Below are 82,002 nucleotides of genomic sequence, written 5' to 3'. Positions count from 1 at the left end.
GGAATCCCTGAAGTCCTGGCCGATCAGCAGAGCATCGCCGTGGCGCGCCATTCCACTGTCGAGCAGATAGCGACCGAAGGCGGTGGCATAGAGCGCCGAAGCTTGCCCCTTGAGGTCGACAGACAGGCCGCGAAGCCCACTCGTTCCGAATTTCATCCTGAATAAGCCCCCGAATGCGCTTGAATTCGCCAGCGATTCGACCGCAATCTACTCAGCGTTCGTAAATAGTGAACCCCGGCGAACAATAAAATGTCTGCCAATTCCCGCTTCGAGGCAAGCTGAAAGCGCATCCAAGCGGACGAGGGACCGTCCATGAATGAACAGTCGATTGCGTTGGAGGAAAGCTGGAGGGAGGCTCTCGACGGCGAATTCGCTAGTCCTTACATGCAGCAGCTCAAGGCATTCCTCGTCGCCCAGAAACAGGGAGGCAAGCGGATATTTCCCAAAGGATCGGAGTACTTCCGCGCTCTTGATCTGACGCCACTGGCGGACGTCAAGGTTGTTGTCTTGGGGCAGGATCCCTATCACGGGCTCGGCCAGGCGCATGGTCTTTGTTTCAGCGTTCGACCGGGCGTTCGAATCCCACCGTCGCTCGTCAATATCTACAAGGAAATGCAGAGCGATCTGGGCATTCCGCCGGCTCGGCACGGATTCCTGGAGCATTGGGCGCGCCAAGGCGTCCTGTTGCTGAACAGTGTGCTGACAGTTGAGGAGGCGCAGGCTGCGTCGCACCAGGGCAAGGGCTGGGAGCGCTTCACCGACGCTGTCATCCGCAAGGTCAATGATGAATGTGATGCCGTCGTCTTCATGCTCTGGGGCTCCTATGCCCAGCGCAAAGCCGCCTTCGTCGACACGTCACGTCATCTGGTGTTGAAAGCGCCGCATCCATCGCCGCTTTCCGCGCATAACGGGTTCTTTGGTTGCGGCCATTTTTCCAAGGCTAATGCCTTTTTACAAGCACGCGGCCGGCCGCCGATCGACTGGCAGCTGCCTGCGGCTCCACATGATGTCTAGGCTCTTTCTGAACGATTTCATTTTGTCGTTCACTAAAAAGAGACAATGCGTTCCGATCGACGGGACTATTCCGATTGGCCGTTAGCGATCATCTATACCCCATCCGAAGCCCGCGAGGCGGGCAAGAAAGGGGTCTCAAATGCTCGACCAAATCAAGGGCCTGCACCACGTCACATCGATGGCGGAGGATGCCCGCATTAACAACCAGTTCTTCACCAACGCGCTCGGCCTGCGCCGCGTAAAGAAGACCGTGAATTTCGACGCGCCCGACGTCTATCACCTCTATTATGGTGACGAGACCGGTGCGCCCGGCACGATCATGACCTACTTCCCGTTTCCGAAGATGCCGAAGGGTCGCCCTGGAACCGGCGAAGTCGGAACCACGGTTTTCTCGGTCCCGCAGGGCTCGATCGGCTTCTGGAACGATCGCCTGAACAAACTTGAGGTCACCGGTCTGAAAACCGAGGAAACGTTCGGTGAAAAGCGCCTGAACTTTGCCGGTCCCGATGGCGACGGTTTTGCTCTTGTCGAGGTCAAGGATGACAATCGGCTGCCCTGGACGCACGGCGGCATCAGCGAGGATCATGCGATCCGCGGGTTCCACTCGGTTGCCATGCGATTACGCGATGACGGTGCCACGTCGGAACTGCTGAAGTTCATGGGCTACGAAGTCCAGGAAGAAGGCGATGGCGTCAAGCGCCTGACCATTCCGGGTGGAAATGGCGCGCATCTCGTCGATCTTGAAATGATGCCGAACGTTTCACGCGCTTTGCCGGGTGCCGGTTCAGTCCACCATGTCGCCTTCGCCGTAGAAAACCGCGAGAAGCAGCTCGAAGTACGCAAGGCTCTGATGGACACTGGCTATCAGGTGACGCCCGTCATCGATCGCGACTATTTCTGGGCGATCTACTTCCGTACGCCGGGCGGCATCCTGTTCGAGATTGCGACCAACGAGCCCGGTTTCAACCGTGACGAGGACACTGCGCATCTTGGCGAAGCATTGAAGCTGCCACAGCAGCATCAGCACCTGCGCGCTCTCATCGAGCAGCACCTGCAGCCACTTGAAGCCTAAGGGGACGCGCGATGACCGATAACAGCTATGTGCACCGGCTGCAGGTCGGTGCACCTGGAAAGCCCATCCTGTTCGTATTGCACGGAACGGGCGGCGACGAAAACCAGTTCTTCGATTTCGCGCGGCGCCTGCTGCCGGAATCGACGATCGTCTCGCCGCGCGGCGACGTCTCGGAGTTTGGTGCGGCACGTTTCTTCAAACGCACTGGCGAGGGCGTCTACGACATGACGGACCTTGCCCGCGCAACGGAGAAGATGGTCGCTTTTGTCGGAACGCTGGCGAAAGAACATGAGGCGACTGATATCCTCGGACTTGGCTTCTCGAACGGGGCAAATATTCTTGCCAACGTGTTGATCGATAAGGGACTGTTCGATGCGTCGGTGCTGATGCATCCGCTGATCCCGTTTCAGCCGAAGGCGAACGCCGCACTGGCTGGACGCAAGATATTGATCACCGCCGGTGAGCGCGACCCGATCAGCCCTGCGCCCGTCACGAGGGCCTTGGCCGACTATTTCGGAGCACAGAATGCTTCTGTCACGACGGAATGGCATGCAGGCGGGCACGATATCCGGCAGAACGAAATCGACGCCATTCACAGGTTCTTCGAGCCATATCGCTAGGTGGCTCTTGTCGGATGGCCCTCGGCCATCCGACAGACCTCATTCGAATGCGGAGGGGGATAATCCAATAGGCTTGTCTCTGGTTGTGAAGCGTCTGCGTTGTTCCGCAGCAATGAATGGGAATATGATTCTGGTTCAGGCGGAGCGGGCGGGGATATTTGGTAGGGCAATGGGTCGCATTCGCCGAAACGGGCAAGGCGTTTTGCGGCAATCGTCGGTTCAAGCGGCTCGTTCTGGTGGCCCGCTGTGACCATTGGAAGAGATGGTATAAAGTCGATTGCGGCGGCACCAACGGGTCGGTGTCGCCGGGCTATTGCTGGGTACGCGCGGTTCCGATCAATCCGCACCCATCGCATGTGCTGCGAGACAACAGAGAGTACTCAAGCGGAGTTTCGAAATTGAGTGTTGCCTTCGTCAAAGAAGAAAGTGCCGAAGCTGCTTCAGAAACGCTTTTGCCTGACCGTCCAATTTCGCCGCATCCGAACCTCGTTACGGAAGCGGGATTGAAGGCTCTGGAATTGCAGCTGCAGCAAGCTCGCGAGGCCTATGATGTTGCGAGCACAATCGAAGACGTGAATGAACGACGGCGGCAGGCCGCGAACCCGTTGCGGGATCTACGCTACTTTGCTGCACGGGCCCGCACGGCGCAGGTTATCCCTGATCCGATTTCATTTGATACCGTTGCCTTTGGAAGCACCGTGACCTTCAGCCGAGACGACGGGCGCGTGCAGACATATCGGGTCGTGGGAGAGGACGAAGCTGATCCCAAAGCCGGATCGATTTCCTTCGTATCGCCGGTGGCAAGAACTCTCATCGGCAAAACCGTTGGAGATGTGGTCAGTGTCGGTGGTCAAGAGCTTGAGGTCATCGCCATCTCGTAGGTGTCTTCATTTTGGCATGCTGCGAATGCGACGGCCTTACAAGGCTTTTCGAACAGGCTATGGTCCTCCAATTCTGAAGCCGACCGCGTCTTCATGTTCTCTTAAGTAATTATCTTGAGATTGTAATCTCCCTGTTCCATGATGATTGCGATGCGAAGAATTTCGGGTCGTGCTTCATGACGATCGCTGCAGATCGCCTTAGCCGTGAACATGTTTCTTCGCCGTCGGCTGTCTTTACGGCTGTTGGACTTTGATCTTTATTTGTTTCGCAGGTGCTTGCTTGCGGTCGATCTGATTTAGGGACGTTGTATGAATTCGGAGTTTGCCGTTCGCCCGATGCGACCCGGTGAGTTAGAGCTAGTGCTCGAGTGGGCACGTCAGGAGGGATGGAATCCCGGCCTCGACGATTCGATCGCGTTCCACGATGCGGACCCGTCCGGATTTTTTGTTGGCGTGCTCGGGGAGGTGCCGGTCGCCTCGATTTCTGTCGTCAAGTACGGCGAGGATTTCGCCTTCCTTGGGCTTTATATCGTCCATCCGGATTTTAGGGGTAAGGGCTACGGCAAGACCATCTGGAATGTCGGGATGATGTCTGCGGAAGGTCGCAGCATTGGCCTGGACGGTGTCCCCGCGCAACAGGACAATTACCGCAAGGCGGGCTTCGAAGAGGCCTATCGGACGGTTCGGTATGGCGGCATGATTTCTGCCGTGCCGGAATCAACGCTGGTGGCACATGCCGTATCGGACAAGCTTGACGGATTGCTGCGCTATGACGCGACGATCTTTCCGGCTCCGCGGCCGTCGTTTGTGGCGTCGTGGTGTGCAACGCGCAAGGACCGGCACTCTGCCGTCGTGCGCAAGAGTGGCAAGATTCGCGGCTACGGAACCATCCGTCGTTGCTATGAAGGCTACAAGATCGGGCCGCTGTTTGCGGCCGACAAGGATAGCGCTGCAGCGTTGCTTTCGCTGCTGGCGCCTCATGCCAAGGGAGCGAAGGTCGTCATCGATATTCCGACCAGCAACGGCGAGGCGGTCGAGCTTGCCGAGAGCGTGGGCTTGGTGCCGGTCTTTGAAACCGCTCGGATGTATCGGGGAACAGCGCCGGTCGTTCCACTGAAGAACGTCTTCGGCGTCACGACGCTGGAACTTGGCTAGTCCATAGGCGAGGCAGGAGCGGTCGAGGCAGCTCTCTGGGGGCGACCTTTCTCGGCGATGGCGATGCCCCCCAAGGCGAGCCCAAGTGCAATCACATGGAAAAGCTGAAGGCGCTCGCCAAGCAGGGCCACCGACAACAGCGTTCCGAAGACCGGCACGAGGTTGATGAAGAGCCCGGCGCGATTTGCGCCGATTGTTTCGACGCCCTTGATATAAAGAATCTGCGCAAGCAAGGAGGCGAAGATCGCCGTGTAGAAGGCAATCAGCCAGCCCTTGTTATCAGGTAGCTGTACCGCACCCTGTGTGTTTTCCCAAATGAGAAGTGGCACTGCGGTCAGCGTCGCGCCGAGCGCGGGGATGGCCATCAGCGTGCGCCAATCGAGCGGCGGCTTCCAGCGCAAGAAAATTGTATAGACCGAATAGGCGGCGACAGCGATCAGCATGAGCCCATCGCCGCGGTTGAGGCCCAGTTGCAGCAGAGTCGTCAGGTCGCCATGCGCGGCGGTCAACGCGACGCCGCCGAGTGTCATGGCGAAGCCGACGACTTGTGCCGTAGAGACGCCTGTGCGGAAGAAGACGAAATTCAGCAAGAAGATCAGCATCGGAATGCCGGCCTGCTCGATCGCAACATTGATCACGGTCGTATATTTGACGGCCGAGTAAAGCATGGCGTTGAAGAGCGTGTAGCCGATGACGCCGTAAAAGAAAAGCAGCGGCAGATTCTTGCGGACGATCGGCCAGTCGCGCTTCAATTGCGGTGCCGAAACGGCGGCGATGAGTGCTGTTGCAAGGAACCAGCGCAGAAACGTCAGCATCATTGGGCTGACGTGCCCAAGCGCGAGCTTGCCCGCCACCGCGTTTGCGCCCCAGCACAGCGCTGCGACGACGAGAGAAATATAAGCGGCGACCTGCACAGGCGATTCTTTCCGATGACGGCGATGTGGTTCTCAACCTCAGGGTATGATCGGCCAATAGCCCGATGATGGCTGATTTGTCACGTAAAAAGCCGATTCCGGCGGCATAACAGGGTCGCTTTCCCGGTAACAAAGCATTATAGATGCGCGGGTTTGAGAAGGGTGCGGTTAAATCCGCCTTTAACAGGAAGACGTGGATGACGAACGTAGTCGTGGTCGGTTCGCAATGGGGTGACGAAGGCAAAGGCAAGATTGTCGATTGGCTTTCAGAACGTGCGGACATCGTTGTGCGCTATCAGGGCGGACACAATGCAGGCCATACGCTGGTTATCGACGGGACCAGTTACAAGCTGTCGCTCTTGCCATCCGGCGTCGTGCGTCCCGGCAAAATGGCCGTAATCGGCAACGGCGTCGTCGTCGATCCGCATGCGCTGATTGCCGAGATCGAGAAGCTGGAAAAGCAGGGCGTGAAGATTTCTCCCGAGAACCTGCGCATCGCCGACAACGCGACGCTCATTCTTTCCCTGCACCGCGAGCTCGATGCCTACCGCGAAGATGCAGCCTCCAATAGCGGCACGAAGATTGGCACCACGCGCCGCGGTATCGGTCCGGCCTATGAAGACAAGGTTGGCCGTCGCGCCATCCGCGTGATGGATCTCGCCGATCTCGATACGCTGCCGGGCAAGGTCGACCGCATCTTGACGCATCACAATGCGCTGCGCCGCGGCCTTGGCGTCGCCGAGGTCAGCCACGACACGATCATGACTGAACTGACGTCGATTGCCGATCGGGTACTTCCCTACCGCGATACCGTCTGGCTTTTCCTCGACAAGGAACGCCGCAAGGGCGCCCGCATCCTCTTCGAAGGCGCGCAGGGAAGCCTGCTCGACATCGACCACGGCACCTATCCGTTCGTGACGTCGTCAAACACCGTTGCCGGTCAGGCTGCTGCCGGTTCGGGCATGGGGCCGGGATCGCTCGGCTACATCCTCGGCATCACCAAGGCCTATACGACGCGCGTTGGTGAGGGTCCGTTCCCGACGGAGCTGCATGACGACATTGGCCAGTTCCTCGGCGAAAAGGGCCACGAATTCGGCACCGTAACCGGCCGTAAGCGTCGTTGTGGCTGGTTCGATGCGGCGCTCGTCCGCCAGTCGGTTGCAACCAACGGTATTACCGGGATCGCGCTGACCAAGCTCGATGTTCTCGACGGCCTGGAAGAACTGAAGATCTGCGTCGGCTACAAGCTGGACGGCGAGCAGATCGATCATCTTCCCGCCAGCCAGGGTGCGCAGGCTCGCGTCGAACCGGTCTACGTCACGCTTGAAGGCTGGAAGGAATCGACGGTCGGCGCCCGCAGCTGGGCCGATCTGCCGGCCCAGGCAATCAAGTATGTCCGCCAGGTCGAAGAGTTGATCGGGGCGCCCGTCGCTCTCCTGTCTACAAGTCCTGAGCGAGACGACACGATACTTGTGACCGATCCGTTTGAGGATTAAGGTCTCGGGTCATTATTCGTGCGGCTCGCGGCGCGAACCGCACTCCTAGAGAAAGTACGAATGGCGGATTTTATCGCAGTTATCCGGCGGGCGGTTGACGGCCTGTCTGAAAATACTCCCGAGATGCGGGTGAAAGTCTACGAGCGCGCTCGCGGTGCTGTGCAGCGGCAGCTCGAGAGTATGAAGCCGCGCCCTCCGGAAGCGATGTTGCAACGGCAGCTTGACAAGCTGGAGGCAGCAATTCGCGAAGTCGAAGCGGAACATGCCGAAGCCGTTCCTGCCGATGATGCTGCGCTCGCGGCCGAGCCTGCAGTCGGGGCAAGCGCCGATGCAGGCCATGAGCAGGAAGCAGTCGCTCCCGAACCGCTTGCGAGCGAAGCCGGAGGCGAAGTGCCAGCGCATGAGACGCCGGCCCACGAAGATCACGTGGCAGCCGAAGAATCTGCGCCTGCCCACGAAGAGCCAGTTCCTTATCACGAAGAGCCTGCGCCTTCTGACGAGGAGCCTGTCGCTGCTGAGCCGGAACATATCGCCCAGCAGGAGGAACATTGGGCGTATGAAGAGCCGCCGGCTCCTGTCGGCGAAGCCGAGCCTGTCGAACACGGGCATGCTGCTCCTTCCGAAGAGGTTGTCCACGAGGATCAGCACGGTCACGAGGAACACGTTTCTGCGCCCGAGGAGCCGCTTGTCGAACCGAGCGAGCCGACCTACGAGGAACCGGCGCTGCAGCCGATTGCACGCGACTACGATATGACCAACCGTCTGGTTGAACCGGTCCTTGGGCTGGATCGTCCGCCGGAAGAATTCGTGGATCGCAGTCAGGAGGAGCCGCTCCACGCGGATGCCGCCGGGCATTTCGATCCGGTGTGGGCTGAGCCCGTAGAGGAAACGCCCGCGCCGCCGGCCAAGGATGCGCAGACGGATTGGGCGCTTGAAGAACTCAGGCAGTTTTCGGAAGCTGCGCCTGTTGCTCCCGCAAATGAAGCGGCACGCGCGTTTGAAGACGTCATCGCAGGGATCGACCATACGCCAGGCGGCGTGAAGATGCCCGCCGCGAACGAGGGCTTTTCCTGGGAGGCTGCGGCCTTCGACGATCTGCCGCCGATTGAAAACGGCAAGAAGGTTCAGGTCAACGCCCATTTCGATGACGGCGATCTCTTTTCGGAGATTCATGGTACGCCGGCAGCAAAATCCGCTTCGGAAACCAATCCGGCCTGGCAGGAGGCCAAGCCGCTTCGCGGATACGACAACCGTGGCGTCGTTGCCGAGGATGACGATGGCGCAGCCGATCTCGACAGTGCCGTTGCCGCGAAATTCCAAGGCAAGAATTTCCGGATGGAGCCGAAGCGCCGTCGGTTTGGCATCGGTTCCATCGTGACGATTCTCGTTGCGCTGGGCGTGGTGGGTGGCGGCGGATATGCCGCCTGGACCAATCAGGACGCGCTGTCGTCAATGGTGAAGAACCTCGTCAGCGCCGCTCCCTCGCAGAGCGCGAAGAACGAGCAGACGCCTGCCAAGCCCGATGCGGCAACGCCGCAGACCAGTGACGCAAAGCCGACTGATGCTAAAAAGGAAGTTGCTTCCTTGAATGACGGCGCTTCCGTCAATAACAAGTTCAACCAGCGGCTTCTTGCCGATGGTACAGAGGTCGACAGCGGCCCGGCCACGGTCCCGGGAACGCCGACGGCGGAAGGAAAGTCGGTGGCCGAACAGAACGTTGCTGCGGCTGATACCACGCCGCCAGCGGCGTCAACGCCTGCGACAGGTGCCCCGGCTGTGACCGCGCCAGCTGCGCCGCCGCCGGCGGCCGGAGCCACGCAAGCCGCGCCGCTCGGTTCCACCGAGAAGATGTTCTTGTACGAGGAGCGGATCGGCCAGAGTTCACCGACGGCCATCCAGGGCTCGGTCGTCTGGAGCCTCCAGCACGAGGCCGGCTCGGACGGCAGGCAGGAAGCGACGGTACAGGCGACAGTAACAGTTCCTGAACGGAACCTGTCGGCGCAACTGACCTTCAAGCGCAATTCCGACCCGTCGCTGCCGGCGAGCCACATCGTCGAGGTGGTCTTCTCGCTGCCGCCGAATTTTGAAGGCGGCGCCATCGAGAGCGTCCAGCGCATTTCGATGAAGCGAACCGAGCAGGATCGTGGCGACGCCCTGATTGCCGTTCCTGCAAAGATCACCGACGATTTCCACATGATCGCACTCAACGATTATCCGGATGCGCGCAAGGCGAATCTCGATCTCCTTTCAAGCCGCGACTGGATCGATATCCCGATCACCTATCGCAACGGTCGCCGTGCGCTTCTGACGATGCAGAAGGGTTCGACCGGCGGGGAAGCGTTCAACGCCGCGATCAAGGAATGGGCTGCTTTCGGCGACGTATCGACCAGCCAGTGATTGCCGGTTGAGACAAAAAGAAAGGGCGGAACCATCTGGTCCCGCCCTTTTCATTTGAAGAGAATTTGTGCCTTAGGCCGTGGCTTCGACGACCCGAACGGCCTTGGCGCGTTCGAGAGCCTCCTTGCGGACAGCATCCTGGACCTTTTCGAAGGCGCGGACCTCGATCTGACGAACGCGTTCGCGGCTGATGTCGAACTCGGCCGAGAGATCCTCGAGGGTTACCGGATCTTCAGAAAGACGGCGTGCCTCGAAGATGCGGCGTTCACGGTCGTTCAGAACGCTCATCGCCTTCGCCAGCATGTGGCGGCGCGTGTCGAGTTCGTCCTGCTCGATCAGAACATCTTCCTGGCTCTCATGGTCGTCGACGAGCCAATCCTGCCATTGGCCGGATTCGCCTTCCGAGGCTTTTATCGGTGCGTTCAGCGACGCGTCGCCTGACAGGCGGCGGTTCATCGAAACGACCTCCTCCTCGGAGACGTTCAGCTTGGTGGCGATCTCAGCGACGTGTTCCGGCTTCAGGTCGCCGTCGTCAATGGCCTGGATTCGGCCCTTGAGGCGACGCAGGTTGAAGAACAGCCGCTTCTGGTTGGCGGTCGTACCCATCTTCACCAGAGACCAAGAACGCAGGATGTATTCCTGGATCGAGGCCTTGATCCACCACATGGCATAGGTGGCAAGACGGAAACCGCGTTCCGGATCGAACTTCTTGACGGCCTGCATGAGGCCGACGTTGCCTTCGGAGACGACTTCGCCGATCGGCAAGCCGTAACCACGATAGCCCATTGCGATCTTCGCAACGAGGCGCAGGTGACTGGTGACGAGCTTGTGTGCGGCTTCGCGATCGCCATGTTCCGCATAGCGCTTCGCCAGCATATATTCCTGCTGCGGCTCCAGCATCGGGAACTTGCGGATTTCGTCGAGATAGCGATTGAGACCGGCTTCGCCGGCGGTAATGGACGGCAAGTTATTTCGGGCCATAAAGCACCCTCCTATCTGAATTCCGGTTCCCGATGGAACGCGCCCCTGCGTCGAAAGGCGAACCGGGACGTGCGGCTTTATCCAAGCCCGCACTAAGTCAATGTACAGATAAGTATGGCGGAACAGGGGTTCAAGGCTGCACACCGGTTCACGAAGGCGTTACTTTGGCTAGGCGCGGAGTGCGCTTGCCAACTCTTCCATGTCCTCGGGCAGCGGTACTTCGAAGTGCATGACTTCGCCGGTGCGCGGATGCTCGAATTGCAGCATATAGGCGTGAAGCGCCTGTCTTGCGAAGGCGTTCACGGTCTTCCTGGCGGCATCCGGAAGGAGATTTGCCTTTGTCTTGAAACCTGCTCCGTAGACGGTGTCGCCGAGCAGCGGGTGGCCGATATGCGCCATGTGCACGCGGATCTGATGGGTGCGGCCGGTCTCGAGGTGGCACTCGACGAGCGAGGCGAGCGACGTCGCGTCGGGGTTCTCGTGGAAGCGCTCGAGAACTTCGTAGTGCGTGATTGCTTCGTCGGCATCCTGCGTCTCGGCCCGTTTGACGGCTCGGCGCGTACGATCGCCGACGGCTCGGCCGAGCGGGGCATTGATCGTGCCGGTCAGCGTACGAGGACGCCCCCAGACGATTGCCTGGTACGCGCGCTCGAGCGGCATGGTCCGGCCGTGATCGGCAAACTGCAGCGACAGGTGGCGATGGGAGATGTCGTTCTTGGCGACGACCATCACGCCCGTCGTATCCTTGTCCAGCCGGTGAACGATGCCCGGACGGCGGACGCCGCCGATGCCGGAAAGACTGTCGCCGCAATGATAGATCAACGCGTTAACGAGCGTGCCCGTCCAGTTGCCAGCCGCCGGGTGCACCACAAGGCCGGCGGGCTTGGAGATCACGATGAGATCATCGTCTTCGTACAGAATGTCGAGCGGAATATTTTCGCCCTGGGGCGTGGGATCCTCCGGCTCGGGCAGCACTATCTCAAAGATATCGCCAGGACGCACCTTTTTCTGCGGATCGGCGAGGACCTTGCCGGCCACAGAGACCTGGCCTTCCTTGATCAGCGCCTTCACGCGACTGCGCGAAAACTCTTCGCCAAGCTGTGCGGTCATCCACGCGTCCAGACGGCCTTCGGCGTTCTCGTCGGCGGTGAGGACTTTTCTAATGCCGGATGCTTGTTTAAAGGGGTCGCTCAAGACGCTTCTTCTCCGAATTATTTTATAGAACGGAACGCCACATATGACGAATATCCAGCCAGAAGACGATCAGGACGAAAAGCCCCTCGATCCGGCGATGGAACGTGTCCGGCGCAAGATGATCCGCCTGCAGATCGTCTCAGGCATCATCATGTTCGTGAGCCTTATGGCTGTCTTCGGCGCCGTTGTCTACAAGACGATGCGGGCGCCCGCGAAGGAGCCGGCGGCCGTCATGTCGGCGGGTGTGCCGGTTTCTGTGACGGCAACGCTGCCGCCGGGCTTTGTCATCCAGTCGTCGTCGCTGTCGGGAGGCCAGATCATGTTTTTCGGGGCGAGTGCCGAGGGCGTCATGAAGTCGCTTGTCGTCGATATCCAGTCTGGGCGCATTGTTGCCGATGTGACGGTCAACGGCGGCTAGGGCGATGTGGTCCCGCCTCATTGCCATTGAGCGCGCAGGTGATCCTCGTATTGCGGACTTTCGTGATATCCGTGAGCGTGATCTGACCGGCCGGCAGAACCGCTTCATAGCCGAAGGCACGGTCGTCCTTCGCATGCTCGTGGAGGCGAGCCGCAGCGGCAGGTTTGCGACCGAAAAGGTGCTGCTGCTCAGGAATCGCGTCGATGGCGTCGCTCCGATCCTCGAAAGGCTGCCGGGCGACGTGCCGATATATGTCGCGGAGGCGCAGGTGTTGGACCGGATCGTCGGGTTTCATCTGCATCGTGGCGTGCTGGCGCTTGGTCGGCGCGAGGTGGCTGAGTTCGATCTTATCGACCGACTGCCGGAACGTTCGCTCGTCCTCGTCGGCTGCGGCATTTCCAACCATGACAATGCCGGGTCGATGTTCCGCAACGCGGCTGCCTTTAACGCGGATGCCGTCTTTCTCGATGAGACATCGTGTGACCCGCTCTATCGCAAGGCGCTACGCGTTTCTGTCGGCTCCGTTCTTAGCGTCCCCTATGAACGGAAGGGCACGGCGCTCGACGTGCTGACACGGCTTTCGGCGAACGGTTTTTCAATCTGGACGCTTTCGCCCCGCGGCGAGACCGACATCCGGGCCATACCACCGACGGATCGCATGGCACTGGTTGTGGGCACGGAAGGCGAGGGCTTGCCTCCCGCGGTCCTGGAGGGCTTTCAGAGCGCGCGGATCCCGCAATCGGAGGGATTGGACAGCCTGAATGTGGCGACGGCAACGGGCATTGCTCTCTTCGCCATGTCGTCGGCTGCGAACCTGATCTGATCTCAGCCCGGCTCGGACAGGATCGTCGCTGCGCGTTGCGCAAGGTTGATGCGCTCGCCATCCAGAGCGTCGGTGGCATCCGGCAGAAGGTCGCGGATCGGCGACGAGGGACCCTCGTTGATGGCGGTCAGTGCAACCATGCTTGCAGCGATGCCGGCGATCTCTTCGCGTACCGCGCCGTCCTGGCTGACGTCGGATTTCGCTTTCAGAAGTTGTTCTGAGACGGCGGCGCTGCGCTTGCGCACTTCTTCGCTCAGGCGGGCTGCAATCGCTGCTGTGTCGAGTTGGGTTGCCATCGTTTCCTCGGTTGCCCGCTCCTCTGAAACCGCATCTTGGGCGACGGGCGCAAGGCCTGCATTGCGCAGTGCGCGGTTTGCCTTGCGCAGCTCGGCATTCGCTGCCTTGACCTGTTCCTTGAGCTTGGCGATCTCCTGCTGGCGGCTGCCGAGAAGCGTGTTTTTCTCGGCAGCCGAAGCCGCATCCCGCTGGGCCTGGTCTTCCAGGCGGATGACCGCATGTTCATGCTGCGCCAGTTTCTGCTCGGCATCCTTGGCGCGCTTCTGCAGCAGGCTCACGTCCTGGCGAAGATTGTCGCGTTCTATGCGGGCTGCGTTTGCCTTGAATGTCACGCTCTCGATTTCGGTCTCGCGCGCTGCCAAGTCGATCTTGAGGTTGTCGGCCTGCTCCGCGAGCTTGTTGAGGCGCGTGCGAAGGGCGTCGAGCTCGCCTTCCTTGGCGGCGCTTGCCTGCTCGGCGATGTGAAGGCTCGTTTTCAGCTGGCTGATGTAGTTCTCGTCCTTGCGCAGGTGCGAGCGCTGTTCCGCGGCTTCGACACTCATATCGCTGATTTGGGCCTGCAGTCCGCCGATCTCGGCGGCAAACCGTCCTGCGTCGAGCGCCAGCGCGTCATGCTTCAACTGCAGCGCCAGCGACTTTTCGCGTTCGCGCACCAGGTGCTGTGTCGTCTTGGCGTTCTCGGCGGCATAGAGGGCTCGGACCATGTCCTTTTGCGCGCGCACTTCCTGCGGGCTGAGCGGCATGGTCGCGCGCATCCGGTTTTCCGTGTACCAGACGATGCGGCGGTGGACAGCAGGCGACACTAGGAAGACGAGGAACGCCGCTGTCAGGAAGCCCAATCCGAACAAGAGAGCATATTCGATCACGGCGTGGCCACGGCTTCCAGAAGTTGATTTGCGTCAGGACCAATGATTAAGCGGACCTGACGCGTAGAGCAAGTGGCGGAAAGGTAACGGCGAGCGAGAGTTCGCTGGCGTCGATGGAAATCAGAAGGGATTCCAGGTCGGGTTCGGCGTGACCTTGAGGTAGCCGACATTCAGTCCAAGGCGCGCGCCGACGCCGGTGCGGATCGGTACCACGAGCACGTTGTCGTTCTTGAGAAGCGTCATGCCGAAGCCGGCGATGACGAAGGCCTGACCGCTGACGCCGCCGAAGCGTGCGTAGATGGCCTCGGTCGAGGGTAGGTCGTACACGAGCATCATGACGCGCGTGCCTTGGCCACCATAATCAATGCCGAGCGACGGACCCTGCCAGTAGAGCGGATGTTCGCCGGCATTCTTTGTATTCAACTGACCTTCACCATAGGTGAGGCCGGCAATAAACGCGCCGGAGCCTTCCTGGCCGAGAATGTAACCGTTCGGAAGGCCGTATTTCTGAAAGGCCGCTTCGATCACCTTGGCAAGGCCGCCACTGGTCGAGCCGAAGAACGAGTGCCCGGCGTCGACGATTTCCTGCATCGAATACTGGCCGCCGTTGGATTGCTGCTGCGCCGCTGCCTGAGTTGGAACAAGGATGAGAGGCGAGAGGGTCAGCGCAACAAAGAGCCGGCAGATGGCGGAAAATCTTCCGAGGAAATGGGAGCGCATGGTGTCATCCGTTCATCATGGTCGGTACGATGAGCCGTTTCCGGCGTTTGATTCATTTTGCGCGTATGGTCTTAACAATCGGTTTACCAAATATGGTGTCATTATGGCGCCGAGTACGGCCGCAAACCTCGCGCAATTTTGATGCGCAAGATAGACGGCGGAATGACCCTGCCGCCCTGGAGACGATGATGTCGAAAAACCCGAACCTTACCCTGACCGGCCCCGACCTGGCCGCGCTTTTGTGCAGCCGCGTCTGCCATGACGTCATCTCGCCGGTCGGCGCAATCAACAACGGTCTGGAGCTTCTGGACGAGGGCGGCGCCGATGCCGATGCAATGGATCTTATCAGGACAAGCGCGCTCAACGCCTCGGTCCGCCTGAAGTTTGCCCGGCTTGCCTTTGGTGCCTCCGGATCGGTCGGGGCTTCGATCGATACCGGTGAAGCCGAACGTGCGGCGAAGGATTTCGCGGCCGCCGAGAAGAAGACCGAGGTCATCTGGAGCGGTCCGCGCGCGATTATCGCCAAGAACCGAGTGAAGTTGCTGCTCAATCTGTTTCTGGTGGCCTATTCGTCGATTCCACGTGGCGGCATCATTGAAGTCACGCTTGAGAACCCCGAGCTTGACGCAAAATTCAAGATCGTCGCGAAGGGCAAACTCATGCGCCTGCCGCCGAAATTCGTGGAGATTTCGACAGGGGAGATCGAAGAGGCCATCGATGCCCACTCGATCCAGCCTTACTATACGGTGCTGCTTGCCGCCGAATGCGGCATGGAGCTCGGCCACAATGCGACCACAGAAGAACTGACATTTACCGCTGACGTCGTCGCCGCCTGAGGGAAGCCTCGACGGCGATTCGCTCGCCGAGGTAATAAATCCTTAGCCTAATGTTTCTATCCTTGGCCGGTAAGACGCCAGCCGGGATAGAAGCTGGAGGAAGGAGCCGCCGTGCAGAGGTTTATGATCGCCGACTCGTCGGATGTCGTTCGGAAAGTGGGGAAGCGTATCCTTTCTGAGCTCGACTTCATGGTCAGTGAAGCCTCGAGTGCCGTCGAAGCTCTCGCCAATTGCCAGGTTCAACTCCCCGAATACCTCATCGTCGATTCCGGTATGGACAACGCGCTCGAGTTGATTTCGACCATTCGCGGCATGGAAGGCGGCAAGGAGGTCAAGATCTACTATTGCGTGGTTGAGGCCGACCTCAAGAAGCTGATGATGGGCAAGCGGGCAGGGGCTACCGACTTTCTGCTCAAGCCGTTCGACCGCAAGATTCTGACGGCCGTTTTCGGTAGCCGCGCTATCGCCGCGTAGTCGCCAGCATCTGTCAGCCGATCAAGGCCGCCCCCGGGCGGTTTTTCTACGTGTCGAAAAATAGACGCTATATTGAAAACAGAAATCCCGCCATAAGGGACGGGATTTCTTTGATCTTGGCAAAGGGGATGAAACGTCAGGCGGTTTCGGCGTACTCGGCGCCATCGGGCTCGCGCAGAACGTAGCCGCGGCCCCAGACGGTTTCGATGTAGTTCGCGCCGCCGGCAGCATTTGCGAGCTTCTTGCGCAGCTTGCAGATGAAGACGTCGATGATCTTCAGTTCCGGCTCGTCCATACCGCCATAGAGGTGGTTCAGGAACATTTCCTTGGTGAGCGTGGTACCCTTGCGAAGCGAAAGCAGCTCCAGCATCTGGTATTCCTTGCCCGTCAGGTGCACGCGCTGGCCACCGACTTCGACGGTCTTGGCGTCGAGGTTGACGATCAGTTCGCCGGTCATGATGACCGACTGGGCATGACCCTTGGAGCGACGGACGATCGCGTGGATGCGCGCGACCAGCTCGTCCTTATGGAACGGCTTGGTCATGTAGTCGTCGGCACCGAAACCGAGACCGCGAACCTTGTCTTCAATACCGGCCATACCGGACAGAATCAGGATCGGTGTCTTGACCTTGGACAGGCGGAGAGTGCGGAGCACTTCATATCCGGACATGTCGGGAAGGTTCAAATCGAGAAGGATGATGTCGTAATCATACAACTTCCCGAGATCCACGCCTTCTTCACCGAGATCGGTGGTGTAGACGTTAAAACTTTCTGATTTGAGCATCAATTCGATGCTCTGCGCTGTCGCGCTATCATCTTCGATGAGTAGTACCCGCATTCTTATCCCCTTTACCGCCGCCGAAAGGTGGTCTGGCCCCCTACGCGATACCGAATATGTCACTGCGTGATTTGGAAGCTGCCACGAAATGGTTAACAAATTCTGATTCCCTCTGGCAAGAGGTAACGAATTTATTAAATATTTTGTCCATTCCGCTGTTTTCCAACGAGAATTCGCAAAGCCAGATTCTTAAGTATTACATTAAGAACGGCCGGTAAGCGATTCATTCGACTCACCAATGAACCGGTATCGGAAATCGCGTAGTTGTGTTTACCGACCCTTAAATCATCGGCACTATCATTAACGATGCCCGTAAACGAAAGGTTACCAGCGGTAGGTTTTTGTTAATACCGACGGAAATTTTTTTGGCAGGCCGCGTGAAAGCGGCTCGCAAGGGCGGTTTAAGTGGAACAGGGGTCTCGCATCACTGGAGTAATGCGTATGAAGTCGCGTGAGAGCCTAGTCCGCCTGAAGGAGTTTCAGGTGAACGAAAAACGTCGCCAACTGCAGCAATTGCAGATGATGATGTCCGAATTTGAGCGGATGACGAAAGATCTGGAGAGCCAGATCGTCGTCGAAGAAAAGAAGTCCGGCATTTCCGACCCGAATCACTTCGCCTATCCGACGTTCGCGAAGGCAGCTCGCCAACGCGCGGATAATCTTCAGGTCTCGATCAAGGAACTGAAGATGCAGGAAGAGTCGCTGGAACAGGCGCTCGAAGAGATGCAGGCGGAATACGCACGTGCAGCCGCGCTGGAAGAGCGCGACGGCGCAGTCCGGGCAAGAGCCTAGGGGCAGGAAACGGGCGCCGTTTGGCGCTTGGGCATCGCCTCGGAAAAAAGCCATGCATGATGGGCTGTCGCGTCCGTCATACATGGCTTTTGGCGTTGTGTGGCTGCTAACCGTTGACGACGTCGCACCACTCCTCGTGGCGTTGTGATTGCGCCTTGAAGAACGGGCATAGCGGGAAGATCTTCCATCCCCCCTTGCGTGCTTCCTCCACCGCATGCAGAGCAAGTGCCTGACCAACGCCTTTGCCGCGCAGCGCATCGGGAACGCCGGTGTGGTCAATAATGACGAGCTTCGACGAGGTGCGGGAGTAGGTCATTTCGGCCCGGTGGCCTTCCACCTCTGCAACATAGCGGCCGCCGGAGGGGTTCTCTTCGTTCTTGATGTCCATTGCCATTCCTCATCAACATTTCGCTGTCGGTGGAAATTGGCATGTCATCTGGGCCGCGCCAAGCCGGCCGATGAGGACACAGTGTTCGATGAGACGAGGTGGGGAGGTTGCCTCACCGATCGAGTTCCTGCCGAGTGGTCAATGGGGCGGAACTCGCGGTGAAACTTGTGGCAGCTGGCGGAAGTAGGGCATCTACTGGCTGCGTCAACGACTTCGGGCCGTTTGTCTATCCCCCTCAGGAAATGCAAGCGGCCCGAAATGAAGAATTCGTTGCCCAGGAAGGGCTTGTCAGTGGCGATACTGCTGGATGCGCGTGGTGCGCAAACCGGCAAGGCCGTGGCTGTTGATGGAAGACTGCCAGGACAGAAACTCTTCAACAGTCAGCGTGTAACGCTCGCAGGCTTCTTCCAAGCTCAACAGGCCACCACGAACTGCCGCTACAACCTCTGCTTTGCGGCGGATAACCCAGCGCCTTGTATTCGGCGGCGGCAAATCCGCAATCGTCAGCGGGCTGCCATCGGGGCCGATGACATATTTTACTCGGGGACGTATCATTTCGGTCATTGGACTCTCTACACAACTCAAGACCACGGCAGCCACTCTAGCTTGTCACATTTAAGAATTGCCTAAGCGCATCGTAACACTTTGATAAGAAATTTAGGCGTCGGCTTTCCAAGAAGCGATTTGCGCCCACGCAGCCTTGCCCAACGTAAATCTGTGGTGAGCGCATAGGTGCCATGCGTAATGGTCGGTGGGCAATTGATAATGGCCAATTTATAAGCGCCGCAACATAGTTGTGAGCGCAAGAATTCGTCTCCGTTCTTACTGTAGTGTCCGGAATGACTAAGGCTGTTTGCTTCGTATCCTTTTGATACGGAGTCTTTTGCTTTTCCCGGACGCCGCGCGGCCCCTTTTGGGTCGGAAGATAAGGGCGTGAGCGGAGTTGGCCGCCGAGGGACAAGAAAATGAAGAGACAAGAACGCGCCGTCCGGGACGGCGCGGAGGATACTGTTTTTTTACAGATCGCGTCTGGGCAGAAAATGTCAACAGAACGCTTCAACGATTGCGTCGCTGAAATGGCAAGGGTGGCGGGGTTCAACCACTACTTGCTGGCTGAATTTCCACGTGGAGACCGCAGCAGCTTTGCCAGCAATCATCTTGTCAGCAACTGGCCACAAGAGCTCATCGATTTCTATGAGGAGGCTGACCTCTTCTATTGCTGCAGGCTTCTCGCCGCCCTCAAGAAGACGGCGATGCCGATCTTCTGCGACAAGGCGCCGTTCGAGAGTGCGGCGGCAAATCAGGAAAACCAGCGGCTGACGACACGCTTCAGAGGCCATGGCCTGAAGAACACGTTTGCGTTCGCGCTGCATGACATGCACTTGCGGCAGTACATATTCGCGTTCTCGGGTGATCGCGTGCGCCTCGCGCGTGCGGAAGCGATGGAGCAGGTTTTTCGAGGGATGGAATTCCTGGAGTTATACGGACAGCAGAAGCCTCCGGAGCAACCGACGGAAAGCCTAAGCAGCCGGGAAGTCGAATGCCTGCGCTGGTCGGCCGCGGGAAAGAGCAGCGAAGAGATCGCGATTATTCTTGATCTCTCCGCGCATACGGTCGTCGGATACTTGAAGAGCGCCATGCGAAAGCTCGATTCGGTCAATCGCATGCAGGCAATTGCCCGCGCATTCCGCTATCGACTGCTTTAGGCGTCCATCGAAAGTTCGGTCTTTGTGGTTCCGAACTCATATTGCGGGCTGCCCTCATGCCCGAGTGCCGCCAGTCCCCTCATTCAGCGACGCCAGCGTGCTGGCCGTATGGCGTACCGCACCGGCCGAGGCAGGGCCGGCAGCGGCTGCAAGTACCGTCGTACCGTTTGCGTCTACCACTGCAGCGTGTCCGGGGGAGGATAGTGTGCTTGCTGTCAGCAGTAGGAAGCAAAGACCGGTCTCTTAGATCAGCAGGCGGTGGCCGACGCCGCCGGCCGACCATGCAGTCTGAAAAAGCAGGGTTCCAGTTTCCGCCGTGGCAGACTTGTTCACCTTCAATTGGTGCGCATGGCCTGAATGAGAAAAGAGACTTGTGTCCGAAGCAACTTGTCAGGCGGTTGACGGTATCCGGCGGCGTATTGACGCCGATCATGGGAAGGGAATTGTCGTCATCGGGCGATATCGCACGCCACTCGCCGTTCGACGGGGCTATGCCCGCTGCAACGCGGATTTGGCACTGCCCCAGGAAATGAAGTTCGGGTTGGCGAAGTCGCTGTCATGCGCCTGTGAGATCTTCCCGTAGGTCAACGGCAGCCCGTCCAGCGTCAGGGTCGAGCCGCCCGCAGCGCGCAGCACGGCATCGCCGGCCGCCGTATCCCACTCCATCGTGCGCGTGAAGCGCGGATAGACGTCGGCCCGACCTTCGGCCAGCATGCAGAATTTCAGTGAAGAGCCGATGTTGGTGCATCGCGATATTGCGTTTGCCGCAAGAAAGACGTCCGTCTCGGGGCTGTTGTGCGATCTACTTGCCAACGCCGTCCGGTCGGTCGGTTGCGAGCGCACCTGGATGGCCGTCCGCTGACTCACTTGAAAATGGTCATCGACAAGGAGCTTTTCGGCCTTGTCGTTTTCGCCAACAAAGGCGACGCCGAGGGCAGGAGCGTAGACAATCCCGGCGAGAGGGCGTCGGTCGCTGATGTAGGCGATATTCACGGTGAATTCGGGCCGCTTGTCGATAAATTCCCGAGTGCCGTCCAGCGGGTCTACAAGAAAGAATGATCTGCCGATCACAGGTATGTTGCCAGCTGCCACCGATTCTTCTGCAATGATTGGCGTGTTGGGGAAGGCTGCTTCAAGATGTCCGATGATGATGCGCTCGGCCCGCTCGTCCGCGATGGTGACCGGGCTGTTGTCTGCCTTCCTGGCCGTCGGGCATCCCTCCAGGTAAACCTGCATGATTGCCTTGCCCGCTTCCAGAGCGGCGCGCTCAAATGTTTCGAGCATTGCTCGCCTTCCGGATGTCACATGTCGCGCCTCGGTAAAGCGCCTTACCTTATATAGGCAATTCTTCCGGCCATGGGAATCGTATCCTGCGCAAGTCCGCTGTTCCTGTCCTGGTACGGGCACGGATCACATGCAAAGCAATTGCTTCCGGGGCGGAAATTCCCAGCGGCGTGTACAGCCTGCGGCGCCTGATCGCGGGGGGAGTTTTGGGGCATCTGTGTCGTTTGCAGTCAAAAAGCGCTTTATTGGGCTCCGTGTGCCAAAAAAAGTGAATTCTTGATCGTAAAAAAGTCATTTTCACCAAAACGGCAAAGAACTTTGGGGCTTTGCGATTTTGCGCTTCCCTTTTGGTTTGAAAGCGGTATGAAATCCTTAATCAAGGGCTCGCTAAGGGCTCTAATAACAAGAGATGCTGGCTGAACCGGCTCGCATCCAGGGGAAATGACATATGGAATATTTTGTCCAGCAGCTCGTTAATGGGCTGACTCTTGGATCCATCTATGGCCTTGTGGCTATTGGCTATACGATGGTTTACGGCATTATCGGCATGATCAACTTCGCCCATGGCGATATCTTCATGCTTGGCGGTTTTGCCGGCCTTATTGTCTTTCTTGTCCTCACTTCCATGTTCGCAGGCCTTCCGGTTGCGGTTCTGCTCCTGGTTATGCTGCTCATTGCGATGCTGATGACAAGTTTGTGGAACTGGACGATCGAGCGCGTTGCCTATCGTCCGCTGCGCGGATCCTTCCGCCTCGCGCCGCTGATCACCGCGATCGGCATGTCGATCACGCTGTCGAACTTCATTCAGGTCACGCAAGGTCCGCGCAACAAGCCGATCCCGCCGCTGGTCAGCAGCGTTTACAATATCGCCGGCATCTCCGTTTCGCTGAAGCAGATCGTCATCATCGTGATCACGGCGGTGCTGCTGACGCTGTTTTGGTACCTCGTCAACCATACGTCCCTCGGACGCGCTCAGCGTGCAACCGAACAGGATCGTAAGATGGCGGCGTTGCTGGGCGTCAATGTCGATCAGACGATTTCCGTTACCTTCATCATGGGTGCGGCGCTCGCTGCGGTCGCAGGCACGATGTATCTGATGTATTATGGTGTCGTGAACTTCAACGACGGCTTCGTACCCGGTGTGAAGGCGTTCACCGCGGCTGTTCTTGGCGGCATCGGCTCCTTGCCGGGCGCTGTTCTCGGCGGACTGATGATCGGTCTCATCGAGTCGCTGTGGTCGGCTTACTTCACCATCGCGTACAAGGATGTGGCGACATTCGCCATCCTCGCTTTCGTGCTGATCTTCAAGCCGACAGGTATCCTGGGCCGGCCGGAAGTCGAGAAGGTTTAACGTCATGGAAAATGCTGTACGTTCCGCTGACAAGTCCGCAAACGCTGGACTTGTTCAGAAGGGTATTAAAGAAGCTCTGTTCGCGGCTCTCATCTCGTTCGGCATGTTCGTGCTCTACGTCGGCCTGAAGACCGACCAGAACATCAGCAACGAACTGATCATCGTCCAGCGCTGGGGCCTCCTTGCCATCTTCGTGGCGATTGCTGCCGTCGGTCGCTTCCTGACGGTCGTCTTCGTCAGGCCGCATCTCGATGCGCGCAAGTTGGCGAAGGCGCGTCGTGGCGAGCTTGATATCTCAACCGAAAAGGGCTTTTTCCACACGCATTTCTTGAAGATCGCGCTCATCGCGCTGTTGCTCTATCCGGCGTTTATCTATGCCGTCGCCGGTCCACAGGGCTCGCTGAAGTGGGTGGATAACTTTGGTATCCAGATCCTGATCTATGTGATGCTGGCCTGGGGACTGAACATCGTCGTCGGTCTCGCTGGCCTGCTCGATCTCGGCTACGTCGCCTTCTACGCGATCGGGGCGTATTCTTACGCGCTTCTATCCAGCTATTTCGGCCTGTCGTTCTGGGTGCTGCTGCCTCTGTCCGGTATTCTGGCCGCGCTGTGGGGTGTCATTCTGGGCTTCCCGGTTCTGCGACTGCGTGGTGACTATCTCGCGATCGTAACGCTGGCCTTCGGTGAAATCATTCGCCTGGTGATCATCAACTGGACGGATCTCACCAAGGGAACGTTCGGTATATCGGGCATTCCGAAGGCGACGCTTTTCGGCATTCCGTTCGATGCGAGCGCGGGCGGCTTTGCCAAGCTCTTCGGCCTGCCGATGTCATCGGCCTACTACAAGATCTTCCTTTTCTACCTGATCCTGGCCCTTTGCATGCTGACCGCCTATGTGACGATCCGCCTGCGCCGGATGCCGATCGGCCGTGCGTGGGAGGCCATGCGCGAAGACGAAATCGCCTGCCGCTCGCTCGGGATCAATACGGTGACGACGAAACTCACTGCCTTTGCGACGGGAGCCATGTTCGGTGGTTTCGCCGGCTCGTTCTTTGCGGCTCGTCAGGGCTTTGTTTCCCCCGAATCGTTCGTCTTCCTGGAATCGGCGGTTATTCTCGCCATCGTCGTTCTCGGCGGCATGGGCTCGCTGACGGGTATCGCGATTGCCGCAATCGTCATGGTCGGCGGCACGGAACTGCTGCGTGAGATGGCCTTCCTGAAGATGATTTTCGGACCGGACTTCACGCCTGAGCTCTACCGCATGCTGCTGTTCGGTCTGGCAATGGTCGTCGTGATGCTGATCAAGCCGCGCGGCTTCGTGGGGTCGCGTGAACCGACAGCCTTCCTTAAGGAGCGCAAGGCAGTTTCCGGCAGCTTTACCAAGGAGGGCCATGGTTGATGAGCCCTCAGGGAACAAACATGACCAGCGATACTTTGCTCAAGGTCGAGCACCTGTCGATGAAGTTCGGCGGCCTGATGGCAATCAACGACTTCTCGTTCGAAGCCAAGCGGGGCGACATTACCGCGCTGATCGGCCCCAACGGTGCCGGCAAGACCACCGTGTTCAACTGCATCACTGGCTTCTACAAGCCGACGATGGGGATGATCACGCTGAAGCAGAAGGACGGCAAGGAGTTTCTGCTGGAACGCCTTGCGGACTTCCGGATCACCAAGGATGCAAGGGTCGCCCGCACGTTCCAGAACATCCGGTTGTTCTCCGGCCTGACGGTTCTCGAAAACCTGCTCGTCGCCCAGCACAACAAGCTGATGAAGGCGTCCGGGTTTACCGTGATGGGTCTGGTGGGCATCGGGCCGTATCGGGCTGAGGCGAAGAACGCCATCGAACTGGCGCGCCACTGGCTTGAGAAGGCCGATCTCGTCGATCGCGCCGATGATCCGGCTGGCGATCTGCCCTACGGCGCTCAGCGCCGGCTCGAGATCGCGCGCGCCATGTGCACCGAACCGGAGCTTCTGTGCCTCGATGAGCCCGCCGCTGGCCTCAATCCGCGCGAGTCGGCTGCGCTGAACGCGCTGCTGCGCAGCATTCGTACTGACAGCGGCACGTCGATCCTGCTGATTGAGCACGACATGTCGGTGGTCATGGAAATTTCCGACCATGTCGTCGTGCTGGAATACGGTCAGAAGATTTCCGACGGCACGCCTGATGAAGTGAAGCACGACCCGCGGGTTATCGCAGCCTATCTCGGTGTCGAGGACGAGGAAGTGGAAGAAGTGATTGCAGCCGTAGAGAACCTCGAAGGAGGCTCGCACTGATGACTGGTCAGCTACTTCTGAAAGTTCAGGGCGTTGAAACCTATTACGGCAACATCCGGGCCTTGGCCGGAATCGATGTCGAGGTCCATCGTGGCGAGATCGTCAGCCTGATCGGCGCCAATGGCGCCGGGAAATCGACGCTGATGATGACGATCTGCGGAAGCCCGCAGGCGCGCAACGGCTCGGTGGTCTTCGATGGCCGCGACATCACGCGTCTACCGACACATGAGATCGCACGGCTGCGCATTGCGCAGTCGCCGGAAGGACGTCGTATTTTCCCGCGCATGACCGTCATGGAGAATCTCCAGATGGGTGCCGGCCTCGACAACCTGAAATACTTCAGCGAGGACGTCGAGAAGGTCTTCGCGATGTTCCCGCGCCTCAAGGAGCGCCAGGCCCAGCGCGGTGGCACACTTTCGGGCGGCGAGCAGCAGATGCTTTCGATCGGCCGCGCGCTGATGGCGCGTCCGAAGCTGCTGCTGCTGGACGAGCCGTCGCTTGGTCTTGCGCCGCTGATCGTCAAGGGCATTTTCGAGGCGATCAAGAAGTTGAACAAGGAAGAAGGGCTGACCGTCTTCCTCGTGGAGCAGAATGCCTTCGCAGCACTGCGCTTGTCGGACCGTGCCTATGTCATGGTCAACGGCAAGGTCACGATGAGCGGTTCCGGTGCGGAGCTGCTCGCCAATCCGGAAGTGCGTGCCGCCTATCTCGAAGGCGGACGGCATTGAGCATGACGAAGGGGAGACTTTGATATGCAGGGACTTTTCTTTGAAGGCGATACGGGCGTGCGCAGCGCCATTCGGCTTTTTGTCGTGCTGATTGGATTCTGGACGGCGTGGCGGGCCGGCAGAGCCGCGGCCGAGAGCTGGAGCGGCTATCCGCTGGTGATCGTCTATACGGTTCTGCTCGCCGGCGCGATGCAATTCCTGCATCACGCGCTGTTTAATGGACCAGTTCTCAGTCTCTTTTACTATGTGATCGACCTGGTCCTGCTTCTGATCTTCTCAACGGCCGGCTATCGCTATCGCCGGACCAACCAGATGGTCAACAACTACTACTGGCTATACGAAAAGACGTCCCCCTTCTCCTGGAAGGCAAAACATTGACAGCCGGTTGAATCTAGGGACAGATTGCCCCTCGGAGTAGAACAAGTTTCCTGGCGCAGTAAGGTGGGTAATGCGCTGGGTAGTGGAACGGAACCCGCTAGAAAATTGGGAGTAACAAAATGAAAAAGTCTCTCCTGTCGGCTGTAGCTCTGACGGCGATGGTCGCCTTCAGCGGCAACGCATGGGCCGACATCATCGTTGGCGTTGCTGGTCCGCTGACCGGCCCGAACGCTGCGTTCGGCGCTCAGCTCCAGAAGGGCGCAGAGCAGGCGGCCGCTGACATCAACGCGGCTGGCGGCATCAACGGCGAGCAGGTCAAGATCGTGCTCGGCGACGACGTCTCCGACCCGAAGCAGGGCATCTCGGTTGCGAACAAGTTCGCTGCTGACGGCGTCAAGTTCGTTATCGGCCACTTCAACTCGGGCGTTTCGATCCCGGCTTCCGAAGTCTACGCTGAAAACGGTATCCTCGAAATCACCCCGGCCGCTACGAACCCGAAGTTCACCGAGCGCGGTCTCTGGAACACGTTCCGTACTTGCGGCCGTGACGACCAGCAGGGCGCAATTGCCGGCAAGTATCTCGCCGACCACTTCAAGGACGCCAAGATCGCAGTCGTCCACGACAAGACGCCTTACGGCCAGGGTCTCGCTGACGAAACCAAGAAGTCTCTGAACGCTGCTGGCGTTACCGAAGCCATCTATGAAGGCATTAACGTTGGTGACAAGGATTTCTCGGCCCTGATCGCCAAGATGAAGGAAGCCGGCGTTTCGATCATCTATTGGGGTGGTCTCCACACCGAAGCTGGTTTGATCATCCGCCAGGCAGCCGACCAGGGCCTCAAGGCCACCCTGGTGTCCGGTGACGGTATCGTTTCGAACGAACTGGCATCGATTGCTGGCGACGCAGTCGCCGGTACGCTGAACACCTTCGGTCCCGATCCGACGCTGAACCCGGCCAACAAGGACCTCGTTGCGAAGTTCAAGGCCGCTGGCTTCAACCCGGAAGCTTACACGCTCTACTCCTACGCCGCGCTGCAGTCGATCGCTGGCGGTGCCAAGGCTGCCGGTTCGACGGACTCAGAAGCCGTTGCCGCTGCAATGAAGGCAAAGGGCCCGTTCCCGACCGTTCTCGGCGATATGTCCTTCGACGAAAAGGGCGACCCGAAGCTTCCCGGCTACATCATGTACGAGTGGAAGAAGGGTCCGGACGGCAAGTACAGCTACTTCCCGCAGGACGCCAAGTAAGGGGTCAGACCCACTTTGGTGCGGTTTCAGGAAGCCCGGTCGCAAGACCGGGCTTCTTCCGTTTGGCCCCTCGGTCTTTTTGCGCTACTGGCTAGAAAGCCAATCACAGCATCCGGAAGAAGTCACCATGTCCAAGCCACGCATTCTGGTCACGCGCCGCTGGCCCGCAGCGGTCGAACGCATTCTCTTTGACCGTTTTGATACAACGCTGAATCTGGATGACGTCGCCATGAGCGGGCAGGCGTTGAGCGAAGCGCTGGCAGAGTACGATGCGGTTCTGCCTACTGTCTCCGACCGATTGCCGGCGGCTGTCTTCGACGGTGCGATGCCGCGTGCGCGCATACTCGGCAATTTCGGGGTCGGCTACAATCATATCGACACCAATGCAGCCAAGGATCGCGGGATCGTGGTGACAAACACGCCCGGCGTGCTGACGGACTGCACGGCTGACATCGCCATGCTGTTGCTGCTGACGGTCGCCCGGCGGGGTGGTGAGGGCGAGCGGCAGGTGCGTTCCGGTGAGTGGGCCGGTTGGTGCCCGACACACATGATTGGAACGAAGGTCACCGGCAAAACGGTCGGCATTATCGGCTTCGGACGTATCGGCAAGGCGTTCGCACAGCGCTGTCATTTCGGTTTCGGCATGGACGTGGTCTTCTACAACAGGTCACCAGTCGATCCTGCTGAAGCAGCGCGCCACGGCGCGCGGCAATTGCAAACGGTCGAGGACGTATTGGCGCTATCCGATTTCGTTTCCCTGCATTGCCCCGGCGGCGCGGAAAACCGGCACCTGATGAATGCTGCGCGGCTTGCGACGATGAAGCCGGGCGCGTTCCTGATCAATACGGCGCGTGGCGATGTCGTCGATGAGGCCGCGTTGATTGCGGCTCTGCAGGACGGTGTCATCCGCGGTGCGGGGCTCGACGTCTACGCGGCCGAGCCAAACGTGCCTGATGCGCTAAGAGCCATGGAGAATGTCGTTCTACTGCCTCATCTCGGGAGCGCAACGGAGGAAACCCGTACGGCGATGGGGATGAAGGTGGTGGATAACGTAACCGCCTTCTTCGAGGGAAGGTCGCCGCCGGATCGCGTTGTTTGAGCTGTCGGCTCGATCTGCCGGATGGTGGGATCAGGTCTCGTGCAGGACATGAGCGGCCTTGACGGCGGCGGAGGCGCGGTTTTCGACGCCGAGCTTCACATAGATCTGTTCGAGATGCTTGTTTACGGTGCGCGCCGACAGGCCGAGAATCTCGCCGATATCGCGGTTGGCCTTGCCCTTCGCAATCCACAACAACACTTCGGATTCTCTCTGTGTTAGCGAGAAATGCCGGCGCAGCACCTCGTCATCGGCGCGCGCATTGTTTGCCGTCAGGCGAAACAGATATTCGTCAGCACCGATCGCGCCCAAAAAGGCAAGCTGAAGCACCTCCTTGCCGGCATGCGAAAGCGAGATCGCGCCGTCGCGAGCTGAGGCCGGGCGGGTTTTCATCCACTCGGCAATCTTAGTGACCACCGTGTCCATGGCGTCGTCTCTGTCCATTGCAGCGTTGACGAGGCGTGTTGCCTGTGGCGTCGACCAGTGAATGTCGCCGTCGCCCTTGACCGCAAGCAAATGCCGGCCGGCAGCGTCCAGCGCAACGCGCGCGCTCTGTGTCGAACGTGCGTTGCGCAGGTGGACACCGATCCGCGCTCGCAGCTCGTCGATATTGATCGGCTTCGTCAGGTAGTCGACGCCTCCGGATTCAAGAGCGCGAACGACATGCTCGGTTTCCGTCAGACCGGTCATGAAGATGACCGGTATCTGGCTGATTGCCGGGTTCGATTTGAGTTTCCTGCAAGTCTCAAAGCCGTCCATAGATGGCATGACCGCATCCAGGAGAATGAGGTCTGGGGTAATGCGCTCCACAATATTCAGCGCAGCCGAGCCCGATGTGGCGATCAGTACGGAGAAGCCGGACTGCTCCAGAGCATCGGTCAGGAACCCCAATGCTTCCGGCGAGTCATCCACCAGCAAAACGATATCGCGCGGGAGCTCAGCCAAGGGTTTCTACCTTCTCATCAAAACGGTGGAGGAAGTTCATGAGGCCATTCAGATCGAATGAGGCCGCATAGGAACGAAGCTCCTCTGTAAATGGCTGATTTGCCTCATCCTTGGCAAGGTCGGTGAGCTTTGCTTCGATGCCTCTGATGTAGCCGATCTCGGCGAGCCGCAACAATTCCTGGACGTGTGCAGGCCCCGGGCTGACCAACGGTTGTTCGCGCTTGACAGCGGGTGGCTGGACGTCCTCCGCATAGAGCCATTTCAAGCCGAGATGGAGCGCAAGCTTGTCCCGCAGCTGCCTGATGTCGACGGGTTTTCCGATCGCATCGTCGTGGCTGTCGTCACTGTCGCGGTGAGCTGCAGCGTCGCCGATATTGGCGGACAGCATGACGATCGGAGCGGTTTGTCCATTGGCACGCAGGCGAGAAACGAGTTGCCAGCCATTCATGCCGGGCATCGAGATGTCGACGAGGAACAGATCGGGCTGAATGCCTTCGATCAAGGTTAGGCAGTCCGCCCCGCTCGCCGCCGTCAGGACGATGAAATCAAGTGGGGCAAGCACCTCGCGCATCATTTCGCGGTGATCCTCGTTATCGTCCACGACGACGATCGTGCGTCGAGGGCCGTTGTAACTGACGATCTTTTTTTCCTGCGGCGGGACGACCATTTCGCGAAGGACCGCTGAAAGCATGAGCCGAACCCGGAACACGGTTCCATGATCCTTCTCGCTGCTCACCGAGATTTCGCCGCCGAGCGTGTTGGTCAGCAGTTGCGTGATTGTCAGGCCAAGACCGAGGCCTGGCATCGGCCGGATGCTGTCGGCTTCTCCACGCTGGAACGGCTCGTAGATGCGGGTCAGATCCTTCTCGGCGATGCCGCGCCCGGTGTCGGTGACGGTGAAGGTCGCGACTTGGCTGCGATAGCCGACGTCGAAGGTGACGCTGCCTTCGTCCGTGAACTTGATGGCATTGGAAAGCAGGTTGACCAGAATCTGGCGCAGCCGCTTTTCGTCGGTGCGCACGAAATGGGGCAGGGCGGGCGAGCGGTCGTGATGGAAGGTCAGTCCCTTGGCTTGCGCCTGCGGGCGGAACATGTCGACGACCTGATCCAGGAAATCCTGGATGTTGATCTCATTGGAATAGACCTGCAGACGCCCGGCTTCGATCTTGGAAATATCGAGGAGGCCATCGATGAGGCCGGACAGATGTTCCGCGCTGCGGCGGATGACCTTGATCGAGGACTGGCGTGGAGCCGGGATCGTTTCGTCGCGCTCGAGAATCTGCGCGTAGCCGAGCACCGCGTTCAGGGGCGTGCGCAGTTCATGACTGAGACCGACCACATAGCGGCTCTTGGCCCGGTTGGCCGCCTCCGCCGTCTCCTTTGCGGTCTGCAAGGCGGCGTCAGTCTTCTTGTGGGCAGCGATTTCCTTCAACAGCAGCGTGTTTTGGCGGGACGACTCCTCTTCGGCTACCACGCGGCTGTCGTGCGCCAGGACATAGAACCAGCAGACGACGCCCGCAATCACGGCAAAGACGAAGAAGACGACGAGGATCGTTCCGTTGACGACCTCGGCGGTCTCCGGGGACGCTGAGGAAACCTGATGGGCGATCATCGCGAGGATGACGCCGACGGCCGTCAGCGCCAGCACGACGGCGATGCCGTAGCGACCGAGGCGGGTGGTCAGCTTCTCGACCACGGTTTCCGGCAGCACTGCCTTGGCGACCGTGCCGATCTGCGCGTTGAAGTGCGCCTTCGGCTTGCACATATCGTGGCAGCGGCTGTCGAGCGAACAGCAGAGCGAGCAGATCGGCGCCGCATAGGCCGGGCACCAGGCCATGTCTTCCGGCTCGAAGGGATGCTCGCAGACGGAGCAGGTGATGTTGGTGAGGTTCTTCCAGCTGTGGCGCGGCTTGCGGGCCAGATAGAACTGGCCTCTTGTCCCCCAGGCAATCAAGGGCGAAGCGATCAGCGCGACGACAAGTGTGATGTAGGGCGCCAGCGATGCGGCGATGGAGCCGAACACACCGAAATGCGCGATTAGCGCAATGCTAGCCGACAGCGTCATTGCGCCGAGGCCAACCGGGTTGATGTCGTAGAGGTGGGCGCGCTTGAATTCGATGCCGGGAGGGGCCAGGCCGAGCGGTTTGTTGATGAAGAGATCGGCCGAGATCGTGCAGAGCCAGGCCATGGCGATGATCGAGAAGATGCCGAGCGTTTCCTCGAGCAGCTTGTAGATGCCGAGTTCCATCAGCAGAAGGGCGATCGCGACGTTGAAGACGAGCCAGATGACGCGACCGGGATGGCTATGCGTGAGGCGGGAAAAGAAGTTCGACCAGGCGAGCGACCCCGCATAGGCGTTCATCACATTGATCTTCAACTGCGAGACCACCACGAAGGCCGCCATCAGCAAAAGCGCGGCATTGTGCCAGGGGATCATGTAACCGAAGGCCGTCAGGTACATCTGGGCCGGATCGGCGGCACGATCGACCGGCACGCCCGAAGCGAAGGTGAGTACGACGAGGAAGGAGCCCGCTAGCAGCTTCGGCGCCCCGATAATCACCCAACCGGGACCGGCCAGAAACACCGCGAGCCGGTGGCGCCAGTTGCGCTGCTTTTCCGGCGGCAGAAAGCGCAGGAAGTCGGCCTGTTCGCCGATCTGCGACATCAGCGCCAGGATGACGGCCGAGGCGGCACCGAACTCGACGAGATCGAACGGTGCTACGGTGCCCGGCGGCCCGGAAGCATGGCGGATACCGGCAAAGGCACGCCAGAGATCGAACTTCTCCCAATCCATCACGGCGATGAAGAGGAAGGGCAAAATGTTGAGGACGATCCAGAAAGGCTGAGTAAGCAATTGGAACCGGCTGATCAGTCGGACGCCGTGCGTGACCAGCGGAATGACCATGACGGCGCTGATGATGTAACCGATCCATAACGGGATTCCGAGCGTCAGCTCCAGCGCGCCGGACATGATCGATGCCTCGATCGCAAACAGCATGAAGGTGAAGCTGGCATAGATCAGGGATGTGACCGTCGAGCCGATATAGCCGAAGCTTGCGCCGCGGGTGAGCAGATCGATATCGACGCCGTGGCGGATCGCATAGCGGCTGATCGGCAGGCCGATGGCGAGCATGGCGATGCTAGCGACGACAATGGCGAAAAAGGCGTTGGTCGTACCGTAAGAAAGGGTGATCGCACCGCCGATCGCTTCCAGCGCCAGGAAAGAGATGGCGCCGATCGCCGTCTGCGAGATGCGCTGCGACGAGAACTGCCGGGCGCTCTTTGCCGTAAAGCGCAGCGCGTAGTCTTCCAGCGTCTGGTTCGCCACCCAGCGATTGTATTCGCGCCTGACCGGAATGATGCGTTGCCGCGCTGCCATGCCTTGGTGCCAGCCCCTTTGTTCCCCTTGTCATGCGTTCGTAACACGGAACGACACGAGGCTTAAGAGTGCGGTGCAGCGCAAAACTGCACATTTCGCCCCGTCCACTACGTCATATTACGTATACGCTTTCGCAGTGCAGCACCGGATAGTCCCTTAAGCAACAGTTAACTGCCGTTTCGGCCTGTTGTCCAACAAGAAGAGGGGATCAACCAGATGAATCTCAAGTCCTATATCACGGGCGCCGCACTCGGCGCCGTCCTGTCGGCCACGGCCGCTTTCCATGGAGCCATTGCGGCTGACGACACCATCAAGGTCGGCGTTCTGCATTCGCTGTCCGGCACGATGGCGATCTCCGAAACGACGCTGAAGGACGCCATGCTGATGCTCATCGACGAGCAGAACAAGAAGGGCGGCCTTCTCGGCAAGAAGCTCGAAGCTGTCGTCGTCGACCCGGCTTCCGACTGGCCGCTGTTTGCCGAAAAGGCACGCGAACTGATCGAAAAGGACAAGGTTGCGGCCGTCTTCGGTTGCTGGACGTCCTCGTCGCGCAAGTCGGTTCTGCCTGTATTCGAAGAGCTCAACTCGATCCTCTTCTACCCAGTCCAGTATGAAGGCGAAGAGTCTTCGCGCAACATATTCTACACGGGTGCTGCTCCGAACCAGCAGGCGATCCCTGCGGTCGACTACCTGATGGAAAAGGAAGGCGTTAAGCGCTTCGTTCTCGAAGGCACCGACTACGTCTATCCGCGCACGACGAACAAGATTCTGGAAGCCTATCTCGAATCCAAGGGTATTCCGAAGGAAGACATCATCATCAACTACACGCCGTTCGGCTTCTCCGATTGGCAGACGGAAGTGAAGAAGATCAAGGAATTCGGTTCCGCTGGCAAGAAGACGGCCGTGGTCTCGACCATCAACGGTGACGCGAACGTTCCGTTCTACAAGGAACTCGGCAACCAGGGCATCAAGGCAACCGATATCCCGGTCGTCGCCTTCTCGGTCGGTGAAGAAGAGCTTGCCGGTCTCGACACCAAGCCGCTCGTCGGCCACCTCGCTGCTTGGAACTACTTCGAGTCGGTCGAAAGCCCGGCCAACAAGAAGTTTATCAAGCAGTGGCACGAGTTCACCAAGAACGACAAGCGCGTGACGAACGACCCGATGGAAGCCGCCTATATCGGCTTCAACGCCTGGGTTAAGGCTGTTCAGGCTGCCGGCACGACCGACACGGATAAGGTTCTCGACACGATCATCGGCACCACCGTTCCGAACCTGTCGGGCGGCTATGCGACCGTTATGCCGAACCACCACATCACGAAGCCGGTGCTGATCGGCGAAATCCAGGGCGACGGCCAGTTCGAAATCGTTCAGCAGACCCCGGCGGTCGTCGGCGACGAATGGTCCGACTACCTGCCCGACTCCAAGGACCTGATCTCCGATTGGCGCAAGCCAATGAACTGCGGCAACTTCAATGTTGCCTCGGGCAAGTGCGGCGGCAAGGGCTCCTGAGTGCGTTCCACCCCGTCACTCTGACGCCTGAAGACTTCCGCCCGGTCTCTCCTGTCCGGGCGGAAGGTCCATCTCCGAAGCGCAGCCTTGATGCTTCGGACGGCGCCGGTTCCACGGTTAGGATCGATGCCGATTTGAAGGCTTAATTTTCTCGCTTGCGCCGGAAGGCCAACGATAACCGAGGCAACAAAGCCGATGTATCGCGCCATCAAGATTTTGCTTTTGACCCTATGCCTGGCAGTGCCGGCTTTTGCGACTGCGCTCAAAGCGCAGGAAGATATTCATCCGCTTATCGATGCGCTTGGCGTCGGCGATTTCCCTGAGCGCGAAGCCGCGATCAAGGCACTGGTCGCCTCCAAGGACCCGCGTGTCGGTGAGATTCTGCAGCTGCTGAGCGACGGCCAGCTTTACGTGAATTCCGAGACCGGCGGCCCTGTGCTGGTGCAGGGCGGCGCCGAGGATGAGCCGACCTACGCCGACCCGATTTCCGGTGAGGTCGTCTCCGACGTCGATCCGGATTATATGTCCAAGGTCAAGATCAACAATTCGTTGCGCACGGTGATTGCCACCGCTACGAGCCAGCTGACGCTGCTGAGCCCGGATCGCGGCGCGCGGCTTGCGGCGGCTCAGGGATTGCTCAAGGACGCCGATCCAGCAAACCTTGATCTTCTCACCTCGGCGCTGGCCGAAGAGAAGGACGCCGAAGTTAGGAATGCGATGGAAGCGGCGCGCGCCGTTATGGTGGCGAAGAGCGACGTCAGCGCCGAAGAGAAAAAGGCTGCGATCGATACGGTCGCGGCGCGCGGTGGGCGCGATGCGCTGACCATCCTGAATTCGGCGATGGCAACCGCGCCTGACGAACTGAAGGGCGCCATTCAGACCCATATCAATGCGATCAACCGCAGCCTCGCCCTTTGGGATGTCGGGCAGAATGTATGGTACGGGTTGTCGCTCGGGTCGGTGTTGCTGCTCGCGGCGATCGGCCTTGCCATCACCTTCGGCGTCATGGGCGTCATCAACATGGCGCACGGCGAAATGGTGATGATCGGTGCCTACACGACCTACGTCGTGCAGGAGTACATCAGCTCCGCATTTCCGCAACTTGGAAACTACTCGCTGGCCTTCTCCGTTCCCGCGGCCTTCCTCTTCACTGGCTTCGTCGGCCTCGTCATCGAGCGCGTCGTCATCCGCTATCTCTACGGCCGCCCGCTCGAAACGCTGCTCGCCACCTGGGGCGTGTCGCTGATCCTGCAGCAGGCGGTGCGGACAATCTTCGGCCCGACCAACCGCGAGGTGCGCAATCCGAGCTGGATGTCCGGCGCATTCGAACTGGGCGGTCTCTCGATCACCTGGAATCGTCTCTGGATCATCGTCTTCTCGATGGTGGTGTTCTTTGCGCTGCTTGTTCTCTTGAAGCGCTCGGCATTCGGATTGCAGATGCGCGCGGTTACTCAGAACCGCCGCATGGCGTCGTCGATGGGCATCCGTACCGGTTGGGTCGACGCATTTACCTTTGCGCTGGGTTCCGGCATTGCCGGCATCGCGGGCGTCGCACTCTCGCAGATCGACAACGTGTCGCCGAACCTCGGCCAGAGCTACATCATCGACAGCTTCATGGTCGTGGTCTTCGGCGGAGTCGGCAATCTCTGGGGCACGCTTGTCGGTGCCCTGTCGCTCGGCGTCCTCAACAAGTTCCTCGAGCCCTTCGCTGGCGCCGTGCTCGGCAAGATCCTGGTGCTCGTTCTCATCATTCTCTTCATCCAGAAGCGTCCGCGCGGGCTCTTCGCACTTAAAGGAAGGGCGGTGGAAGCATGATTACGGCCTTCCTGCTCCGGTCTCTCGACCGCAAGATCATCGCTGCGATCGTCATTCTGCTCGCGGTCGCCGTGCTGGTGCCCGTGCTCAACCTGATGACCGCACCGACCAACCGCCTGCATATCCCGACCTACATCATGGCGCTGTTTGGCAAATACCTGACCTATGCGCTGCTGGCACTGGCGCTCGACCTGGTCTGGGGCTTCTGCGGAATCCTCTCGCTTGGGCACGGTGCTTTCTTCGCGCTCGGCGGCTATGCGATGGGCATGTATCTGATGCGGCAGATCGGCTCGCGCGGCGTCTACGGTGACCCTGTTCTGCCCGATTTCATGGTGTTCCTGAACTGGAAGGAACTGCCTTGGTTCTGGTACGGCTTCGACAAGTTCTGGTTCGCAGCGCTGATGGTTCTGCTGGTGCCCGGCCTGCTTGCCTTCGTCTTCGGTTGGTTTGCGTTCCGCTCGCGCGTCAACGGTGTCTATCTCTCGATCATTACGCAGGCGATGACCTACGCGCTGCTGCTTGCCTTCTTCCGCAACGACATGGGCTTCGGCGGCAACAACGGCATGACCGACTTCAAGGAGATTGTCGGTTACAGCGTGCAGGCCGATGGCACGCGCGCAGCGCTCTTTGCTGCGACCGCCATCTTGCTGGCGTTGTCGCTCTTGATCGCCTCCGCCATCGTGCGCTCGAAGTTTGGCAAGGTGCTTGTCGGCGTACGCGATGCGGAAAGCCGTACGCGCTTTCTCGGCTACCGCGTCGAACACTTCAAGCTCTTCACCTTCGTCGTCTCGGCGATGATGGCCGGCATCGCCGGGGCGCTCTATGTGCCGCAGGTCGGGATTATCAACCCTGGCGAATTTGCTCCTGCCAACTCGATCGAGGTTGTCATCTGGACGGCGGTCGGTGGACGTTCGACGCTGATTGGCCCGATCATTGGCGCCATTCTCGTCAACGGCGGCAAAACCATCTTTACCGGCCTGTTTCCGGAATTCTGGCTGTTCGCGCTTGGCGGTCTCTTCGTGCTCGTCACGCTGTTCCTGCCGAAGGGCATCGTCGGCACGATCGGCCAGTATCTGTCACGCCGCAAGCCGAATATGGAGGCCACACCGCCCGCGCTTCAGGAAGAGGGCGTCGACGCAAAAATCCAGCCGGCGGAGTGAGCGATCATGATCCCTGATGTCAAACCAAACAGCGTTCTCTATCTCAACAACGTCTCGGTTTCCTTCGACGGCTTCAAGGCGCTGAATTCGCTCTCGATCGTCATCGAACCCGGCGAACTGCGCGCCATCATCGGCCCGAACGGCGCCGGCAAGACGACGATGATGGACATCATCACCGGCAAGACCCGACCGGACGAAGGCGAAGTGTACTTCAACGGCGACGTGGACCTGACGAAGAGAGACGAGGCCGACATCGCCCAGCTCGGGATCGGCCGCAAGTTTCAGAAGCCGACGGTCTTCGAAAGCCACACGGTATGGGACAATCTGGAACTGGCGCTGAACCGCAAGCGCGGCGTCTTTGCGACGCTGTTCTATCGGCTCTCCGCCGACGACAAGGCACGTATCGAGGAGATCCTTGAAACGGTGCGGCTGACGCATCGGCGTGACGAGCTGGCTGCCAATCTCTCGCACGGCCAGAAGCAGTGGCTGGAGATCGGCATGCTTCTGGCGCAGGAGCCGAAGCTGCTCCTGGTCGACGAGCCGGTCGCCGGCATGACGGACGCCGAGACAACGGAAACCGCGATCCTGCTCAAGGAGATTGCCAAGACGCGCTCGGTGGTCGTCGTCGAGCACGACATGGGCTTCATTCGCGAACTGGGCGTCAAGGTGACCTGCCTTGCGGAAGGTTCTGTGCTGGCCGAAGGGTCGATCGATTTCGTAAGCTCCGATCCGAAGGTGATCGAGAATTATCTGGGGCGGTGAGATGCTGACAGTCGAGAATGCAAACCTTCACTACGGCGCGGCACAGGCGTTGCGCGGCATCTCCATCAAGGCTGACATGGGCAAGATCACTTGCGTGCTGGGGCGTAACGGCGTGGGCAAGAGCTCTCTTCTCCGCGCCGTTACCGGCCAGCATCCGCTGTCGGCTGGCAGCGTCAGCTTCAACGACGTGAAGCTGAACGGACTGCCGCCATTTGCCCGCGCCAAGCAGGGCATCGGCTATGTGCCTCAGGGCCGCGAGATCTTTCCCTTGCTGACGGTCAAGGAAAACCTCGAGACCGGCTTTGCGCCGCTGGGGCGCCGGGACCGTTCCATCCCTGATGATATTTTCAGCCTGTTTCCGGTGCTGCAGTCGATGCTCGGGCGGCGCGGCGGCGATTTGTCGGGCGGACAGCAGCAGCAACTGGCGATCGGCCGGGCGATGGTGACGCGGCCGAAGATCCTCGTGCTCGACGAGCCGACCGAAGGCATCCAGCCGTCGATCATCAAGGATATCGGCCGGGCGATCCGCTATCTGCGCGACAGCACCGGCATGGCGATCCTGCTGGTCGAGCAGTATCTCGATTTCTGCCGCGAGCTCGCCGACTATGTCTACATCATGGATCGCGGTGAGATCGTTCATGAGGGGCTTGCCGAAACGCTTGATACACCGGAAGCGCGTCGTCATCTGACAGTCTGATCCTGCGGCAATCCATTGGGCAGATGCTGCTTTCTTCGGCAATTCCTGAGTGCGTCGAAGCTGCTGGTCCGAAGGCGCGGAACGCATGGGCGCGGCACAGGAATTGCTTGCTTTCGGCAGGTTACTGACTTCAATGAAAACGGCTGGGGTCAACCGGCGGTGCACTGGAAAGGGATGGAATGACGAACCGGGCGGTAGCCACGAGACCGCAAAGAGCCGAGGGGTGCGGGCATCTGGCTGCAAAGACGCTCGACGGGCGCACGCGCCTGCAGGAGCTTTATCAGGAGGGAGCGGCAAAAATCCGCCTTCCCGATACATTCGATTCCTCCATGGAGGCTGTCATCATCAATACGGCAGGCGGCCTCACCGGCGGCGACCGGATGAGCTGGAACGTAAATGCCGGTCCAAGCACGCGCATCGACGTCACCACCCAGGCCTGCGAGAAGATTTACAAGGCGTCAGCGGGAACGGCCGAGGTCAACACCAGCATTTCTGTTGGCGCCAACGCTCGGCTGGACTGGCTGCCGCAGGAAACCATTCTGTTCGATCGCTCGTCGCTGTTTCGAAGACTCGACGTCGATCTCGATGATGATGCCGAATTCCTGGCCGTCGAAGCGATCCTGCTTGGCCGCAAGGCGATGGGGGAGGCGGTGGACACCGGCCTCTTTCGCGACCGCTGGCGTATCCGCAAGGCAGGCCGACTCTGCCACGCGGAAGACCTGCAATTGCAGGGGAGTGTCGCATCGCTTGCCTGTGCGGATGCTGTGCTCGGTGGCAAGGTCGCGTTTGCGACGGTGCTCTATGTCGGGCCGCGTGCGGAAGCTTATCTCAGCGCAGTGCGTCCCTTGCTCGAAGATCATATGGGCGGCGCCAGCAGCTGGGCCGGCAAGCTCGTCGTGCGTCTTTCGGCGCCCGACGGTTTCGCCTTGAGAAAAATCCTAATCCCGATCATTTCGACCTTGCGCAATGGAGCGCCGGTACCGAAAGTCTGGAATCTCTAGAACCGGATGATTGCAGGTTCTCCGACCTGAAATCTGAATCCGGTTCTAAATTAAGAAGTAGAGCATGATGTCGTCCGAAAACCGCTTCAGACTTTTCGGCATCATGCACTGACCAAGCAGATGGATGCACGATGAACCTCACACCGAGAGAAAAAGACAAGCTGTTGATTTCGATGGCGGCCATGGTCGCGCGGCGGCGGTTGGAGCGGGGCGTCAAGCTCAACCACCCGGAAGCGATCGCGCTGATCACCGATTTCGTCGTCGAAGGCGCGCGTGATGGTCGCCCGGTCGCGGAACTGATGGAAGCCGGCGCCCATGTCATCGGCCGTCACCAGGTCATGGAAGGCATCGCCGAGATGATCCACGACGTGCAGGTCGAGGCGACTTTTCCCGATGGCACCAAGCTCGTGACGGTCCACGAGCCGATCCGCTGAGGTTCACATGCTGGAGCTGCGCCCCAATTGCGAATGCTGCGACAAGGATCTGCCGCCTGACAGTTCCGAGGCGATGATCTGCACCTTCGAATGCACATTCTGCACCGATTGTATCGCCGATGTCCTCGGCGATGTCTGCCCGAATTGCGGCGGCGAGCTCGTGCGCCGCCCGGTGCGCCCGGCGGCCAAGCTTGCCAAATACCCCGCCTCGACAAAGCGCGTTCTGAAGGCCGATGGCTGTATGCCCATCAAGGCCACGTGAGGAGAAAATCATGATCCCAGGAGAAATCATTGCCGCAAGCGGCGAGATCGAGCTGAACGTCGGTGCGCCGACGGTAACGCTCGAGGTCTCGAACACCGGCGATCGCCCGGTGCAGGTTGGCAGCCACTATCATTTCGCGGAGACGAATGCGGGCCTGTCCTTCGAGCGGGAGAAAGCGCACGGCATGCGACTTGATATCCCGGCAGGCACTGCCGTGCGCTTCGAGCCCGGCCAGACGCGATCGGTAACGCTGATCCCGCTTTCCGGCAAGCGCGAGGTCTATGGTTTCCGCCAGCTCGTGATGGGCAAGCTCTAAAGTGGCCCGGGAGGAAACGATGCGCGCGAGCTTGCATCTTCTGGCGGCCGGCGTTGCGATGTTCATCGCCTTCGGCGCCAGTGCCGAAGATCTGGACTGCAAAAATCCCGTCACGCAGGCCGACATGACCGCTTGTGAGCAGGTGCGTCAGGAAACCGCCGACAAGGCGCTGAACGCCCAATACAAGATTACGCGCGCGGCGCTTGCTACGCTCGACAAGGATCTCGGCGCCGATAGCGGTGCCGAGAAGGCGCTTGTAAAGGCACAGCGGGCGTGGGTCGATTTTCGCGATGCGGAGTGCGAGGCGGCAGGCTTCCAGGCGCGCGGCGGCACGATGGAGCCGATGCTGGTCGCCGGCTGCATCGCCGAGTTGACGGACGAACGCACCAAGCAGCTCAAGGAACTTGCAGAAACGATGGGCAACTGAGGTGGTTGGCAGGATCATGATCGTCGGCAACGGAGAGATCGGAGCAGAAGCGGCGGCCGCGGTGGTGGATGCCGCATTCGTGATCCGCTTCAACGAATGCCGGTCCTATGAGGCGAGCCCGGGCCGCACCGATGTCGTCGCGATCTGCAATACGGGGCGGCCAGCAAAGGCAATGCTCGGCTCCGATGCGTGGCGGGAACATCCCGGCGTGCGGGAAGCGGCGGCGATCTGGAGCGTGCGCGATCCGGAGAAATTCGCGGAGCTGCGTGCGCCACTTGCCGTATCGCATCCCGAGCTGGATGATTTCTGCGACGATTGCACGAGTCAATTCAATGCGTTCTGCACGGCCGTTGGCAAGGCGCATGTGGTCGTTGATAAAGTGATTCATGAGGCCGTCGACACGGCGCTCGCGGCTTACCACCCGGCGCCTTACGTCGTGCCGAGCAGCGGCATGATCGTGATCGCTGAAGTGATGAACAGATTTCCCGAGGCGGCCATCGATCTCGCGGGCTTCGGCCACGCGGGTTGGGAATGGCACCCCTTTGCTGCCGAACGGCAGCTCGTCGACAGTTATGTCGCCGCCGGCCGCGTCACGCGGCTGCCGGCGAGCACGTCCCTTTCTTCCTCCCAAGGAGCCTGACATATGCCTTACAAGATTTCCCGCGCCGCCTATGCCAGCATGTTCGGCCCGACCACCGGCGACAAGGTGCGTCTTGCCGATACGGAGCTCTTCATCGAGATCGAGAAGGACTTCACCAGCTATGGCGAAGAGGTGAAGTTCGGCGGCGGCAAGGTTATCCGTGATGGCATGGGGCAGAGCCAGGCAACGCGGGCGCAGGGTGCCGTCGATACCGTTATCACCAATGCCGTGGTTATCGATCACTCCGGCATCTACAAGGCCGATATCGGGCTCAAGAACGGCCGTATCGCGGCGATCGGGAAGGCGGGTAATCCCGATACCCAGCCGGGCGTCAACATCATCGTCGGTCCCTCGACCGAGGCCATCGCGGGCGAAGGCAAGATCATCACGGCCGGCGGCATGGACGCGCATATCCACTACATCTGCCCGCAGCAGATCGAAGAAGCGCTGATGTCCGGCGTCACCTGCATGCTGGGCGGCGGCACGGGCCCCGCACATGGCACGCTCGCCACCACCTGCACCGGCGCCTGGCATATCGAGCGGATGATCGAGAGCTTCGACGGCTTTCCGATGAACCTCGCGCTTGCCGGCAAGGGCAACGCCTCGCTGCCGGCGGCGCTCGAGGAAATGGTGCTGGCCGGCGCGTCGTCGCTAAAGCTGCACGAAGATTGGGGCACGACGCCGGCGGCGATTGACTGCTGCCTTTCGGTCGCCGACGAATACGACATCCAGGTGATGATCCATACCGATACGCTGAACGAAAGCGGCTTCGTGGAGGATACGATCGGCGCTATCAAGGGCCGCACAATCCACGCCTTCCACACGGAGGGCGCGGGCGGCGGACATGCGCCTGATATCATCAAGATCTGTGGCCAGTCGAACGTCATTCCGTCGTCGACCAATCCGACCCGGCCCTATACCGTCAACACGGTTGCCGAGCATCTCGACATGCTGATGGTCTGCCATCACCTGTCGCCGTCGATCCCGGAAGATATCGCCTTCGCCGAAAGCCGCATCCGCAAGGAGACGATCGCCGCTGAAGATATTCTTCACGATATTGGCGCCTTCTCGATCATCTCGTCCGACAGCCAGGCCATGGGCCGCGTCGGCGAGGTAGCGATCCGCACCTGGCAGACGGCCGACAAGATGAAGCGTCAGCGCGGACGCCTCAAGGAAGAGACGGGCGAGAACGACAACTTCCGCGTTCGCCGCTACATTGCGAAATACACCATCAACCCTGCGATCGCCCAGGGCCTCAGCCACGAGATCGGTTCGGTCGAAGTGGGCAAGCGCGCCGATCTGGTCCTGTGGAACCCTGCCTTCTTCGGCGTCAAGCCGGAGATGGTATTGCTCGGCGGTTCGATCGCGGCAGCTCCGATGGGCGATCCGAACGCTTCGATCCCGACGCCGCAGCCGATGCACTACCGGCCGATGTTTGCCGCCCACGGCAAGCTGCGCACCAATTCGTCGGTAACCTTCGTTTCGCAGGCGTCGCTCGACGCCGGTCTGAAGAGCCGTCTCGGCGTCGCCAAGAATCTCGTCGCGGTGAAGAACACCCGTGGCGGTATTTCCAAGGCGTCGATGATCCACAACAGCCTGACGCCTGAAATCGAGGTCGATCCCGAGACCTACGAGGTCCGTGCCAACGGCGAGTTGCTGACCTGCGAGCCGGCGACGGTGCTGCCGATGGCGCAACGTTACTTCCTGTTTTGACTGTTTGGAGCCGACCGGTGTCAAAGGCCGGCCGGTCCTAACATCTTGCGTTAGGACTGAATCTTCCCTGGGTTGTTTTTTATTTTTCGATGTTCCACCTTGAGGCGGCCTGTTCATATTGGAACATTGTTGTTGTTGCGGCTTGAAAACATAGGCAAAAACAGTGGCTTATGATTTCGGCTTTATTGGTTGATTCACGGCAGAAAGCGTTGCGTTTTCGGGCACTTTTCAACCGGCGATCAATTCATAAAACTCGCTCAAATCTTAACAATTGACTTAAGAACTCGGCAGGAGTTGGCCTCTAAGCAATCTCCCTGGCGGTAGGCAAGAGGGTCGATTCGCATGAGAATTTCACTCCAGGCGGAGCTTGGCGATTTTCAGGATCGCCACACAATTTACGTGTTCGCTCTCAAGATGAGCTTCCTGGCGGTGACGCTGTCGTCGGTCGTGATAACGCTTGTATTGCCTCCGCTCGACTGGATGGGAATGTTGCCCGTCCCGCTCGCTCACGGCGTTGTCTATGGCGTCTTGCTGTCGTGGCTTATCGGCGGCGCGGTTTCGAGCATGTTGTCTCTCGTGGCAGGTCACGCGATGCATCAGCTCAGCGTCTCGCGCGCAGAGTTCGAGCACTTAAGCCGTACGGACGTGCTGTCAGGTCTTCTCAACCGACGCGCCTTTACCGAGGCATTGGGGCAGGTTGATGGAAATGCCTGCCTCGCGATCTTCGATGTGGACCGTTTCAAGGCCATCAATGACCGCTTCGGTCATGGCTGTGGCGACGCCGTGATCGTGGCCGTGTCGGCCATTCTGGCCGCCGCCTTCGACGGGCACTCCGTCGCGGGGAGGCTGGGCGGAGAAGAGTTCGGCGCGATCGTTGTCGGTGGCTCGCAGGAGCAGCGGATCGAGAGAGTGCGGTCGGTCTGCGCACGTTTGGCGGCGCATCCCGTCGTTGCCGACGATTGCGTGGTTGCACTTACTGTGTCGGCCGGTATTGCCGAGCTCGAGCCGGGGCGCAGCAAGGAGGGTGCCTATTCAGCGGCAGACAAGGCACTTTACCTGGCAAAGGCGCTCGGTCGAAACCGCGTGGTGCATGAGAACGAGGGACTGCATCCGGGTTGGCGCAGGCATCTGCCGGCGGAAGCTGCGGCTGCTCGCGCGATGAATATGGATTGCGATGAGGCGCGGCTGGCCTGAAGAAATTCGGGCGGCGCTATTGTCCAGCGCCTCATTCCATCTTGCATCGTACGGGGCTATTTTGCATGGTCGCAATCTCAAGCGAATTGGACATGTCATGCAACGCGTTACTTCCTATCTGCCTGCCGGAACGCCTTCCTCGAACCCGATCGGAAAAGTCGTTCTGCCGCACGACTTGAGGCATTTGCGGCGGAAGCTGCTCCATCTCGAAGACGGCGAGATGGTCATGCTCGATCTCAAGGAGCCGGTGCTTTTTGCAAGTGGCGATATGCTGGTTCTCGAGGACGGCGAACTCATCGAAATCGTGGCGGCCGACGAGAAGCTTTTCGAGGTCAAGGGCAAGGATCGCCTGCACCTGATCGAGCTCGCGTGGCACCTCGGCAATCGGCATCTCGGCGCGCAGATCGAGGAAGACCGCATTCTCATCCTGCGGGATCATGTGATCCGCTCCATGCTGGAAGGGCTTGGTGCGACGGTCCGGGAAGTTGCCGAGCCGTTCCAGCCGGCGCGCGGCGCCTATCATTCGCACGCACCCTCGCATGGGCATGACCATCACTCGCACGACTGAGCAAACATGACTGATGACGCTGATCTGCAAGCTCTGCTGCGGCTGATGGCATGGCTTTCGCCAGCCTTCCCCGTCGGGTCGTTCGCTTATTCAGGTGGTTTGGAGCGTGCCGTCCACGATGGGTTGGTCACCGATGCCCATTCGCTTGCGGGGTGGGCATCGAACCTGATCGCGCGTGGGGCTGTGTGGAATGATGCCGTTCTTCTCGCTGAGAGCCACCGCTGTCACGGACAACTGGAGCGGCTTGGCGAACTGGCGGAACTCGCTGAGGCGCTTGCCGGCTCGCGCGAGCGTCATCAGGAAACGATGCTGCTTGGCGATGCGTTCCTGTCTGCCGCCAGTGCGTGGCCAGACGAGGTCTTCGATCGATTGCCACGACACGTGGCGTATCCAGTGGCCATCGGCGCCGTTGTGGGTGCGCATGGGGTGGCGTCGGAGAAGGCGATCGCGGCATTCCTCCATGCCAATCTCTCGCAGACAGTTTCCGCAGGCATCCGTCTCGGCGTTGCCGGGCAGAAGGATGGCGTTGCCATTTTGTCGCGGCTGGAAGGCGAAATAGCCTCCGTCGCGGAGCGGGCAGCCGCGTCGACACTCGACGATCTCGGATCGGCGACCATCCAGGCCGATATCATGTCGCTGCGCCACGAGACGCAGCCGACGCGGCTCTTTCGATCATGACTTTATCCAGGCAGGTCCGGCCAGCCGTCACGACCTGCGTCATTTGCCGGTGGTCGCTCTTCGAGCGGGGCGCTATCATCGGCTGTTATTGGAGTTCAGAACATGAAATCAGGAAACGGACCCTTACGCGTAGGCATCGGTGGGCCGGTTGGCTCCGGCAAGACGGCGCTCACCGAAAAACTCTGCAAGGCCATGCGTGACGAATATTCCGTCGCCGTTGTCACGAACGACATCTACACGACTGAGGATGCCGAGGCGCTGATGCGCATGCAGGCCTTGCCGTCGGATCGGATCGTTGGCGTGGAAACCGGCGGTTGCCCGCATACGGCAATCCGTGAAGACGCTACGATCAATTTGCAGGCCATCGCCGGCCTCAACGAGCGGATTCCCGATCTCGATGTTGTTTTCATCGAGTCGGGCGGCGACAATCTGGCTGCCACCTTCTCTCCTGATCTGGCGGATATCACGATCTACGTCATCTCGGTTTGCCAGGGCGAGGAAATCCCGCGCAAGGGTGGCCCCGGCATTACCAAATCCGACCTTCTCGTCATTAACAAGAAGGATTTGGCTCCCTATGTCGGCGCGGACCTGGAAGTCATGGACCGCGATGCGACCCGCATGCGCCAGGCACGCCCCTTCGTTTTCTCCGACATGAAACGCGGCGATGGCGTCAATTCCATCGTCAGCTTCCTGAAGGAACACGGTGGCCTGTAGAGGTCAGACCTGTCTCAGCACATTGACATCCTCGATCGCGATGGCGCGGCCGCTAACGCTTACGCCTGATGTGCGCAAGGTGGAGAAGGCACGTGACAGTGCCTCCGGCGCAAGGCCCAGCTTTCGTGCCAGAAGGCTCTTCTGGAATGGAAGGCGCAAGGAGGCGCGCGTGCCTTCATTCGTGCAGTGTGTCAGCAGGTAATGCGCGACGCGCTGCGGGCTCGTCTGCATGCGATCCCGCGCCAGGCAATCCATGGTCGAAAGCAGATGCTGCGAGAGGCTGCGCGCGATCGCGCCGCCAATGCGCGGGCGCGCGTCCAGTAGCGCTTTGACCTGTGCGATGTCGAAGCGGGCGAGGATCGCGTGTTCCATCGCTTGGGCGTTGTAATTGTATCCTTCGCCGGCAAGCACCAGGCATTCGCCGAAGCTGTCGCCCGGCTCGCAGATGCTGATATCGGCTACGCGGCCTTCGGCGTCGCGAAAGAGGCGAACATAGCCGCTTAGCACGCAGTAGAAGTAACGTGCCTTCTCGCGTTCGCGGAAGAGAACGTCCTGCGGCTCATAACGCACCGCCACCGCGCAAGACAGCAGAGCATCTCGCTCCTGCCGGTCGAGGCTGGATACGATCAATGCACCATCAAGCACCGCACGCTGCGCGCCGCTCAGTTTCAAAGCTCTGGTCATCTGTTTCTCCCTGTGGCGCGGCAAGCGCCGCCCCTACCTGATACTGGTAAGGGTAAGCGGGAGGTGCAGTTCAGAACTTGATCTCGATCAAATGTGGCCTAATAAAAAAGCCGGGGCGTGACCCCGGCTTCTGAATTGGCGGCTACTCCGCCGCGAAAGGCGGCAGGCGCACGACATTGCCTGATTTGCCGCGCTTGCCTTCCGGCGTCTCGATTGCGGTTACCCGGCCTTCAAGGGCACCAACAACCTGCGTGAGCTCTTCGCGGGACATTGCCAGATCTTCCTTGTCCTTCCTGCCCACCAGACGGCCGAACATCCAGGCAAGCAGACGGGAGAGATCGTCCATGATCAGGAAGAACGAAGGCACGACGACCAGCGAAAGCACGGTCGACACGATAATGCCGCCGATCACGGCAATCGCCATCGGCGCGCGGAATGAACCGCCTTCGCCAACGCCGAGCGCCGACGGCAGCATGCCTGCCGACATCGCGATGGAGGTCATGATGATCGGGCGGGCGCGCTTGCGGCCTGCCTCGACCATGGCCTCCACCCGCTCCATGCCGCGATGTCGCATCTCGATCGCGAAGTCGACGAGCAGGATGGCGTTCTTCGTCACGATACCCATCAGCATCAGGATGCCGATCATGACGGGCATGGAGAGCGGGTTCTGGGTGACGAGCAGCCCGACTGCCACGCCGCCGATCGCAAGTGGCAGCGAAAACAGGATGGTGAAGGGCTGGATCACGTCCTTGAAGAGGAGGATCAGCACAGTCAGCACCAGCATGAGGCCCATCAACATGGCGTTGACGAAGCTCTGCTGCATTTCGGTCTGGACCTTCGTATCGCCGCTTTCAGCCAGCTGGACCGTCGGAGGGATCTTGGCCTCAGTGACGATCTGCCGGAACCGAGCGGATGCCGTGTCGAGCGCCACACCCTGCGGCAGGTCGGAGCCGATCGAGACCACGCGGTAGCGGTTGTTGCGCTTGATTGAGCTGACGCCCTCCGAATAGTCGATATCGGCGACGGTGGAGAGCGGCACGGTGCCGCCGCTCGCGGTCTGGATCTTCAGTGCCCGCAGGGCGGCAAGATCGCGGCGCATGTCGAGCGACGCCTGGACGCGGATCGGAATCTGGCGATCGTCCAGGTTGATCTTGGCGAGGGCCGCATCAATGTCACCGATGGTGGCGACGCGGATGGTCTCGGAGATTTGTTGCGGAGTGATGCCAAGACGGGCAGCCTGGTCCTTGCGGGGGCGGACCTGAAGTTCAGGACGGGGCAGGGCGCCCTCGGCGCTGACGTTTGCCAGCAGCGGATCGGCACGCAGCTTTGACTCCAGGATGCCGACAGCGTCGTTCAGGTCCTTCTCGTTCTTCGAGAGGAAGTTGAACGACAAGTCGCGCTCGCCGCGATCGTTGAGCTTCAAGATACGCACGTCAGGGATATGGCGGAGTTTGGCAAAGACCTCCTTTTCGATATCCCACTGCGGGCGAACGCGACCCTTCGGTTCCACCTTCGGCAGATACGGGCCGATGATCGGCAGTTTCCCAAGGAAATCATCGACAAGCTTTTTCGAAAGCCTCTGGTCGAGCTTATGGAGCGTGAGCGTAACGGTCGCGCGGCGCAGTTCGAGGTCGCCCTTCGGAGACGCGCCGCCGAGGACGAATACGCTTTCAACGCCGTCGATATCCTTGACGTCTTTGTAGATCGCATCCGTTGTCGCATCGGTATCGTCGAGCGTCGCGTTCGGCGGCAGTTCGACGGACAGCACGATGCGCGATGCATCTTCCGGCGGCAGGAAGCTGCCGGGCACTTGCGCAAGCAACATGACGGAGCCAACGAGGAACGCGATCGCCGCAAGCAGCGTCGCATAACGCGTCCACCACCGCCGGGTCGTGGCGCGCACGAGGCGCGTGTAACCGCGGAAGAAGAGACCATCATTGTCGTGATGGTCCTCGATGCCGTCTTCCGCACGCATTAGGTATGCGGCCATCATCGGCGTGATCAGGCGTGCCACCATGAGCGAGAAGAAGACGGAGAAGGCGACCGTGAGACCAAACTGAATGAAGTACTGGCCTGGGATGCCGGGCATAAACGACACCGGCACGAACACGGCAATGATCGTGAAGGTCGTTGCGATGACCGCGAGGCCGATTTCGTCGGCGGCCTCGATTGCCGCGCGATAGGGTGTCTTGCCCATCTTAATATGACGGGCGATGTTCTCGATTTCGACGATCGCATCGTCAACGAGAATACCTGTCGCGAGCGTCAGGGCCAGGAAGCTGACTAGGTTCAGCGAGAAGCCCATCAGGTCCATAATCCAGAACGTCGGGATCGCCGACAGCGGCAGTGCGACTGCCGAAATCAACGTTGCACGCCAGTTCCGGAGGAACAGGAAGACGACGATGATTGCAAGTACCGCGCCTTCGATCAGCGTATCGATGGCCGCTTCATAGTTGCCGTATGTGAAGTAGACGGAGTCGCTGATCAGCTCGATACCGACGTTCGGGTTCTCGGCCCGAACCTTGTCGAGGCTCTTGGCGACAGTCTCCGCAACGCTGACCTCACTGGCGCCCTTCGAGCGGAACACGCCGAAGGTGACGACTGGCGTATCATCGAAACGCGAGAAGGACTTCGGCTCCTGATAGGTGTCCTTGATGGCGCCAAGGTCGGACAGCTTGACGAAACGACCGTTCGGCAGCGCGATCGTTGTGTTGGCGAGTTCGGCCACGTTGCGGGCATCGCCGAGCACCCGGATCGCCTGCTCGCTACCCGCCACCTGGCCGCGGCCGGAGCCGAGGTCCACGTTGGTGCCGCGCAGCTGCTGGTTTACGCTCGCGGCGGTTATGCCGTGGGCGTTCAGCTTGTCGGGATTGAGCTCGATGCGTACTTCACGCTCTGCGCCGCCGTAACGGTCCACGCGGCCGATACCGGCCTGCCCCTGAAGGGCGCGCTTGATCGTGTCATCGACGAACCAGGAAAGCTCTTCAAGCGTCATATCGGGTGAGGAGACGGCGAAGGTCTGGATCGCCTGGCCCTCTACGTCGACCTTCGAGACGATCGGCTCTTCCACGTTTGCCGGCAGGTCGCTGCGGATGCGGTCGATCGCATCCTTGGTGTCCTGAACAGCCTGCTCGGTCGGAATTTCCATGCGGAACATGACGACCGTCTGCGACTGGCCATCTGTCACCGTCGACTGGATCTCATCGATCCCGGTTATGCTGGCAACGGCGTCCTCGATCTCCTTCGTCACCTGTGTCTCGAGCTCGGCGGGCGAAGCGCCGCTTTGCGTGACGACGATGGAAACGAGCGGAACGTCGATGTTCGGAAAGCGCGTGATCGGCAGCTTGTTGAAGGACTGGATGCCGACGAAAAGCAGAAGTGCAAACGCCAGAAGCGACGCGACTGGATTTCGGATAGACCAGGCTGAAAAGTTCATCGGTCGTCTCTCAGTTGGAAGCCGGTGGCTGTTCACGAACCGGCGTAATGCGGTCGCCATCACGGACATAGGCGCCCGCCTTGGCTACGACTTCGTCGCCGGCTTTCAATCCCTTTACGATTTCAACATAGGCACCGTCCTGGATGCCGGTTTCGACCTTGGCAAACTTGACGACGCTGTTTTCGACTTTGCGGGCCGAGGATCCCTCGCTGCTCGACAGCACGGCTGAGACCGGGAGCGCCACGTTTTCCGTGGTGCGCACGACGATGTCAGCGCTGCCGTACATGCCCGAGCGTGCCTTGCTGGAGTCATCGATCAAAATATGGACCAAACCGAGGCGTGTGAGCGGATCGACCGTTGGCGAAACCAAGCGTACGGAGCCGGTAACCTTCTCGCGACTGCCGGAGAGCGAGAGAGTGGCCTTCTGGCCGGGCTGAACCTTGACGATGTCGCTCTCACCCACTTCCGCTACCAGCTCGATCTCGTCGTCGCGAATGATCGTGAAGAGCGGGTCGCCGGTAGCCAGTGCAATCGCGCCGATCTTGGCGTTCTTGGCTGCGACGGTACCGCCGACGGGCGTCTTGACATCGGTGCGCGCCAGCTTCAGATCGGCATCCGCAATCTGGCTTTCAGTCACCTTGATCTCCGCGACGGCGACCTGGATCGCCTGCTTTGCGGAATCGACACGGGCATTGGCTGATGCCGCTGCGGCATCAGCCTGCTCGACGGTCGCCGTGGAAACCGTGCCCTTCTTGCCCATTTCCTGGGCGCGTGCCTGCTGTTGGCGCGCCTGCTCTGCATTGGCCTGCGCCTCGATCAACTGAGCGCGAAGCTGCGCAAGGCTCGCTTCGTTTTTGGCCTTCGTGGCCTGCATCTGGCTCTTCTGTAGGATGAGTGCGTCGTCGTTCAGGGTCGCCAGCGTGCTTTCAGCTTGAACCCTGTCGCCAACATCGGCATTCAGCCTGCGGACCGACAATCCTTCGACTTGAGGCTGAATGTAAACTTCCTCGACAGGCTTTACCGTACCGGTCGCAACAACGCGGTCGACGAGGGTGCGGGTGGACGCCTTCGTCACCACGATTGCCGGCAGGTTCTGCTGCGGCTTTGCGACCGGCTGTTCCTGGGCAAATGCTGCCGAAGCAACAGCTGCCGCGATCAGCAGGGTTGAGGCGCGAAGTATCTTAACAGGCGTACGTGCCATGCGACGTCATCCAGTTTTGCTCGGCCCGACTCGCGCGGTGTCATCTGCTCGCGAATGGCCGGTTCCCGTATTGGTGTTCTCAGAAGTATTTCCGCATCCTTTGCCGGTTCTTACTTAAGAAGTCCCTCGTCCGGCAAACTCGGTTTGTACGTGGTAGCGATTTGCCCATCGCGCAAGCCCAGCAGAAAATAATTCCTCATTTGAACACAATAATTACCGTTGTGATGCAGATCAATCACTGTCCGGTTATGCAAGTATTCCGTTAGTTGATCGCGCATCGCCTCCATATGACGTGCGAGCCACGCCTGATGCGACATCGATCGCGAACTTTTCGCCAAATAAGCAAAACGCGCGGAAGCTCCGCGCGTTTCGCCGTTGCAGTCACTGTTTTACGTCACTGTTTTACTTGGAAGCCGCGTCCGTGACGTCGTGCGTCCAGGCGCCGGTCGGCTCCTTGTTGATGATCTTCTGATCAAGGAGAGCCTTGGCCGTGCGATCGTAAAGGGTGGTGTCGAGTTTGCCCGTGCCGTCGCCGATCAGCTTGGCGACTTCGCCCATCATGCGCTTCTGGTGGTTTTCGTCCTGGCCGCCGGCATCAACGACGATTTCGGCAGCTTCATCGGGGTTCTCGGTTGCGTATTTCCAGCCCTTCATCGAAGCCTTGACGAACTTGACCATCTTCTCCTTGAAGGCAGGGTCCTTCAGTTTGTCTTCCATGGCATAGAGACCGTCTTCGAGAAGGTCGTTGCCCATGGCGGTGTAGTTGAAGACGAGCAGTTCTTCAGGCTTGAAGCCGGCATCGATCGCCTGCCAGTATTCATTGTAGGTCATGACGGAGATGCAGTCGGCCTGCTTCTGCAGCAGCGGCTGCACGTCGAAGCTCTGCTTCAGCACGGTCACGCCGTCAGCACCGCCATCGGTCTTCAGGCCGAGCTTGTTCATCCAGGCGAAGAACGGGTACTCATTGCCGAAGAACCAGACGCCCAGCGTACGCCCCTTGAAATCGGCTTCGGACTTGATCGGGCCGTCCTTGCGGCAGATCATTTCCATGCCCGACTTCTGGTAGGGCTGGGCGATGTTGACGAGCGGAACGCCCTTTTCGCGGGCAACGAGCGCACCGCCCATCCAGTCGACGATGACGTCGGCGCCGCCGCCGGCGATCACCTGTTCCGGCGCGATGTCAGGGCCGCCCGGCTTGATGGTGACGTCGAGACCCTCTTCTTCGTAATAGCCCTTTTCCTTGGCGACGTAGTAGCCGGCGAACTGCGACTGCGTCACCCACTTGAGCTGCAGCGTCACCTTGTCGGCAGCCATCGCCTGGGCTGCTGCGAGCGACATCGCGCTCGCCATCATCGCAATAACCAGTTTTTTCATTTTCTTTTTCCCTCTGAAGTTATGCCCAATCCCATTTGCGGGAATAAAGCGACGCCTAGCCACCACGGATAGACGGATGCCAGAAAGTCACCGCCCTTTCGGCGAGGGCGACGACGCCATAAAAGATCGAGCCGACCAGCGCCGCAACGGCGATTTCGGCCCAGACCATGTCGACATTCATGCGCCCGATCTCGGTGGAGATACGAAAGCCCATGCCGACGATCGGCGTACCAAAGAACTCCGCAACGATGGCACCGATGAGCGCCAGCGTCGAGTTGATCTTCAATGCATTGAAAATGAAGGGCATGGCCGCCGGAAGCCGGAGCTTCAGCAGTGTTTGCCAATAGTTTGAAGCGTAGGTCTGCATCAAGTCGCGCTCCATCGGACCAGATGCAGCGAGGCCGGCGACGGTGTTCACCAGCATCGGGAAGAAGGTCATGATGATGACGACGGCCGCCTTCGACTGCCAGTCGAAGCCAAACCACATCACCATGATCGGCGCGACACCGATGATCGGCAGTGCCGACACCATATTGCCGATCGGCAGCAATCCCAGGCGCAGGAAGGCGACGCGATCGGCGAGGATCGCGACGGCAAAGCCTGCACCACAGCCGATAATGTAACCGGCGAATACCGCCTTGAAGATCGTCTGGCGTACGTCGTCGGCCAGGATCGGCAGCGAGCCGGCGATCCTGGCGCCGATGGCGCTCGGCGGCGGTAGCAGAACGAAGGGAATGCCGGCGCCGCGCGTCAGCGCTTCCCAAATTATCAGGATCCAGGCGCCGAAGATTGCCGGGATCAGCAGCCGGAGGCAGGAGCGGACAAAACTGGAACCTGGCGTCATTGCCGAAAGCTCGGTGACGCAGCGCCAGGCAAGCAGCCAGCAGGCTGCCATCAGCAGGAAGAAGGATTGGGTCGCCAAACCTTCGTTTCCGGTCACGTCCGCGAGCAGCACCCACGCCGCCCAATGCGCACCGACCAGCAAAACGGCGGCGATGTATGGCTTCGGCAATGGTGCAAAGGAAACGAAGGCGAGGGCGACGATCAGCGCGATCGTCAGGCCCACCGTTATTGACGACACCGGGTCCGGTGCGCCTTCGGCCATGATCGGCAAGGCGATGATCGCAATCGCCGCCAGCACCAGGGCAAGAACGCCCTGCCATGAGAAGGTCATCTGGTTCATGCCGCCCTCCCGCCCATCGAACGATCGACGATCTTTGCGACAAGACCGACGATGGCGACCAGGCTTGCGGCCAGTACCGAGCCTGCGACGAGAGCCGCCCAGATGTCGATCGTCTGACTGTAGTAGGAGCCTGCGAGCAGCTTCGAGCCGATGCCGGCGACGGCACCGGTCGGAAGCTCGCCGACGATTGCGCCGACCAGGCTTGCGGCGATCGCGACCTTCATCGAGGTGAAGAGGAATGGCACGGAGGCGGGAACGCGAAGCTTCCAGAAGGTCTGCGAGGCTGTCGCGTTATAGGTCCGCATCAGATCGAGGAACATGACTTCGGGCGAACGAAGACCCTTCACCATGCCGACCGTGACCGGGAAGAAGGAGAGGTAGGTCGAGATCAGCGCCTTAGGGATCAGGCCGGTGATGTTGATGGCGCCGAGGACGACGATCACCATCGGCGCGATTGCCAGGATCGGTATGGTCTGCGAGGCGATGACCCATGGCATGAGGCTGCGCTCAAGCGCCTTGATGTGCACGATCCCGACGGCGATCACGATGCCGAGCAGTGTGCCGAAGCCGAAACCGAGGAGCGTCGAAGAGAGTGTGACCCAGCTATGGTAGACGAGGCTGCGATTGCTCGAAAGCTTCCGCAGGAACGTGTTCTCGAAGACGTTCTGCACCACCTGATGCGGCGCGGGCAGCAACGGCTTTGGCTGCGTGAGCGTCTTTTCGATGAATTCGATGGTGCCAGGCGTCTGGTTGGCCCGCTGATCCATGTCGCGCTGGAACGAGGCGTTCATCAAGACCGCCGCGACGTACCAGATCGCGATCAATGCCAGGAGGATTGTGAGGACGGGAACGATCCGATCCTTGAGGGTATCTGATTTCATGAGCGCCCCCGCGCACCGGTTTTAACACCCAATGGCCTAGTGCTCATAGCTGTGCCCCGATCTCAGGCCCTCGCGCACGCGATGGGCGATTTCAAGGAACTCGGGCGACTCGCGAATGTCTAGCGGCCGCTCCTTGGGAAGGGGCGAGTCAATGACGTCAGTGACGCGGCCGGGGCGGGGTGACATGACCACGATCTTGGTGGAGAGGTAGACGGCTTCGGGGATCGAGTGGGTGACGAAGCAGATGGTCTTGTTCGTGCGCGTCCAGAGCTTGAGAAGTTCCTCGTTCAGGTGGTCGCGGACGATTTCGTCGAGGGCGCCGAAGGGTTCGTCCATCAAGAGCAGGTCGGCATCGAAGGCGAGTGCGCGGGCGATGGAGGCGCGCTGCTGCATGCCGCCGGACAGCTGCCAGGGGAATTTCTTCTCGAAGCCGGATAGGTTCACCAGATCGAGCGCATCGGCGATGCGTTTCTTCTGGTCAGCCGAGGCGTAGCCCATGATTTCGAGCGGTAGAGCGATATTCTTCTCGATCGTACGCCAGGGATAAAGTGCCGGCGCCTGGAAGACGTAGCCGTAGGCGCGAGCCTTGCGGGCTTCCTCCGGCGTCATGCCATTGACCGTGATCTCGCCCGATGTTTTCCTTTCGAGATCGGCGATCACGCGCAGGAAGGTCGTCTTCCCGCAACCTGAAGGGCCGATGAAGGAGACGAAGTCGCCCTTGCGCACGTCGAGATTGACGTTTGTCAGCGCATGCACGGGAGCATCGCTGGCATCATAGGTCAGACAGAGGTCCTTGGCGGATACGACGGAGGCAGCTTGCGTCAATGCTTGTGTATCCTGTTTTCCCCGCGCTTCTGCGCTTTGCATGATAGTATGAGTAGCTGTTTTCATTGTTCCGGCAAGGTCCATGGAGGATGACGATGGACGCGACATCAAAGCCCACCTGTCACATTGTGCGTCCCAGTCATGCCTACGACGGCAAGCAGGGGCTCAGTTACTTCGAAGGCATCGCGGCCGAGACGGTCGGCGCCAAGGGCATCTGCATGCATTTGCTGACGATTCCGCCCGGCGTTCGGGCCAAGGCGCATCTGCACGAGTCGCACGAAACGGCGATCTACATGCTCTCCGGCGTGGCTCACACCTGGTATGGCGACGAGCTGGAGCATCATGTCGTCGTGCACGCCGGCGAGCTGTTCTACATCCCCGCCGGTGTGCCGCATCTGCCCGCCAACCTCAGCAGTACCCCCTGCACCGCAATCATCGCCCGCACCGATCCGAACGAGCAGGAAAGCGTCGTTTTGCTTCCGGAGCTTGATCGGCTGGTGCAGGAGTGATGCCAAGGATCAGACCCCCGTCGCCGGAATGCCCGACCGTTCGACCTTGCGGGGCGCCACAAGCTCCTTCCATGTCGAGAGCGCCTTATTGACTGCCTGGAACGGCTCGCGCTTGACGAACTGGCCGTGGCCCTCCTTCGTCTTGACCGTGCTTTCCTCGATCGCCACTTCGCCGCGCGTCAGCGTGTAGCGCGGCAGGCCGGTGACTACCTTGCCTTCGAAGACGTTATAGTCGATCGACGATTGCTGCGTCTTGGCCGAGATCGTCTTCGAGCGCTTCGGATCCCAGACGACGATATCCGCATCGGCGCCGACGAGGATGGCGCCCTTCTTCGGATAAACATTGAGGATCTTGGCGATGTTGGTCGAGGTGACCGCAACGAACTCGTTCATTGTCAGGCGGCCAGTGTTCACTCCATAAGTCCAGAGCATAGGCAGTCTGTCCTCGAGGCCGCCGGTGCCATTGGGGATCTTGGCGAAGTTGCCGACGCCGAAGCGCTTCTGCTCGGTGGTAAAGGCGCAATGGTCGGTCGCCACCACAGACAGCGAGCCGGACTGCAGGCCGGCCCAAAGGCTGTCCTGGTGCTGCTTGTTGCGGAAGGGTGGAGACATGACGCGGCGGGCGGCGTGATCCCAGTCCTTGTTGAAATATTCGCTTTCGTCGAGCGTCAGGTGCTGGATCAGTGGCTCGCCGTAGACCCGCATGCCCTTCTGGCGGGCTCGGCGGATCGCTTCGTGCGCCTGTTCGCAGGAAGTGTGCACGACATAAAGCGGCACGCCGGCCATGTCGGCGAGCATAATGGCGCGATTGGTTGCCTCGCCTTCGACCTCGGGCGGGCGTGAATAGGCATGTGCCTCGGGACCGTTGTTGCCTTCGGCGAGAAGCTTCGCGGTCATCGAGGCAACGACGTCGCCGTTCTCGGCATGGACCAGAGGCAGGGCGCCGAGCTCGGCACAGCGCTGGAAAGAGGCGAACATCTCGTCGTCGTTCACCATCAGCGCGCCCTTGTAGGCCATGAAATGCTTGAAGGTGTTGATGCCCTTGTCCTTGACCACCGTCTCCATCTCGTTGAAGACGCGCTCGTTCCAGCCGGTGATGGCCATGTGGAACGAGTAGTCGGCGTTTGCGCGGCTCGTCTTGTTGTCCCACATTTGCAGCGCTTCAAGCAGCGACTGTTCCGGTCCCGGGAGGCAGAAATCGACGACCATGGTCGTGCCACCGGCAAGGCCCGCACGGGTGCCGCTTTCGAAGTCGTCGGAGGAGTAGGTTCCCATGAACGGCATTTCGAGATGGACATGCGGGTCGATACCACCCGGCATGACGTAGCAGCCCGTGGCATCGAGCGTTTCGGTGCCGGAGAGGTTGGGGCCGATCTCGGCGATCTTGCCGCCTTCGATCCTCACGTCCGCCTTGTAGGTCAGGTCCGCGGTGACGATGGTACCGTTCTTGATGATCTTTGATGTCATGATGAACCTCCGCTCAGGCGCGCATGGTTGCGAGTTTTAGACCGAAGCCGACGAAGACGACGCCTGTTGCCGCCTTGATCCAGCGTTGCACTCTGCCTCCACGCGTCAGCGTAGCAAGGCGCGAAAACACGACGACCATGGCGCTAAACCAGACCAGGTTGATCATCGAATGAATGAATACCAAAAGGAAGATATTGGCGGCGGTCGCTTTTTCCATCGGCACGAACTGCGGGAAGGCCGCGAGATAGAACATCGCAACCTTGGGATTGAGTGCATTGGTCAGAAAGCCCTCGATATAAGCCGCCAACAGGGTCCGTCGGCGTTTTGAAAGGGCGGCGATCGGCTGCGATGAAAGCGGATTGCGCCAGGCCTGCGCCAGCGCCTTGACGCCAACCCAGCACAGATAGGCGGCGCCAAGCATCTTGACTGCAAAGAACAGCTCGGCCGAGCGCGCGAGAATGACCGAGACGCCGAAGACGACAAACGCCCCATGCAGGTAAAAGGCGGAGACGAAGCCGGCGACATTGGCAAAGCCCGCCAAGCGACCCGAGGTGGGTACGGTCTTGGCGATCAGAACACCGTTTGGGCCCGGGGAGATAACGAGCAAGGTTGTCACTGCGACGAAGGCAAGGATAGTTGTCAGATCCATGAGTGCTTTTCCTATGTCAGCCGCGGGTCTTCATGAAGAATGTCGTCCATTGCCGACTGGCAGTCACGCCACGATCTCCGCTGTCTCGACGACGGCGTGGAAGAGGACGTCAGCGCCTGCTGTTGCCCATTCCTTGGAGATGTCCTCCGCCTCGTTGTGCGAGAGACCTCCGACGCAGGGGCACATGACCATCGTGGTCGGGGCGACCTTTGCTGCCCAGCAGGCGTCGTGGCCAGCGCCCGAGATCAGGTTCATGTGGCTGTAGCCGAGCCGTTCGGCTGCGCCGCGCACGCGGGAAACAAGCGTCGGATCGAAAGTCACTGGCGCGAAGTGGCCGATCGCCTCGATCGTGCAGCCGACGCCGAGTGCTTCGCAAATCTTTGGCGCTTCCGCTTCGATCCTGGCACGCATGCCGTCGAGTTTTGCCTGATCCGGCGAGCGGATGTCGACGGTGAAGACGACCTTGCCCGGCAGGACGTTGCGGGAGTTCGGGGTGAAGAAGACCTGGCCGACGCCGCCCACGGCGCCCGGCTGGTTCTCCATCGCCACGGTCTGCACCATTTCGATGATGCGTGACATCGCCAGCCCGGCGTTCACGCGCATGTTCATCGGGGTCGAGCCGGTATGGGCTTCCCTGCCGGTCAGCGTGAATTCAAGCCACCAAAGACCCTGACAGTGCGTGACCACGCCGATCTGCTTGTTCTCGACCTCGAGGATTGGACCCTGCTCGATGTGGTATTCGAAATAGGCGTGCATCTTGCGCGCGCCGACCTCTTCGTCGCCGACCCAGCCGATGCGCTTCAGCTCGTCGCCGAAGCTCTTGCCTTCGGGATCCTTGCGATCATAGGCATATTCCAGCGTATGGACGCCGGCGAAAACACCAGAGGCCAGCATGGCCGGGGCAAAGCGGGCGCCTTCCTCGTTTGTCCAGTTGGTAACGACGATCGCGTGCTTGGTCTTGATGCCAAGGTCGTTCATAGTGCGGACGACTTCCAGTGCGCTGAGCACGCCGAGCACGCCGTCATACTTGCCGCCGGTCGGCTGGGTGTCGAGGTGCGAGCCGACATAGACCGGCAGAGCGTCCGGATCGGTGCCGGGGCGGGTCGCGAACATCGTGCCCATCTTGTCGACCCCGAGCGTCAGGCCAGCGCCTTCGCACCATGTCCTGAAGAGGATGCGTCCTTCGGCATCGGAATCCGTCAACGTCTGGCGATTGTTGCCGCCAGCAATGCCTGGGCCGATCTTTGCCATGTCCATGAGGCTGTCCCAAAGACGATCCCCGTTGACGCGCATGTTCTCGCCTGGTGCTGCCACCATGTCTAAAGTCCTCACCTGTTTTCTGCGGTCATGCAATGGGCATGCCCGCTTGTTCCCGTGGTCAGTTTCTCGGCGCGCTTGTTTGTTTTGTTAGCGCCGGAAAATCGCCAGTTGCCTTTGTTTTGCATCTGATCGATAATTTGACCGATTGGTAAACATTACAACTTCCGGCGCTGGGCTCAAGACGAAAATCAGGAAAAATACAGACAAAATTACCGGCATCTGCTCAATTTTGCGGCAAGGTGCCCTGCCTGTCCAATCTTGAGTGAAACGGTTGAATTTGAAGGGGAAACAAGGTCGACATGGCAATCCCGAGAGCAGCCAAGACCCAGCGGCGCACACGCATCCAGGAGGAGAAGGAAGAGCAGATTCTTGAAGCCGCGCTCGATGTGTTTTCGGTCAGCGGCTTTCGCGGTTCCACCATCGACCAGATCGCCGAAGTCGCCGGCATGTCGAAGCCGAACCTGCTCTATTATTTCCGTACCAAGGAAGCGATGCATCGGGCGCTGATCGACCGCGTGCTTGATACATGGCTGGAGCCACTGAGAGCCTTCGACGCCGAGGGCAATCCCGAAAGCGAGATTCGCAGCTATATCCGCCGCAAGCTCGAAATGGCCCGCGACTTCCCGCGTGAGAGCCGGCTTTTCGCCAACGAAATGCTGCAGGGCGCACCGCATGTCGAAGATGAGCTGAAAGGGCCGCTGAAGGAACTCGTGGACGAAAAGGCCGAGGTCATCCGCGCCTGGGCAAAGGCGGGGAAGATCGCCAAGTGCGACCCCTATCATCTGATCTTTTCGATCTGGTCGACGACGCAGCACTATGCCGACTTCGACGTTCAGGTAAGGGCTGTGCTCGGGCAGGAGCATGCAGGCGCCGGTCGCTTCGAGGATGCGGCTCGCTTTCTCGAGCAGCTGTTCATCGACGGGCTGAAGGTCAAGTCCATGCCAAACGCGTCATGATGTCATGGGCGCGCTAGCGTCCGGCATGGTGCGTCATTCCTCTAAATCGAAGAGCGTGTCGATTGCCGCACGTGCCTTCGCATGGCGGGTGCGATAGGCTTGGCGGATGACCTTGCGTCTTGCGTCCAATGCCGGTCCCGGCGCCACGGCGGACAGCCATGCCAGTGCCGTCGGCACGAACTCGTCGTCGGCGGGGGCAAGCAAATCGCTTTCGTCCAGTTGCTTCCTGATACAGCCGCGGTCGGTGGAAATCACCGCGTTTCCGGCCGCCTTCGCCTCGAAAATCACCAGCGGCTGCGCCTCGTTGCCGTACGTTGTGGGGAGGACGAGCACGTCGATCTCGCGATAGAAGGCGGCTTTCGCGTCGTCATACAACGCACCCCGGTAATCCAGCATATCGCCCAATTCCATGACGGCGGCGTCGATCGCCGCGCGCTCGCCAGTGCCGGCCGGACCCGCGAGGATCGCCCTGATCGACAAGCCTTCATGCCGCGCTTGCCTTGCGAGATCAAGGAAGGTGTCGAGACCTTTCTCGGTACCGAGATGGCTCAGCATTCCGATCACAAGAGTCGTGGCGTATCGCGGTGCGTCGTTCTGCTCCGTTGGTACCACGTAAGCAGCATTGGAGACGATGCTACTGCGCATGCGACGCTGGTAGGTGTCGGTGAAGCGGTCTCGCATGACATCGCACGAAAAGATGTGCCGCAATCGGCTATCGCCGAAAGCTAGGACACATCGCATCAGTAAGCTCGCCCTATCGATATAGCTGAAACTGTGATGATGCAGATAGATTGGGTAGGCCAACAGTCTCGCGACCAGCACGATCAGCGCCGTGTAGACCAAACCAGGGCCGCCTTCACAGGCAAGATAGCAAATCCGGTTGTCATGCTTGCGATCGCGGACGAGCCGGCGGCAGGCGCCGAGGACACGGTTGAGCCTGATTGGATGCTTGAGCAACGACAGTTTGCCGAATGGCGGGGAGACGTCGTGGTTGGTGACGCTGTTTCCTTCCTCGAGAAGCGCGATCATGCTCCTGGTCGCGAGCGAGAAGCCGTTGAACGGCGGAGGCAACTGGCCGATCGCAATAATGTGACGTGTCATGCAGGAGGCTACCCTTTGCGCCTCCCGACTATCGCATCGATGAAAGAAAATTCAATCTCGCGCGCATGGGCTGCAGTTCTGGTGCTGCAGTTCTGGCCCACAGCACATGCGACGTTAGGCTGCAGCGGTTTCCGAGCCGCCATCGAAGGCAAAGCCTTCGTCGGCCCAACCCGTCATTCCGCCAATCATGACCTTCACCTGAAGCCCGAGCCGGGCAAGGCGCAGGGCTGCCTTGTCGGTGCCGTTGCAATGAGGGCCGGCGCAGTAGACGACGAAGATGGTATCTGCGGGCCACTCCGACATGCGGTGGGCCGTCATCTTCCCGTGCGGCAGGTTGATGGCGGACGGAACGTGAGAGGCGGCATAAAGCGTCGGGGAACGGACATCCAGCAGCACGAAGTCGCGGTGGCCGGCGGCGAGCGATGCGTGAACATCCCAGCAGTCGGTCTCGAAAGCGAGCTTGCGGGCATAGTAGGCGGCGGTGGCTTCCGGAGAGGCGGCAGGGGTTTCGGTGACGAAGCTCGGCATGGCATGTCCTTTCGGTTCGAGTTGTCGCCGACCATTGCTGATGTTATGTCTTGGCGATATTGGCCAGAATGACGGTTAGCGTAAAGATCATGCCAAATGCGCTGAAGAGACCCCATGTTACGGTGCTAGCCTATGACGGGCTGTGCACCTTCGAATTTGGAATTGCCTACGAGGTCTTTGGCCTGTCGCGTCCGGAAATGGGCGAGGGCTGGTATCGCTATTCGGTCTGCGGGATAGAGCCCGGTCCGCTTCGTGCGGCAGGCGGGTTGACGGTTTCCGTCGATCATGGGTTGGAGGTGCTTGAGGAGGCGGACCTGATCGTCGTGCCTGGCTGGCGCGCGATCGATGCAGAGGTTCCGGAAGTGGTCATCGATGCTTTGTGCTTAGCCCATCAGCGTGGTGCGCGGATCATGTCCCTCTGCTCAGGTGTTGCGGTGCTTGCCGCCACCGGGTTGCTTCGCCATCGGCGAGCAACCACGCATTGGCGATACGTCGCTTCCGTCTCGGAACGCTATCCCGACATCAGCTTCGATGCCGATGTGCTTTACATCGACGATGGCAGTATCCTGACGGCGGCCGGCAGCGCCGCCGGTATTGATCTCTGTCTGCATGTGGTTCGTGGTGATTTCGGTGCGGAGGCTGCCAACAGCGTGGCACGGCGCCTGGTGCTGCCGCCACATCGCGAAGGCGGGCAGGCACAGTTCATCCAGGCGCCAGTACCGCAACAGCGCGAGGGCATCAGGCTCGGCCCGCTGATCGACTGGATGCGGCAGCAGCTGGATGAGGAGCAGCCGATCAGCCTGCTTGCCGCGAAGGCCGGGATGAGCCAGCGGACCTTTCAGCGCCGGTTCGAAAGCACGACCGGGCTCAGCGTCGGTGAATGGTTGCTCAAGGAGCGGCTCCGCTATGCGCGCGAGCTTCTCGAGCGACAGATTGGTGCAACCCTCGATGACGTTGCCGTTGCCAGTGGGTTCGGAACGCTGGCAACGATGCGGCATCACTTCCGCAAGCGGCTGGGGACGAGCCCCGGAGCATATCGGAAGACATTTGCGGCTGGCAGTTGAGGTGGGAAATTGGTCTTTCTGGCTCCCCACGCTTCTCTGACAGCGCAATAGGAGAGGGATTCAGCAAGCAAAACGCCGCGGAGATATTTCCGCGGCGTTCGTCTTTAACCTACTCTGCTGCCTGGCGAGCCATCGGGTTGTTCGGATGGGTCGTCCAGTTCGCATAGTTCGGATCGACGATCTTGCCAGTGCGTTTGTCGAGATCGCCGACTGGCAACTGTTCCATGGTGATGCAGTTCTCGACCGGACAGACGTTGACGCAGAGATTGCAGCCGACGCATTCCTCTTCCATCACCTCGAAGTGCCTGACGCCATTGACGAACTGGGTGATCGCCTGATGTGAGGTGTCCTCGCAGGCGATGTGACAGCGGCCGCACTTGATGCAGGCGTCTTGGTCGATCTTCGCCTTGGCGATGTAGTTGAGGTTGAGATACTGCCAGTCGGAGACGTTGGGAACGGCGCGACCGGTGATATCGTCGAGGTTCCGGTGACCCTTGGCGTCCATCCAGTCGGAGAGGCCTGTGATCATCTCCTGCACGATCTTGAAGCCGTAGGTCATCGCCGCCGTGCAGACTTGCACGTTGCCAGCGCCAAGCACGAGGAATTCCGCTGCGTCGCGCCATGTGGTGACGCCGCCGATGCCCGAGATCGGCAAGCCGTAGGTCTCCGGATCGCGGGCGATCTCGGCGACCATGTTGAGCGCGATCGGCTTCACCGCCGGGCCGCAATAGCCGCCGTGGCTGCCGCGTCCGTCAATGGACGGCTCCGGAGAGAAGGTGTCGAGGTTGACCGCGGTGATCGAGTTGATCGTGTTGATCAGCGATACCGCATCGGTGCCGCCGGCCTTGGCAGCCCGCGCAGGCTTGCGGATATCGGTGATGTTGGGCGTCAGCTTGGTGATGACGGGCATACGCGTGTATTGCTTGCACCAGCGCACCACCATTTCGATATATTCCGGCACCTGTCCGACCGCGGAGCCCATGCCGCGTTCCGACATGCCGTGCGGACAGCCGAAGTTGAGCTCGATGCCGTCAGCGCCGGTTTCCTCGACCAGCGGCAGAATCGCCTTCCAGGCATTTTCCTCGCAGGGAACCATGATCGAAGCGATCAGTGCGCGGTCCGGCCAGTTCATCTTCACCTGCTTCATTTCGCGCAGGTTGGTGTAGAGGTCGCGATCGGTGATGAGCTCGATGTTGTTCAAGCCCAGCAGCCGGCGGTCGGCGCCCCAGATCGCGCCGTAGCGCGGGCCGTTGACGTTGACAACAGGCGGGCCTTCCTCGCCGAGGGTCTTCCAGACGACGCCGCCCCAGCCGGCCTTGAAGGCGCGCTCGACATTGTAAGCCTTGTCGGTCGGCGGTGCGGAGGCCAGCCAGAACGGGTTGGGCGACTTGATGCCGACGAAATTATTGCGGAGATCAGCCATTGTTCATTCTCCCCTTCAAGCGACGGCAACGGCCGGCTGCGCGCCGACAGCAAGCACGCGGTTGATGGATTCAGCGGCATCGCGGCCTTGCGCGACGGCCGAGACGGTCAGGTCGTCACCGCCGAAGACGCAATCGCCGCCTGCCCACACGCCATCCAGTGAGGTCTTGCCTTCCGCGTCGATGGCGATGCGCCCGGACTCCATGCGCAGCGCGCCGAGGCCGGAAGCGTCGAAGGTCTGGCCGATCGCCTTGAAGATCTGATCAGCGGCAATGACGCCGGTCTCGCCCGTTGTCGACAAGCGGCCATCGATCAGCTTGGTGTATTCCACCTCGATCGCGGCAACCTTGCCATCCTGTGCGAGAATGGATTTCGGCGCCAGCCAGTGGCGGATGATGACGCCCTTGGAGGTAGCGAGATCCTGTTCGAATTCCGAGGCGTTCATGTGCTCCTTGCCGCGGCGATAACAGATCGTCACTTCCTCGGCGCCGAGGAGCTTTGCCTGCACGGCGGCATCGATTGCCGTCATGCCGCCGCCGAGAACGACGACGCGGCGGCCGATCGCAACGTCACCCTTGTCTGCGGCCTGGCGCAGGCCGGCGATGAAATCGACGGCGTCATCGACGCCTGGCAGGTTTTCACCATCGACACGCAACGCATTGACGCCGGCAAGGCCGATGCCGAGGAAAACGGCGTCATACTGCGATTGCAGATCGGCGAGAGAGAAATCGCGGCCGAGCTGCTGGTCGTGGCGGACGTCGATGCCGCCGATCGCCAGAACGTAGTCCACTTCCCGTTGCGCGAAGTCGTCGACCGTCTTGTAGGTGGCGATGCCATATTCGTTGAGGCCGCCGGATTTCGGCCTGGCGTCGTAGATCACGACATCATGGCCCTTCACGGCAAGGCGATGGGCAGCAGCAAGGCCGGCGGGGCCCGCGCCGATGACGGCAATCTTCTTTCCGCTCGAGGGAGCACGGCTGTAAAATTGCTTGTCCGCCTGCATGGCCGTGTCGGTGGCAAAGCGCTGCAGGCGGCCGATTTCGACGGGACGCTCTTCCGCTGTGTTGCGCACGCAGGCCTGCTCGCACAACTCTTCGGTGGGACAGACGCGAGCGCACATGCCGCCCAGAATGTTCTGGTCGAAGATCGTCTTGGCTGATCCGAGCGGGTTGCCGGTGGCGATCTGCCGGATGAAGAGCGGAATGTCGATGGAGGTGGGACAGGCCGTCATGCACGGCGCGTCGTAGCAGAAATAACAGCGGTCGGCGGCAACCAGCGCCTCGTGCTTGTCGAGGCGCGGATGAAGATCGGAGAAGTTCGACTCGTACTCGGCGGGCGAAAGCCGGCCTGCACGAATCCCAGTTCCCAGTCGTTCCATTGAAGTTCCCTCATTATTGGTAAACGGCCAGTGAGGGAAAGCGTAACTCAGGTTCAAAAATTTATCAAACGGTAAAATTATTGCTTCGCATACTTGTTATCCTATTGTTTTTATATGGCTATTTTCCCCACTTTGGAGTGCCGTCCGTCCTCGATCGTGTCCTGCAAATAAAAAAATGAAAAAATCGACTTTTTCTCGTCCGTTCGGGGAACCATTCGGATACTTGCCCGTTACTGCGGTATCCGAACGATGACCGCATCGACCCAACATGCGCGCCCCCAACCCATCGTTCGGACGTACTCACGGTCCCCTCCCGGTGAGTGAAAGAACAGCCGGTGCGCCGCCCTCGCACTGGCTGTTCCTCGTTTAGTGCATGGCTGCCTGCCGAGGAGGACGCCGGAGAATCTCGAACTCGGCGTCGGGAATGACCAGATGATATTCGATCCGGCCTGGTACCAGCGTGAGTTCGGCCTTGCCGTTTACGGAGGAGGGGACGACCCGCTCGAGCACCGTCTTACCGAAGCTGTTTTCGCTGAATTCATGAATCTCTGTCGGATCGCACAGCGTCTCCGCCCATGAAACCTCGATTGCCTTTCGCCCGGCGGAGGCGACTTCCTGGCAGCTCAAGGTGACAGCAGGTTTGCTGCCGGCGATCGCTCCATAGGAGGCCGAATTGACGATCAATTCGTGCAGTGCCAGGCCGACATGCACGGCGGCATTGGGTGTCAGGTGGACGTTTATCCCGGAGATCGGCAGCGGCCCTGCGGTCTCAGGCCAATAGGGGGCGAACTGCTTTTCAGCGAGTTCGAACAGGAAGGCGCCGCGCCAACTGGAGTCGGTAATCAAGTCCTGCGAATTCGACAGTGATTGCAATCGCCCGCGGAATTTCGCCAGGAAGCTATCCAGCGATATGGTGTTGCGGGCCGTTTGTGTGGCGATGCCCTGAATAATGGCCAGGAGGTTCTTCGAGCGGTGCGATAGCTCGCGAAGAAGGGACTTCAGCACTTTTTCGCGATGCCGCGCCTCCGTCACCTCGGATATGACGGTAAGGATGCCCATGGCGTGATCCGTGCCAACGCGCTGAATCTTCAGTTCGTACGTGCGCATTTCCCCGTCGATCGAAATGTCGGCCTCGGTTGTCGTCTGCTTCCCGGTTTCGAATACCTGCTGCTTGAGCTTCTCCAGATTGCGCCCATGTGTCTCGCCGAAGAGATCGGCGTCAGTTCCGCCCGGTATTGCAAGCGGCTGAAAATATGGAGGAAGGTTATCGGCATAGGTGATCGACAGGCCAGGATCTTGGTAGATCACTGAAATCCCGGCACTTGCGAGCGAGCGTTGCAGTAGAAGCACTCTGCCTTCCAGCGCGAAGGGCATGCCGGGCACCGGTTCATTCCTGTTCACCTAGTCGCCTTTCCCATTTTGATCCTTCCTCACGGCGGAGGAGGGTGCCCATTGATCGGGAAACTTATCCTAGAAGAAAGCGCTAAAAAAAAACTTTAAGGCCGGAAAAGCGTTCCAGATTCTCCGAAAACGCGTTTCCGTTCTCTTTGTTCCTCGAGTCGCCATTTCCTCAGGCGGCGGCCTTGGTGGATTGGTTGAAGAAAAGTGCCTGACTGATCAATGCTTTGACCATGTCCGGATTGAACGGCTTTGTGACCAGGAACGTCGGCTCCGGCCGTTCGCCCGTCAGCAGTCGCTCCGGAAAGGCGGTGATAAAGATCACTGGCACGCTCGCGGTCTTGAGAATGTCGTTGACCGCATCGATGCCGGAGCTGCCGTCGGCAAGCTGGATATCTGCCAGAACCATGCCCGGCCGTGTTCTGTTATAAAGCGCAACCGCTTCGGCATGCGTGCGGGCGATGCCGGTAACACGGTGGCCGAGGCTTTCCACCATTTGTTCGATGTCCATCGCGATCAGCGGCTCGTCCTCGATGATCATGACATCAGTGGCAACCTGTCGAGAGATCTCGCGCGATGCGTTGTCGAGCAGGCTGACGACTTCGTCTTCTTCCACGCCCAGAATCTCCGCAATTTCTCCAACCCGAAAGTTCTCGACGGAGGCGAGGATAAAGGCCTGGCGGGCGAGCGGCGAAACCTTGGCGAGGTTCAGCGTTGCGCGCTGCTCCCACGCGTAAGGCGAGGCAGGTTCAGGAATCTGGACCGTTACGGAACCAAACAGCGAGGTGAAAAGTTTGTACAATGCAACGCGGTCATCCGCGGTATCCGGGAAAATGGATATATCGGTAATGATCGCCTCAAGTACGGCGGCTACGTACGCGTCGCCTGACGTCTGCGTTCCAGTAAGCGCGCGGGAATAACGACGCAGATAAGGAAGGTGCGGCGCAATTCGAGTCGAAAGTGTCATTTATAGCTCCCAACAGGCCGGTAAGGGGCCTCAATGGCGATTAAAACGCGACGGACTGTAAAAATGTTCCTGAGATATAGGAACTTTTTTTTCTCAGCAGCATTATCGTGCCTACAAACAGAGGGCTCATCGCATTTGTTTCATGACACGCGACGGGATATTCGCCAATCAGCCGGCCCAAGCGGCTGATGTAGTTAAGACGAACTTAATCATGGCGGCGTGGCAGAACGGGCGGATAACAAGTAAAGTGACGATTGATGACGACACGGAAGAATGAAAAAGATCGGCAGCGGCTGGAAATGCGCGCAAGCGATATCCTCGACCCGAACAGCCAGATCGGGGTGAAGTTGCGATCGCTTTATGCTGCCGTGCAGGACGAGGCAATTCCGGAGCGCTTTCTCGATTTGCTCGAGAAGCTTGACCAGGCTGAGCTGGTCGCTTCGGCCAAGGCCGCGAAGTAAGGTGGCTCCATGGAAAAGCAGCAGCCAAGCTTCAAGCGCGAGCTCCTTGCGTCGCTCCCGAGTCTTCGAGCCTTTGCCATTTCGCTGATTGGACGTCACGATAGGGCGGATGATCTGGTTCAGGACACCATCATGAAGGCCTGGGCAAAGCAGGACCATTTCGAGATGGGCACCAACATGAAGGCCTGGCTCTTCACGATCCTGCGCAATGAGCTTTACAGCCAGATGCGCAAGAGCGGACGCGAGATTCAAGATAGCGATGGTTTGTTCACTGAGTCGATGGCGATGCACCCGGCGCAGTACGGGGCACTCGATCTTCAGGATTTTAAGAAAGCGCTCGATCAGTTGCCCCCGGATCAGCGTGAAGCGATCATTCTGGTCGGTGCGTCGGGGTTCTCCTACGAAGAAGCCGCGGAAATCTGCGGATGTGCCGTCGGCACGATCAAGAGCCGCGTAAACCGCGCTCGCCAGCGCCTGCAGGAGCTCCTTCAGATTTCGGGCGAGGCGGATTTCGGACCTGACGCGACATCGTCGCCGCTTACGTCCAAAGCTTTTGCCTTTTGACACTTGACCAGATACCGAGAAAGAGGCCGGCTGCCTCGAGGCGCCGGCCTTACTGGTGTCGCGCCGTAGCAGAAGAGTTATCTAAGTGTCAGTCGTCTCGCTTGGAGCCCATGAGATTAGCCATGACGATCGCTGCGAGAACCCCGGCCGTCAATAGGGGCTGAGCCCGGACGAGGCCAATGCCCACTGCGGCAAGCGATTCCAACGCCTGCTTGCGTTCCTTGGCGCGACGCGCCTCCTGCGCATTGATCACCATCATGATGATGAGAACGACGACGGCGATCAGCAGCGCAGCGGCAGCCAGGAATAGCGCCGCGCCTATGGGCCCATAAATGCCTGAGAGCCATATCGCGCCAGCGACCACCGCGAGCGTATAGGCGGTCAACAAGAGTACGACGGCAATCGCAATGTAAATACCGTTGCGCTTCGTCCGCGCAACGGTTCGGTGAACACTCGTGCCTACCAGCAGGCTGAGAAGCGGGAAGAGCATCTCGCCTCCTTAACGGCGAGCGAGGAGGGCGAGGACGAGCCCGAAGGCTGCCGCCGCGCCGATGGTGGCTACGGGGTGCCGGCGTACCGTGTTGCGCACTTCCTGCGCGCCGCGAAGGTAGCCCTCCTGCAATTCGTGGATCAGGTCTTCGCTGCGTGACAGTAGATCGTCGTAGCTGGTTGCTGCCTGATAGCGAAGTCGATCACCAGACTTCCGCGACTGCTTTCCAGCGATCTTCGTCAGGGCCGCGATGTCATCGCGAAGAGCCTCGATCTGTTCTTCGATGGTGGATTCAATGTTGTGAAGCGCGCCGCCATTGCGCCGGCTGCGAATGGGGTGGAGGAGCGAAGAGGCCACGATTTTCTCCATCTGTAAGGCGCGCTTTGACGCGGCCTGGTTCAACACAGGGCCGTCGCCGAAGTTTGCATGAAGATTGTCCCCCGGCAATGACCTACATGATCAGTTGCTTAACGCGGTCGACCTTCAAAAGTTCCGCTACGCTGGATTGTATCAGGCCTGAACTGCACTATGAGCAAGCACGAAGGGTGTGCCGTCTGCTGGAACCTGATTGATCCGCAGGGCACAGCCAAAGACGGAGCCCATGGTCTCATCTGTCAGTACGTCGCGAACGCTGCCTCTCGCAACCACTTGCCCGGATTTCATGAGGATGATCTGGTCGGCGAAGAGCGCGGTCAGGTTGAGATCGTGCATGACGGCGATGACACCGCCACCGGCTTCGCAGAATTTGCGCGCCAGCGTCATGATGGTCAGCTGATGGCTGATGTCGAGGCTCGACACCGGCTCGTCGAGCAGGAGCCAGCACGGCTTTTCGTCGACGACGGGCTCAGTGATCTGGCAGAGAACGCGGGCGAGCTGCACGCGCTGCTGCTCACCGCCGGACAGCTCCTGATAAAAACGTCCTTCGAAGCCCCCGAGATCGACAGCGGCCAGTGCGTTCGCCGCAGCCTGCTCGGCTTTCTCAGGGTTGCGATTGACACCGGTGGTCAAGCCCATCCGCACCACTTCGCGTACCGTGAACGGGAAGGAGATCGAGTTTGCCTGCGGCAGCACGCCACGCATCGTCGCCAACTGCCATGGCTGCAGCGCGCTCACATCCTGCCCGTTGAGGCGAATGGAGCCCGCATAGGGGAGTTCGCCAGAGACGGCCTTCATCGTCGTCGTCTTGCCTGACCCGTTCGGACCGGCGATCGCCGTCAACTGGCCAGCCTGCGCGGTGAAGCCGAGCTCGCTAACAATGGTCTTGCCGGAAAGGCGTACGGAAGCGCCGGATACTTCGATCATTGCTTGATACTCAAAGGGCAAGGCGTGCACGATGCCGCAACAGAATCCAAAGGAAGAACGGGCCGCCGACAGCGGCCGTAATAATGCCGATCGGCAGTTCGGCCGGCGCGACGATCGTCCTGGCAAGGACATCGGCGAAAATCAGCAGCGAGCCGCCGAGAAGCGCGGAGGCGGGCAGCAGGAAGCGATGATCGGGGCCGATCGACATGCGCAGCACGTGGGGAACCACGATGCCGACGAAACCGATGCCGCCGCTGACGGCGACCGAAGCACCCGTCGCTGCGGCGACGCTGAGGATGGCAATGTTCTTCAACCGCTGTACGGGGATGCCCATATGGAACGCCGTCGCTTCACCGAGCGTCATGGCATTGAGGCCGCGGGTCATGAACGGCATGGCGGCAAAAGAGAGAAGAATGATCGGGGCGGCGGTGGCAATCTTTGCCCATGTCGCTCCGGCAAGCGATCCCATGCCCCAGAAAGTGAGGTCGCGCAGCTGCTGATCGTTAGCCATGTAGATCAGCAGCCCGGTGAGCGCGCCGGCAAGCGAGCCGAGCGCGATGCCGGCAAGCAGCATCGTGGCAACCGAGGTCTGGCCGTTGCCGGTCGCAATCCGGTAGAGTAGCCACGTGCTGGCAAGGCCGCCGCAGAAGGCTGCGAGCGGCAGCGCATAGATGCCAAGCAGAGCGTAGAGCGGCGCGGCAAAGGTGCTGGCGAGCACGATGATCACCACTGCACCGAGGCTCGCACCCGAGGAGACGCCGACAAGGCCCGGATCCGCGAGCGGATTGCGGAACAGGCCCTGCATGACGGCTCCCGAGACGGCAAGCGAACCGCCAACCAGGAAGCCCAGGATCGCGCGAGGCATGCGGATATCGACGATGATGATCCGGTCGCGCGCATTCAGCGCCTCATCCGACCCCGCCATGTTGGCAATCACGTCGAGGAACGAAGCGTTAGAAGCGCCCGTTGTCACCGAAAACAACAGGGACAGGACGGAGCCGACCGCAAGCAGAGCGATCGCCAGCAGAGCGAGGCGGCTCCGGTCACCGGCCCTGTGAAGCTCCCGGAGACCTGTCAGCGAAAACATGGCGCGTTTCTGTCCCATGGCGTCTTGCAGGGCCATCATCAGCTTCCGTAGATCGCCGCGTTCAATTCACGGACGGCGCTCGCGGTGCGGGGGCCGAAACCGAGCAGGTGCAGGCCGTCCATGCGGATGATCGCCTTGTTCTGTGCCGCGGGTGTCAAGGCCAGTGCGGGCTGCTTGAGAAGATCTTCATTCTTCGTGGCCGAGCCGTCGCCGCGGTTCATCATCAAGATCACGTCGGGCTTGGCTTCCACGATCGCTTCGTCGGTCAGCGGCTTGTAGCCGGGGAAGTTGCCCACTGCATTGACGGAGCCCGACAGCTTGATGATGCCGTCGGCCGCCGTGCCGGTTCCGGAGGCCATGATCTTGCCGCCCTGCATGCTGAGAATGAAGAGTACGCGCTTGCGCTTGCCTTCGGGGCGCTTCTCAGCGTCGGCGATCGCCGCGTCGAGGTCCGCGCCGACCTTTTCTTCCAATGCCTTTGCCTTGTCGGGCTGACCGAGGAGATCGCCGACCCGGTCGATCTTCGCGAGGATGCCTTCGCGCGTATAGGCGTTAGGCACGGTCTCGAAAGGGACGCTCGCGCTCTTCAGCACGTTCAGCGCTTCCGGCGGTCCGGATCCCTCGATGGCGATGATCGCCGTCGGGTTCATCGCAAGGATACCTTCCGGCGACAGGGCGCGCATGTAGCCGACATCGGGCAGCTTCATTGCCGCTTGGGGATACATGCTTGTCGTGTCGCGCGCGATCAGCCGGTCCTGCTCACCAAGCGCATAGATGATCTCAGTCACGTCGCCGCCGACGGATACGAGGCGCGTCGTATCCAGTTTCTCGGCCGCCAGGGCATCCGAGACAGGAGCCAGCGACAGCGCAATAGCCGCCGCCGAAAACGCCAGTGCCCAAAGCCAGTTGTGGCGCGGTTCCTTACGCATCGTCATCCCTTTCTCAAGCTGCGACGCTGGTTCCTGCGCGCGGCAGGTTTTCCATGATCGAGCGCCAGTCGTCGCGCTCATCGGTGCCTTCCTTGCGCTTGCCGAAGAACTGGATGATCATTTCTCCCTCGACATTATAGGCCTCGAGCGACGTCACATGGCCGTCCTTTGTCGGCTTGCGTACGGCCCAGGTCTCGGCAATGTGATCCCGCCGAAGGTGCAGGTGGAAGGTCGGGTCGAGAACGTTGATCCAGGGACCCATCGGCTGCACGTTGAAGATCGGGCCGGAATGGATCTGCACGATGCCGTTGTTGGCGACGAAGCACATGATCGGCAGGCCTGCCTTGACCGAAGCATGCATCATCTCTGCCGTCGCCGTGTTGTCGAGCTGCCAGGCATAGTCGTCGCCAACGGTACGCACGGCGGCCTGGCGGCCGATCTTCAGCTTGCGCAGCATGCCGAAGAACTCATGTGTGTCGGTGAGCTTGCTCCAGTGCTTGCGCAGCTCGTCGCGCGAGACCTCACCGCTCTCGTCCGTCGACGACGGCGCCAGACCGGCGACGAATTCCTGCGACTGATCCTCAAGCTTCAGATCCCGGACGATGGCGTGATAGGCCTCGACATTCGAGTTCGGGCGAAGATGTACCTTGTGAACTGCGTTCCCGGCTCTGTCGAAGTACTGCAGGCTGAGACGCTCCTGGTCGCCATCCTTCTTGGAAACGGCAAAGCCGTGCGCCCAGCGATTGGGGAAAATGCGCAGGTCGATGTTTTCCCCAAGCACGATCGAAGCGTGCGGTCCGGCGGTGATGTTCTCGTAGACGCCGATCTTCTCGTGAACGGCACTTTCGTTGCGGGAAAGGGCCATGACTTCGCCGAGTTCAGCGACCCGCTCCAGAAGCTTCAAGGCGCTGCCGTCGATGCGGGTTGCGCTGATGCCAACCTCGGCCGCGACGAGTGCAGCTTCCGAAATCTGAAGCTGAGCAGCGATATCGCGCTCACGCATCTTCGGATTTTCTGTGCGAAATGCGCGAATGTCGGCGGGAGACGGTTTCGTGGTTTCAGTCATGTCCTAGCCCTACTTATTGAGAATGAGTTTGCCCTGACGGGTGATTTTCATGCGGTAGACCACGCCGTCGTGACGGATCATGATCTCGCTCGCTCCGCGAAAAATGTCTGCACTTTCCAGAACGCGCATTTCTGCCGTTGGTTCGCGCTGCTGCGACGCGTGACTAAAGCTACCTGGCTTCTCAACCATTTTTTCGGTCGGTTATTTCGCTCGATCCGCGGCGCCCAGCGCCGGGAAAATCCATAATTATCTTGACTTTCATAGTCATCATTTTTTAATGACGCAATAGCGGAGTTTATAAGTCAAGTTTTAGTGTCTACTGATGGAAGGACTGGCAGTGAGCAAGGTTGCAGCGCTTTTGACAAGCGGTCTGATCGCGGTTGCAAGTGCATCGCAGGTTTTTGCTCAGGATGCTGCAGCGGCCTCGCCGGCCAAGGGCCTTGAGGTCGAGCTGAACGGCCTCGTGGCGTCGCAGAAGGGCTGCATGATGACCTTCGTTGCGCTCAACAATCTCGCGGCGCCGATCAACAAGATCTCTTTCGAGCTTGCTTTCTTCAACGACAGGAATGCGGTCGACCGGGTCACCGTGTTGGACTTCCGCGATCTGCCGCAAGGTAAGAAGCGCGTGCGCCAGTTCGATATGCCGAACGTCAAGTGCGAGAGCGTGACGCGCCTGTTGATCAACGATGCGCCGGTCTGCGATGGGCCGGCTGCGGGCGAATGCATGAAGGGTCTTGTCACCCGTTCACAGGTTTCCGTTCCCTTCGAGGGTTGAGTGGTTCGCCGGCATGACAGCCGGCGGTTTTCTGTTTCAACTGGCCGAGGCAGGCGCAAATGGCAGTTTCAGCAAAATCCAAATCGAGAATCATTCTCGTTGAGGAACCGGTCGCTGAGGGCGGAATGAACGACAACAATCCCGGCATGCATCCCGGGCATGAATTGTCTGATCTTCGCAATGTGCCACGTCAGCCTGCCGCAGAAGTCTCCATTCACTACGCCCGCCTGGCATTGATTGAATCCTTCCCGCAGGATCCGCAGAGTGCGAGCAACACCATCGTTGCCGCGCCATCGATGGATGCGACCGTCGAAAAGGAAGAGAGCGCAAAACCACGTCAGCGCGATGTGGTGATGGCTTGTCTCAGCTCTTTCGCTTGCCATGCGGCTGTCATTGCAATCCTGACCGTCGGGTTCGTGGTCACGCCACACGATCCAGTCGAAGAGGCTGGCGAGGTGGTGAGCGTCATCATCCTTGGCGATTCGGAGGCGGATCAGGCGGCAGCAGGCGAGAAAGCTGAGGAGCCTCAGCCCGAGCAGATCGTGGCCGAGACCGTGCAGACCCAAACTATACGGCCGACGGCAGTAACGCCGACGCAGACAGAGCCAACGGAACCGGTGACTGTTGCGCCCACGCAAGAGGTGACGCGCGTTTCCCCGGAGAATGTGGTCGCTGTGGAGCCCGAGGTTCTGACCTCTCTGTCGCCTGCGGAGACGTCCGTCGTGCAGCCGATGGCGACGCAAGTGCCGGCCGAGGTTCTTGCGGAGACGCCTCCCGTCGCCCAGGCGGCGCCGGAAGAGGTGAAGCCGGTCCAGCCGATGGAAACGGCGACGCTCGCTCCCGAACCGGATAAGCCCACACCTGACCCTAAGCCGAAGGCTGAAAAGCCAGCTACACAACCCGCCGAGAAGAAGGAGCAGCCGAAGAAGGCCAAACCATCTGCGGGGTCCGGCGGCGAAAACAAGCAGGATTCCAAGAAGGGATCGGCCGAGGGGACCGAGACAGCAACATCGAGCCAAAATTCGCGTGGCTCCGGTAGCAGCGGCGGTGCCGGGAGCGCAGCCGTTGCCAACTATCCCGGCAAGGTGCAGGCACGGATCCGTCGCTCTGTCAGGGTGCCGTCGGAGTACAAGCGTATGAGCGCGTCCATGAGTGTTCGCGTTCGCCTCACAATTGGAGCCAGCGGCGATCTGAACGGTCTTTCGATCGCGCGCAGTTCAGGTATTCCCGAGCTGGATCAGGCTGTTGTCGACGGTATTCGCCGAGCGGCGCCGTTCCCTTCGCTCCCCACCGAGTGGGGTAAGCCGGTCTGGTCTTTCAGTCAGGATGTTCAGGTGACGGGTCGCTGACAAAATATGACTTATACAATCAACTTTATACTTTACTCTAAAAATCAAGTTTAATAAGGTCCCCCGGCACACGCAGGAATCGTGTGACGATCAACGAGCGAACGGGTGGGCAATGGCTCGAAAGACGAAGAAGGGTTCCAACCGCGAGATCCGCGTCCTCGCTGGTATCGAGACGGTTCAGGAAGCGCCCGGGCGGTCCAAACTTGATGGACGCAGTTTCCTGTATGTCGGCGGACGGGATTGCCAGGTGGCGCATCTTCGCCAGATCGCAAGCAACTTTGGGGCAGAGCTGATCCACCACGACGGCGGCTTGCGCGAGGCGGTCTCCCGCATCGATACCGTGCTTCCCTCGGTCGACTGCGTTTTCTGCCCGATCGACTGTATCAGCCACGATGCCTGCCTGCGCGTGAAGACCGGCTGCAAGAAATTCGGCAAGGCCTTCATCCCGCTTAGAAACGGCAGCAAGTCCAGTTTGGAACGTGCGCTACAGACAATGAACGAACGAGACAATTCCCGATGAACGAAGAACGCCCCGACGGGGTCATGATGATCGGCCTGCACAAGCTTGCCGCTCAAAGAGGTGACGGCCTTGTGCCGGAGCTTTACGATCTGCTGCTGCGGAATGCCGAGCGGCGTAGAGACTATCCCAACGTGTCGGAGTTTCCCCTGTGGGAGACACGGATGCCCGGGCAGCAGCCCGAAAGGCCGCTTGGTTTGGAGGCGGCAAACGGCAATAATGTTGTGGCCTTCGCGCCGGCGCGCGCCAGTGTGAAAAACAAAGCGTAGGGATCATTCCATGTATATTGCGATGAACCGCTTCAAGGTTGCGATCGGATCCGAGGCGGACTTCGAGGAAGTCTGGCGCAATCGCGATTCCAGCCTCTCGCAGGTTCCCGGCTTCGTCGAGTTCCGCCTGCTGCGGGGCAAGACGAATACGCAGGAGGAATACACGCTGTTTTCCTCGCATACGCTCTGGCAGAGCGAGGAAGACTTCGTGAACTGGACGAAGTCCGAAAACTTCCGCGCCGCGCACCGCAGTGCCGGTGAACGCAAGGCCATGTACAAGGGGCCGCCGGTTTTCGAAGGTTTCAACGTGGTGCACGGCATCTGAACGGCCGAGGTCGATCCTGATCGAGTTGAAATCCTGCCCGTTCTGCCATCGCTTGATCTCGATGAGACACTGGCCTTTTATCGCGACGAGCTTGGCTTCAACCGGACCATCCACCCGTCTCCAGCCTATCTGATCCTGCGCAGGAACGAAATGGAGTTGCATTTCTGGCTGGCGCGCGACGAAGCGCTATGCGAGGCGACGCCCGTCTACCTGCGTGGCGGTCGGATAGCCGCGCTCCATGCGAAATATCAAGGGAAGCGCGTGGCGCATCTGGCCCGCTTGAGGGACGGCCGTGGGGCATGGAAGAATCCTATATCCACGATCGGCACGGCAACCTGTTGCGGTTTGGGCGCATACCCGTCAGCTGATCGATCAGCCCCGGCGAAAGAAGGCGCCCACCGCGATCGCCAGCCAGCCGAACATCATGGCAAATCCGCCCGTGGGCGCCGCCATCGGAAACAAGCCGAAACCCGCATAGCGCAAAGCGACGAGATCGCCGGCAAACAGAAGCGTGCCAGCGCCTATAAGTATGCCGGCAAGCCAGGCGGTCCTTAGTTTCTCGGCGCCGATGGCAAGAGCCAGCAGGGCAGGTGCGTGCGCCAGGCACATTGCCGAAGCCGAAGCAACGAGATGCGCGTCGCCGCCGCCATGCGCCGCGGCTGCGGACAGCGCCACGCCAGCAAAACCGAACAGGCCGGCGAACAGATAAAATAGCGGCGCGATACGCGTGTTCAGCGTCATGGTTGTTCCTATTCCTTGTTCTGCATGTGATATGCGAGCCGTTCGATGGGCGGCAGGATGATCTCGCGCAGCTTCGGATTGGCAATGGTTTCTTCAAGCGCGCGACGAAAGCAGTGCAGCCACTCATCGCGTTCCACGGGGCCGATCTCGGCAACGAAATGGCGGCTTCTGAGTCGCGGATGGCCGCGTTTGTCCGTGTAGAGCGGCGGGCCGCCGAGATATCCCGTCAGGTATTCGTAGAATTTCACTTCGCTGGCTTCCAGCGTCGGCGGATGGACGGCGCGAACGTGCCTTGCCTCCGGCAGCGTCTCCATCAGCTCATAGAAGCGGTGCGTCAGCGCACGCACGGCCGCGTCGCCGCCAATTGCCTCGTAAAGCGTAATGACTTTTTCCGTCACGGTTCCATTCCTCGAAATCGAACTCTTAATGCACTGCGAGGAAGAGGACTGCAACCGCTCGGATCAGGACGCGGCAATTCGTCCGTCGTCGGCTTGGTGATGACAAATTTCTTGACAAAACCGTCTGGACGGTATCTTTTGTCGATATGTCACTTGCTCATCATCGCCGCAAACAGCCTCTCGTCGTGCGCCAGCAGCTGCTGGACGTGGCCGCTCGGCTGACAATGGAGCAAGGTATGGGTGCCGTGACACTGGATGCAGTGTCCGGCGCATCAGGCGTCAGCAAGGGCGGGCTCTTGCACCATTTCCCGACGAAGAACGCGCTGCTTGATGCCCTCTTCGAGAGTCTTCTGGATCGGTTCGATGCTGATATCGATGAGCGCATGCGCGAGGATCCGGTGCCGCATGGCCGTTTCAGCCGCGCCTATCTTCATGCTGTTGCGGATCTTAGAGACAGTCCCGATGAGTCCGCGCACTGGGCGCAAGTAACGGTTGCGCTGCTCGCCGAGCCGCGGCTTCGGCGCCGCTGGCGCGCATGGGTGCAGGATCGGACGGAGGAATACGTCGGCACGGATTCGTCCATCGATGCGCAGATCGTTCGGTTCGCTGCCGATGGGCTCTGGCTCGCCGACATGCTCGGCAGTCATGATAACGGCGGAAACCGCCAGGCGCTGATCGCCCGTCTTGTCGAATGGACGAACAAGTAGAGTAGGACCCCGCCATGGCTCCAGCTGTTGTTTATGCGCTGCTCGTTGCTGCGATCGCGCTCGAGGTGATCGGCACGACGGCGCTGCAGCTGTCGCAGCAGTTCACCCGCGTCGGACCGACCGTTGTTCTGGTTGTCTGCTACGTGGCGGCATTCTATTGCCTGTCGATGACATTGAAGATCATTCCCGTTGGCATCGCCTATGCGATCTGGAGCGCGCTCGGCATCGTGCTGATTTCCGCCGTCGGCCTCATCTATTTCAAGCAGCGGCTTGATGCGCCGGCGATCATCGGGCTCGGGCTGATCATTGCCGGCGTGCTGGTGGTCAACCTTTTCTCGAAATCCATCTCCCATTGATTTCGCCCACATCCGGGCTTATCTGGCTAACCACCTTCGCCCGCCCCGGACGTCGTCGCGACATTTGACCGCCGCCGCGCGGGCTTGTGAAAAATGCTGCCATATCCATATCTTCTTGAACTTTTCACCGCTTATTCTACGCATTGGACACCCCATGACTGACGGTACCGCTGACGCAGGTCTTTCCGAAAATCCATCCGCAACCGCGGGCCAATCCTTCAACACCGCCGGCATCGCGCCGATGGATCGACCGAGCGCGATCACGCGCTTTTTCATGGGTATCGTCGCATGGGCGGAAAAGCTGAACTTCAGATACGCCAAGCTCGGCAATCCGCCTGTCTACGATGCCGCCACATTTCCCTGGGCCGCCGAAGTGGAGAAGGCGTGGCCGCAGATCCGGTCAGAGCTGGACCGTGTGCTCGTGCGGCAGAGCGAACTGCCGACATTCCAGGACATCTCCACTGACGTGAAGACGATTTCCAGCGATAGCGGCTGGAAGACCTTCTTCCTTGTCGGCTTCGGCGTGAAGTCGGAACAGAACATCAAGGCGTGCCCGCAAACCTGGGAAGCGGTGCAGAAGATTCCAGGATTGAAAACCGCCATGTTCTCGATCTTCGAGCCCGGCAAACATCTGCCGGCTCATCGCGGACCTTATAACGGCGTGCTTCGCCTGCATCTCGGCATGATCGTGCCGGAGCCTGCGGACAAGCTGGCCATCCGGGTCAAGGACCAGATCTGCCACTGGCAGGAGGGTAAGGCTCTGATTTTCGACGATGCTTACGAGCACGAAGCCTGGAACCACACCGAAAAGACGCGTGTCGTGCTGTTTGTTGACTTCGTGAAGCCGTTGAAGTTCCCGGCCCGCGTCGTCAATTGGGCGCTCATGAACCTTGCCGTGTTTACACCCTTCATTCGTGAGGGGCTGGATAACCACAAGGAATGGGAAAAGAAGTTCTATGCAGAAGCGGAAGCGTTCAGAAACAGGCCGCAGAATTGAGCGTTGACCGCAGAACCAATAGATAGCCCCCACGCGCCAGTTGTTTGAGGATTGGTCGAGAACCTGCACGCGCGGTGCGTCGGGTGCAACGATGATGTGGCGGTCATCGATCACAGCGTAGGCCCATTTCGGATTGTCGCGGGAACCGGGGCGACGACGACATCGGCCGGAATGGATTGCCGACGACGTCGGCTGCTGGATCACAACGGGCGCGAGATAGGTGGCGACTTGCGCCGGCGCCCACCACACCGTCAACGGCAGCCCCAACGGGACCCGCCAGCGCTCGACGGCGCTCAGTTGCTATTGGCCGCCATCACCTTGCGTTTCGCTTTGGTGGCCAGATACATGACATAGTTTTCCGCAGCATCCGCGAGATGAAGAGCAATTTCCTCTTCCCGCCATCCCGCCGCTACCGCGCGACGGACAACTTCGGTGATTGCCGTTTTGCAGACGGTTTCGCATTCCCGCGAGCGTCCCAGATCTTCGGCGCTGTAATTCGGAGAATTGATGTTCGTCATGGCAGCAAGGTGCCACAATGCGACGCGTTTTCAACAGGATGCTAATAGAGTGGTTAGCCGGTATGGTTAAGCGCATGGCGCAGCCAAGTGCGTATATCCCAATTAAAGCGGCAGTTTAGCGTCTGATTTTTGTATCGTCGCAAAATCGGAGTCCGGCGGCAACCGGCTCAACGAAGATATCTTCGGCAGGTAGCACCAACTAAAACGGACCATCAGCAAGCGGTTCAAGCGCTTGCTGATGGTCCGATTCTACATGAGGCTGCCCGCGATTGCGGGGCTTTTTGTCTGCTGTCGTTCAGCTTGCCTTTGGCGGCGCGGTGGTCCTGGGTGCGCCGGGATTGTAGCCGCCGCCGATGG

General features: G+C 59.9%; 87 protein-coding genes and 2 pseudogenes. 50 read left to right on the top strand and 39 right to left on the bottom strand.

Going from position 1 to position 82,002, the window contains the following annotated elements:
* Positions 1-156: pseudogene (locus FHT71_RS24905) on the bottom strand (phosphomannomutase); the annotation flags it as partial.
* A gap of 156 nt (positions 157-312) precedes the next feature.
* Here FHT71_RS24905 and ung point away from each other — a divergent pair.
* The 5 genes from ung to FHT71_RS24880 all read left to right on the top strand — a co-directional run bounded on the left by ung (position 313) and on the right by FHT71_RS24880 (position 4,742).
* Positions 313-1,014 (top strand): uracil-DNA glycosylase, encoded by a 702-nt coding sequence (gene ung, locus FHT71_RS24900; protein ID WP_132593410.1) that lies wholly within the window; start codon positions 313-315, stop codon positions 1,012-1,014.
* A 139-nt stretch (positions 1,015-1,153) separates the two neighbouring features.
* Entirely contained in the window at positions 1,154-2,086 is a 933-nt protein-coding gene (locus tag FHT71_RS24895; protein WP_132593412.1) for a VOC family protein, read from the top strand.
* A gap of 11 nt (positions 2,087-2,097) precedes the next feature.
* Positions 2,098-2,706 (top strand): alpha/beta hydrolase, encoded by a 609-nt coding sequence (locus FHT71_RS24890; protein ID WP_132593414.1) that lies wholly within the window; start codon positions 2,098-2,100, stop codon positions 2,704-2,706.
* A gap of 398 nt (positions 2,707-3,104) precedes the next feature.
* Positions 3,105-3,587 (top strand): transcription elongation factor GreA, encoded by a 483-nt coding sequence (gene greA, locus FHT71_RS24885; protein ID WP_132593416.1) that lies wholly within the window; start codon positions 3,105-3,107, stop codon positions 3,585-3,587.
* 309 nt (positions 3,588-3,896) lie between these two features.
* Entirely contained in the window at positions 3,897-4,742 is an 846-nt protein-coding gene (locus FHT71_RS24880) for a GNAT family N-acetyltransferase (protein ID WP_183722456.1), read from the top strand.
* On the opposite strand, the gene FHT71_RS24875 is transcribed toward FHT71_RS24880, so the two are convergent.
* The gene (locus tag FHT71_RS24875) at positions 4,739-5,656 is read right to left on the bottom strand and encodes a DMT family transporter (RefSeq protein ID WP_183722454.1); all 918 of its coding nucleotides are present in this window, start codon (positions 5,654-5,656) and stop codon (positions 4,739-4,741) included. The genes FHT71_RS24880 and FHT71_RS24875 overlap by 4 nt on opposite strands.
* A gap of 197 nt (positions 5,657-5,853) precedes the next feature.
* Here FHT71_RS24875 and FHT71_RS24870 point away from each other — a divergent pair, with 197 nt between their 5' ends.
* Complete coding sequence (locus tag FHT71_RS24870) at positions 5,854-7,152, top strand: adenylosuccinate synthase (protein ID WP_007801231.1); 1,299 nt, start codon at positions 5,854-5,856, stop codon at positions 7,150-7,152.
* A 60-nt stretch (positions 7,153-7,212) separates the two neighbouring features.
* A complete protein-coding gene (locus FHT71_RS24865) occupies positions 7,213-9,549 on the top strand; it encodes a hypothetical protein (RefSeq protein ID WP_132593422.1) in 2,337 nt (778 codons plus the stop codon).
* A gap of 72 nt (positions 9,550-9,621) precedes the next feature.
* Here the strand turns inward: FHT71_RS24865 and rpoH are convergent, their stop codons facing one another.
* Both rpoH and FHT71_RS24855 read right to left on the bottom strand, forming a co-directional pair.
* Complete coding sequence (gene rpoH, locus FHT71_RS24860) at positions 9,622-10,530, bottom strand: RNA polymerase sigma factor RpoH (protein ID WP_007801234.1); 909 nt, start codon at positions 10,528-10,530, stop codon at positions 9,622-9,624.
* A gap of 168 nt (positions 10,531-10,698) precedes the next feature.
* Positions 10,699-11,724, bottom strand: coding sequence for an RluA family pseudouridine synthase (locus FHT71_RS24855; protein WP_132593424.1), 1,026 nt, complete (start codon positions 11,722-11,724; stop codon positions 10,699-10,701).
* A gap of 43 nt (positions 11,725-11,767) precedes the next feature.
* On the opposite strand from FHT71_RS24855, the gene FHT71_RS24850 reads away from it, so the two are divergent.
* Together FHT71_RS24850 and FHT71_RS24845 are read left to right on the top strand one after the other, a co-directional pair.
* Entirely contained in the window at positions 11,768-12,142 is a 375-nt protein-coding gene (locus tag FHT71_RS24850; protein WP_183722452.1) for a hypothetical protein, read from the top strand.
* Positions 12,143-12,146: 4 nt separating this feature from the next.
* Positions 12,147-12,965: an RNA methyltransferase gene (locus tag FHT71_RS24845; protein WP_183722449.1), complete on the top strand. Its 819-nt coding sequence runs from the start codon at positions 12,147-12,149 to the stop codon at positions 12,963-12,965.
* Positions 12,966-12,967: 2 nt separating this feature from the next.
* Here FHT71_RS24845 and FHT71_RS24840 read toward each other — a convergent pair whose 3' ends face one another.
* On the bottom strand, positions 12,968-14,128 hold the full coding sequence (locus tag FHT71_RS24840) for a hypothetical protein (RefSeq protein WP_132593429.1): 1,161 nt from the start codon (positions 14,126-14,128) through the stop codon (positions 12,968-12,970).
* Between the two features lie 120 nt (positions 14,129-14,248).
* Positions 14,249-14,848, bottom strand: coding sequence for an EipA family protein (locus tag FHT71_RS24835; protein WP_132593431.1), 600 nt, complete (start codon positions 14,846-14,848; stop codon positions 14,249-14,251).
* A 188-nt stretch (positions 14,849-15,036) separates the two neighbouring features.
* Here FHT71_RS24835 and FHT71_RS24830 point away from each other — a divergent pair, with 188 nt between their 5' ends.
* A complete protein-coding gene (locus FHT71_RS24830) occupies positions 15,037-15,684 on the top strand; it encodes a histidine phosphotransferase family protein (protein WP_007790310.1) in 648 nt (215 codons plus the stop codon).
* A 111-nt stretch (positions 15,685-15,795) separates the two neighbouring features.
* Positions 15,796-16,158 carry a response regulator gene (locus tag FHT71_RS24825; RefSeq protein ID WP_183722447.1) on the top strand — a complete coding sequence of 121 codons (363 nt, stop codon included), beginning with the start codon at positions 15,796-15,798 and terminating at the stop codon, positions 16,156-16,158.
* 136 nt (positions 16,159-16,294) lie between these two features.
* Here the strand turns inward: FHT71_RS24825 and ctrA are convergent, their stop codons facing one another.
* Complete coding sequence (gene ctrA / locus FHT71_RS24820) at positions 16,295-16,996, bottom strand: cell cycle two-component system response regulator CtrA (RefSeq protein ID WP_003542362.1); 702 nt, start codon at positions 16,994-16,996, stop codon at positions 16,295-16,297.
* Between the two features lie 441 nt (positions 16,997-17,437).
* Here ctrA and FHT71_RS24815 point away from each other — a divergent pair, with 441 nt between their 5' ends.
* The gene (locus tag FHT71_RS24815; RefSeq protein WP_007790305.1) at positions 17,438-17,788 is read left to right on the top strand and encodes a hypothetical protein; all 351 of its coding nucleotides are present in this window, start codon (positions 17,438-17,440) and stop codon (positions 17,786-17,788) included.
* A 106-nt stretch (positions 17,789-17,894) separates the two neighbouring features.
* Here the strand turns inward: FHT71_RS24815 and FHT71_RS24810 are convergent, their stop codons facing one another.
* Together FHT71_RS24810 and FHT71_RS24805 are read right to left on the bottom strand one after the other, a co-directional pair.
* On the bottom strand, positions 17,895-18,176 hold the full coding sequence (locus FHT71_RS24810) for a GNAT family N-acetyltransferase (protein WP_183722444.1): 282 nt from the start codon (positions 18,174-18,176) through the stop codon (positions 17,895-17,897).
* Between the two features lie 288 nt (positions 18,177-18,464).
* Positions 18,465-18,740 carry a DUF1153 domain-containing protein gene (locus FHT71_RS24805; RefSeq protein WP_007533628.1) on the bottom strand — a complete coding sequence of 92 codons (276 nt, stop codon included), beginning with the start codon at positions 18,738-18,740 and terminating at the stop codon, positions 18,465-18,467.
* A 401-nt stretch (positions 18,741-19,141) separates the two neighbouring features.
* Here FHT71_RS24805 and FHT71_RS24800 point away from each other — a divergent pair, with 401 nt between their 5' ends.
* Positions 19,142-19,882, top strand: a complete 741-nt coding sequence (locus tag FHT71_RS24800) for a LuxR family transcriptional regulator (protein WP_183722441.1) — start codon at positions 19,142-19,144, stop codon at positions 19,880-19,882.
* A 54-nt stretch (positions 19,883-19,936) separates the two neighbouring features.
* Here the strand turns inward: FHT71_RS24800 and FHT71_RS32185 are convergent, their stop codons facing one another.
* Both FHT71_RS32185 and cysQ read right to left on the bottom strand, forming a co-directional pair.
* Positions 19,937-20,062 (bottom strand): hypothetical protein, encoded by a 126-nt coding sequence (locus FHT71_RS32185; RefSeq protein ID WP_281412178.1) that lies wholly within the window; start codon positions 20,060-20,062, stop codon positions 19,937-19,939.
* A gap of 309 nt (positions 20,063-20,371) precedes the next feature.
* On the bottom strand, positions 20,372-21,166 hold the full coding sequence (cysQ, locus tag FHT71_RS24795; RefSeq protein WP_007790299.1) for a 3'(2'),5'-bisphosphate nucleotidase CysQ: 795 nt from the start codon (positions 21,164-21,166) through the stop codon (positions 20,372-20,374).
* A 448-nt stretch (positions 21,167-21,614) separates the two neighbouring features.
* Between cysQ and FHT71_RS24790 the strand changes: the two genes are divergently transcribed.
* The 7 genes from FHT71_RS24790 (at position 21,615) to FHT71_RS24760 (ending at position 28,240) form a co-directional block, all read left to right on the top strand.
* A complete protein-coding gene (locus FHT71_RS24790) occupies positions 21,615-22,517 on the top strand; it encodes a branched-chain amino acid ABC transporter permease (RefSeq protein ID WP_007790298.1) in 903 nt (300 codons plus the stop codon).
* 4 nt (positions 22,518-22,521) lie between these two features.
* The gene (gene livM / locus FHT71_RS24785; protein ID WP_132593437.1) at positions 22,522-23,916 is read left to right on the top strand and encodes a high-affinity branched-chain amino acid ABC transporter permease LivM; all 1,395 of its coding nucleotides are present in this window, start codon (positions 22,522-22,524) and stop codon (positions 23,914-23,916) included.
* Positions 23,916-24,791, top strand: a complete 876-nt coding sequence (locus FHT71_RS24780) for an ABC transporter ATP-binding protein (protein ID WP_132593439.1) — start codon at positions 23,916-23,918, stop codon at positions 24,789-24,791. Before livM ends, FHT71_RS24780 begins: the two co-directional genes overlap by 1 nt.
* Positions 24,791-25,519, top strand: a complete 729-nt coding sequence (locus tag FHT71_RS24775; RefSeq protein WP_007790295.1) for an ABC transporter ATP-binding protein — start codon at positions 24,791-24,793, stop codon at positions 25,517-25,519. The genes FHT71_RS24780 and FHT71_RS24775 overlap by 1 nt, the downstream gene beginning before the upstream one ends.
* 24 nt (positions 25,520-25,543) lie before the next feature.
* Positions 25,544-25,897 carry a DUF6867 family protein gene (locus FHT71_RS24770; protein ID WP_007790290.1) on the top strand — a complete coding sequence of 118 codons (354 nt, stop codon included), beginning with the start codon at positions 25,544-25,546 and terminating at the stop codon, positions 25,895-25,897.
* 119 nt (positions 25,898-26,016) lie between these two features.
* Positions 26,017-27,141, top strand: coding sequence for a branched-chain amino acid ABC transporter substrate-binding protein (locus FHT71_RS24765; RefSeq protein ID WP_007790288.1), 1,125 nt, complete (start codon positions 26,017-26,019; stop codon positions 27,139-27,141).
* A 127-nt stretch (positions 27,142-27,268) separates the two neighbouring features.
* Positions 27,269-28,240 (top strand): D-glycerate dehydrogenase, encoded by a 972-nt coding sequence (locus FHT71_RS24760; protein WP_132593441.1) that lies wholly within the window; start codon positions 27,269-27,271, stop codon positions 28,238-28,240.
* 30 nt (positions 28,241-28,270) lie between these two features.
* On the opposite strand, the gene FHT71_RS24755 is transcribed toward FHT71_RS24760, so the two are convergent.
* Both FHT71_RS24755 and FHT71_RS24750 read right to left on the bottom strand, forming a co-directional pair.
* Positions 28,271-29,182, bottom strand: coding sequence for a response regulator (locus FHT71_RS24755; protein WP_007790282.1), 912 nt, complete (start codon positions 29,180-29,182; stop codon positions 28,271-28,273).
* Complete coding sequence (locus FHT71_RS24750; protein WP_183722439.1) at positions 29,175-32,561, bottom strand: ATP-binding protein; 3,387 nt, start codon at positions 32,559-32,561, stop codon at positions 29,175-29,177. The genes FHT71_RS24755 and FHT71_RS24750 overlap by 8 nt, the downstream gene beginning before the upstream one ends.
* A gap of 216 nt (positions 32,562-32,777) precedes the next feature.
* Here FHT71_RS24750 and urtA point away from each other — a divergent pair, with 216 nt between their 5' ends.
* From urtA to ureG, 16 genes are all read left to right on the top strand, one after another.
* Positions 32,778-34,070: an urea ABC transporter substrate-binding protein gene (gene urtA, locus FHT71_RS24745; protein ID WP_183722436.1), complete on the top strand. Its 1,293-nt coding sequence runs from the start codon at positions 32,778-32,780 to the stop codon at positions 34,068-34,070.
* Positions 34,071-34,265: 195 nt separating this feature from the next.
* The gene (gene urtB / locus FHT71_RS24740) at positions 34,266-35,885 is read left to right on the top strand and encodes an urea ABC transporter permease subunit UrtB (protein ID WP_007790276.1); all 1,620 of its coding nucleotides are present in this window, start codon (positions 34,266-34,268) and stop codon (positions 35,883-35,885) included.
* Positions 35,882-37,045: an urea ABC transporter permease subunit UrtC gene (gene urtC / locus FHT71_RS24735; protein WP_132593445.1), complete on the top strand. Its 1,164-nt coding sequence runs from the start codon at positions 35,882-35,884 to the stop codon at positions 37,043-37,045. Before urtB ends, urtC begins: the two co-directional genes overlap by 4 nt.
* A gap of 6 nt (positions 37,046-37,051) precedes the next feature.
* Entirely contained in the window at positions 37,052-37,807 is a 756-nt protein-coding gene (gene urtD, locus FHT71_RS24730) for an urea ABC transporter ATP-binding protein UrtD (protein WP_132593447.1), read from the top strand.
* Position 37,808: 1 nt separating this feature from the next.
* On the top strand, positions 37,809-38,504 hold the full coding sequence (urtE, locus tag FHT71_RS24725) for an urea ABC transporter ATP-binding subunit UrtE (RefSeq protein ID WP_007790272.1): 696 nt from the start codon (positions 37,809-37,811) through the stop codon (positions 38,502-38,504).
* Between the two features lie 179 nt (positions 38,505-38,683).
* Complete coding sequence (locus FHT71_RS24720; RefSeq protein WP_132593449.1) at positions 38,684-39,505, top strand: urease accessory protein UreD; 822 nt, start codon at positions 38,684-38,686, stop codon at positions 39,503-39,505.
* 131 nt (positions 39,506-39,636) lie between these two features.
* Positions 39,637-39,939, top strand: coding sequence for an urease subunit gamma (locus tag FHT71_RS24715; protein WP_007533656.1), 303 nt, complete (start codon positions 39,637-39,639; stop codon positions 39,937-39,939).
* 7 nt (positions 39,940-39,946) lie between these two features.
* Positions 39,947-40,201, top strand: a complete 255-nt coding sequence (locus FHT71_RS24710; protein ID WP_132593451.1) for a DUF1272 domain-containing protein — start codon at positions 39,947-39,949, stop codon at positions 40,199-40,201.
* A gap of 10 nt (positions 40,202-40,211) precedes the next feature.
* Positions 40,212-40,517, top strand: coding sequence for an urease subunit beta (locus FHT71_RS24705; RefSeq protein WP_007790266.1), 306 nt, complete (start codon positions 40,212-40,214; stop codon positions 40,515-40,517).
* A gap of 19 nt (positions 40,518-40,536) precedes the next feature.
* Positions 40,537-40,944 carry a lysozyme inhibitor LprI family protein gene (locus FHT71_RS24700; protein ID WP_007790265.1) on the top strand — a complete coding sequence of 136 codons (408 nt, stop codon included), beginning with the start codon at positions 40,537-40,539 and terminating at the stop codon, positions 40,942-40,944.
* 16 nt (positions 40,945-40,960) lie between these two features.
* Positions 40,961-41,584, top strand: coding sequence for a Urease operon accessory protein (locus FHT71_RS24695; RefSeq protein WP_183722433.1), 624 nt, complete (start codon positions 40,961-40,963; stop codon positions 41,582-41,584).
* Positions 41,585-41,587: 3 nt separating this feature from the next.
* The gene (ureC, locus tag FHT71_RS24690) at positions 41,588-43,297 is read left to right on the top strand and encodes an urease subunit alpha (protein ID WP_132593455.1); all 1,710 of its coding nucleotides are present in this window, start codon (positions 41,588-41,590) and stop codon (positions 43,295-43,297) included.
* A 342-nt stretch (positions 43,298-43,639) separates the two neighbouring features.
* On the top strand, positions 43,640-44,491 hold the full coding sequence (locus FHT71_RS24685) for a GGDEF domain-containing protein (RefSeq protein ID WP_007790262.1): 852 nt from the start codon (positions 43,640-43,642) through the stop codon (positions 44,489-44,491).
* A 97-nt stretch (positions 44,492-44,588) separates the two neighbouring features.
* Positions 44,589-45,059: an urease accessory protein UreE gene (gene ureE / locus FHT71_RS24680; protein WP_132593457.1), complete on the top strand. Its 471-nt coding sequence runs from the start codon at positions 44,589-44,591 to the stop codon at positions 45,057-45,059.
* Positions 45,060-45,065: 6 nt separating this feature from the next.
* The gene (locus FHT71_RS24675) at positions 45,066-45,737 is read left to right on the top strand and encodes an urease accessory protein UreF (RefSeq protein ID WP_183722430.1); all 672 of its coding nucleotides are present in this window, start codon (positions 45,066-45,068) and stop codon (positions 45,735-45,737) included.
* A gap of 102 nt (positions 45,738-45,839) precedes the next feature.
* Positions 45,840-46,451 carry an urease accessory protein UreG gene (gene ureG, locus FHT71_RS24670; protein WP_007790259.1) on the top strand — a complete coding sequence of 204 codons (612 nt, stop codon included), beginning with the start codon at positions 45,840-45,842 and terminating at the stop codon, positions 46,449-46,451.
* Between the two features lie 3 nt (positions 46,452-46,454).
* On the opposite strand, the gene FHT71_RS24665 is transcribed toward ureG, so the two are convergent.
* From FHT71_RS24665 to FHT71_RS24635, 7 genes are all read right to left on the bottom strand, one after another.
* Positions 46,455-47,135 carry a Crp/Fnr family transcriptional regulator gene (locus FHT71_RS24665; RefSeq protein ID WP_132593461.1) on the bottom strand — a complete coding sequence of 227 codons (681 nt, stop codon included), beginning with the start codon at positions 47,133-47,135 and terminating at the stop codon, positions 46,455-46,457.
* 142 nt (positions 47,136-47,277) lie between these two features.
* Positions 47,278-50,571, bottom strand: a complete 3,294-nt coding sequence (locus tag FHT71_RS24660; protein WP_132593463.1) for an efflux RND transporter permease subunit — start codon at positions 50,569-50,571, stop codon at positions 47,278-47,280.
* Between the two features lie 10 nt (positions 50,572-50,581).
* Positions 50,582-51,772 (bottom strand): efflux RND transporter periplasmic adaptor subunit, encoded by a 1,191-nt coding sequence (locus FHT71_RS24655; protein WP_132593465.1) that lies wholly within the window; start codon positions 51,770-51,772, stop codon positions 50,582-50,584.
* A 402-nt stretch (positions 51,773-52,174) separates the two neighbouring features.
* A complete protein-coding gene (locus tag FHT71_RS24650; RefSeq protein ID WP_132593467.1) occupies positions 52,175-53,146 on the bottom strand; it encodes an ABC transporter substrate-binding protein in 972 nt (323 codons plus the stop codon).
* 55 nt (positions 53,147-53,201) lie between these two features.
* Positions 53,202-54,329, bottom strand: a complete 1,128-nt coding sequence (locus FHT71_RS24645; RefSeq protein ID WP_132593469.1) for an ABC transporter permease — start codon at positions 54,327-54,329, stop codon at positions 53,202-53,204.
* On the bottom strand, positions 54,326-55,210 hold the full coding sequence (locus FHT71_RS24640; protein ID WP_183722427.1) for an ABC transporter permease: 885 nt from the start codon (positions 55,208-55,210) through the stop codon (positions 54,326-54,328). Before FHT71_RS24640 ends, FHT71_RS24645 begins: the two co-directional genes overlap by 4 nt.
* A gap of 36 nt (positions 55,211-55,246) precedes the next feature.
* Entirely contained in the window at positions 55,247-56,077 is an 831-nt protein-coding gene (locus FHT71_RS24635; protein WP_183722459.1) for an ABC transporter ATP-binding protein, read from the bottom strand.
* 53 nt (positions 56,078-56,130) lie between these two features.
* Here FHT71_RS24635 and FHT71_RS24630 point away from each other — a divergent pair, with 53 nt between their 5' ends.
* Positions 56,131-56,544, top strand: coding sequence for a cupin domain-containing protein (locus FHT71_RS24630; protein ID WP_007790241.1), 414 nt, complete (start codon positions 56,131-56,133; stop codon positions 56,542-56,544).
* 9 nt (positions 56,545-56,553) lie between these two features.
* On the opposite strand, the gene hydA is transcribed toward FHT71_RS24630, so the two are convergent.
* The 3 genes from hydA to FHT71_RS24615 form a co-directional block, all read right to left on the bottom strand.
* Positions 56,554-58,011: a dihydropyrimidinase gene (gene hydA / locus FHT71_RS24625; protein WP_183722424.1), complete on the bottom strand. Its 1,458-nt coding sequence runs from the start codon at positions 58,009-58,011 to the stop codon at positions 56,554-56,556.
* Between the two features lie 13 nt (positions 58,012-58,024).
* A complete protein-coding gene (locus tag FHT71_RS24620; RefSeq protein WP_183722421.1) occupies positions 58,025-58,660 on the bottom strand; it encodes a LysE family translocator in 636 nt (211 codons plus the stop codon).
* A gap of 63 nt (positions 58,661-58,723) precedes the next feature.
* Positions 58,724-59,977 carry a Zn-dependent hydrolase gene (locus FHT71_RS24615; RefSeq protein WP_132593477.1) on the bottom strand — a complete coding sequence of 418 codons (1,254 nt, stop codon included), beginning with the start codon at positions 59,975-59,977 and terminating at the stop codon, positions 58,724-58,726.
* Positions 59,978-60,279: 302 nt separating this feature from the next.
* Between FHT71_RS24615 and FHT71_RS24610 the strand changes: the two genes are divergently transcribed.
* The gene (locus FHT71_RS24610; protein WP_007790235.1) at positions 60,280-60,936 is read left to right on the top strand and encodes a TetR family transcriptional regulator C-terminal domain-containing protein; all 657 of its coding nucleotides are present in this window, start codon (positions 60,280-60,282) and stop codon (positions 60,934-60,936) included.
* 33 nt (positions 60,937-60,969) lie between these two features.
* Here the strand turns inward: FHT71_RS24610 and FHT71_RS24605 are convergent, their stop codons facing one another.
* Positions 60,970-62,037, bottom strand: a complete 1,068-nt coding sequence (locus FHT71_RS24605; RefSeq protein ID WP_183722418.1) for a glycosyltransferase family 4 protein — start codon at positions 62,035-62,037, stop codon at positions 60,970-60,972.
* A gap of 114 nt (positions 62,038-62,151) precedes the next feature.
* On the bottom strand, positions 62,152-62,565 hold the full coding sequence (locus FHT71_RS24600; protein WP_132593481.1) for a rhodanese-like domain-containing protein: 414 nt from the start codon (positions 62,563-62,565) through the stop codon (positions 62,152-62,154).
* Positions 62,566-62,633: 68 nt separating this feature from the next.
* On the opposite strand from FHT71_RS24600, the gene ftrA reads away from it, so the two are divergent.
* Positions 62,634-63,629 carry a transcriptional regulator FtrA gene (gene ftrA / locus FHT71_RS24595; RefSeq protein WP_132593483.1) on the top strand — a complete coding sequence of 332 codons (996 nt, stop codon included), beginning with the start codon at positions 62,634-62,636 and terminating at the stop codon, positions 63,627-63,629.
* Positions 63,630-63,738: 109 nt separating this feature from the next.
* On the opposite strand, the gene preA is transcribed toward ftrA, so the two are convergent.
* The 4 genes from preA to FHT71_RS24575 all read right to left on the bottom strand — a co-directional run bounded on the left by preA (position 63,739) and on the right by FHT71_RS24575 (position 68,794).
* Complete coding sequence (preA, locus tag FHT71_RS24590; protein ID WP_007790225.1) at positions 63,739-65,052, bottom strand: NAD-dependent dihydropyrimidine dehydrogenase subunit PreA; 1,314 nt, start codon at positions 65,050-65,052, stop codon at positions 63,739-63,741.
* 15 nt (positions 65,053-65,067) lie between these two features.
* Positions 65,068-66,429, bottom strand: a complete 1,362-nt coding sequence (locus FHT71_RS24585; protein ID WP_132593485.1) for an NAD(P)-dependent oxidoreductase — start codon at positions 66,427-66,429, stop codon at positions 65,068-65,070.
* Positions 66,430-66,795: 366 nt separating this feature from the next.
* Complete coding sequence (locus tag FHT71_RS24580) at positions 66,796-67,803, bottom strand: sensor histidine kinase (RefSeq protein WP_132593518.1); 1,008 nt, start codon at positions 67,801-67,803, stop codon at positions 66,796-66,798.
* 196 nt (positions 67,804-67,999) lie between these two features.
* A complete protein-coding gene (locus FHT71_RS24575; RefSeq protein WP_007790220.1) occupies positions 68,000-68,794 on the bottom strand; it encodes a response regulator in 795 nt (264 codons plus the stop codon).
* Positions 68,795-69,093: 299 nt separating this feature from the next.
* Between FHT71_RS24575 and FHT71_RS24570 the strand changes: the two genes are divergently transcribed.
* Both FHT71_RS24570 and FHT71_RS24565 read left to right on the top strand, forming a co-directional pair.
* On the top strand, positions 69,094-69,255 hold the full coding sequence (locus FHT71_RS24570) for a NepR family anti-sigma factor (RefSeq protein ID WP_224566993.1): 162 nt from the start codon (positions 69,094-69,096) through the stop codon (positions 69,253-69,255).
* A 9-nt stretch (positions 69,256-69,264) separates the two neighbouring features.
* Positions 69,265-69,819, top strand: a complete 555-nt coding sequence (locus tag FHT71_RS24565; protein ID WP_007533712.1) for an RNA polymerase sigma factor — start codon at positions 69,265-69,267, stop codon at positions 69,817-69,819.
* Between the two features lie 88 nt (positions 69,820-69,907).
* Here the strand turns inward: FHT71_RS24565 and FHT71_RS24560 are convergent, their stop codons facing one another.
* From FHT71_RS24560 to FHT71_RS24530, 7 genes are all read right to left on the bottom strand, one after another.
* Positions 69,908-70,309, bottom strand: a complete 402-nt coding sequence (locus FHT71_RS24560; protein ID WP_132593487.1) for a hypothetical protein — start codon at positions 70,307-70,309, stop codon at positions 69,908-69,910.
* Positions 70,310-70,318: 9 nt separating this feature from the next.
* Positions 70,319-70,678 carry a DUF883 family protein gene (locus tag FHT71_RS24555; RefSeq protein ID WP_183722415.1) on the bottom strand — a complete coding sequence of 120 codons (360 nt, stop codon included), beginning with the start codon at positions 70,676-70,678 and terminating at the stop codon, positions 70,319-70,321.
* A 141-nt stretch (positions 70,679-70,819) separates the two neighbouring features.
* Complete coding sequence (locus FHT71_RS24550; protein ID WP_132593489.1) at positions 70,820-71,611, bottom strand: heme ABC transporter ATP-binding protein; 792 nt, start codon at positions 71,609-71,611, stop codon at positions 70,820-70,822.
* A 10-nt stretch (positions 71,612-71,621) separates the two neighbouring features.
* Entirely contained in the window at positions 71,622-72,734 is a 1,113-nt protein-coding gene (locus FHT71_RS24545; protein WP_132593520.1) for an iron ABC transporter permease, read from the bottom strand.
* A 2-nt stretch (positions 72,735-72,736) separates the two neighbouring features.
* Complete coding sequence (locus FHT71_RS24540; RefSeq protein WP_132593491.1) at positions 72,737-73,633, bottom strand: hemin ABC transporter substrate-binding protein; 897 nt, start codon at positions 73,631-73,633, stop codon at positions 72,737-72,739.
* A 7-nt stretch (positions 73,634-73,640) separates the two neighbouring features.
* Positions 73,641-74,693 (bottom strand): ChuX/HutX family heme-like substrate-binding protein, encoded by a 1,053-nt coding sequence (locus FHT71_RS24535; protein ID WP_183722412.1) that lies wholly within the window; start codon positions 74,691-74,693, stop codon positions 73,641-73,643.
* A 9-nt stretch (positions 74,694-74,702) separates the two neighbouring features.
* Positions 74,703-74,882, bottom strand: coding sequence for a hemin uptake protein HemP (locus FHT71_RS24530; protein WP_132593495.1), 180 nt, complete (start codon positions 74,880-74,882; stop codon positions 74,703-74,705).
* Between the two features lie 133 nt (positions 74,883-75,015).
* On the opposite strand from FHT71_RS24530, the gene FHT71_RS24525 reads away from it, so the two are divergent.
* The 6 genes and pseudogenes from FHT71_RS24525 to FHT71_RS31890 all read left to right on the top strand — a co-directional run bounded on the left by FHT71_RS24525 (position 75,016) and on the right by FHT71_RS31890 (position 78,296).
* A complete protein-coding gene (locus FHT71_RS24525) occupies positions 75,016-75,468 on the top strand; it encodes a hypothetical protein (RefSeq protein ID WP_132593497.1) in 453 nt (150 codons plus the stop codon).
* Positions 75,469-75,527: 59 nt separating this feature from the next.
* Positions 75,528-76,817 (top strand): TonB family protein, encoded by a 1,290-nt coding sequence (locus tag FHT71_RS24520; RefSeq protein ID WP_132593499.1) that lies wholly within the window; start codon positions 75,528-75,530, stop codon positions 76,815-76,817.
* Positions 76,818-76,929: 112 nt separating this feature from the next.
* Positions 76,930-77,337 (top strand): DUF2325 domain-containing protein, encoded by a 408-nt coding sequence (locus FHT71_RS24515; protein WP_183722409.1) that lies wholly within the window; start codon positions 76,930-76,932, stop codon positions 77,335-77,337.
* Positions 77,334-77,603, top strand: coding sequence for a hypothetical protein (locus FHT71_RS24510; protein ID WP_132593503.1), 270 nt, complete (start codon positions 77,334-77,336; stop codon positions 77,601-77,603). Before FHT71_RS24515 ends, FHT71_RS24510 begins: the two co-directional genes overlap by 4 nt.
* Before the next feature lie 10 nt (positions 77,604-77,613).
* The gene (locus tag FHT71_RS24505; RefSeq protein WP_183722406.1) at positions 77,614-77,928 is read left to right on the top strand and encodes an antibiotic biosynthesis monooxygenase; all 315 of its coding nucleotides are present in this window, start codon (positions 77,614-77,616) and stop codon (positions 77,926-77,928) included.
* Between the two features lie 30 nt (positions 77,929-77,958).
* A pseudogene (locus FHT71_RS31890) lies at positions 77,959-78,296 on the top strand (glyoxalase superfamily protein).
* Positions 78,297-78,300: 4 nt separating this feature from the next.
* Here the strand turns inward: FHT71_RS31890 and FHT71_RS24500 are convergent.
* Entirely contained in the window at positions 78,301-78,669 is a 369-nt protein-coding gene (locus FHT71_RS24500; RefSeq protein ID WP_132593507.1) for a DUF423 domain-containing protein, read from the bottom strand.
* 8 nt (positions 78,670-78,677) lie between these two features.
* Positions 78,678-79,067 (bottom strand): group II truncated hemoglobin, encoded by a 390-nt coding sequence (locus FHT71_RS24495; protein ID WP_132593509.1) that lies wholly within the window; start codon positions 79,065-79,067, stop codon positions 78,678-78,680.
* Between the two features lie 146 nt (positions 79,068-79,213).
* Between FHT71_RS24495 and FHT71_RS24490 the strand changes: the two genes are divergently transcribed.
* The 3 genes from FHT71_RS24490 to FHT71_RS24480 all read left to right on the top strand — a co-directional run bounded on the left by FHT71_RS24490 (position 79,214) and on the right by FHT71_RS24480 (position 81,127).
* On the top strand, positions 79,214-79,774 hold the full coding sequence (locus FHT71_RS24490; RefSeq protein ID WP_132593512.1) for a TetR/AcrR family transcriptional regulator: 561 nt from the start codon (positions 79,214-79,216) through the stop codon (positions 79,772-79,774).
* Positions 79,775-79,788: 14 nt separating this feature from the next.
* A complete protein-coding gene (locus FHT71_RS24485; RefSeq protein ID WP_007790183.1) occupies positions 79,789-80,130 on the top strand; it encodes an SMR family transporter in 342 nt (113 codons plus the stop codon).
* A 154-nt stretch (positions 80,131-80,284) separates the two neighbouring features.
* Positions 80,285-81,127 carry an aspartyl/asparaginyl beta-hydroxylase domain-containing protein gene (locus FHT71_RS24480; RefSeq protein ID WP_007790182.1) on the top strand — a complete coding sequence of 281 codons (843 nt, stop codon included), beginning with the start codon at positions 80,285-80,287 and terminating at the stop codon, positions 81,125-81,127.
* Between the two features lie 293 nt (positions 81,128-81,420).
* Here the strand turns inward: FHT71_RS24480 and FHT71_RS24475 are convergent, their stop codons facing one another.
* Positions 81,421-81,645: a hypothetical protein gene (locus FHT71_RS24475; RefSeq protein WP_132593516.1), complete on the bottom strand. Its 225-nt coding sequence runs from the start codon at positions 81,643-81,645 to the stop codon at positions 81,421-81,423.
* Positions 81,646-82,002 lie beyond the last annotated feature (357 nt).

The sequence above is a fragment of the Rhizobium sp. BK060 genome, from assembly GCF_014193145.1.
Lineage (GTDB): Bacteria > Pseudomonadota > Alphaproteobacteria > Rhizobiales > Rhizobiaceae > Rhizobium.
Note: the sequence above shows the minus strand (reverse complement) of the source record. Positions and strands in the feature narration are given on the sequence as shown.

Excerpts from the sequence above, each read along its gene's own strand:
- FHT71_RS24805 (WP_007533628.1), bottom strand. The coding sequence starts at position 18,740 with ATGACCGAAATGATACGTCCCCGAGTAAAATATGTCATCGGCCCCGAT.
- hydA (WP_183722424.1), bottom strand. The coding sequence starts at position 58,011 with ATGACATCAAAGATCATCAAGAACGGTACCATCGTCACCGCGGACCTG.
- FHT71_RS24830 (WP_007790310.1), top strand. The coding sequence starts at position 15,037 with ATGTCGAAAAACCCGAACCTTACCCTGACCGGCCCCGACCTGGCCGCG.
- FHT71_RS24630 (WP_007790241.1), top strand. The coding sequence starts at position 56,131 with ATGGACGCGACATCAAAGCCCACCTGTCACATTGTGCGTCCCAGTCAT.
- FHT71_RS24775 (WP_007790295.1), top strand. The coding sequence starts at position 24,791 with ATGACTGGTCAGCTACTTCTGAAAGTTCAGGGCGTTGAAACCTATTAC.
- FHT71_RS24845 (WP_183722449.1), top strand. The coding sequence starts at position 12,147 with ATGTGGTCCCGCCTCATTGCCATTGAGCGCGCAGGTGATCCTCGTATT.
- FHT71_RS24815 (WP_007790305.1), top strand. The coding sequence starts at position 17,438 with ATGAAGTCGCGTGAGAGCCTAGTCCGCCTGAAGGAGTTTCAGGTGAAC.
- FHT71_RS24530 (WP_132593495.1), bottom strand. The coding sequence starts at position 74,882 with ATGGTTGAGAAGCCAGGTAGCTTTAGTCACGCGTCGCAGCAGCGCGAA.
- FHT71_RS24695 (WP_183722433.1), top strand. The coding sequence starts at position 40,961 with ATGATCGTCGGCAACGGAGAGATCGGAGCAGAAGCGGCGGCCGCGGTG.
- urtA (WP_183722436.1), top strand. The coding sequence starts at position 32,778 with ATGAATCTCAAGTCCTATATCACGGGCGCCGCACTCGGCGCCGTCCTG.
- FHT71_RS24665 (WP_132593461.1), bottom strand. The coding sequence starts at position 47,135 with ATGACCAGAGCTTTGAAACTGAGCGGCGCGCAGCGTGCGGTGCTTGAT.
- urtD (WP_132593447.1), top strand. The coding sequence starts at position 37,052 with ATGATCCCTGATGTCAAACCAAACAGCGTTCTCTATCTCAACAACGTC.
- ureC (WP_132593455.1), top strand. The coding sequence starts at position 41,588 with ATGCCTTACAAGATTTCCCGCGCCGCCTATGCCAGCATGTTCGGCCCG.
- FHT71_RS24555 (WP_183722415.1), bottom strand. The coding sequence starts at position 70,678 with ATGGAGAAAATCGTGGCCTCTTCGCTCCTCCACCCCATTCGCAGCCGG.
- FHT71_RS24575 (WP_007790220.1), bottom strand. The coding sequence starts at position 68,794 with ATGACACTTTCGACTCGAATTGCGCCGCACCTTCCTTATCTGCGTCGT.
- FHT71_RS24620 (WP_183722421.1), bottom strand. The coding sequence starts at position 58,660 with ATGGATCTGACAACTATCCTTGCCTTCGTCGCAGTGACAACCTTGCTC.
- urtE (WP_007790272.1), top strand. The coding sequence starts at position 37,809 with ATGCTGACAGTCGAGAATGCAAACCTTCACTACGGCGCGGCACAGGCG.
- ureE (WP_132593457.1), top strand. The coding sequence starts at position 44,589 with ATGCAACGCGTTACTTCCTATCTGCCTGCCGGAACGCCTTCCTCGAAC.
- FHT71_RS24895 (WP_132593412.1), top strand. The coding sequence starts at position 1,154 with ATGCTCGACCAAATCAAGGGCCTGCACCACGTCACATCGATGGCGGAG.
- FHT71_RS24485 (WP_007790183.1), top strand. The coding sequence starts at position 79,789 with ATGGCTCCAGCTGTTGTTTATGCGCTGCTCGTTGCTGCGATCGCGCTC.
- FHT71_RS24600 (WP_132593481.1), bottom strand. The coding sequence starts at position 62,565 with ATGCCGAGCTTCGTCACCGAAACCCCTGCCGCCTCTCCGGAAGCCACC.
- FHT71_RS24490 (WP_132593512.1), top strand. The coding sequence starts at position 79,214 with ATGTCACTTGCTCATCATCGCCGCAAACAGCCTCTCGTCGTGCGCCAG.
- FHT71_RS24505 (WP_183722406.1), top strand. The coding sequence starts at position 77,614 with ATGTATATTGCGATGAACCGCTTCAAGGTTGCGATCGGATCCGAGGCG.
- livM (WP_132593437.1), top strand. The coding sequence starts at position 22,522 with ATGGAAAATGCTGTACGTTCCGCTGACAAGTCCGCAAACGCTGGACTT.
- FHT71_RS24675 (WP_183722430.1), top strand. The coding sequence starts at position 45,066 with ATGACTGATGACGCTGATCTGCAAGCTCTGCTGCGGCTGATGGCATGG.
- FHT71_RS24700 (WP_007790265.1), top strand. The coding sequence starts at position 40,537 with ATGCGCGCGAGCTTGCATCTTCTGGCGGCCGGCGTTGCGATGTTCATC.
- FHT71_RS24865 (WP_132593422.1), top strand. The coding sequence starts at position 7,213 with ATGGCGGATTTTATCGCAGTTATCCGGCGGGCGGTTGACGGCCTGTCT.
- FHT71_RS24880 (WP_183722456.1), top strand. The coding sequence starts at position 3,897 with ATGAATTCGGAGTTTGCCGTTCGCCCGATGCGACCCGGTGAGTTAGAG.
- FHT71_RS24570 (WP_224566993.1), top strand. The coding sequence starts at position 69,094 with ATGCGCGCAAGCGATATCCTCGACCCGAACAGCCAGATCGGGGTGAAG.
- FHT71_RS24515 (WP_183722409.1), top strand. The coding sequence starts at position 76,930 with ATGGCTCGAAAGACGAAGAAGGGTTCCAACCGCGAGATCCGCGTCCTC.
- FHT71_RS24705 (WP_007790266.1), top strand. The coding sequence starts at position 40,212 with ATGATCCCAGGAGAAATCATTGCCGCAAGCGGCGAGATCGAGCTGAAC.
- ung (WP_132593410.1), top strand. The coding sequence starts at position 313 with ATGAATGAACAGTCGATTGCGTTGGAGGAAAGCTGGAGGGAGGCTCTC.
- FHT71_RS24685 (WP_007790262.1), top strand. The coding sequence starts at position 43,640 with ATGAGAATTTCACTCCAGGCGGAGCTTGGCGATTTTCAGGATCGCCAC.
- FHT71_RS24800 (WP_183722441.1), top strand. The coding sequence starts at position 19,142 with ATGAAGAGACAAGAACGCGCCGTCCGGGACGGCGCGGAGGATACTGTT.
- FHT71_RS24715 (WP_007533656.1), top strand. The coding sequence starts at position 39,637 with ATGAACCTCACACCGAGAGAAAAAGACAAGCTGTTGATTTCGATGGCG.
- FHT71_RS24615 (WP_132593477.1), bottom strand. The coding sequence starts at position 59,977 with ATGGTGGCAGCACCAGGCGAGAACATGCGCGTCAACGGGGATCGTCTT.
- FHT71_RS24810 (WP_183722444.1), bottom strand. The coding sequence starts at position 18,176 with ATGGACATCAAGAACGAAGAGAACCCCTCCGGCGGCCGCTATGTTGCA.
- FHT71_RS24605 (WP_183722418.1), bottom strand. The coding sequence starts at position 62,037 with ATGACACGTCACATTATTGCGATCGGCCAGTTGCCTCCGCCGTTCAAC.
- FHT71_RS24760 (WP_132593441.1), top strand. The coding sequence starts at position 27,269 with ATGTCCAAGCCACGCATTCTGGTCACGCGCCGCTGGCCCGCAGCGGTC.
- FHT71_RS24640 (WP_183722427.1), bottom strand. The coding sequence starts at position 55,210 with ATGAAATCAGATACCCTCAAGGATCGGATCGTTCCCGTCCTCACAATC.
- FHT71_RS24835 (WP_132593431.1), bottom strand. The coding sequence starts at position 14,848 with ATGCGCTCCCATTTCCTCGGAAGATTTTCCGCCATCTGCCGGCTCTTT.
- ctrA (WP_003542362.1), bottom strand. The coding sequence starts at position 16,996 with ATGCGGGTACTACTCATCGAAGATGATAGCGCGACAGCGCAGAGCATC.
- ftrA (WP_132593483.1), top strand. The coding sequence starts at position 62,634 with ATGACGGTTAGCGTAAAGATCATGCCAAATGCGCTGAAGAGACCCCAT.
- FHT71_RS24565 (WP_007533712.1), top strand. The coding sequence starts at position 69,265 with ATGGAAAAGCAGCAGCCAAGCTTCAAGCGCGAGCTCCTTGCGTCGCTC.
- FHT71_RS24765 (WP_007790288.1), top strand. The coding sequence starts at position 26,017 with ATGAAAAAGTCTCTCCTGTCGGCTGTAGCTCTGACGGCGATGGTCGCC.
- FHT71_RS24550 (WP_132593489.1), bottom strand. The coding sequence starts at position 71,611 with ATGATCGAAGTATCCGGCGCTTCCGTACGCCTTTCCGGCAAGACCATT.
- FHT71_RS24655 (WP_132593465.1), bottom strand. The coding sequence starts at position 51,772 with ATGGCACGTACGCCTGTTAAGATACTTCGCGCCTCAACCCTGCTGATC.
- urtC (WP_132593445.1), top strand. The coding sequence starts at position 35,882 with ATGATTACGGCCTTCCTGCTCCGGTCTCTCGACCGCAAGATCATCGCT.
- FHT71_RS24500 (WP_132593507.1), bottom strand. The coding sequence starts at position 78,669 with ATGACGCTGAACACGCGTATCGCGCCGCTATTTTATCTGTTCGCCGGC.
- FHT71_RS24635 (WP_183722459.1), bottom strand. The coding sequence starts at position 56,077 with ATGCAAAGCGCAGAAGCGCGGGGAAAACAGGATACACAAGCATTGACG.
- FHT71_RS24850 (WP_183722452.1), top strand. The coding sequence starts at position 11,768 with ATGACGAATATCCAGCCAGAAGACGATCAGGACGAAAAGCCCCTCGAT.
- FHT71_RS24645 (WP_132593469.1), bottom strand. The coding sequence starts at position 54,329 with ATGAACCAGATGACCTTCTCATGGCAGGGCGTTCTTGCCCTGGTGCTG.
- FHT71_RS24585 (WP_132593485.1), bottom strand. The coding sequence starts at position 66,429 with ATGGAACGACTGGGAACTGGGATTCGTGCAGGCCGGCTTTCGCCCGCC.
- FHT71_RS24770 (WP_007790290.1), top strand. The coding sequence starts at position 25,544 with ATGCAGGGACTTTTCTTTGAAGGCGATACGGGCGTGCGCAGCGCCATT.
- FHT71_RS24475 (WP_132593516.1), bottom strand. The coding sequence starts at position 81,645 with ATGACGAACATCAATTCTCCGAATTACAGCGCCGAAGATCTGGGACGC.
- FHT71_RS24870 (WP_007801231.1), top strand. The coding sequence starts at position 5,854 with ATGACGAACGTAGTCGTGGTCGGTTCGCAATGGGGTGACGAAGGCAAA.
- FHT71_RS24790 (WP_007790298.1), top strand. The coding sequence starts at position 21,615 with ATGGAATATTTTGTCCAGCAGCTCGTTAATGGGCTGACTCTTGGATCC.
- FHT71_RS24890 (WP_132593414.1), top strand. The coding sequence starts at position 2,098 with ATGACCGATAACAGCTATGTGCACCGGCTGCAGGTCGGTGCACCTGGA.
- FHT71_RS24520 (WP_132593499.1), top strand. The coding sequence starts at position 75,528 with ATGGCAGTTTCAGCAAAATCCAAATCGAGAATCATTCTCGTTGAGGAA.
- FHT71_RS24540 (WP_132593491.1), bottom strand. The coding sequence starts at position 73,633 with ATGACGATGCGTAAGGAACCGCGCCACAACTGGCTTTGGGCACTGGCG.
- urtB (WP_007790276.1), top strand. The coding sequence starts at position 34,266 with ATGTATCGCGCCATCAAGATTTTGCTTTTGACCCTATGCCTGGCAGTG.
- ureG (WP_007790259.1), top strand. The coding sequence starts at position 45,840 with ATGAAATCAGGAAACGGACCCTTACGCGTAGGCATCGGTGGGCCGGTT.
- FHT71_RS24720 (WP_132593449.1), top strand. The coding sequence starts at position 38,684 with ATGACGAACCGGGCGGTAGCCACGAGACCGCAAAGAGCCGAGGGGTGC.
- FHT71_RS24525 (WP_132593497.1), top strand. The coding sequence starts at position 75,016 with ATGGAAGGACTGGCAGTGAGCAAGGTTGCAGCGCTTTTGACAAGCGGT.
- FHT71_RS24560 (WP_132593487.1), bottom strand. The coding sequence starts at position 70,309 with ATGCTCTTCCCGCTTCTCAGCCTGCTGGTAGGCACGAGTGTTCACCGA.
- FHT71_RS24535 (WP_183722412.1), bottom strand. The coding sequence starts at position 74,693 with ATGACTGAAACCACGAAACCGTCTCCCGCCGACATTCGCGCATTTCGC.
- FHT71_RS24710 (WP_132593451.1), top strand. The coding sequence starts at position 39,947 with ATGCTGGAGCTGCGCCCCAATTGCGAATGCTGCGACAAGGATCTGCCG.
- rpoH (WP_007801234.1), bottom strand. The coding sequence starts at position 10,530 with ATGGCCCGAAATAACTTGCCGTCCATTACCGCCGGCGAAGCCGGTCTC.
- FHT71_RS24750 (WP_183722439.1), bottom strand. The coding sequence starts at position 32,561 with ATGGCAGCGCGGCAACGCATCATTCCGGTCAGGCGCGAATACAATCGC.
- FHT71_RS24650 (WP_132593467.1), bottom strand. The coding sequence starts at position 53,146 with ATGAAAAAACTGGTTATTGCGATGATGGCGAGCGCGATGTCGCTCGCA.
- cysQ (WP_007790299.1), bottom strand. The coding sequence starts at position 21,166 with ATGCTCGAAACATTTGAGCGCGCCGCTCTGGAAGCGGGCAAGGCAATC.
- FHT71_RS24510 (WP_132593503.1), top strand. The coding sequence starts at position 77,334 with ATGAACGAAGAACGCCCCGACGGGGTCATGATGATCGGCCTGCACAAG.
- FHT71_RS24610 (WP_007790235.1), top strand. The coding sequence starts at position 60,280 with ATGGCAATCCCGAGAGCAGCCAAGACCCAGCGGCGCACACGCATCCAG.
- FHT71_RS24480 (WP_007790182.1), top strand. The coding sequence starts at position 80,285 with ATGACTGACGGTACCGCTGACGCAGGTCTTTCCGAAAATCCATCCGCA.
- FHT71_RS24780 (WP_132593439.1), top strand. The coding sequence starts at position 23,916 with ATGAGCCCTCAGGGAACAAACATGACCAGCGATACTTTGCTCAAGGTC.
- FHT71_RS24660 (WP_132593463.1), bottom strand. The coding sequence starts at position 50,571 with ATGAACTTTTCAGCCTGGTCTATCCGAAATCCAGTCGCGTCGCTTCTG.
- FHT71_RS24580 (WP_132593518.1), bottom strand. The coding sequence starts at position 67,803 with ATGCCCTTCGCGCTGGAAGGCAGAGTGCTTCTACTGCAACGCTCGCTC.
- FHT71_RS24545 (WP_132593520.1), bottom strand. The coding sequence starts at position 72,734 with ATGGCCCTGCAAGACGCCATGGGACAGAAACGCGCCATGTTTTCGCTG.
- preA (WP_007790225.1), bottom strand. The coding sequence starts at position 65,052 with ATGGCTGATCTCCGCAATAATTTCGTCGGCATCAAGTCGCCCAACCCG.